Consider the following 112905-nt stretch of genomic DNA (forward strand, 5'->3'; position numbering starts at 1 on the left):
GATCCGGAACATCTCGCGCACCAGGTCGATGCCGGCGACCTCCTCGGTCACCGGGTGCTCGACCTGGAGGCGGGTGTTGACCTCCAGGAAGGAGACCGTGCCGTCCTGGCCGACCAGGAACTCGCAGGTCCCCGCACCGACGTAACCGGCCTCCCGCAGGATCGCCTTCGAGGCGCGGTACAGCTCGGCCGTCTGTTCCGCCGTCAGGAACGGCGCCGGCGCCTCCTCCACCAGTTTCTGGTGGCGGCGCTGCAGCGAACAGTCACGCGTGGACACGACGACCACGTTGCCGTGCTTGTCGGCCAGGCACTGCGTCTCCACGTGCCGCGGCCGGTCCAGGTAGCGCTCCACGAAACATTCGCCGCGCCCGAAGGCGGCCACCGCCTCCCGCACCGCCGACTCATAGAGCTCCGGCACCTCCTCCAGCGTCCGGGCGACCTTCAGCCCGCGTCCGCCGCCGCCGAACGCGGCCTTGATGGCGATCGGCAGGCCGTGCTCCTCCGCGAACGCGACGACCTCGTCGGCACCCGAGACCGGGTCCGGGGTGCCGGCGACCAGCGGGGCGCCGGCGCGCTGGGCGATGTGCCGGGCGGCGACCTTGTCGCCGAGGTCGCGGATGGCCTGCGGCGGCGGACCGATCCAGGTCAGACCCGCGTCCAGGACCGCCTGGGCGAACTCCGCGTTCTCGGAGAGGAACCCGTAGCCCGGATGGACGGCGTCCGCGCCGGTCTCCCGGGCCGCCCGCAGCACCTTGCCGATGTCCAGGTAACTGGTGGCCGGGGTGTCACCACCCAGGGCGTAGGCCGCGTCGGCGACCCGGACGTGCAGGGCGTCCCGGTCGGGGTCCGCGTACACGGCGACGCTCGCGATCCCCGCGTCCCGGCAGGCCCGGGCGACACGCACGGCTATCTCGCCACGGTTGGCGATGAGCACCCGGCGCATGTCAGGACGCCTGTTCGGTGTGGTGGAAGCGGTCCGTGCCGGACTGCAGCGGGCCGAGCGAGCCGTCGAAGAAGACCAGCGGTTCCTGGCCGTGCTCGGGCACGCCGAGGTCCACCACCTCGCCGATGACGATGTCGTGGTCGCCGGCCGTGTGGATGTCGACCGTGGTGCAGGTCAGGTAGGCGAGGGCCTCGCTGAGCACGGGCAGCCCGTCCTCGGTGAAGTGGTGCGGGACGCCCTCGAAGGCGGTGGACCGGCGGCCGGCGAAGTGCCGGGCCAGCGGCTGCTGGCGCCCGGAGAGGAAGTTGACGGTGAACCCGCCGCTCTGCTCCAGGAGCGTGTGCAGCCGGGACTGCTGGTGCAGACAGAACAGCACCAGCGGGGGCTCCAGCGAGACCGAGGTGAACGAGTTGACGGTGGTGCCGTCCGCGTCGCCGTCGGGTCCGGTGGTGATGACCGTGACGCCGGTCGTGAACAGGCCGCACACGCGGCGCAGACTCATCGGCTCGACGAGCCGGGTCTGCTCGGCGGTCCGGGTCTCCTGGGCGCGGGTCAGCGACCGCGCTGCTGCGGACATGCGCATCCCTTTCTGGGGTGTGGGTCGAGGGGGTGCCGCGCGGGTCAGAGAAGCTTGCGGACCTTCGCCCCGGCCTTGAGGATGCCGAGCAGGAACTCGCGGCCGACGCTGTTCATCTCGGGCGGGGCCTGGACCGAGGCCCAGTACAGGAAGCGGGCCATCGTCGTCACGGACGGGTAGATGAAGCGCCGCTCCTCGTCCTTCCAGCCGAAGACCGGGTTGACGATCGGGGACTCCTTGAGCAGCCCGAAGACGATGTCGGCGGCCTCGTCGCCGCTGAGCGCGCCCGCCTCGTACTTCTCGCAGGTCTCGGCGGTGGCCTCCAGGATCTTCTTGAAGGAGTCGCTCTGCGGCCACCACAGGCCCGGGTACGGCACCTGCTCCAGCTCGTCGAAGTGCCGGACGTCGCGGTCCTTGAAGTGCTTGAGGCGGGCCCGGGTGAGCCGCATGGTGCCGGGGGTGATGAAGGAGCCCCAGACCCGGAAGACCGCGTTCCACAGCCGGAAGTGGGAGAAGGCGATGAAGGAGCTGTTGACCAGGTCGTCGTTGTACTGGAGCAGCCCCTGCTCGACCTGCTCGACGTAGGCGAAGCGCTCGGCGGAGAAGTCGCCGTCCTTCAGGGCGGGGATCAGCCGGGAGGTCAGGGCGTCGACGACCTCCATGGTGTTGGACAGGCCGCGGGAGAAGAGCGGGTCCAGGAAGCCGGCCGCGTGCGACATCAGGCACCAGCGGTCGCCGATGGTCTGCTTCGAGGAGTACTGGAGGCGGTCGGTGGAGATCCACTCGCGGACCCGGGTGGCGCCGTCGAACTGGCGCTTGACCGCGGGGTACTTGTCGAGGAAGAGCTGGAACTCCTGCTCCGGGGTGAGGTCCTTGGGCTTGGGGTAGGTGCGCTCGTCCATGGTCAGGCCGATGCTGCACAGCGGGTTGCGGGAGTCGGGGTGGTTGTCGAACGGGATGATCCAGAACCAGCCGCGCTCGATCAGGTGGTGCATGGTGCCGGTGTGCCAGTCGGCCGGCGGGCGCAGGTCCTGCGGGTGGCCGCTGACGTCGTCGAACCGCTTGATGCCGACGTAGTGCGTGAACATCGAGCGGGAGTGGTGCTTGAAGCGGGCGGTGGGCTTGTCGCGCAGGTCGAACTTGTCGGCGAGCGGCGAGCGGAAGCCGGAGGCGTCCACCAGGTACCTGGCCCGGTACCGCTCGCTCCCGGCGCCCGGGGCCGCGCTCTTTCCGGTGACGGTGACACCGTCGTCGTCGAAGTCGACTTCGTTGGCGCGCCAGTTCTGCCGCGGGGTGCAGCCGTATTTGATGGCCACGTGGAACATGAAGGCGTCGCTGTCCTGCCGGAACATGTGGCTGTTCTGGTGGAATATCTTCGGCAGGGCGAGCTGGGTGGCCTCACGGGGGTCGGGTTCTTTTCCGACCTCGTGCTTCATGAATCCGAAGTGCGCCTTGGTGCCGAAGGTCGGGCCGATGTCACGGGTGGAGGCCTGCACACTGGACAGGCTCTTCAGCTCGGGGATGTCGTGGCGCTCGGAGAGGATGTGGATCCACTCCACGAGCTGCGGGGTCATGGACTCGCCGATGGCGAAGCGCGGGTGGGCGGCCGCGTCGACCAGCAGCACCTTGGCGCCGTGCTTGGCCAGGATGGTGCCGGTGACGGAGCCGGCGAGGCCCGAGCCGAGGATGATGACGTCGTAGGTCATGTCCTCGGGTATGCGCGCCGGTTCGGGCGAGCCGTCGGTCTTCTGCGCGACCATGACTGTCTCCTTCGTCGAGGGGCGGTGCGCAACGGGAAATCCGCGAGGGCGGTAGATCCGCATGAAAAAAGGCCCCTCGAGGCCCTTCCGGAAAGCTTCGGAAGGGCGCCGCGAAGAGCCTGGAACGTTACGAGGAGCCGGGAGAGAAGAGCCTGGAAAGGGCCTTTGAAAGGGCTGGAAAAAGGCACGGGGAAGCCGCTGGATAAAGCGTGACAGCCTTTGGCCAGAGGGTCAACCCCTGGCGGAAACAGATGACTTGGGATTCCCGGAGAAAGCGGCTCCGGAATGGGTCGGGGCGAGGAGTTTCAGCAGCAGCTCGCGCAGCTCCTCCTCGCCGCCGGGGCCGAGCATGGCGGAGACGTCCCCGGCGAGTTCCGCGACGGCGCCGGTCACCACGGCGAGCTGCTCGCGGCCCAGTCCGGTCACTTCGAGGGCGTAGCGGCGGCGGTCGTGCGGGTCGCGGCCGCGGCGTACCAGACCCAGCTTGACGAGTTCGTCGACCAGTTGGGAGGCGGCGGGCCCGGTGATGGCGAGCAGCTCGGCGAGCCGCTGCTGGGAGATCGGCCCGAGGACGTCGAGGGCGGACAGCGGCCCGTAGTGGCGCACCCTGAGCCCGGTGCCGGCCAGTTTGTCGTCGCCGTGCTTGCGCAGCCGGTGATGAGCCTGCGCGACCAGGTATTCGGTGCCCTGCACGAGCGGCTGCGCGGACTGCGGCAGCAGCCGGGCGAGCAGGTCGTCGAGCCGTGCGGTCTCCTCGGACGTCAGTACGGCGGTGAGCCGGGCGTCCCGCTCGGCGACCGCCCGCCGCCTGGCCTCCACGGCCTCCCGGCCCCGGTCGGTCAGGGAGAGCACGTACTGGCGCCGGTTGTCGGGGTTGCGGGTGCGGCGCACCTCGTCGCGCTCCTCCAGGCGGTCGATGACGCCGACCATGATGGTGCGGTTGATGCCGAGCCGCTCCGCGAGGTCCAGCTGGGACTCCCAGTCGTGGCCGGTGAGCGCGTCCAGGACCAGGAAGTCGCGGGAGTCGCTGTCACCGCCGTCGCCGCTGGCGGCGAACTGCGCGTAGACCCGGCGCAGGAGATAGCCGATGAAGCCGGTCAGCGCGTCCGAGAGGACTCCGGGAACCTCCGCGGTCTCCTCGGTCCGGGTCACCGGACCACGCTCCGCATCGCCTGAACTCCGCAAGACAGCACCTCCTTCCCGAGTATATGCACCGGCTCGCACACCGTTCGGCCCGCTGCACCGCCCCGGCGAGGCCCGGGGCGGTGGGGTGGCCACGGACGGGTCAGAGTGCTCGATCGTCGCGCACCAGTTCGATCAAGGAGCGGACGGCGGAGGCCTGGCCGCTCGCCCGGTGCACCCCGGCCACCGCCAGACCGGCCTGCGCGGCGAGCCGCTCCAGTTCGTCCAGGGAGCGTTCGACGCCGGCGAAGTAGGCCATCATCCGCAGGTCCATGCCGGTCCCGGTGCCGTCGCCGGTCTCCTCCACGACGAGCACGCGTCCGTCGTCGGCGACGGCGTCGGCGCAGCGCCGCAGGATCTGCAGGGCCTCCTTGTCGGTCCAGTCGTGCAGGACGGAGGAGAGCACGTACGCGCCGCCGCCCGCGGGCAGCTCCTCGAAGAAGCTGCCGGGGACGGCGTCGGCGCGGCCGGCCAGACCGGCGGCCCGGAAGCGCTCCGCGGCCCGGGCCGCCGTGCCGGGCAGGTCGACGACCGTGCCGCGCAGCGTCGGGTGGGCGGCGAGCAGACCGGCGAGCAGCACTCCGCTGCCGCCGCCGACGTCGTAGACGTGGCCGCGCGCGGACCAGTCGTAGGCGGCGGCGATCGAGGGGACGTCACGGGCCAGGTTGTCGGCCATCACCGCGTCGAAGGACTCGGCGAGCGCGTGGTCGGTGTCCAGGTCGTCCCAGAAGGCGATCTGGTAGCGGGCCGGGTAGGCGGGCTCGCCGGTGCGCACGGTGTACGGCAGGTCCACCAGGCTGAGGTCACCGCGGCCGATCGCGCCCTCGGTGTCGATCAGCCGGACCTGGGCACCGGGGTGGCCGGAGCGCAACTGCTCGCCCAGACCGGTCAGTCCGTAGGCCTCGCCGTCCCGGGCGCGGGTGAGGACGCCGACGGTGACGAGGTGGCGCAGCACCCGGTCGAGGGACTCGGCGTGCAGCCGCTCGGCCTGGGCGATGCCGACGGCGGTGGCCGTGCCGGCCGCGATGTGGTCGGCGACGCGGTAGGTGGCGGCCACCCGCACGGCCATGGGGGTGACCAGGTCGGCCAGCTCCCACAGGGCGAGCGGACGCGGCTCTCCCCGGACTTCGCTCCGGTCGGTCATGTCAGCCTCCTGGTGGTCGTCGGGGGGAGAAGTCGCACAGGGGTGCCGGCGGCCCCGCCCGGGTGGACAGGGCGGGGCCGCCGGGGCGGGTCACAGGGCGGCGGGAGCGGGCTCGCCGTCCTGGTGGTGCTGGGGGGCCGTGGCCGGCAGCGTGATCAGGGCCACGATCAGGGCCAGCAGGTACAGGCCGCCGCCGAACAGGAACCCGTACGAGTAGCCGGTGGTCAGGGCGTGCGGGACGCTGCCCGGCAGCTCGTGGTTGGTGATGGCGGTGGCCGCCGCCGCCAGCGCGGCCAGGCCGATGGCGCCGCCGATCTGCTGGGCGGTGTTGACCAGGCCGGAGGCCGCGCCGGTGGCCTGCGGGGCGACCCCGCGGACGCTGACGATGGTGACGGCCACGAAGACCATGCCGAGGCCGAGACCGGCGACCAGCTGGGCCGGCAGCAGGGCCGCCCACGGGTTCTGGCCGGGCGCGATGAAGCTGAACCAGACCATGCCCGCGACGCCGATCAGCAGACCGAGGGCGACGACGCTGCGCTCGGGCATCTTGGCGAGGAGCTGCGGGCCGAGACCGCCGGCCGCGATGCCCATGCCGAGGGCGAAGGGCAGGTAGGCGACGCCGGTGACCATCGGGGCGTAGCCCTTGACGATCTGCATGTAGAGGGTCAGGAAGTAGAAGGTGGCGAGCATGCCCGCGCCGACCAGGAACATGATCAGGTTGGCGCCGACCCGGCCCTTGTCGGCCAGCACGCCGCTCGGGATCATCGGCGCGCGGCTGGAGCGCTGGATGGCGACGAAGGCGACGATCAGGACGAGTGCGGCACCGAGGCCGATCAGGGTGACGCCGTCACCGAATCCCTTGTCGCCGGCGCGGTTGATGGCGTAGACGAGCGAGCCGAAGCCGAGGGTCGCGGTGAGCGCGCCGGGCACGTCGACCTTGCCGCGCTCGCGCTCGCCCTCGACGAGGACGCCGGTGCCGAGCAGGACGGCCAGGGCGATCGGGATGTTCACGAACATCACCCAGCGCCAGCTGAGGTACTCGGTGAGCGCGCCGCCGAGCAGCAGACCCACGACCGAGCCGAGGCCGCCCATCGCGCCGTAGACGCCGAGCGCCTTGTTGCGGGCGGGGCCCGCGGGGAAGGTGGTGGCGAGCAGGGACAGGGCGGTGGGGGCGGCGATCGCGGCGCCCGCGCCCTGGATCACCCGGGCCGCGATCAGCAGCTCGCCGCTCTGGGCCAGGCCGCCGAGCAGCGAGGCGGCGGTGAACAGGATCAGGCCGGTGCGGAAGACCCGGCGCCGGCCGAAGAGGTCGCCGGCGCGGCCGCCGGCCAGCAGCAGGCCGCCGAAGGCGAGCGCGTAGGCGGTGACGATCCAGCCGAGGCTGGACTCGCTCAGCCCCAGGGCGCCCTGCATGCTCGGCAGCGCGACGGCGACGATCGTGTTGTCGAGGACGAGCATGAGCTGGGCCGCGGCGATCACGAGTAACGCGAGGCCGAGTTTGCCGCCCTGCTGCGGCGGAGCCGCGGCCTTGGGGACGGCCTGAGTGCGGTCTTGCAGCGACATGGGATGTCTCCGTGTCTGTCTCAGGGTTGGGGGGGTGTCGAGCGGAACCCTCGGGATCCGTTCAGCGGGTGGCGGAGGGGGTCTTGGGGGTCCAGATGTCGAGGTCCTCGTACGCCTTGCGCCAGTCGTTCTCGTAGGCGTTGCGGAGCGGTTCGGGCATCTTGCCGATGATGTTCGCGACCTTGACGGCATCGATGTCGTCGAGCAGCCAGGGCAGGTAACGGGAGGAGTCGTCGCCGATCCGGGTGCGCTGCTCGGCGCTGAAGGCCTGCCACTGCTCCTGGGAGAGCGTGATGTCCATCAGCGCCAGGGCGTCCCGCTCCTCGTGGTCGAGGTGACCGCCGAGCTTGGTGTACAGGGCGTCGGTCAGGCCGGTCAGGCGCTCCAGACCCGAGTCGCGGTCGGCGAGGGCCGCGTCGATGTCGGCGAGCAGCGGGTCTATGACCCCGTGCTCGGCCTCCATGTCGGCGAGCAGGGCCAGTTCGGCGTCCTTGCCGGCCAGCACCGCCTCCATGACCGGCCAGACCATGTCGTCCTCTGAGGTGTGGTGGACGGTCAGGAACTTCTTGAACAGCTCCCAGCCGACCGCGGTGCCCAGCACGTGCCGGGGGTCCTCGTCGACCCGCGCGGTGATCCGGGCGATCCGCTCCAGTTCGCGTCGCAGTGCGTCGTGGATCGCGAACATCATCGTCATGTCGAGGTTCTTGAATTCCTGGCCCATCACTTACTCCCTCACTGCTGTGGCGTCGTACGGCGAGAGTATCGTCAACCCGCTTATCTATCAAGCTTCCAACTAGCAATGCTCCAACCATCAGGGCTTGAACTATGCGAGGGAATGAGGCCGACGCCGCGACCCCGCCCGAAAGCGCAGGTCAGCCGGTGCTCGCGGGATGCAGGGCGGGTTCTTCCTGGCCGATTCCGGTCGGTTCCTGGCCCAGCTCCTCCTCGGCCCCCTTGCGGATGCGGGTCAGCGCGGGGGTGGTCATGGCGGTGGTGACCAGGGCCATCAGCACCAGGACGGTGAACAGCTCGGGGCCGATGACGCCGAGGCCCAGCCCGATGTTGAGCACGATCAGCTCGGTCAGGCCGCGGCAGTTCATCAGCGCGCCCAGCGACATGGAGTCCCGCCAGTCCCGGCCGGAGAGCCGGGCCGCGAGCGTGCCGCCGCCCCACTTGCCGACCACGGCGACGGCGAGCACCGCGCCCGCCCACAGCCACTGGGTGACGCTGCCGCCGAGCAGTCCCACATCGGTCTTGAGCCCGGTGCTGACGAAGAACAGCGGCAGCAGCACCGGTACGGCGAAGGACCGCATCCGGGCCGCGGCGACCTCGATCCGCCGGCTGCCGCGCGGGGCGATCACGCCGAACAGGAAGGCGCCGAACAGCGCGTGCACACCGATCCGGTCGGTGGCGTACGCGGACAGGCTCAGCCCACCGAACAGCACGACCAGCACGACCCCGTCGGCGTGGCGCCGCTCGGCCCGTGCGGCCCACCGGGCGAGCAGCGGCCGTACGACCACGAGCATCACCGCGGCGAAGCCGACCGCGTAACCCGCGGTGACCAGCGCGTCGGTGGGCGAGCCGCTCTTCGTCACGGCGACGACCGCGGCCAGCAGGCACCAGGCGGTGACGTCGTCGACCGCCGCGCTGGCCATCGCGAGCACGCCGACCCGGGTCCGGTACAGGCCCCGGTCGGTCAGGATGCGCGCCAGCACCGGGAACGCGGTGATGCTCATCGACACGGCGATGAACAGCACGAAGGGCAGCTTTCCGACGCCGTCGGGGGCGAACCCGCCGTACATGCCGAGTGCCAGCAGCACGCCGAGCCCCAGGGGCAGCGCGATCCCGGCCTGCGAGACGGCGACGGCGGTCCTGCTGTTGCCGCGCAGGGACTTGAGGTCGAGTTCCAGCCCGACGAGGAACATGAACACCAGCAGCCCGATGTTCCCGAGCACGCCGATGTAGGGCAGTGCCGACGCGGGGAACAGCCAGCCCTGCGCGTCGGGCCAGAGCCAGCCGAGCAGCGAGGGGCCGAGCAGGATGCCTACGAGGATCTCGCCGACGACCGGCGGCTGACCGAGCCGCTTGAGCAGTTGGGCCCCGGCCCGGCAGGCGAGGATCACGACGGGCACGGCGACGAGTAGAGGGGTGAGCGGATCGGGAGCGGCAGTGGCTGCCATCGCGTTCTCCTGTCGGAAGGGGGTCGGCTGAAGGGCCCCTTCGGGGGCGCGGGGAACTGCGCGACAGGCCACGGCGGCGCCTCGGACGGCCGCGGACCGTGCGCGGCGCTGCGCTGCGCGGCAGGTGCCGGGACCTGTGGCCGACCGTCCGCGGACCGGCTGTGGCTGGTCGCGCACTTCCCCGCGCCCCTTACGGGACGTTGTACGGGCGGAGCGACTTGGCCTCGCGCAACGCGGTCGCCCACCACAGCAGTTGGTCGATCATCAGCTTGGCCGCGGCCTCGGCCCCCTCCGGCTCCGCCGGGAAGTTGCCGTCCGCGTCGTAGTGCTCCAGCACCCGCGGGAACGTCACCACGTCCTTCATCCCCACGCAGTGGAACTCCGCGAAGATCTGCCGCAGATGCTCGATCGCCCGCACCCCGCCGGCCATGCCGAGCCCGTAGCCGACGAAGCCGACCGGCTTGGCCTCCCACTCCGTCTGGAAGCTGTCGATGAGTGTCTTCAGCGGTCCGGGGATGCTGCGGTTGTACTCCGGTACGACGACCACGTACGCCTCCGCCCCGGCCAGCCGGGGCCGCAGCGCCGCCGCCCGGGGGTCGTCCGCGTCGAGGCTCGCCGGCAGCAGGTGACCGGCGACGTCGACGACGTCCAGGACGAGGTCGTCCCGGCGCGCGGTCACCCGCGCGAACCAGCCGGCGACGTCGGGCGCGAGCCGCCCGTCACGGGCCGAGCCGACCAGCAGCGCCACCCGCAGCGGGCGGGAGACCCGGCCGACGGCGGTCATGTCCGGCCCGCCGGCGTCTGCGCGGGTGCCGGGACCGGGGTCAGCGCGATGAACTCGGTGGCCTCGACCCGGGAGAGGATCCGCCGGGTCAGGGCGGGCATCTTCGTCGTACCGTCGTCGCTGAAGACCACCGGGTTGCCCACCTGGATGCGGCGCCCCCGCGTGGTGATCTCGCAGCCGCCCGCCGCCAGCACGTTCTTGACCCAGTCGGAGCCGGGTCCGTACGGCAGCGTGATGACGATGTCCGCGCCGCGCCGGAAGAGTTTCACCGGGGTGGCGAACTCCCGGCCGGACTTTCGGCCGCGGTGGTGGACCTTCCCGAACCCTGGCAGGCGGCTGAACAGCGGCCCGACGAGATGGTTGGCGAACCGCCGGTTGAAGCGGGCGACTTTCCTGTCTATCGGCATGTCTCGAGTCCTCTGCTCCGTCGGGCACTTCGGTTCCGTGGCGGTGCGGTCCGGCCCCCACCGCCGTCAGCGGGGGCCGGGCCGCACGGCCGGGCGCGGCTCAGGCCGCGGGCTTGCCCGCCGGGGTCAGCGGGCCGACCGGCTTGCCGCCGGACTGGAGGAACTTCTGCAGGGAGAAGTTGTCGACGATGCCCCAGCGCTCGGCGATCTTGTCGCCCTCGAAGCGGAACCAGATGATCGCCTGGTGCTGCACCTGGAGGCCGGTCGGCTTGATGCCGATGAAGGGGCCGGTGTGCCTGCCGTGCATGACCCAGCGGATGGCGGCCTTGTCGCCCATCGAGATGAAGTCGAGGATCTCGTACTTGATCCCGCTGAACGCGGACTGCTGGATCCTGATGGTGTGCTTGAACGCCTCCGGGCCGCGCATGGAGTCGTCGTGGCTGCCGTTGTTGCGGAAGTCGGCGGTGAGGTAGCGGTCGGCGGCCGACAGGTCGCCCAGGTCCAGGCCCTCGTGGAAGACCTTCTCGATCAGTTCCTTCTGCTGGTCCGCGGTGAGCGTGGTGGGCATGGGCGGGTTCTCCTCTGCTGAAGTGGCTGACGTTGCTGACGTGGCGGGATCGGCCGTGTTGCCCCGGGTGTCGAGGGTCTTCCGGTCGACCTGGGTCACTCCCCTGGGCACGGCGCCGGTGGTCCACACGATCCGCAGCCGAAGCCGGTCGAAACGCCAGCCGTCGGGGGTGCGCCGGGCGGTGCCGGTGAAACGGCCGCCGAGCTGGAAGTACCGGGTGGGGTCCGGGGGAAGCGGTGAGCCGTGGTGCACATGGGAGGCGATCAGGCTCCAGCTGAGCCGGGCGGTGTCGCCGTCCACCTCCACCTGGCTCTCCGAGCCGTGGTGGTGGGTCCGGCCCCAGCGCGCCATGATCTCGGTGGTGAAGCCGGCCACCCCGGCCAGGCCCTGGTGGCTGCCCACCGGGAACGTCATCTCGATGTCCTCGGTGAACAGGGACCGCGCCCAGGTCTCGTCGAAGCCGCCCTCGTCGAGACCGGCCAGATACCGCCCGGCCAGGTCCCGCAGGCTCAGCACGTCGGTGAGCCGGGCGGTCTCGGCCGTCATGACACCCGGCGCGCTTCGGTCCGGGCGTCCGTCGCGTAGATCACGACGTCGTCGGGGCCGTGCACGACGGCCTTGCCCTCGCCGGTGAGCGCACCGTCCTCGTGCCGCGCGGTGATGTCGATCTGTATGTACGCGGCCCGATGGCCGTTGGGGCTGATCTGGGTGACGTCGAGGTTGAAGTCCTCGCGCAGGGAGAACTCCACGGAGTCGTCGCCGGTGACGGTCCAGGCGCCGGTGCCGGTGCTCTTCTGCGTGGTGACCGAGAGCGAGCCGTCCGGGGCGAAATCGACGGTGTACTGGTCCACCTCACCGTCGTGGGTGACCGTACCCGTCCATTGACCTACGGGTGTCCAGGTGGAAACAGGCATCGACCACACATCCTCAAGTCGGGGTGGGAGAGAAACAAAAAATCCGCGCCCCGAACGGGACACGGATGTGGAGAAGAAAGCCACGGACCCGCCAGAAGGAGTCCGGGTGAAGCGCCACCGCCGTCAGGACATAGGGGCGCCGCAAAGAGTGTGACACCTCTGTTCGGATGCGTCAACTTCCGTTATTGCTAAGCGAGTTGATGGTCAGACAGCCTAAGCAGCCCCCGCGGCAGGGGGATGGCCGCGGGGGCTGCTTCGCGCCGGATCCCCGCACGGATCCGGCTTCTTGCGGGTGATGGTCGGTGAATTCCGCGCGACAGCGGAGACTTACTCGAATTCACTGCCGCTACAGGGGCTCGCGCCAATTATTCGGCCTCGCCCCTGCGGGCCAGTGCGAAGAGTTCGTCGAGGTCGTACTCCGCACGGCGCGGGCCGCCGTGCCGGGTGATCTTCCCGCGGCTGGCCCATTTGCGGATGGTCGCCTGGGTGACTCCCATCGCGAGGGCCGCCAGTTCCGTCGGCACCCGGCGCGGTCTCGCCGCCCCGCCCCCCGGCCGTGCCGGCTCGCTCATGCCGCCTCCCGCATCCGGTCCGCGACCAGCAGCCACTGGCGCGGCGGCAGCGCGTGGCCGTCGTCGCAGGCGACATGGTTCGGCACCCGGTCGCCTCCGTCCGCCGGCAGTACGCCGTAGAGCGTTCCGCCGCACTCCGGCCGGGTGCACGGGCCGAGTGCGAGCCGGCGAGCCGGGCCGGGGCCGAGCAGTGCGCGGAGTTCGCCGAGCAGTTCGGCGAGCTCCTCGTCGAAGTCCGGGCCCGCCGGGTGCCCGGCGAGCCAGGACAGCTGCCGGCGCAGGAACCGCACCAGCGCGCCCACCCCGCGGTCGGCGGGCCGGATGCCGGTGCGCTCGTCCACGACGAGCCGCGCCCACAGCGCCATCACCTCGGCGGTCCGGGTACGCAGCGCCAGGGCCCGTTCGTCGAGCACGATGCCGACGGTGGCGCGACTGCCGCTCACCCGCTCGCGCAGTACCGGCCCGCCGGGGGCCAGCGCCTGGTCGCTCTCCCGGTACAGGTCGAGGAGGGTACCCAGGGCGCCGTCGATCCGGTCCAGGCAGCGGCCGCAGATCCGGCCGCAGCGCCGTCTGCAGTCGCGGCTCGGATGCTCGTCCGTGAGTCGCTCGAACTCTTCCATTCGGATCCCCCGAATCCTTGGTCCTTGCGGAACTGCCACCAGTCTCACGGGGCCCGCGGAGCCCTTCAACGCACGGCGGTTCAGGGTTCCCACAATCCTCCGCAGCTCTGTCAGCGGAGTGTCAAACCCGTGTCAAGTGGCCGGATATGATCACTGTTACAAACAGACCTGTCTGATTGAGGATCACCTCGGAGCTTCGCCCGACGCGCATGTTTCCGGACAACCACCCTGGCTGCCAGGGACGTTCGGATTCTGTGGAGATCATGCAGAGGTAGGGCCCGACCGGTGTCCTGTCAGGAAACAGGCATGGTTGTATGATTCTCACCATCATTGACATCGGTGTCCGTGGCAGGGTGCGCGCACCGGGCACGCCGTGGGCAGGGAAGGCGGGTGCGACCTGATGCAGGCGCGATCCGAACAGACGCGTCAGGCTCTCCTCCACGCCACCGCCGAGCTCATCGCGGACGGCCGGCTGTCCGACGCGGGGCTGGTCAACATCTGCCGCCGGGCCGGGGTCAGCCGGGGGGCGCTCTACCACCACTTCTCCTCCACCACGGCGCTGACCGCCGCCGTGTACGAGGAGGCCCGGCAGCGGGTCGAGGCGCTGACCGACGAGGCGTTCTCGGGTTCGGCGGCGGAGGCGCCGAAGCGCTTTCTGTTCGCGCTCGGCGAGGCCATGCGTACCGAGAAGATCGTCCGGGCCGGCATGCAGCTGGCCGCGGACGGCTCGGCCGGGCCGCCGAGTCTCCGCGACGACCTGCTGGCCACGGTCCGCGAGCGGGTCACCGAGGCGCACAAGGAGGCCGAGGGACCGGCCGAGGACCTCGCGGACCTGGCCGTGGTGATGGCCGCGGGCATCGAGACCCTGGGGCACACCGACCCGAGCTGGTGGGACGGCGACATCACCCAGCGGCTGTGGCGGCTGCTGCGCCCGCTGTTCGACCGCGACCGCCCCAACCGGGGCGGGGAACGCCGGATCTGACGGCCGCCGGCCCGGCCCGCGCGGCCGCCACCGGGCCGCCGCGCGCAAGCGCGGGCGGACCGGGAACCGGCCGGCAGGGCCGGTCAGTCCGTCGGTGGCGTGGTGCGCAGCCGCCCGACCAGACCGGGGGTGGCAAGCCCCGGCAGCAGGAACTTCCAGAAGACGCTGGTGCGTTCGGGCAGGTCGGCGCGGCCGGAGTAGGCCTGGGACATGATCTGCAGGCCGGTGAAGGAGCCGACGATGAGCGAGGTGGCCTCGCGCACATCCACCCCGGGCAGGATCTCGTCCCCCTTCTCGGCCTCCTGGAGCAGCGTCAGGACGGTGTCCATGGACTGTTCGTAGGTGGTCTGCGGCGGGCAGTCGAACGACGTCTGCTCTATGGTCAGCCGCACGCTCGCGCGCAGCACCGCGTCGTGCTGGAGGCGCCGGGCGAACTCCAGGGTCAGGTCGATCACCGACTGCAGCCTGACCGGCCGGTCGGGCACCTCCAGGGCCTCGGCGTGCGCCTGCACCAGCGCCATCGCGATGGCTTCCTTGGAGGGGAAGTGATGGTAGAGGGAACCGCGGGTGAGTCCGGTGCGCGCCAGGATCTCGTTGGTACTGGCGGCGTCGTAGCCCCGCTCGTCGAAGACCTGGGCCGCCGCTTCCAGGATCGACCGCCGTGATCGCTTGCCGCGTTCTTGCTGAGCCATGCCAGATCCCTACGCTCTCCCGCTGAATTCAACAGACTTGTCTGTATCGTAAGCCGCATCCGCGGCCCACGGTCAGTACCGCGGCGGGAGTTGTCAGAAAGCGGTTCCGGGGTGGTCACCGGAACGGGGCATGACCTCGGGGAACGTGTCCGGGCGCGTCCGGGCGCCAGGGCGAGCCGATCCGGAAACCGACCCCGCGGACGGTGACGATCCAGGCACTGGAACCCAGTTTGGCGCGCAGCGTGCCGACATGGGTGTCGACCGTGCGGCCACGCGGGGACCACGCGTCGTCCCACACCTGGGCCATGATCTGGCGGCGCGGGATCACCGTGCCGGGCTGCGTGGCCAGCAGGTGGAGGAGGTCGAACTCCTTGCGGGTCAGGTCCAGCGGCCGTCCGTCGAGGGTGGCCGCGCGGGCGCCCGGGTCGATGCGCAGCGGCCCGTGGGTGAGGACCCGGCCGGCGGGCGCGGGCGCGGCCGGTCCCACCTGCGCCCGCCGCAGCACCGCCTCCATCCGGGCCAGCAGCTCCCGGAACCCGTACGGCTTGGCGAGGTAGTCGTCCGAGCCGGCCTGCAGGCAGAGCACGCAGTCGAGCTCCGAACCGCGCGCGGTGACGGAGATGATCGGCAGGTCACTGACCGCCCGGATGCCCCGGCACACCTCAAGACCGTCCAGGTCGGGCAGATCCAGATCGAGCAGCACCAGGTCGGCCTCGCGGTGCCCGCGCAGCGCCTGCGCGCCGGTGGTCGCGCCGTGGGTGGCGTACCCGTGCCGGACCAGGCCCTGCCGGAGGGTGTCGGCGGCCCGTGGATCGTTCTCCACGACCAGGATGTTCAGACCCTGCGCCCGGGGCGCGCCCTGCGCGGGGACCGGGCGGGCCGGGTGATCCCCCGGGGCGAGCGGGACGAGCGGGCCGTGCGAGCGGTGACGCCGTGCCGACGGCGCCACGAGATCCGCGTACTGGCGGTTCATCTGTTCCCCCTGAGGCACATCCACGTCTTCTCGGACTGCGGGTTCACGACCAGACCGTACCAAACAGACTTGTCTGATTGTCAACTGCCAAGGTGGCGCGGCGCGGCGCCATCGCCCCGCATCACTCACGCCGCGATGAGCTGCGATTTCGCCGGATTACCGGACAAGTGGGAGGCGAGACTCCACTCAGGAGATCCGAAGAGGGACGTGACCAAGGACCACGCCTCACTGATGAATCATACAAGGTTGTACGTTTCACGGATGCAATTCGGATATAACGGTCAGATGTTGCGGAGGAGGCGGCCCACCGGATTTCCCGACTCCCCCAAGAAATTGGCTTGCCTCTTGCAGAACCGGACCGACCTGTCTGTATCTTGTGGCTAGAACGTCGGCCACGGGGGGTGACAGCCGGCGTACGGCTTGTTGCCCCCTCCCCGTCACACCGACACAGGAGCGCTGCACATGCCGCACCTCACCGACCGGACCCTGGCCCACAAGCCCCTGCTCCCCGCACTGACCACCACCGTGCCACGTGAGTACGTCCACCGCGCGGCCGTCTCCGAGGTCCTCCTCACCGGCTGGGATCCCGACGAGTCCACCGCCGCCGACGGCCGCGGGGACGACGCCCGTTTCGTCGTCCGGGCCCAATGGCCGCGCTGCCACGCCCTGTTCGCCCCCGACCGGGGCTACCAGGACCCCATGCTGCTGATCGAGTCCGTCCGCCAGATCGGCTCCCTGCTCGCCCACGCCGAGTTCGACGTGCCGTTCGGCCACCAGTTCCTCATGTCTGACATGTCCGTGACCACACAATCGGAGCTGCTCGTCGCGGACGCGGTCCCCACCGATGTCCAGATGCACACGGTCTGCCGCGACGTCGTCCGCCGCGCGGGCCGGCTGCGGGAGATGCGGTACGACGTCACGGTGGTACGCGAGAACGGCGCCCGGGCCACCGCCTCGGCCGCGTTCCGCTGCATGAGCCCGGACGTGTACCGGCGGATGCGCGGGGAGCGCCCCACCACCGGCCGCACCCCGCCACCGGCCCTCGACCCGGCCGCCGTGGGCCACGCCGGCCCCCGGCACGTCGTCCTCGGCGAGCCCGCGCCGGGCACCCGTGACCGATGGGAACTGCGGGTCGACACCGCGCACCCGACCTACTTCGACCACCCCGTGGACCACATACCCGGCATGTTCCTCCTGGAGGCCGCCCGGCAGGCCGCGCACGCCCGCACCAGAGCCCCCGGTGCCCTCCTGCTCGGCATGCGCAGCGAGTTCCTGCGGTACGCCGAACTCGACGCGCCCTGCTGGATCACGGCCGACCCCGAGCCGTACGGCAGCACGGGCGACCTGCTGGTACGGGTGCGCGGCAGCCAGCGGCAGGAGACGGTCTTCACGGCCGAACTCGTCCTGCGGCCACGTGTCCGCTGACCCCGACCGCCTTCCGGGAGAGTCCCCGTGCCCACCATCCTCATCACCGGCGCGTCCGGATTCGTCGGCGCGCATGTGACGCACGAGGCGCGGCTGCGACGCGCCGAGCTCAGGCTCATGACCCACCGCAGGTCCGCGCCCGGGGCCTGCTCCGGGACGCGGACCGTCTCCGCGGACCTGACCGACCCCGGCTCGCTGCGCGGGGTCTGCGACGGCGTGGACGTCCTGCTGCACTGCGCCTCGCAGATCGGCGGCAGCGCGGCCGCCAACGAGGCCGTCAACGCTCGCGGAACGGCGGCGCTGGTCACCGAGGCCCGGCGCGCGGGGGTACGCCGGATCGTCCAGCTCAGCACCGCCTCCGTCTACGGCCGCGGCACCTTCCGCGGTTCCCGTCCCGAGGAACTCACGCGCAACCCGGGCTCCGTCACCTCCCGCACCCGCGCGGAGGCCGAGGACGCGGTCCTCGCCGCCGGCGGTGTGGTGATCCGCCCCCATCTGATCTTCGGCGAAGGGGACCTGTGGGTCGGGCCCAGCCTGGCCCGGCTGCTGCGCGCCCTGCCGGGTGTGGTGGCCGGCTGGCCGGCTCGGGCGTCGGTGATCACCGCGCCGGACCTGGCCCGGCTGCTGGTGGCCACGGCGCTCGCCCCCGACACGGCACTGACCTCGCGGGTCTATCACGCGGCGCATCCCGTGCCGGTCACCGTGGACAGCGCGCTGCGGGCCGTCGCCGAGTGCGCCGGGATCGCCTGGCCGCACGACAACCTCACCGTCGAGGGGGCCAAGGCGATCCTCACGGCCAAGGGTGTCCCGCCGGGCACCCTCGACATCCTGACCACGGACCACTTCTTCGAGGCGGACGCGCTCTGGTCGGACCTCGGCGAGGCGCCGGCCGCGGGTTTCGCGAGCTGCTTCCGCCGTGCGGAACGCTGGTACCGGTCGACACTGGCGGGGGTCTGACGCCGGCCCCCCGGTGCGCGCCGGCGACCGTGTCGTCTACGCCAACCGCACGACGTGGCGCGACCGGACGGTGCGGAACATCCGGCCCTTCCTGGCGGGCCCGCGGGTACGACGACCGCGCCGACCCGGGCGTTTGGAGTGACCGTTGGGTGATCGGCGTGACCAGCCGCAGGTCGTGGCGTTGAACGGGGAGTGCGGCGGCTTGTCCTGCCGCCGCACTCCCCGAGCAACAAGAAGGAGAACGTGATGTCTCGCATCGCGAAGGCCGCCGTCGTCGCCCTGGGCACCGGTGCTGTGGTGATCGGCGGGGCCGGCCTGGCCCTGGCCGACGCGGGTGCCAACGGCGAGGCCGTCGGCTCGCCCGGCGTGCTGTCCGGCAACGTCATCCAGGTCCCGGTCAACATCCCGGTGAACGTGTGCGGCAACACCATCGACGTCATCGGTCTGCTGAACCCGGCGTTCGGCAACGCGTGCGCCAACGAGGGCCACCTCTAGGCCGCCGACAACGAGGGCGGCGGCTACGGCAACTGAGCCGCCGGACACGGCAGGAGCCCCGGCACCCTGGGTGCCGGGGCTCCTGCCGTGTCCGGCGGCTCAGGCGTACAGGTGGATCCGGCTCAGGTCCTCCAGCGACGCGGGAGTGACGTTCCACGGCGGCGGCTTCTCGCCGCGGGCGGCGACCCGCCGGTACTGCGGGTCGCCGCGGCGGGGCGCCCCGGCCGGCAGGTAGCGCTGTCCCCGGTGCCGGGCCTGGCGGCGCTCCCACTGCAGGTCGACGAAGGCGTGGTGGAGCCAGCAGGCGGGGTCGTTGACGAAGGCGCCGCCGAGCATCGCCCCGCCCACCCAGCGGTGCACACGGTTGTGGTTGCGCCAGGGCGTGCTGCCGCTGCCGGCCCCCAGCCCTCCAGCTTGTTGCGGAATCCCCGGCTGACGGTCGAGTCCCACGGGGCGACGTCGTACACCGGGTCGTCCAGTGCCTGGGCGAGCTGGGCCTTGGTGGGCAGCACGATCGGGGCGCGGGGCCGGCCCAGGTCCCGGGTCAGGAACTCGCCGTCGGTGACGCCCTCCTTGATGGTCCAGTGCCCGGCCGTTCCCGCCGAGCAGGTCCCTCGTCCAGGGGACGGAGGAGGCCGTACGGTCCTTGGTCCAGTCCCAGTACGGCACGGTCACCGAGCCGTCCACGCGGCGCAGGGCGCGCTCCCGTTCCAGCAGGAACCGGCGGTGCCAGGGCAGGAAGGACGGCGCCATGTGGGCGGTGCTCGGCCCTCGCTCGCCGCCGGCGGTGTAGTGGTCGATGCGCGTGCGCACGAACTCGTCGTACTCACCCCGCCGTTTGACTTCGGGGAAGGCGTCGACGAGCCGTTTGCGCTCGCCGGCGGTCAGCCTGCCGACGTCCTTACGCACGTACGCCATGGCCGCCCCCCATGTGCTGAGGCCCCCCGCCCATCGGTCCAGGGGCCAGGTCGCGCAGCCGCTGCCCGGGCCCGATCTCGTCCACGGCCGCCCTGGCCGCCGCCAGCGGGGTCGGGTACGAGCTGTGGTGGTCGACCATGCTCAGCCAGGTGCCGTCGGCCCGCCGCATCAGATGCAGCGGCCGGCCGGCCACGGTGACCTGCCACTCGCTCTCGTCGTCGGCCCGGCCCACCACCGGCACCAGGACACCGTGGATACGGCGGCCCCGGTAGGTCTCGTCGAAGGACCTGCCCACCGGCGCGTCCTCCTGAGGCACCGGGCTGGACGCGGCGACGACCGGGGCGAGCGCCAGGGCCGCCCCGGCGGCGAACAGTCCCCGGGCCACCTCGCGCCGTGTCGGTCCGCCCGCCCCGGCCCTGTCCGGCTCCGCGCCCACCGCGACCCCGCCTACTCCGACGACCATGCTCACTCCTCGTACGGTTCACCGATCGCTGTCGGTACCGGTAACCGTCCGAGGGGCCACCCGGTCACCGCCCCCCGCCGTCCGACGCACGACCGGCACGGCCGACGACCGGTGCCGCCCCGCCTCACCGGGCAGCCGCGAGCCGTCGATGCGGCTGCCTCGCCGGCGGATCAGCGCCCGGGGCCCGCGCCCAGGTCGCCGCCGACGACCGTCTGCAGGGCCGGGGCGAGCACGCCGGCGTCGGGCAGTTGCGGGGACGGCATGCCGAGGTGCCCGGGGTCCGGCCCTCGGTGAAGCGCGGTCCCCCGGGACGCCGGGGATCAGCAGCGGCACCTCCATGCCGATCCTGGGCACCTCCGTGCGGAGGGACTTCTCGACGCCGTCCAGCGGCACGGGGGCGGGTACCGTCGGGTTCTCGCGGCGGCGCCCACGGCGACCGCGGCGCCCGTGACGACGGCGCCAAGGGTTCCTCGGGTGGTCGCCTTCATGTCGGGTACGGGCCCTTCCAGGAGCGGGATTCCAGCGAGGTCCGTAACGAGCTGGAAAGCGGCATCAGTTCACTGTCCGCCCGGGTGCCGCATTAGTCGGCTGTTCACTCATCAGCTCGTCCAGAAGTCCCACCACCGGGTCAGGATCAGCATGCCGACGACCCCGATGTGCAGCAGCGGAAGCACCCAGGTGAATTCACCGAGGAATTCCCGCAGCCATCCGGGCGCGGGCAGGAACCGATGACGTACGGCGAAGGAGGTGACGTACCAGAACAGGAGGATGGTGGCGACCCAGGCCAGACAGCACCACAGGCACAGCGCGTTGATCCGGTACAGCGACTCGAACTGCAGCCAGGACACGAAGCCGACGCCGAAGAGGCACCCGGCGTCGAAGGTCAGCCAGTACCAGGCGGGGAAGCGGGCGCCGGCCAGCAGGCTCATGCCGACGCAGATCACGACGGCGTAGGCGGCCAGGCCGAGCATCGGGTTGGGGAACCCGAACGCCGCGGCCTGGTCGCTCTTCATCACACTGCCGCAGGACACCACCGGGTTCAGGCTGCACCCGGGGACGAAGCGCGGGTTCTCCAGCAGTTTGAACTTGTCGAGGGTGATGACCCAGGAGGCCAGCAGCCCCGCCGCCCCCGCGACCGCCGTGAGCAGCGCGAACCCCCGGCCGGCGGCTGCGGTTCGCGGCATCAGCCGCGCAGGCTGCGGGCGGGCAGCACGATGTGCGCGGCGGCCGTCAGGGTCTCCTCGGCCCCGGCGAAGTCCCTGAGCGCCGCCGCGTCGACGGGCTTGCCGGGCTCGCCCTGGGGCCAGGGCCGGGTGGTGAACACCAGGTAGGCGTAACCGCGTTCCGCGACGGCCGCCAGCCATTCCTCGGGCGCCGCGCACTGGGCGTTGAGCGGGGCCAGGTTGAGGACGGCCGTGCCGGACTGGACCAGCAGGGTGACGGGCAGGCTGGGCCGGGCGGTGCCGTCGACGAGGTCGCCGCCGACCGGCAGTCCGTTGTTCTCCAGCAGCGCCTCGACGGCGGCCGAGGTGGCCGCCGTGCCGCCCGCCGCGTCGCCGAGGGAGTAGGCCAGCAGATAGGGCATGTCACTGCCGTCGGGGGCCTCGCCGCTCCAGGCGAGCACGGCGACCGTGCCGAGGTCGGCGGGTCGGAAGGGGCGGGTTTCGCTTGGGGTTGAGGTCACCGCGCGACCCTATCGGCGGGTCGCGCGGCGGGCGGGCGTGCGCTCACCCGACCGGCGGACAGCCGGCGGCGCGGCCACACGAACGAGGGACGCCGCTACGGCGTCCCCCGGATCGGTCCCCGCCCGGCACCGCCCGGCCCGGCCTCAGCTCTGCAGCGGCAGACCACCGAGCAGCGGGTTGTGCTGGTTGACGGCGGCGGTCGTCTTCTTGACCTTGTTGAGCACGGAGCGCTTGTTCTCGGTGTCGAGGGCGTCCGACTGGTGCTTCAGCGGCACCGCCTGGTCCAGGGTCAGCGGGCTCCTGGTGATCGTGTCCACGGCGCTGTTGAGGCTGGCGGGCGTCAGGTCGGCGTTGTCGGAGGCGAACGCGGGCGCGGCGAAGCCGGCGAGGGCCACGGAACCGGCGACGACAGCGGCAGCCTTCAGAGACTTCATCGTGTTCCTTTCTTCGGCGACCTACGGCGGCGCGAGCCACGCAACGGAAGCCACCAGGGGACATTCTGACGCCGTGCCTAACGACGCCCCGACGGGCCGGAAACCCCGTGCTCGGAAGACATATGAGATCCCGAGGGGCCGGGTGGCCGAGGACTGCCCGGCCGGGCGGGCCCCACCGCGCGCGGTCAGCCGGTGGGTACCGGGAGCGACGGGGTCGACGGCGGGCTGGGCGCGGTGGGCAGGCTCGGCAGGTCGGGCAGGCCGCCGCCGAGCAGGATCGCGACGAGCAGGTTGACCAGACCGGTGGCGACGGCGGTGGCGGTCGGCACCACCTGGCCGGCGTCACCGGAGGTGGCGGCCTTGAGAAGGTTGTCGACCGCGGTCTGCAGGGCGGTCAGCGCGTCGCCTGCCAGGTCCTTGGCCCCGGGGGTGTCCCCGAGTCCCTTGGCCTGGGCTGCGGCCGGCGCGGGGAACGCGGCCGGCACGGCGGGGGTGCTCTGCGCGGCCGACGGCAGGGCGGGCACCGAGGGCGGGGCGGGGGTGCCGGGGACCGCCGGCGCGGGGGCCGGGGCCGCCGCCGTGACCTGGGCGATGGCCGCCTTCACGGCGTCGCCGAGCTGGGTGGCCTGGTCGGGGGTGAGCTGGCCGTCGTCCGCCGCGAGCACGGTGTCGAGCAGGTCGGTGACCGGCTTGAGCACGGTCCCGAGGTTGCCCAGCGACTCGACCTGGGCGAGCAGTGCGTCGGCCCCGGGGACGGGGGCCTGGGACTTCGCGTGGGTGCGCTCGTGGGCCGAGCCTGCGGCGACGGCCGCCGGGCCGGTGGTCCCGGCCAGAAGAAGAGCGCAGAGTGCGGTGGACGCGAGACGCCGTGCGGGCAGAGCACGCATGGGTGTTCCTTTCGATGTGCGTCGGACTTGCTGCTCACCGTGGAATCACCCGTGCCGGCCTGCAACCGCTCGACCGCCCACCGTCACCGAGCGCCTTCCGCCCGGCCGCCGTCGTGGCTGATGAGGTGCCCCGTCGAGGCCTCCTCGCCACACCCGCCCCGGCTCCGGCCGTTCGAGGGACTCCCGGGCGGGGTGCGCGGGTCAGCCGGCCCCGGGCACCCCCCGGACACACGGACCGGCCGTCCGCCCGCGGGGTGCGCGGGCGGACGGCCGGTCAGAGGGGAAGGCCGCCGCGTCAGTCGTTGGCGCAGGTGTTACCGAACGCGGGGTTGAGCAGACCGATCACGTCGACGGTGTTGCCGCAGACGTTGACCGGAACGTGGACCGGAACCTGGATCACGTTGCCGGACAGCACGCCCGGGGATTGGGCTGCGGTGCCGTTCGCGCCGCTGTCGGCGACGGCCGCACCGGCGCCGCCGGCGACGGCCGCGACGGCGGCGGTGGACAGGACCAGGCCCTTCGCGATACGCGACATGAAGGTGCTCCTTGGGGTCGAGACAAACATCCGGGCGGATGCCCAGCGCCGTGTCAACGCGTGACACCGCCCCGGGTTGTGCCGCTGAACGAGTGATCTCCCCGAAGCCTCCTTCACCGTTCCGAGATACTTGCCCGGTTTCGACTGATTAGTTCAGATAGTGGCTGGAGTTGCGGATCTCGCGACTTGCCCGTACCGGCATCACATCGCGCTCTTCCCGCCTCCCCACTCCTTTCCCGAAAGGGCGAAGCCGGTCATGCGCATTCCCCTGGGCCCGCCGCTGCGCCGTGCGTCAGTGAGCGTGCTCGCCCTGGCCGCGGTCTGCGCACCGGGCGCCGCCCGGGCGACCGCTCCGGCCGCCGCGCCCGCCCCCGAGGCCCCTCGCATCCCCTTCGCCGAGCGTTACCACGTGGTACAGCGAGGCGGCATCGTCCGCGCGGCCAACGCGTCCGCCAGCTGCCGTACGACGGCCGACGCCCCGTCCGAGCCGTCCTGCCCGGCAGCCCGCGCGGGCCGGATCCCGGCGGTGAACGGGGACTTCGACATGTCCTACGTCGACGTCGACGACGACCCCCACACCTACAACTCCTCGCGCGCCGAACTGCGGCTGCCGGAGGGCTCCCAGGTGACGTACGCGCGGCTGTACTGGGGCGGCAACCTGCTGGCCGGTGAGCGGAAGCCGGCCGCGGACAACGGGCGGGTGCTGATCGCCGAACCCGGCGGCCAGTACAAGGAACTGCTCGCCGACACGGTCGTGGGCCATCGGACGCAGGGCGGCGCGGACGCCTTCCAGGCCTCGGCGGAGATCACCGGCCTGGTCCGGTCGAACGGCTCCGGGCTGTGGACGGTCGGCCAGGTGAATGTGGCGGCGGGCAGGTCCGGGCCCGGTGCCTGGGGCGGCTGGACACTGGTGACGGCGTACCGGAACCCGGCGGAACCGCTGCGCACGCTCGCCCTCTGGGACGGCTTCGACTCACTCGACGGGGCGACCGGGGTACGGCTGAACGGGCTACGCATCCCGCGTGGCGCCGAGGGCCGGGCGGGCCTGGTGGCCTACAACGGCGACCGGGGCGGCACCGGTGACTCGCTCACGTACTCCGTCGCCGGCCGTACCCCCACCCCGCTCGCCGGCTCCGCCGACCCGGCCGACGACGTACTCAACTCCACGATCAACGAACCAGGCCCGGTAGGCGCCCGGCGTGAGCCCGCGTACGACAACACGCTCGGCTACGACTCGGATGTGTTCGATCTCGGTACCGCTCTCGCGCAGGGCGGTGACCAGCTGGCCTTCCAGCTCGTTTCCCAGCGCGACGCGGCGTGGGCGGGCGCGCTCTTCGCCGCCGTGGACGTGCAGTAGTGCGGCGCGTTTCCGCCCGCAGTCCCGAGCGCCCCCCCGTGAGCGAGGAATACCGCGTATGCACCGATCAGCAACCGACCCTGGGCGACGGGTCCTGCACCTGGCGCAACCCGTCGGGGGCGGGGTGGCCCGGGTGGTCCTGGACCTGACGAAGGCCCAGCTCACGGCCGGTCTGCGGGTCACGGTGGCCTGCCCGCCCGATGGTGAACTGGCGGGGGCCGCGCGGGAACTGGGCGCCGACGTGCGCGGATGGCGCGCGGACCGGTCCCCCGGCGCCGGCCTCGGGGACGAGGTACGGCGGCTCGGGCGGCTGCTGGACGCGGTGCGGCCGGAGCTGGTGCACGCACACAGCGCCAAGGCCGGCCTGGCGGGCCGCCTGGCCGTGCGCGGCCGCGTTCCGACCCTGTTCCAGCCGCATGCCTGGTCCTTCGAGGCGGTCGGCGGGGTCACCGCCGCACTGGCGCTGCGGTGGGAGCGGTGGGGAGCCCGCTGGGCGCACCGGGTGGTGTGCGTCAGCGAGGCGGAACGCGCGACCGGCGTGCGCGCCGGGATTCACGCCCGCTACGCCGTCGTTCCCAACGGCATAGACACCGGTCACTTCGCCCCGGGCGCCCCCGGCGCCCCGGGCCGGTCCGGGCCCGGGGCGCCCCTGGTCGTCTGCGTCGGCCGGCTGTGCCGGCAGAAGGGCCAGGACGTGCTGCTGCGGGCTTGGCCCGAGGTACTGCGCCGGGTGCCGGGCGCCCGGCTGGCGCTGGTCGGCGACGGACCGGACGGCGCGGCGCTGCGCCGGCTCGCCCCCGCCTCGGTCGAGTTCGCCGGCGCCGTCGCCGATGTCCGCCCCTGGTACCGGGCCGCCGACCTGGTGGTGCTGCCCTCGCGCTGGGAGGGCATGGCACTGGCCCCGCTGGAGGCGATGGCCTGCGGCCGGCCGGTGCTCGTCACCGATGTCGACGGCGCCCGCGAGAGCCTGCCGCCCGGCCACGGCGAGCACTGCCTGGTGCCGCCGGGCCGGCCGGGCGTACTGGCCGGTGCCGTCGCCGCGCTGCTGCTCGACCCGGAGCTGCGCGCGTCGCTCGGCGACCGGGGGCGCCGGCACGTCCAGTCCACGCACGATGCGCGGCGCTCGGCGCAGGCGGTCGCGGAGCTCTACCGCGAACTCCTCGGCGAGCGCCCGCTCATGTCCTTTGAGCACAGGGAGTCCATCCACTCGTGACCGCGGAAAGCACCGTCCCCTCCCCCGGCCCGCAGCCACGGGATCACGGACTCTCGCCCGTCTCGGTCCTGCCGGCCCGCACCGCCGGAGACTTCCGGTTCCCGCCGCGCCGGCCCCGCGCGCGGCCCGCTTCCCCGGTGCCGCTGCTGGCCGCCGACCTGTGCGCGGCACTGCTCGGCGCCGTCGCCCTCGACGAGGCCGTACGCCGGCCGGCCCTGACCTGTTTCCTGTTGTGCGGGGCGATACTGCTGCGCCCGCTGCCGAGCGGCCGGGTGGCCGGGATCCTGGACGAACTCCCCGCGGTCTGCGGCCGGATCGCCGTGATCTGGCTGGGCCTCGCCGCGGCGCTCGCCGCCAGGGACCCGGGCCGCGCGCTGCCCGCCCGCACCCTGCTGCTGGGCTGCGCCCTGCACGCGGCGGCGGCCTGCGCCGGCCGCGGTCTGGTGCACTGGCGCCGCCGCCTGGCCTCGCTGCGCCGCCCGCGCGCCGCCCTGGTCATCGGCCCCGCCGCCACCGCCCAGCGGGTGGCCGCCGCCGTGCTGCGCCACCCGGGCTCCGGGGTGCGGCCGGTCGGTGTCGTCGCCGAGCACCCCGAAGGCCCCGACGGGCTGCCCGTGCTGACCACCGGCGAGGAGGTCCAGCGGGCCCTCATCCAGAACGGGGTCCGGGCCGTCCTCACCGTCCACCCCGCCGTCCGCACCGAACAGGGCCCGCTGCTGCGGGCGCTGGCCGAGTCGGGCTGCGTGGTCTGGGAGGTGGACGCGGACTCACCGGCGTACGAGATGCGCGACCAGCTCGCCGGGTTCTCCTGCCGCCCTCTCGACATGGGCTCACGACGGCGCGGCAGCGTCGGCAAGCGCATCCTCGACATCGCGGTCTCCGGGTCGGCGCTGATCCTGGTCAGCCCGCTGCTCCTGGTGTGCGCGGCGGTACTGCGCCTCACCGACGGACCCGGTGTGGTCTTCCGGCAGGAGCGCATCGGCCGCGACGGCCGCCCGTTCACCCTGCTCAAGCTCCGCACCCACCGCCCGGTCGACGCGCACGAGGCCGCGACCCGCTGGAGCGTGGCCGGGGAACGGGAGATGAGCCCGTTCTGCCGCTTCCTGCGCCAGACCTCCCTGGACGAGCTTCTCCAGCTGTGGAACGTGCTGTGGGGCGACATGAGCCTGGTCGGCCCGCGCCCCGAACGGCCGTACTTCGTAGGCGAGTTCAGCCAGAACTACCCGGGCTACGCGGCCCGCCACCGGATGCGGACCGGCATCACCGGACTCGCCCAGATCCACGGACTGCGCGGCGACACCTCGATCGAGGACCGGGCCCGCTTCGACAACGCCTACATCGACAACTGGTCGCTGTGGCAGGACATCTGCATCCTGCTGCGCACCGCGGCGGCGCTCGTGCGCTCCACGGGGAGCTGACGATGAGCTTCGCACTCTCCCCGGCCGGGCCCCTGCGGCTGCCACCGGTCCTCGCCGCGGCCGCCGTGCTCGCGGTCCTCGCGCTGCCGCTCACCCCGGCCGGCGACGGGAGCGGGGCGGGACCGGCGGACGCGGTGTCCGCGCTGGTGGTGCTGTACGCCGCGGTCCGGACCGTACGGGAGCGGCGGCGGCCGCTGTCGGCGACGGCCGCGGTGGTGCTGGGCATGCCGGTGGTGGGGCTGGCCGTCGCGGCGGCCGGCGCGGCCTCGCCGGGCGCCGCGCTGACCGGCCTCGGCCGCTATCTCCAGGTGTTCGTCCTGGTCCCGGCCGCCGTGCTGCTGCTGATCCGGGACCGTGCCGACTTCCGGCTGCTGGCCTGGTCGTTCGTGGGGCTCGCGGGATGGCAGGGCGCGGTCGGGGTGCACCAGTACCTCACCGGGACCGGGGCCTCGTACCAGGGCGAGGAGATCCGCGCGGTCGGCACGTTCGGGCCGCAGGACGTGATGGGCATGGCGACCGTGGTGTCGTTCGGCCTGGTCTGCGCGCTGGGGCTGGCGGTGGGCCGTTCGCCGGTACGGCAGCGGGTGGCGGCGGGCGCGTGCGCGCTCGGCCTGCTGCTGCCGCTGGCCGTGTCCTTCAGCCGCGGGGCCTGGATCGCGACGGTCCTCACCTGCGGTGTGCAGCTGGTGCTGGCCGGGCTGCGCCGGGCACTGAAGGCGGTCGCGGTCGCGGTCGCGGCGGGTGTGGTGCTGGTGGGGGGCTTCGGCATCGGTACGGCCATGCTCCAGGAGCGGCTCAGCAGCATCGGGCACGTGACCGACGCGCCGGACCAGTCGGTGGTCGACCGGTACACGCTGTGGGCGGCGGCGACGGGCATGTGGCGGGAACATCCCGTGACCGGCGTCGGGTTGAAGAACTTCCCGGCCCACCGGGACGGGCATGCCTCGCTGGCGCTGTCCTCCGGGAGCGACACGGAGGGTGCGGGGGCCGCGTTCGTGAAGCAGCCGCTGCTGTCGCCGCACAACATGTACCTGCTGGTGCTGAGCGAGCAGGGACTGCTCGGCGCGCTGGCGCTGGCGGGCAGCTGGCTGGCGCTGCTGGTGTGCGGGCTGCGCGGGTGGTGGCGGGTCCGCGGCGGTGACGGCCTCGACTGTGCGCTGGTGGGATGCGGGCTGCTCGTCTGGCAGCTCGTGGACTTCGCGTACGCGGACATCGGAGGGCCCTCGACCGTGCTGACGGCCGTGGTGTTCGGGGCGGTGGCCTGGTGGTCGCTGGCGGGGGCGGAGCGTTCGGCATGACGGTCACCCCTTCCAGGACCTCGGACGTGCCCGGGTCGCGTGTCGGCAGCGAACCCGCGGGAGCCGGGAGCGCCCCCACGGCCGAGCCGCGGACGACACCGCCCCCGGCCCCCGACGCAGGGCCTTCCTCCCGCGGAGTTCTCGCCAAGGCCGCCTTCGTCACCGCCTCCCTCTCCGTCGTCGGCTCGCTCCTCGGGCTCATCCGGGACCAGTCGCTGGCCCGGCTCTTCGGGGCCGGCCGGGACACCGACGCCTTCCTCGTCGCCTGGACCGTCCCCGAGTTCGCCGCCACGCTGCTCATCGAGGACGGGCTCGCCTTCGCGCTGATCCCCGCCTTCAGCGTGGCCCTGGCCCGCCGGGCGCAGGGGGCTCCCGGCGACCCGGTCCGGGCACTGGTCGCCGGGACCCTGCCGAAGCTGGCACTCGCCTTCGTGGGCGTCGCCACTCTGCTGATCGGGGGCGCCCCCCAGCTCGTCGAGGTGCTCGCGCCCGGTCTGCGCGACCCCGGGCTCGCCGTCGGCTGCACCCGGCTGACCGCGACCTGCGTGCTGACCTTCGGGCTGGCCGGGTACTGCAGCGCCGCCCTCCGCGCGCACCGGCGGTTCCTCGCACCGGCCGCGATCTACGTCGCCTACAACGCCGGCATCATCACGGCGATGTTCGCGTTCGGCGGCAGCTGGGGCGTGCGGTCGGCCGCGTTCGGGGTGGCGGCGGGGGGCCTGCTGATGGTCGCCGTCCAGCTTCCCCCGCTGCTCGGGCAGTTGCGGCGGCGGGTCAAGGCCGCCGTCGGCGAACCGGTCGCCGAGGCACAGCCGCTGAACGTCGTCCTGATGGCCACCGTGCTGCTGTTCGCGCTGTGCCGCCAGTCGCAGGTGCTGATCGAGCGGTTCCTCGCCTCCCATCTGCACTCCGGGGCGATCTCGCACCTCAACTACGCGCAGAAGGTCGCGCAGATCCCGATGACGATGTCCATGATGCTGTGCACGGTCACCTTCCCGGTGGTGGCCCGGGCGCTGGCCGAGGGCGACACCGAGCGGGCCCGGCGCCGGGTGGAGCGGGATCTGTCGGTGGCCGCGAGCGTCGTCCTGCTCGGCACCGCCGTGGTCGTGGCGTGTGCGCCGCAGCTCATCCACGTCCTGTTCCAGCGCGGGGCGTTCACCGCGGCGGACACCGCCGCCACCGCCGGGGTGATGCGGGTCTACGCGCTCGGGCTGCTCGGACAGACCATGGTCGGGGTGCTGGTCCGCTCCTACTTCTCCGCGGGCCGCGCCACCTGGTACCCGGTCGGTGCCATGGCCGCAGGGATCGCCGTGACCTCCTGGATCGGCGCCATGACGGTGGGCCGGTACGGCGTCACCGGCATCGCCGCCGCCAACGCCGCCGGCATCACCGTCACCGCGGTGCTCCTGCTCTGCGGCATGGGCCCGCGCAGCGTCCCGATCCGCACGCGGCGGGTGCTGGCCGAGCTGAGCCGGCCGGTGCGGGCCGCCGTGGTCGCCGCGGTCGTCGGCACCTTCCTCGCCGCACGGCCCGCGGACCCGTTCACCGGTCTGATCGCCGGCACCACGGCCGTGACCACGGTCTTCGTCCTGCTCGGCTGGGCGCTGGACGCCCAGGGCTTCGCATCCGCACTCCGTTCCGCAGGCACCGTCACCCGAAGGCTCGCCCATGCCGTCTTCCACTGAGTCCGCCGAGAAGGTCGGACACCTGTCGGGCCCGGTCCCCTGGGTCGCCATGTACCACTCCGTGGGCGACTGCTCGGACGATCCGTACCGGGTCACCATCACCCCCGACCGCCTCGCCGCCCAGCTGGGCTGGCTGCGCCGGCGGGGGCTGCGCGGGGTCTCGGTCGCCGAACTGCTGGCCGCCCGGGCCCGGGGCGAGGGACGGCGCCTGGTCGGGCTCACCTTCGACGACGGCTACGCCGACTTCCTCGACCACGCCCTGCCGCTGCTGGACCGCTGGGGCTGCGGTGCCAGCCTGTTCGTGCTGCCCGGACGGCTCGGCAGCGACAACCGCTGGGACTCGCTCGGCCCGCGCAAGCCGCTGCTCACCGCCGAGGGGATCCGGCGGGCGGCGAGGGCCGGCGTGGAGGTCGGCTCGCACGGGCTCACCCACGTCGATCTGACGAAGGCCGACGCCGACACCCTCAGGGCCGAGACCGCCGGCAGCCGGGCCGTCCTGGAGGAGCTGATCCAGGCCCCCGTGGACGGCTTCTGCTACCCCTACGGCGCCGTCGACCAGCGGGTCGTCGACGCCGTCCGGGACGCCGGGTACGGCTACGGCTGCGCCATCGACCCCGGCGACCTGAACGGCGTCCACACCCTGCCCCGGGTGCACGTCGGCCAGAACGACCGCGCCCTGCGCCTCTTCCTGAAGTACCGGCTGCACCGGCTGCGCCGCCGTCCCGTCAAGGGGCTGTGAATGAGGGCTCTGCACGTCATCACGGGGCTGGGGGTCGGCGGGGCGGAGCAGCAGCTCCGGCTGCTGCTGAGGCATCTGCCGGTCTCCTGCGACGTCGTCACGCTCACCAACCCCGGGCCGGTCGCGCGTGCCCTGGCCGCGGACGGGGTGCGGGTGGTCCATCTCGGGATGGCCGGGAACCGGGACCTGGCGGCGCTCCCCCGGCTGGTCCGGGTCATCCGCCGGGGCCGCTACGACCTCGTCCACACCCACCTGTACCGGGCCTGTCTCTACGGCCGTATCGCCGCGCGTCTCGCGGGCGTGCGGGCCGTCGTCGCCACCGAGCACTCGCTGGGCGACACCCAGCTGGAGGGGCGCCGGCTGACCGCCGGGGTCCGGGCGCTGTACCTCGTGGGCGAGCGGCTCGGCCGGTCCACGGTCGCCGTCTCCCCCACCGTCGCCGAGCGGCTGCGCCACTGGGGGGTGCCCGGGCCGCGGATCGAGGTCGTACCGAACGGCATCGACCTGGGGCGGTTCCGCTTCGACCTGGAGCGGCGGGGGCGCACCCGGGCCGGGCTCGGGATCCCGCAGGACGCCTTCGTGGTGGGCGCCGTCGGGCGGCTGGCGCCCGGCAAGCGGTTCGACGTCCTGATCGGTGCGCTCACCCGGCTCCCCGCGGACTGCGTGCTGCTGCTGGTCGGCGGGGGCCCCGAGGAGGGAGCCCTGCGCCGTGCCGCCGCGGCGGCCGGTCTCGCCGGCCGGGTGCTGTTCGCCGGTGAACGCCCGTACGTCTCCGACAGCCCGGCCGACCCCGACCTGCCCGCCCTCACCTCCGCCATGGACGTACTGGCCTCGCCCTGCACCGACGAGGCCTTCGGGCTCGCGGTGATCGAGGCGCTGGCCGCCGGACTGCCCGTGTTCTACAGCTCCTGCCCTGCCGTCGAGGACCTGCCTGCCGCCGCCGCCCCCGCCGCCCGCCGTGTCGAGAGCGGCGCCGACGCCTACGCCGAGGCCCTGGCCGACGCCCGCGCCGCCGGGTCAGGTCCGCGCACCGCGCCGGAGGCCGCCCGCCACTACTGCATCACCCGCAGCGCCGCCCAGCTCATGGACGTCTACGCGGCCGCACTCGCCACCGTCCCTCAGGGAGTCAGTACGCCATGACCGAGAACACCACCAGGGCAGCCCGCCCGTTCACCCGTGCCCGCACGGTCCCGCCCTGGTCGCTGCTGGCGGCCGGGGTCGTCGCCGGCGGTCTGCTGGGCGGCGCCTACGGCGTGCTGACGCCGGCCGACTACACGGCGACCAGCTATGTCATCGCCGTCCCCACCGACCGGTCCGACACCGCCACCGCGCAGGGCTTCGCGCAGGCGTACGGCCGGGTCGCGACCCAGCTCGCGGTGCTCGGGGACGCCCAGGTGTGGGCCGGGGTGCCGGTGAACACACTGCGCAACAGCGTGCAGGCGGAGACCTCGCCGGACGCGCCGATGGTCGCCGTCTCGGCCACCTCGCCGCACCCCCTGCAGGCCGCCGACATGGCGAACGCGGTGGCCCGTTCGCTCACCAAGCACGCCAACGACACCAAGGGCGACACACACGTCGAACTCCTCCAGTTCTCCCGGGCGCCGAAGCCGACCGCGCCCGCCTCGGCGTCGACGAAGGTGACCGGCCTGGTGGGCGCGAGCGCGGGCGGGCTGCTGGCCGGGCTGGCGCTGCTGGTGCGGCCCCGGCGCCGCGAGGAGGAGAACCTCCCGCACGCCTCCGTGCCGGGACCGACGGCCGCCGCCGACGTACACGGGCAGCTGTGACGGCGACGGCCCACCCGACGCTCGCCGCGCACACCACCGAACTCGTCACCGACGAACGCGTCTTCGCCGAGCTGGGCCCCGCCTGGGGGCGGCTGTACCGGCGGTGCGGCACGGCCACCCCGTTCCAGAGCCACGCCTGGCTGCACTCCTGGTGGCGTTCCTACGGTGTCCCGGGCAGGCTCCGTCTGGTCCTGGTGCGGTACGGCGGTGAACTGGTCGGCGCGGCCCCGCTGATGCTGGTGCACCGGCCGCTGCCCGCGCTGGTGCCGCTCGGCGGGGCGATCTCGGACTACACGGACGTGCTGCTCGCCGACGGCGACGACGGCCGGGCCGCGGGCGCCCTCACCCAGGAGCTCGCCCGGGCGGCGCGGACGGCGCTGATCGACTTCCGCGAGGTGCGTCCGGGCGGTGCGGTGGAGCGCGTGTACGACCGCTGGCACGGGCCGTGCCGGAAGGTGCCCGCCTCGCTGTGCCTGGAACTGCCCGCCGTGGCCATGGACGAGCTCGTGGCCCGACTGCCCTCGAAACAGGCCCAGCGGGTGCGCGCCAAGCTGCGCAAGCTGGGCTCGCTCGGGGTGCGCCGGGACGTCGTGGCAGCGGAGGGCGTGGACACCGCGCTCGGCCGGCTGCTCGATCTGCACCGGCTGCAGTGGCAGGACCGGAAGGTGACGACGGAGCACCTCCAGTCCCGGTTCCGGGAGCACCTGGTGCGCTCGGTGGGGCCGATGGTGCGCTCCGGGGACGCGGTGGTCACCGAGTTCCGGCTGGACGACGAGGTGGTCGCCGTCGATCTGACCCTGCTGTCACCGAGCCTGGCCGGCGGCTATCTGTACGGGGCGCATCCGCGGCTGCGGGAGCGCAGGGCGGACGTGGCGGTGATGCTGCTCGACGCCTGTACCCAGCACACCGGCGCGGGCGAGCGGGGCGCGCTGAGCCTGCTGCGCGGCAACGAGCCGTACAAGCACCACTGGCGGCCCCAGCCGGTCGCCAACCAGCGGCTGCTGCTGGCCCGGCGCCGCACAGCGCCGCTGCTGGCGGCGGCGCTGTGCGACATCGCCGCCCGGCGGCGCGCCAAGGAGGTGTGGCACCGGTGGCAGGAACGACGCCAGGACTAGGGCGTGACCACCGGTCGAGGGTGCCGGGGACGGGCCGGGCGTAGGGGAGCCGGCGTCGGGGTCGCGGTGTCGGTCCGGCCGGAGAGGGCCGTGCGGTAGACGCGGGCCGAGCGCGGGTTGTCCGGACACTGCCAGACACCGTGCGGGCAGTAGTCGGTCAGCGTGTTGTACACCGGTCTGTGCTCGCCCATCCAGGCGAGCATCCGGCGCATGTACTCGGCGTTGTCACCGTTGCGGAAGAGACCCCATTCCGGATAGGAAATGGGCTTTCCGTGGGCCTTGGCGAAATCGACGTGCTCCTGAAGTCCGTATGGCTCCCGCACCTGTTCGCCGAAGGAGAGACCGGTCGGCTGGTCGTAGGAATCCATGCCGACGATGTCGACCGTGTCGTCCCCGGGGTAGCACTGCGTCCACGGGACCGCGTCGCGGCCCCGGCTCGGCGTGAAGTCGAACCGGAATTTCTGACCCGGCACCGCCCGCATGGTGGTGACGATCCTGTCCCAGTATCTCTTCCAGGCCTCCGGGTCCGGCCCGCAACGATGGGTGTACGTAGTGCCGTTCATCTCCCAGCCGAGCACGATGACCGTGTCCGGGACCTCCAGCTCGACCAGCCGCTCGGCCAGGGCCCGGAAGTGCTGATCGAACCGCCCGGCGGCGCCCCGTGCCAGCAGCGACCGGACCTCGGCGTCCCCGACGTGGTCCTCGTTGCGCTCCTGCATGGGCACGTTGAGGACGAGCATCCGGTCGTCCCTCTCCCGCCGCCAGTGCGCCCAGACGTCCAGGAAGCCGGGCACTCCCTCGATGTCGGCCCAGCGGTTGCCGGGCAGATACGTGTGCGCGACCTTCAGTTCGGTGCCGCCGAGCCAGCCGCTCAGCTGGGCCATGCGGGCGACGCCCAGCGGCCCGGAGTCCAGGAAGGCCCCGAAGGCCGGCGGCGCCGACCTGCCGTGCGCGGGCGTGACCGGCGCCGGACTCACCGGTCCCGGTGCCGCACTCGCCATGGCCGGCAGCGGAGCCGCCGAGGCCGGGACGGAGGTCGTGGGTGTCGGAGCCGGTGTCGGATCGGTGGCCGGCGCCACCCCTGCACCCGCGGCGAATCCCGGGCCGGTGGCCAGGGTCGCCGAGGCGACGACGACCGCCGCCAGCGCCGTGACCACAGCCCGCCGGTGCGACCGGGACCTCGGCCGCTTTCGCTGCTGTGGAGCCATGCCTGCTCCTCTCTCCACCAGTTCTCGTCCGCTACCGCTCGCCCGGTTCTTTCGGTCCGGTCCTTCCCGTCCGTTCGCACGTTCGCCGGGGAAGCACCGGTCACTGACACTCGGTCATATCAATACGAATTCCGCCAGTGCGGCTGCGGCTTCCGGGTGCGCCACACGCCCGCACGGGTGAACCGGCGCAAAGGAAAAGGTCCGTGTCACTGCTAGACATCCGGGTTCCCGCGGTTCTGCTGCGGATCGACCGGAATCCCTTTCACCACGGCACCCTCGGGGCTGTGCGCTCACTCGGCAGAGCCGGCGTGGACGTGCATCTGGTCGCCGACTCCACCGGCAGTCCGGTCGGCAGGTCCGGTTCGTACGGCAACTGCATCCGCCACCGGCGCCGGGCGCGTCCGCTGCCGCGATCGCGGCCGTGCTGCGCCGGGTGGCGGCGCGGATCGCCCGTCCGGCGGTGCTGATCCCGATGGACGACGCGAGCGCGATCGCGGCAGGCCGGCTCCGCGAGGACCTGGCTCCCGCCAGTCTGCTGCCGCGGCAGCCCGCCCTGCTTTCCGAGCGGGTCGCCGACAAGGCCGAGTTGGCCCAGGTGTGCGCGGCGGCCGGGATCCCGCACCCGCAGACCCCCGTCCCGGACAGCGCCGAGCAGGCCGCCGCCGTCTGGCGGCCCGGGCTGCCGGTGGTCGCCAAGTGGAGCCGGCCCTGGCTGGTGCCGGCCTGGTCCGGGCTGCGCAGCACCGTCGTGGTGCGCTCGGCGCGGGAGGCGCGGGAGGCGCGGGAGCTGTTCCTGCGGGCCGGGGAGGCGGGCAGCAGGCTGCAGCTGCAGGAGTTCCTGCCGCCGGGACCGGACCGCGACCGGTTCTTCCACGGCTACGCCGACCGGACCGGGGCAGTACGCGCGGACGGCTCCGGCCGCAAGCAGCGGTCCTGGCCGCGCGGGGCGGGCCTGACGGCGGTCGGCCTGTGGACGCCCAACCCGCAGGTCCAGGCACTGGCCGAGCGGCTCACCGGCGAGCTGGGCTTCAATCCCCGTCCGGGCGCGCAGTTCCGGTCTTCACCGACAGCGCGGGCCTGGACGTCGTACGCGCCCTGCACCTGGATCTGACCCACCGTCCGCTGACCGCCGGGGCACCACTGGCCGGTCGGGCGTTCGTGGTGGAGAACTACGCGCCGCTGAGCGCGCTGCGGCCGGCCCCGCGCGGGCGCGAGCCGGCCTGGAGCGCGCCGGACGACCGGGGTCCCGGCCTGGCGATGTGGGCGCTGTGGGGCCGGCACGTGACGGGCCGGCTCCTGGCCCGGCTGCGCCCCGGCACGGCCCCGGTCCCCCGGCCGGCCTCCGCCGTGGTCCGCCAGGCCGGGGAACACCGCCGGCCGCCGTGGAAGAGGAACTCTCCGAAGTGTCCGGCGTCTCCAGCCTCTCCGGTCTGCCCGACCGGTCCGACGAGCGGACGCGACCGGGGCCGCCGGCGGTTCACCGAGTGTGGTGTCCGGCGACAACGTCCAGGCCCCGGTGGACGTGCCGATCGGTGCGAGCGGAAACTCGGTCGACCTGGCAGCCGTGCTGAACCCGGCCTTCGGCAACTCCTGTGCCGGCGACACCGATTCCGAGGAGCGGGGCGACGACCCCGCGTCGGGGACGTCCTACGGCGACTCGGGGGACGACGACACGGGTTACGGCAGTACGGTGGGACGCGATGGACAGGCCGTACGGGCCCGCGCCCACCACCAGCGGGTCGTACATCAGCAACTGCTCGTTTTCTCGTCGTCGGCGAGCGCGGGACTGGCGTACAGGGACAGCATGCCGGTCGCGGCGGCGGCCACAACCCCGCTGAGGGTCCGTCGCCATCTCGTCGTCCTCCTGCTCGAAAACGGAAAAGCCGGCCTCGGAGCGCGGATGCGGAATCTCGACGGTCCGAGGCCGGCCGTGACACAGCCGGACGGCTGGTGTGCCGCGCCGACGTCGTCAGTCGTTGGCGCAGGCGTTGCCGAACGAGGGGTTCAGCAGCGCGATGACGTCCACGGTGTTGCCGCAGACGTTGACCGGAACGTGAACCGGAACCTGGATCACGTTGCCGGACAGCACGCCCGGGGAGTTGGCGGCAGCGCCCTCGGCACCCGAGTCCGCGAAGGCCGGGGCGGCACCGGCCAGGGCCAGAATCGCACCGGCGGCGAAAGCAGCGGTCTTCTTCATAAACTTTCCCTTCTCTGCGGTCATGCCCGTATGACGGCCGAAACCGAGCGAGCACAGCATGAAGGCTCGCATCATGACCAGCGGACTGTAGAACGAGAAATAGGCGGCCGAAGAAACTGCGGAACGCGCTCCGACGGGTAATTCACTCGAACGCCTTCACAACGGGAATGGGTGAACACAGCGAAATCCGCCCTGGCGGCGTGCGTGCGCACGCCGCCAGGGCGGATTTTCACGAGGCCGGGGTCACTGGTTGGCGACGCCGTTGGCCGACAGGGCCGAGATGTCGTGCAGGACGTGCGACAGCGGCTCGTCGCCCTTGGCCTGGGTGGAGTTCTCGGCGCACTGCTGGTTCTGCGGTGCGGACAGGACCGGCACGTCCTGGGCCACGCCGACGGCGGCGATGAGACCGAGGATCCCCTGGGCGTTCGCCTTCGCGGGCAGACCGACGCAGAGCTTGTTGAGCGAGCCCTGCACCAGGGTGGCCTGCGGGCTCATCCTGCCCTTGGTCACCGAGTTGCCGAACTCCTCGTGGGCGCCGCTGCCGCTGGCGGAGGTGGTGCCGTGGTCGTTGCCGGTGGCAAGCGCCTGGGGGGCTGCCGCCGCCGACACACCTACGACGGACGCGGCGACCGCCGCCGCGGCCATTGCCTTCTTCAGCATTTCGCTTTCCTTTCCTGGCTCCGTGCGTCAAGACACACGTCCCTGCCCCGCATCAACCGCCCGCACCGGGAACGGTTGCGGCGAAGGCGCGGCACGTCACCCGATCGGACCCGTCACCGGCCCGGAATTCCCTTGCGGCCGGGGGCCCGTGGAGCCGCCGGGGATTTCCGGAATGTGGGCCATCGGAGTGAACCCGAGCAACCAAACACCTCACTGGGAGTTGACCAGTGGGCTCCGGTGGACGGGGTTTTTGCAGAAGGGAATCGCAAGTGATCAAGAAGGTTCTGGCCGTCGCCGCTGTCGCCGCCTCCGTGGCCGGTGCCACCGCCGTCGCCGCCTCGCCGGCCCTGGCCACGGGCAACGACCAAGGCACCACCTCCGCCAGCGGCACCGGTGCCTCGCAGGCGTTCGGCAACTCCGCCACGTACGGCAGCATGAGCCCGCAGCTGGCGCTGGTCCAGGGCTCCTTCAACAAGCCGTGCATCGGTCTGCCGGCGAAGCTCAACGCCCAGGGGCTGGTCGGCCTCGGCGCCGTCGGCGTCCTCCAGGACGTGCCGGTCCTCTCCGCGCCGCAGAACCAGCAGTGCGTCGAGAACTCCACCCAGGCCAAGGGCGACGAGCCGCTGTCGCACATCCTGGACGACATCTCGGCCCTGTCGGCCAACGGCACCGGCAACCAGTAGTCCGGGCCTCTTCCGGCCCCCTGTCGGGGTGCTCCAGGCCGGCGGGCCGCCGACTTTCCGGCGGCCCGCCGGCCTGTGTCGTCTCCGGCGCGACCGCCCCCGGCGGGGCGCTCGTCGCCTCATCGGACTGCGCTACGCCAAAGGGAGCAAAGCACGCAACCCGGGCGGGTGCGCGCCCGTTGGTGATCACGCAGCTCCTCCCCGGAGTCCGCCTTTCGAAAGGGATCGAACATGAAGAAGCTGTGGGCAACCGCGGCCGTCGCCGCCACCGTCGCCGGTTTCGCCGCCACGGCCGCCCCGCAGGCCATGGCTACCGGCAACGACAACGGCACCTCCTCGGTCAGCGGCAACATGGCCACGTCGGAGTTCGGCAACTCGGCCACGTACGGGGACCAGAGCCCGCAGCTCTCGCTGGTTCAGGGTTCGCTGAACAAGCCGTGCGTCGGTCTCCCGGCCAAGGCGAACCTCCAGGGCCTGGTCGGCCTCGCCGCCGTCGGCGTCCTCCAGGACGTGCCGGTCCTCTCCGCGCCGCAGAACCAGCAGTGCGTCGAGAACTCCACCCAGGCCAAGGGCGACGAGCCGCTGTCGCACGTCCTGGACGACATCTCGGCCCTGTCGGCCAACGGCACCGGCAACCAGTAGTCCAGAGGTTCCGCGGGCGGCGGGCCACCGGTTCTCCCGGTGGCCCGCCGCCTTTTGCCGCCTTGCGGCTCACCTCCGGTACAGCGCCTCGATCTCGTCGGCGTAGCGCGCGCCTACGGCGTGCCGCTTCACCTTGAGCGACGGGGTGAGCAGGCCGTTCTCCTCGGTGAACTCGCCCTCGACCAGGGCGAAGGCGCGGATCGACTCGGCGCGGGAGACGGCCGCGTTGGCGTGGTCGACCGCCTTCTGCACCTCGGCCCGCAGCCGCTCGTCGCGCACCAGCCCGGCGAGCGGGATGTCCGGCGGCAGCTTCCGTACGGACAGCCAGTGGGCGAGGGCCTCGGGGTCCAGGGTGATCAGCGCGGCGACGAAGGGCCGGTTGTCGCCGACCACCAGGCACTGACCGACGGGCGCGCGGCTGCGCAGCCGGTCCTCCAGGACGGCCGGGGAGACGTTCTTGCCGCCGGAGGTGACCAGCAGGTCCTTCTTGCGGCCGGTGATGGTGAGATAACCGTCCCCGTCGAGCGCGCCGAGGTCGCCGGTCGCGAACCAGCCGTCGTCGGGGAGCACTTCGGCGGTGGCGGCCGGGTTGTTCCAGTACGACCCGAAGACCACCGGCCCCTTGATCAGCACCTCGCCGTCGTCGGCGATCCGGACGGCCGTCCCGGGGATCGGCTGTCCGACCGTGCCGGGGCGGGGTGCCAGCGGCGGCACGATCGTGGCGGCCGCGCTGGTCTCGGTCAGGCCGTAGCCCTCGTAGACGACGATCCCGGCCGCGTGGAAGAACAGGTTGAGGTTCCGGTCGAGCGGGGAGCCGCCGCTGATGGCGTACCGCATCCGGCCGCCGAGCTCCTTGCGGATACGGCGGTAGACCAGCAGGTCGTACAGCGCCCAGGCGGCGTACAGACCGGGGCCGGGGCCCTTCCCCGTGCCGAGGAACTTGTCCAGGTGGGCCTCGGCGAAGCGCACGCCGATCCGTTCGGCCCGGTCGAAGGAGGCGGCCCGGCCGATCTTCTCGGCCGTCGCCCGCCCGGTGTCGTGGATCTTCTCGAAGAGGTACGGCACGCCGACCAGGAACGTCGGCCGGAACTCCCTGAGGGCGGGCCGGAGTTCGTCCGGCTTCACGCTCGGGAAGTGGCCCATCTCGATCTTGCCCATCAGGCAGGCGATCTGCAGCGTACGGCCCAGGATGTGGGCGAGCGGGAGGAACAGCAGGGTGGCGGCGGTCCGACCGGTGACCGCCTGGAAGACGGGGTACAGCAGCTCGACCGTGTTGGCGGCCTCGGCGTGCAGGTTGGCGTGGGTGAGGAGACAGCCCTTGGGGCGGCCGGTGGTGCCCGAGGTGTAGCAGACCGTGGCGGTCGAGTCGGGGGTGAGGCCGGCGCGCCGCTCGGCGACGTCCTCGTCCGGGACGTCGGCGCCGAGGGCGGTGAGTTCGGCGAGCGCGTTCGCCTCCAGCTCCCAGATGCACGGGAGTCGGAGGTGTGCGGCGGTGCCGGTGGTGACGGTGGAGGTGTTCTCCGGGGTCTCGGTGACCACATGGCGGGCGCCGGAGTCCCGGACGATCCACTCCACCTGCTCGGCGGAGGAGGTGGGGTAGACGGGGACGCTCACTCCGCCGGCCGACCAGATGGCGAAGTCGAGGACCGTCCACTCGTAGCGGGTGCGGGACATCAGGGCCACCCGGCCGCCGGGTTCGAGGCCGGCGGCGATCAACCCCTTCGCCAAGGCGGTGACCTGGGCGGCGAAGTCGGCGGCCGTGACGGATCCCTCGCCGCGGCGGATCGCCGTGGCGAGGGGGTCCTCCGCCGCGTTGGCGAACGGGAGGTCGGCGAGGGAGCCGCTGGTGAGCGGGGCGGCGAGATGCTCACGGCGCACCTCCCGTACGACGCCGTTCCCGTCCCTGACGACGTCGATCCGGCCGCGGGCGGCCAGGTCGGTGCGTCGACGTGCTCGCTTGAGGTCGCTGCGTACGCCCATGGGGCGTCAACTTACTCACAAGTAAGGGCAGGTCAATGGGTTTCACCGCGGGGGGTGCGGCGGTGCGCGCCAAGTGCCGGTCCGTCGTGGCTGGTCGCGCGGGTCCTCCCCCAGCCTTCGGCCGGGGGTACCCCCAGCGTCCCTAAAGGGGCGTTGCCTCACTGATCGCCGTGGAGAGTTCGGCCACGTCCTTGTCCTCGGTCACCCTTGCCAGAGTCGTCGCCCGCGATCGCAGCTTCGTGAGGCTCGGCGCTCCCGGCATGTCGTACTCCCCGTTCGCCAGCGCGTCCGCGAAGTACGCGGCCACCGCGGCCACTTGGAAGCGCGGGGACGCCGTCCAGACCGAGTCGCGCAGCGCGCTGGTCTCCACCGAGCCCGTGTTCTCGTGCGGGTCCCTGGTCCGGGGGTCGAGCCAGCGGACCGTGGCCGTCGCCAGGTGGCCGTCCGTGCCCGGCTTGGTGCGGACGGCGTAGAGGGCCGTCACCGTGTGGCCGGGGCCCACCTCGCCGCCGTCCACCCGGTCGTCACGGAAGTCCTCGTCGGCGACCTCGCGGTCGTGGTAGCCGATCAGGCGGAAGTCGGCGACGGTGTGCGGGTCGAAGGCCACCTGGGCCTTGGCGTCGCGGGCCACCAGGTCGATGTTCTGCGGTAGTTGCTCGCAGAACACCCTGGTCGCGGTGGCGGTGTCGGAGACGTACACGGTGTGGCCGTCGCCCTTGTCGGCGAGGCGTTCCATGAGCGCGTCGCCGTAGTCGCTGCCCACGCCCACGCCGAACAGCGTGATGCCGTACTCGCGGCGGTCGCTGTCGATGCGGTTCAGGATGGCGTCCGGTTCGGTCTCGCCGTCGTTGGCGAGGGCGTCGGAGATCAGGACGACGCGGTTGGTGGCGTCCTTGCGCAGGCCGTCGACGGCGGTGGCGTAGCCGGCCTCCACACCTTCGCCGAGGTTGGTGGAGTAGAGGGCGGTGAGGCCGTCGACGGCGCGGTGGATCCGGCCGCGGTGGCCGGCGAGGCGGGTCATCGGCAGGACCGTCTCGGCGTGTTCGCTGAAGGTGACGATCGCGACCGAGTCGTCGTCGCGCAGCCGGTCGGTCATCGTGTCCAGGGACTTCTTCGCGAGGTCCAGCCGGCCCGGCTCGTCCATGGAGCCGGAGACGTCGATGACGAAGGTGAGGGCGGCGGGCGGGCGTTCGCCGGTGGCCTCCTCGGGGCGGGTGGCGAGGCCTATCCGCACCAGGGACCAGTCCGGGTCGGTGGTGCGGGCGCCGTCCACCGTGACCGTGAACCCGTTGTGGTCGGGGGTCGGGTAGTCCTGGCGGAAGCTGTTGACGAACTCCTCGGCACGGACGGTCGAGGGTGCGGGGCGCCGGCCGTCGGCGAGGGTGCGGCGGGCGTAGCCGTAGGACGCGGTGTCCACGTCCAGGGCGAAGGTGGAGAGGTGGTCGGAGGACGGGGCGGTCGCGGAGTCCTCGGGGTGCGGCCGGCTGGGCGCCGGAAGGCCGTCGCTGTATCTGGAGTCACTGGACGAGTGGTCGTGGTCGCCCGCGCTGCAGGCCGTCAGCAGCAGGGCGCCCGCGGTGGTGAGGGCGAGCAGTGCCCCGGTGATCTGCCGTCGGTTCCGGTGTCGGTCCGTCATGGTGCCCCCTGTGCAGGTCGGAGTCGACTTCCTGGCTCTTTGGCCCGGTGTCGACGACTCTGACGGCGCAAGGGGGTGGAACGTGCGACCCGTAGCGTTGCGGATGGATCTCGAACTGGGCACGGACCAGGGGTTTCGAGTCCGGAGGGAGATCGTCCGGTGACCTAGGAGACCACGTCCTTGCGGGCGAAACCCCGGAAGGCCAGGGCGAACAGCACCAGGGCGTACGTTATGGACACCGCGGTGCCCTGGATCATGCCGGACCACTCGGGATGCGGCTGTACGGCGTCCGCCCAGGCGAACTGCCAGTGCGCGGGCAGGAAGTCACGCCAGTGGCCGAGCGCGGTGACCGCGTCCAGGACGTTGCCGACGATGGTCAGGCCGACCGCGCCGCCGACCGCGCCGAGCGGCGCGTCCGTCTTCGTGGAGAGCCAGAACGCCAGTCCCGCGGTGACCAGTTGGGACAGGAAGAGGTACGCCACCACGACCGCGAGGCGCTGGGCCGCGGTGCCGGTGTCGAGTTCGCCGCCGGTCGGGATCTGCAGCGGTCCCCAGCCGTAGGCGGCGGTGCCCACGGCCAGCGCGACCAGGGGCAGCACGATCATCGCGGCCAGGCTGAGGCCGAGGGCGACGACCAGCTTGGACCAGAGCAGCCGGGCCCGGGGCACGGGCGCGGCGAGCAGGTAGCGCAGGGAGGACCAGCCGGCCTCCGAGGCCACCGTGTCCCCGCAGAACAGGGCGACCGGGATGACCAGCAGGAAGCCGGCCGACACGAACAGGTTGACGGCGGCGAAGTTGGCGCCGGACGAGGTGGCCGTGTCCAGCAGGGTCACCTGGCCGTTGCGGGCACCCGGCCGGCCGCCGATCGCGAACGCGATCAGCAGCACGAACGGCAGTGCGGCCAGGATCGCGCCCATCACCAGGGTGCGGCGGCGCTTGAGCTGGCGGACCAGCTCGACCCGCAGCGGCAGGGTGCGGCCCGCCTGATAGCCGGAGGCGACCTCGGTGAGCGTGCTCATGCGGAACCTCCGATCAGGGTGAGGAAGGCGTCTTCGAGACGGCGGTGGGGCCCCACCGACGCCACCGGCACGTCGAGCCGGACGAGTTCGGCGACCAGTCGCGGTGCGCTGCCGCCGGGCTCCATACGGACCAGCAGTCCGTCGTCCGTGCGGGTCACCGAGGCGACGCCGGGCAGCGCGGCGACCTTCTCCACCACCGGCTCCTCCAGGGGCACGCCGGTGCCGACGAGCAGGGTGTCGCCGGAGCCGACGATCTCCGCGACCGGGCCGGCCTGGATCAGCCGGCCGCGGTCCATCACCACGAGGTGGGTGCAGGACTGCTCGACCTCGGCGAGGAGATGGCTGGAGACGATCACCGTACGGCCGGCGGCCGCGTAGCGGATCATCACCTCGCGCATCTCGCGGATCTGCGGCGGGTCGAGGCCGTTGGTCGGTTCGTCGAGGATGAGCAGGTCCGGCAGGCCGAGCATGGCCTGGGCGATGGCGAGGCGCTGGCGCATGCCCTGCGAGTAGGTGCGGACCGCGCGGGCCAGGGCGTCACCGAGGCCCGCGATCTCCAGGGCCTCCTCCAGGTGGGAGTCCGCCGCCGGGCGGCCGGTGGCCTGCCAGTACAGCTCCAGGTTCTCCCGGCCCGAGAGGTGCGGCAGGAAGCCGGCGCCCTCCACGAAGGCGCCGACCCGGGAGAGGACGGGCGCGCCCGGGCGGACGGCGTGGCCGAAGACCCGGATCTCGCCGCCGTCCGGCCTGATCAGGCCCATCAGCATGCGCAGGGTGGTGGTCTTGCCCGCGCCGTTCGGCCCGAGCAGGCCGAGGACCTGGCCCTTCTCGACGCGGAAGGACAGCTCCTGGACCGCGTACCGGTCCGTGGAGCCCGCGTAGCGCTTGCTCAGGTCTGTGATCGTCAGCGGGACTTCGGCGAGTTCGGGGTCCGGCGCCGGGATGGTGGTACGGCGGCGGCCGGTGACCAGCAGGGCCAGGGCGACGAGCGCTCCGGTCAGGGGCAGCCACCACACCCAGGAGGGCAGTGCGGCGGCGGCCGTGTCCACCTGGGGGGCCGTCGGCACGCTGAGGGCGCTCCTGAGGGAGACGGTGTAGACCGCCGGGGCGGTCGGGGAAGCGTAGCCGAGGTCGGTGGAGGCGAGGACCAGGCGCAGGCGGTGGCCCTTCTGCACCTCGTGGTCGATCGCCGGGAGGGTGATCGTGACGTCCTTGCCGGACTTCGTCCCCGCGACGCGGACCGGGGCGACCAGCTGGGCGGGCAGCACCTTCTGGGTGCCGTCCGGGCCGACGTCGTACACCTTGCCGAAGAGGACGGCGTCGTCGCTCGTCGAGGTGAGGTGGACGGTGGCCGTGGGCGAGCCGGTGATCCGCACGTTGTCGGGGACCGGCGCCGAGTCGAAGCGGGCGTACTGGCCCGGGAAGTCCAGGGAGACGCCGACGCCGAGGGAGGAGAGCTGGGCGAGGCCGCCGCCGGCGCCCAGGCCGGGCAGTGCGGAGACGGCGGGCGGGGTGGCGCCCGCCGGGTTCTCGACGCGCTGCGTGCCGCCTGTCAGGGCGATGGACTTCCGGTCGCTCTCCAGGCCGGGGTAGCTGTCCGAGGTCGCGCCGCGCAGCTGGGTGGCGCCGTCGGTGGAGTCGACGCCTCCGGCGCGGGTGATCCGGAAGGCCGGTCCGGTGTCGGTGGCCTTGTCGCCCTTCAGGTAGCGGTCGAACCAGTTGGCGATCCGGCCCTCGACCCGGCTGGTCTCCAGGTCGCCGCCGTCGTGGCCGCCGGCGATCCAGTCGACGTCGACGGGGGCGCCGCCCGCCCGGATCGCCTTCGCGGCGGCGTCGGACTGGGCGAGTGTGAAGAGGGAGTCCGTCTGGCCCTGGAAGAGCAGGGTGGGCACCTTGATGCGGTTGCCGACGGCCGACGGCGAGCGCTCTTCGAGGAGCTTGACCGCGGCCGCGTCCGGCCTGCCCGACTCGGCGACCCGGTCGTACATCGCGCACAGCGCCGGCTCGAACCTGGCGCAGCCGCCGCCGGTGTTGAAGAAGATCCCGGCCCACAGCTTCTTGAACACGCCGTTCGGGAAAAGGGCGTCGGCGAGGTTCCAGTACGTGATCGACGGGGCGATCGCGTCCACGCGCTGGTCGTAGCCCGCGGCCAGCAGGGAGATCGCGCCGCCGTAGGAGCCGCCGGCCATGCCGACGCGGGGGTCGCCGGGCTTGTCGAGCCGGACCTGGGGCTGCCGCGCCAGCCAGTCGATGAGCCGGGAGACGTCGGCGACCTCGCCCTTCGGGTCGTTCAGGCCGATCCGGCCGGTCGATCTGCCGAAGCCGCGGGCGGACCAGGTGAGGACCGCGTACCCCTGGCGGGCGAGGTCCTCGGCCTCCTGACGGGTGTCGGCCTTGGAGCCGCCGAAACCGTGGGCGAGAAGGACGGCGGGGCGTCGGCCGGTGCCGGGGGTGGTGAAGAACGAGGTGTCCAGCCGTACCCCGTCGACGGCCATGACCTTGTCGGACCGGTGCACCGGGGCCGGGTCGTCGGAGGCTAGGGCGGTCCACGTACCGGCGCCTGCGAGCACGACGACGGCGGCCGCGGCGGACAGAAGCCGCCGCGGCCGCCGGAGCGGCGCTCGTAGACCGGGGGGTCGAAGATCCATGCGTTCAACGGTACGGGCCCGGGTCGGCATGCGATGCCGACGGTGGGCTGAACAGCGGGCCATCCCCGAGGAGTAGGAGTACGTCGCCGTGTACTTCGGGTGCGGTACGGCGGGGTGCCCGCAGACGCCGCCGGTGGCCGCCGCGGGCCGGTGGGGGCTGAGCGCGCAGTTCCCCGCGCCCCTCAGGCCGACTGCCCCGCCCCGCACTCACAACAGCCCGCCGCCGCGACCGTGGCCCCCCACAGCCCGGTGAGGGCTGAGCTCGCAGTTCCCCGCGCCCCTCAGACCGGCCGCCCCACCCCGCACTCACAACAGCCCGCCGCCGCGACCGTGGCCCCCCGCAGCCCGGTGAGGGCTGAGCGCGCAGTTCCCAACGCCCCTCAGGCCGGCCGCCCCACCCCGCGACGATTGTCCCCGCAGGCCGGTGAGGGCTGAGCGCGCGGTTTCCCGCGCGCCTTTCGGGGCGCTGCGATCGGCCCCGGTTCAGGACCGGACGTCCTCCGGGAGCGAGACCACCCAGTGGGTTTCCTTGCGGGGGCGGAGGTAGAGGGCCCAGTAGAGGGTGGCCGCCGCCGTGATGCCGCCGGTCCAGAGGAGGTAGGTGGTTTCCTGCTGGGTGAGGATGTAGGCGAGGACGGCGATCAGGAGGATCGGCATCGCCGGCCACAGGGGCATCCGCCAGGCCGGGGTGTGCTTGTGGGCGCCCCGGCGGGCCAGCAGGGCGGCGACGGCGACCAGGAGGTACATGCCGGTCACCGACACGCCCGTCACGCCGTACAGGGTGTCCAGGTTGACGAAGCAGAGCAGCGCGCCGGGGACGCCGACGGCGAGGGTGGCGACCCAGGGGGAGCCGAAGCGGCCCAGGCGGGACAGCGCGCTGTTGACCGGCGCCGGCCAGGCCTTGTCGCGGGCCGAGGCGAACAGGACGCGGGAGTTCTGGATGACCATGACGATGCCCGCGTTGATGATCGCGAGGGCCACGCAGAGGCTGACGAAGGTGCCGACCGCGGAGTTGGACCAGGCGGTGACCATGGAGCTGATGTCGCCGCCGGTGAGGGCCTTGATGTCGGACGCGCCCACGGTGATCGCGGCGACCGGGACCAGGATGATCACCGTGGAGATGGCGAGGGTGGCGAGGACCGTACGGGCGACGTTGCGCCGCGGGTGCTCCAGTTCCTCGGAGAGGTAGACCGCGGTGGAGAAGCCCTGGGTGACGAAGAGGGCGATGGCCAGGCCGGAGACGACCAGCATCGCGGTGACCGTGGTGGTGTGACCCCCGGAGTCCGCGACCTGCATGGAGGTGAGGCTCCCGGCGCCGCGCTGGCTGTGCGAGAAGCCCAGCACCGCCACCACACCGGCAGCGATGACCTCCAGGACCAGGAAGACGCCGGTGATCCAGGCATTCGCCCGCAGGTCCAGCAGACCGGCCAGGGTAGCCAGGAGCATCACGCCGGCGCCCGTCATCGCGGGGTCCAGGTGGACGATCGGGGCCAGGTAGTCCGCCGTGCCCATCGCTATCACCGGGGGCACGATCATCACGACGAGGAGGGAGAGGACGAAGACCAGCCAGCCGGCCAGCCGCCCCGCCATCGTGGAGACCATCGCGTACTCGCCGCCCGCGCTCGGGATGAGGGTGCCCAGCTCCGAGTAGCAGAACGCCACGGCGATACAGAGGAGGGAGCCGATGGCGATCGTCAGGGCGGTGGCGGTGCCGAGGGACCCGAACAGGTCGGGGACGACCACGAACAGGGTCGAGGCGGGGGTCACGCAGGAGAGGGTCAGGAGGGTGCCGCCGACCACGCCGATGGAGCGCTTGAGCGTCTTGGGGCTGTCGGACACCTCGGGGAGGGCGGTCTCGACAGGGCGGAGCGTGTCGGTCATGCGGCGTTCCGATCGACTGAAGCGGCGAGGGGTTTCGGCCGGGAGCGTTATCGCCTCCGGCGGCTCGTCTCGTACGTCTCTTCGTCCGCTCCCGGTTGCGATGCATGGAACCCCGACGAAAACCATTGCGTCAATGGTTGTTGACCTACGGAATTCGTTGATCCACTCGCTGATTTCCGCGTATGCGTCGGTACGAGGCAGGCGGTTCCGCGCCGTGGTCCCGTACGAGAATCGCAGCGCGGGCGTCAAAAAAACGTGAAGACGTCCGGTATCCGGACCTGTCAGTGTGTCCCCCTAGAGTCGTCGACAACAGGGCTCACAACCGAATCACAGCAATGGGTGGGGACTCATGAAGCTGAAGTACACCGCTGCCTGGGTGGGGTTCACGGCGGCGGCGATGGTCGCGGTGTCCGCGTGCGGCTCCGGCGGCGTGAAGACGGCCACCGCGGCCGTGGACGGCGCGGACAAGATCATGTCGGTGCTGTCGCACGCGACCGACCAGACCGACCGGCTCGGCTCGGCGAAGGTCAGGATGAGCACCGCGATCGGCACGGGCACCCCGATCACGATGAACGGCACCTTCTCCTGGGGAGACGGCCTGGCGATGGACGTCCTGATGGACACCAAGGCCGCGAAGATGGAGGCGCTCCAGCACAGCCCGACCATCCGGACCCTGTTCGTGGACGGCGCGTACTACTACGACGTCGACCCGCAGGCCTCCGGCCCGCTCGAGGGCAAGCAGTGGATGAAGATCGACTCGTCCGCCCTCCTCGGCGACAAGGGCGCCGAGGCCTTCAGCGGGAACAGCGCGGGCAACCCGGTGGCCACGCTGAAGTACCTCAAGTACGCGGACCACGTGAAGAACTTCGGCACGGAGACCGTCGACGGGCAGCGCGCGACCCACTACCGGGCCGTCGTCGACCAGGCGCAGATGGGGAAGTTCAAGGACGTCTACGGCAGTGACGGCCTGAGCGCGGTGACCGGCGGCGGCTCGATGACGATGAACCTGTGGCTGAACGCCAAGGACCTGCCGGTCCGCCTGAAGGAGCGGATCGGCAAGGTCACCGTGACCATGGACTTCGAGAAGTTCGGCGCCACCGCCCCGGTGAAGGCCCCGCCGGCCGCCCAGACCGCCGACCTCACCAAGACGATCGAGAACGCCCGGAAGCAGCAGGGCTGACCCCGGACGCGCCGGTGCCCCGCCGCTCCGAGGAGCGGCGGGGCACCGGCGTTCTCAGTGGTTGCGCGGGAAGCCCAGGTCGACGCCGGACGGGGCCTCGGACGGGTCCGGCCAGCGGGTCGTGACGACCTTGCCGCGGGTGTAGAAGTGCGTGCCGTCGTTGCCGTAGATGTGGTGGTCGCCGAAGAGCGAGTCCTTCCAGCCGCCGAAGCTGTGGTAGCCCACGGGGACCGGGATCGGGACGTTCACACCGACCATGCCGGCCTCGATCTCCAGCTGGAAGCGGCGGGCCGCGCCGCCGTCCCGGGTGAAGATCGCGGTGCCGTTGCCGAACGGTGAGGCGTTGATGAGGGCCACACCGTCCTCGTAGGTGTCCACGCGCAGGACGCACAGGACGGGTCCGAAGATCTCGTCCTGGTAGGCCTTCGCGGTGGTGGGCACCTTGTCGAGGAGCGAGATGCCGATCCAGTGGCCGTCCTCGAAGCCCTCCACCGTGTAGCCGGTGCCGTCGAGGACCACCTCGGCACCCTCGGCGGCGGCACCGGAGACGTACGACGCCACCTTGTCGCGGTGGACGGCGGTGATCAGCGGGCCCATCTCGGAGGCCGGGTCGTTGCCGGGGCCGATCTTGATCTTCTCGGCGCGCTCGCGGATCCTCGCCACCAGCTCGTCGCCGATCGAGCCGACCGCGACGACGGCCGAGATGGCCATGCAGCGCTCGCCCGCCGAGCCGTAGGCGGCGGAGACGGCCGCGTCGGCCGCCGCGTCCAGGTCGGCGTCGGGGAGGACCAGCATGTGGTTCTTGGCGCCGCCGAGGGCCTGCACCCGCTTGTGGTTGGCCGAGGCGGTGGTGTGGATGTAGCGGGCGATCGGGGTCGAGCCGACGAAGGAGACGGCCTTGACGTCCGGGTGCTCCAGGAGCCGGTCCACGGCCACCTTGTCGCCGTGCACGACGTTGAAGACGCCGTCGGGCAGGCCGGCCTCGGCCAGCAGCTCGGCGATCCTGATCGAGGCGGAGGGGTCCTTCTCGGACGGCTTGAGGACGAAGGTGTTCCCGGTCGCGATGGCGATCGGGAACATCCACATCGGGACCATCGCCGGGAAGTTGAACGGCGTGATGCCCGCGACCACGCCCAGCGGCTGGCGGATCGAGGAGACGTCCACGCGGCTGGCGACCTGGGTCGACAGCTCGCCCTTCAGCTGGACGTTGATACCGCAGGCGAGGTCCACGATCTCCAGGCCGCGGGCGACCTCGCCGAGCGCGTCCGAGTGCACCTTGCCGTGCTCGGCGGTGATCAGCTCGGCGATCGCGTCCCGGTTGGCGTCCAGCAGGGCGCGGAAGCGGAACAGGATCTCCGTACGCTTGGCCAGCGAGGACTGGCCCCAGGTCGCGTAGGCCTCCTTGGCGGCCTGGACAGCCGCGTCGACCTCGTCGACCGAGGCGAACGCGACCTTGGTGGTGACGGCGCCGGTCGCCGGGTCGGTGACCGGCCCGTACGTGCCCGACGCGCCTTCGACGGTCTTGCCGCCGATCCAGTGGTTGACGATCTTCGTCATGACCGGTTACTCCTTCACAGATGGCGGCGTCGGGTCGAGACGTGCCGTTCGTACAGCTCACGTGCCTTGACCGCGGAGGATCGGGTCGCGGTCGCGGCCACAGGTACATCCCACCAGGCCTGCGCGGGAGGCGGGCCCGACACAGTGTCGGCCGTTTCGGTCTCCACGTAGACACATGTGGGAGTGTCGGCGGCCCGCGCCTCGGCGAGCGCCGAGCGCAGGTCATCGACGGTCTTGGCGCGCAGGACGCGCATGCCGAGGCTGGCCGCGTTGGCGGCCAGGTCGACGGGGAGCGGGGCGCCGGTCAGGGTGCCGTCCGCCGCGGGGACGCGGTAGGCGGTGCCGAACCGCTCGCCGCCCACCGACTCGGAGAGTCCGCCGATGGAGGCGTAGCCGTGGTTCTGCACCAGCAGCACCTTGATGGCGATCCCCTCCTGTACGGCCGTGACGATCTCGGTCGGCATCATCAGATACGTGCCGTCGCCGACCAGCGCCCAGACGTTCCGCTCGGGCGCGGCGAGTTTCACCCCGATGGCGGCCGGGATCTCGTAGCCCATGCACGAGTAGCCGTACTCCAGGTGGTACTGGTCCCGTGACCGCGTCCGCCACATCCGGTGCAGGTCCCCGGGGAGCGAACCGGCCGCGTTGACCAGGATGTCGCTCTCGTCGACGAGCGCGTCCAGGGCGCCGAGGACCTGCGGCTGGGTCGGCCGGACGTCCGGCTCCTCGCCCTCGTAACAGGCGTCGACGCGCTGTTCCCAGCGTTCCTTGTCCTCGGTGTACTCGGTGACGTACGAGTCGGCCACCCGGTGGTCGTGCCGGGCCAGTGCCCCGGTCAGCTCCGCGAGGCCGCCGCGGGCGTCGGCGATCAGCGGCAGGCCGGCGAGCTTGTGACCGTCCAGGGGCGCGATGTTGAGGTTGAGGAAGCGGACGTCCGGGTTCTCGAAGAGGGTGCCGGAGGCCGTGGTGAAGTCGGTGTAGCGGGTGCCGACGCCGATCACCAGGTCGGCGGTCCGGGAGAGTTCGTCGGCGGTGGCGGTGCCGGTGTGACCGACGCCGCCGACGTCCTGCGGATGGTCCCAGCGCAGCGAGCCCTTGCCGGCCTGGGTGGACGCGACCGGAATGCGGGTGGCCTCGGCGAACTCGGCGAGAACGGCTTCGGCGCGGCTGTGGTGGACCCCGCCGCCCGCGATGACCAGGGGACGGGCGGCGGCCCTGATCGCCCTGACGGCGGCGGCCAGTTCGACGGGGTCCGCGCCCGGCCGCCGTACCGTCCACACCCGCTCGGCGAAGAACTCCGCGGGCCAGTCGTACGCCTCGGCCTGGACGTCCTGCGGGAGCGCGAGCGTCACGGCGCCGGTGTCGACGGGGTCGGTCAGCACCCGCATGGCGTGCAGGGCGGCCGGGATCAGCTGCTCGGGGCGGGTGATCCGGTCGAAGAACCTCGACACGGGGCGCAGCGTGTCGTTGACCGACACGTCGGCGGCGTGCGGGACTTCGAGCTGCTGGAGGACCGGGTCGGCGGGGCGGCCGGCGAAGACGTCGCCGGGCAGCAGCAGGACCGGGAGGTGGTTGATGGTGGCGAGGGCGGCGCCGGTGACCAGGTTGGTGGCGCCGGGGCCGATGGAGGTGGTGACGGCGTGCGTGGCGAGACGGTTCGACTGACGCGCGTAGCCGACGGCCGCGTGCACCATCGCCTGTTCGTTACGGCCCTGGTGGTACGGCATCTCGTCCGCGTACTCGACGAGCGCCTGGCCGAGTCCCGCCACGTTGCCGTGGCCGAAGATGCCCCAGGTGGCGCCGATCAGGCGGCGGCGCTCGCCGTCCCGTTCGGTGTACTGGGCGGCGAGGAAGCGGACAAGCGCCTGCGCGACGGTGAGCCGTATCGTCATCGATACCCCTCGGTGTGATCCGGGTGGAAGCAGATCCGCCACTCCCGCGTCTCACCCGGCCCCGCCATGACGTTCAGGTAGTACATGTCGTGCCCGGGCTGCGCGATCGACGGGCCGTGCCATCCGTCGGGAACGAGCACGGCGTCGCCGGAGCGGACCTCGGCGAGGACGTCCGTTCCGCCCTCACGGGAGGGGAATACGCGCTGATAGCCGAAACCGTTCGGTCCGTCGATCTCGAAGTAGTAGATCTCCTCCAGCTCCGACTCCTCACCGGGCCGGTACTCGTCGTGCTTGTGCGACGGGTACGAGGACCAGTTGCCGCCCGGGGTGACGACCTCCACGGCGATGAGCTTGTCGCAGTCGAACGCGTCCGCGGAGGCGAAGTTGCGCACCTGCCGGGCGGCGGTGCCACTGCCGCGGTCTTCGACGGGGACCTCCGGCGCGGGGCCGTAGCGGGCGGGGAGTCGTCGCTCGCACTTCGCTCCTGCCAGGGCGAAGCGGCCTCCCGCGCCGGAGGCGATCTGGACCTGGGTGTCCCGGGGCACGTAGACGAAGTCGGAGACTCCGGCGAACACGCTCTCCCGGCCCAGGATCTGGAACTCGGTTCCCTCTGTTCGCACCGTACAACCGCCTTGCAGCGGAAGCACGATCCACTCACTGTCCCCGGTGGTGAACAAGTGGCTTCCACCAGGCGGCAGTTCGACGATCCGGAGACTGCTGTGCGCCCAGCCGGCCCGCTTCGGGTCGACGTCGAGCACGTACTGTGCGTTCGCGGTCGAACCCTTGGTCAGGTGCAGCTCGTTCGTCGTCATCGGGGCCTCACAGCAGTCCTACGGCGGTGTCCACGGCGGCGGCCACGTCGCCGTCCGCCGGGTAGAGCAGCGAGCGGCCGACCACCAGACCGCGCACGGTGGGGAGTCGGAGGGCGCTGCGCCACTTCTCGTACGCCCCGGCTTGTTCCTCGACGGTGCCCCCGACCTCGCCTCCCAGCAGCACGGCGGGCAGCGTGGACGTCTCCATGACCTGGGCCATGTCGTCGGGGTTCTCGGTGACCGGGAGCTTCAGCCAGGTGTAGGCGGAACTCCCGCCCAGTCCCGAGGCGATGGCGATGGACCGGGTGACCGCCTCCGCGGACAGGTCGTTCCTGACCTTGCCCTCGGGGGTGCGGCTGCTGATGAACGGCTCGACGAAGACCGGGAGCCGGCGGGCGGCCATGTCGTCGATGGCACGGGCGGTGGACTCCAGGGTGGTCAGCGAGCCCGGGTCGTCGTAGTCGATCCGCAGCAGCAGCTTGCCGGCGTCGAACCCGAGGCGCTGTATGTCCTCGGCGCGGTGGCCGGTGAACCGGTCGTCGAGTTCGAAGCGGGCGCCCTGCAGTCCGCCGCGGTTCATCGAGCCCATGACGACCTTGCCGTCCAGGACGCCGAGCAGCAGCAGGTCGTCGAGGATGTCGGCGGTGGCGAGGACACCGTCGACGCCGGGCCGGGACAGCGCCAGGCAGAGCCGCTCCAGCAGTTCCGCCCGGTTGGCCATGGCGAGCCGGTCGCCACCCACGCCGAGGGCGCCGCGGGCCGGGTGGTCGGCGGCGACGATCATCAGCCTGCCGTCCGCGTCGAGGAGCGGCCGGCGGGTTCTTCGCGCGGCCGCCTCGGCGATGGCCTCGGGGTGGTGGGTGCGGGTGTGGACGAGGGCCGCGATGTCGACGTCCGGCCGCCTGGCGGGGGCCGCGCCGTCGTGGTGCGCGCCCGCGACCCGGCCGGCCCTCACAGCACCGCTCCGGCGGCGAGCGCGGCGGCGATCTCCTCGCCGGTCGGCATCGCGGACGAGCACTCCAGGCGGGAGGCGACGATGGCGCCGGCCGCGTTGGCGTGCCGCATGGTCTTCTCCAGGTCCCAGCCTTCGAGGAGCCCGTGACAGAGGGAGCCGCCGAAGGCGTCACCGGCCCCGAGTCCGTTGAGGACGGTCACGGGCAGCGGCGGCACCTCGGCGCAGTCGCCGTCGCGGTGGACGGCGAGGACGCCCTTGGGCCCCTGCTTGACGACGGCGATCTCGACCCCGGCGTCGAGCAGGGCCTGCGCGGCGGCCTGCGGCTCGCGCACGCCGGTCGCCACCTCGACCTCGTCGAGGTTGCCGACGGCGACCGTGGTGTGCTTGAGGGCCTCGGCGTAGAAGGGGCGGGCCGACTCCGGGTCGCTCCAGAACATCGGGCGCCAGTCGAGGTCGAAGACGGTGGTGCCGGTCCTGGCCCGGTGGGCGAGGGCGGCGAGGGTCGCCGTACGGCTGGGTTCCTCGCTCAGACCGGTGCCGGTGACCCAGAAGATCCGGGTCTCGCGGACCGCGTCGAGGTCCAGGTCGTGGGCGTCGATCTCCAGGTCCGGGGCCTTGGGCTGCCGGTAGAAGTAGAGCGGGAAGTCGTCCGGCGGGAAGACCTCGCAGAAGGTGACCGGGGTGTTCAGTCCGGGGACCGCGGTGACCCAGCGGTCGTCCACCCCGAAGCCGCGCAGCGCCTCGTGCAGGTAGGCGCCGAAGGCGTCCTGGCCGGTGCGGCTGATGACGGCGGTGTTCCGGCCGAGGCGGGCGGCCGCCACCGCCACGTTCGTCGCCGACCCGCCGAGGAACTTGCCGAAGGACGACACCTGGGCGAGCGGGACACCGGTCTGGAGCGGATAGAGATCCACCCCGATCCGCCCCATGGTGATCAGGTCGTACGCCATCGGTTTCCCTTCGTCACGGCTCTCCCCCGGTTTGTAGTCCTGGACAGGAGGTCGTGTCAATGGTTTGTCCGGACATTCTGACGACACCACATCGCGTACCGGCCCGGCGCGATGGTCCGGACCCCGTCACACCGCCTCCCCCATGTCAACGCGCCCCGCCGATGACCCGGCGTGCGGCTGTGCCCCAGCCGTGTCACAAATAACCTCCTCGTGTCACACATGTCGCGCCTACGCGGGTTCTCGGTCACACCAGATCCACAGCCGCTTGCCCACAGTCACTCTCCGTCGTTCACCGGGCACAGGCTTTGTGATCGCCAGCGCAGCGCCCGGCTCCCCCGACGACCGCCCCCGGTCGCCCCCGCGGTGCGCGCAGGGAGGTGCATCCCATGACCGACCGACGGCTCTGGTCCTACAAGGAGATCGCGGCGCACATCCGGGTGCAGCCCGACACCGTCCGCTCGTACCGCAAACACGGGCTGCTTCCGCCACCCGACCACGTCGAGGGCGGCAAGCCCTACTGGTACGCCGACACCGTCCGTGCCTGGGTCGCCTCCAGGCCGGGCAACAGAAACCGCAGAGAGGCCTGAGCCGTGCCCGGCGGGGCGCTCAGGCCCAGGGCTCGATGACCGTCACCCCCGACCCGGGCGCCTCGCCCATCGCCGCCAGGGCCCGCGGAGCCGCGTCCAGGGTGATCGTCGAGGTCACCAGGAGGTCGGGGCGGAGGGTGCCCGCGCGGACCAGTTCGAGCATGGCGGGGTAGGTGTGCGCCGCCATGCCGTGGCTGCCGAGGAGTTCCAGCTCCAGGGCGAGGGCACGGGCCAGGGGTACGGGGGTGGTGGCGTCCGGGGACGGCACCAGACCCACCTGGACGTGACGGCCGCGGCGGCGCAGGGAGTTGACCGAGGCGGCGGCGGTGGGCGGTGAACCGAGGGCGTCCAGGGAGAGATGACTGCCGCCGGCGGTCAGCTCGCGGACCGCCGCCGCGGGGTCGGCGCCGTCCCCCGCGGCGACGCAGTGCGCCGCGCCGAACTCCCGGGCCAGCTCCAGGGCTCTGGGCGACACGTCGACCGCGACGACGCGCGCCCCGGCCGCCACCGCGATCATCACCGCCGACAGGCCCACGCCTCCGCAGCCGTACACCGACACCCACTCCCCCGCCGCGACCCGGCCCCGCTGCACCACCGCGCGGAACGCGGTCGCGAAGCGGCAGCCCAGGGCGGCGGCCGTGGTGTACGCCATGTCGTCCGGGATCGTCACCAGGTTCACGTCGGCGTGGTCCAGGGCCACGTAGTGGGCGAAGGAGCCCCAGTGGGTGAAGCCGGGCTGTGTCTGGCGTTCGCAGACCTGCTGGTCGCCGGCCGCGCAGGACGGGCAGCCGCCGCAGGCGCAGACGAACGGCACGGTGACCCGGTCGCCGGGGCGCGCGCCGGTCACCGCGACGCCGGCCTCCTCGACCACACCGGCGAGTTCATGGCCGGGCACGTGCGGGAGCGTGATGTCCGGGTCGTGACCCGCCCAGCCGTGCCAGTCGCTGCGGCACAGACCAGTGGCCTCGACCCGGACCACCACGCCGTGCGGGGCCGGCCGGGGGTCGGGGACGTCCCGCACCTCGGCGGGGCCGCCGTACCGGTCGAAGACGACTGCTCGCATGGGCGGGTGCTCCTTTCGGGGACTGCGCGAAGGCTAAGCGGCACACGGCCCTCGGCACAGGACCGCGTGCCGACGCCCCCACGGCGAAGCCCCGCACCGACCCGTCCGCACACACGGCGGGACGGCCCACCACCCGGACTCCCGCACCGGACCGGCTCCCGGACCGGCCCCGCGGGGGTGGTGCGGCGCCCGGTTTTCGTCGGGTCCGCGGTGCGGGGTGACTCCCCGCACCCTCTCCGGACTGCGACATCCGGCGCATATGCCTAGAGTGCGGGTAATCGCGTCACTCCAGTTCCACCAGCCCCGATCCGCCATGCGCCGCGCGCGCCCGCAGGAGCACCCAGGGGGACCCCCGCCGTGACCCACTCTCCGTCGCCCCGTCGGCCACAGGCCCGCATCCCCCGTCCGCAGCAGCCGCCACCGCCGTACCCGCGCATCCGGACCGGTCTGTGGAAGCGCTGCCTCGGCGGCGGGCTCACCCTGTGGACCCTGACCGCGGCGGTGACGTACGCGACGAAGGACACCTCGCTGCTGCCGACCCTCATCCTGCTCGGCGGCTTTCTGGTCCCGGTCGTCTTCGTGCTGTGGGCCTACGAGCGGCACGGCCGCGACCTAGGGGTCAGCGCGATCCTCGGCTGCTTCCTGACCGGCGGCTTGCTCGGGGTGCTGGGCGCCTCCGTGATGGAGTCCTACCTCGTCCGCCCCTCCTGGGGGATGTTCGTCTGCGTCGGCCTGATCGAGGAGGCGGCGAAGCTCGGCGCGCTGGTGTTCGTGCTGCGCCGGCAGCCCGGGATCCGCGGCCTGCGGGCCGGGCTGGTCCTCGGCGCCTCCGTCGGCTTCGGCTTCGCGGCCCTGGAGAGCGCCGGCTACGCCTTCGACGCGGCGGTCTCCACCACGGGCATCGACCTGCGGGCACTGATCGAGACGGAGATCCTGCGCGGGGTACCGGCCCCCTTCGGGCACGGCCTGTGGACGGCCGTCGCGGGCGGGGTCCTGCTGTCGTACCGCCGCCCGAACGGGCGCTTCCGCCTCCCCCTCCCGGTCGCGGGCACCTACCTGGGCGTGGCCCTGCTGCACGCCCTGTGGGACTCCACGCACGGCATCGCGATCCGGCTGGCGGCACAGCTGGCGGGCACCGGACCGGCCCGGCAGCTGTTCGCCGCCGGGTACATCCCGCGCCCCACCGCCGCACAGCAGCACCTCTTCACCCTGTTCTCGGTCGGCCTGCTGGTGCTCGTCTCGCTGCTCGGCGTCGCCTGGGTGACCTCGCTGGCGCGCCGGGACCCCTCTTGGAGAAATACCCCCTAGGGGTATAGTGTGAAAACAGTGGGGTTCCCTCGCGGGCCCCACCGGCCCCACCGGCCCCACGCGCCTCGACGAGGAGAACGACATGACCGCCCAGACCGACACCCCGGGTTCCGTGACCGCCGTCTACCAGGTGACCGGCATGAGCTGCGGACACTGCGAGGGCTCCGTCTCCGCCGAGCTCTCCGGACTGCCCGGCGTCACTTCGGTGAAGGCGGTCGCGTCCAGCGGCGAGGTCACGGTCGTCTCCGCCGCCCCGCTCGACGAGGAGGCGGTCCGCGCCGCCGTCGACGAGGCGGGCTTCGAACTCGTCGGCCGCATCTGACATCGAGGCCACGGCGGGCGGTACCCGCAGGACGAGCAACACGCGCAGTACGTACGAGGAAGACGTATCCCCCGCCGGGCCGTGCCGACCAGCTGATACTGGATCCGTACGGTCCGGTCCGTCGTCTGGAGTCCGGACATGACCAGCACCACCACCGCACAGACCCGGATAGCCGAGCCGCTCCCCGGCCCCAAGGCCGAGGTCGAGCTTCTCATCGGCGGGATGACCTGCGCCTCCTGCGCGGCCCGGGTCGAGAAGAAGCTCAACCGGATGGACGGCGTCACGGCCACCGTGAACTACGCGACCGAGAAGGCGAAGGTGACATACCCCGGGGGGGTCCAGGTCGCCGATCTGATCGCCGTGGTCGAGAGGACCGGGTACACCGCCGAGGAGCCCGCGCCGCCGGAGCCGGAGCCGGAACAGGAACCGCGGGAGGGCCCCGAGCGGGATCCCGAACTCGCCGCCCTCCGCCGGCGCCTGCTCGTCTGCGCCCTGCTGGCGGCGCCGGTGGTGCTGCTCGCCATGGTCCCGGCGTGGCAGTTCGACAACTGGCAGTGGCTGTCCCTGACCCTCGCCGCTCCGGTGGTCGTCTGGGGAGGCCTGCCGTTCCACCGGGCCGCCTGGACCAACGCCCGGCACGGCGCGGCCACCATGGACACCCTGGTCTCGGTCGGCACGCTGGCCGCGTTCGGCTGGTCGCTGTGGGCGCTGTTCCTCGGTGAGGCGGGCATGGCCGGCATGCACGACGAGTTCCGGTTCACCGTCTCCCGTTCGGACGGCGGCATGGGGGGCGCCTCCTCGATCTACCTGGAGGTCGCCTCCGGCGTCGTCGCGCTGATCCTGCTCGGCCGCTATCTGGAGGCCCGCTCCAAGCGGCGCGCGGGGGCGGCCCTGCGGGCGCTGATGGAGCTGGGCGCCAAGGACGTGGCGGTGCTGCGGGCCGGGCGCGAGGTGCGGGTCCCGGTGGCGTCGCTGACGGTCGGCGACCGGTTCGTCGTACGGCCCGGGGAGAAGATCGCGACCGACGGGACCGTGGTCGAGGGTGCCTCGGCGGTGGACGCGTCGATGCTGACCGGCGAGTCGGTGCCGGTGGACGTCACCGTGGGCGACACCGTCACCGGCGCGACCGTCAACGCGGGCGGGCGGCTGGTCGTGGAGGCCGGCCGGGTCGGGGCCGACACCCAGCTCGCCCGGATGGCGCGGCTGGTGGAGGACGCACAGAACGGCAAGGCAGAGGTGCAGCGGCTCGCCGACCGGATCTCCGCCGTCTTCGTGCCCGTCGTCATCGTGATCGCGCTCGGCACCTTCGCGGTCTGGCTCGGTGTCACCGGTGACACGGCAGCCGCCTTCACGGCCGCGGTCGCCGTGCTGATCATCGCCTGTCCGTGCGCCCTGGGCCTGGCCACGCCGACGGCCCTGATGGTCGGCACCGGGCGGGGCGCGCAGCTCGGCATCCTCATCAAGGGCCCGGAGGTGCTGGAGTCCACGCACCGGGTCGACACCGTCGTGCTGGACAAGACCGGGACGGTGACCACCGGGCGGATGAGCCTGCAGGAGGTGTACGTCGCCGACGGCGCCGACAAGGACGAGGTGCTGCGGCTCGCGGGCGCCCTCGAACACGCCTCGGAGCATCCGGTGGCACGGGCGATCGCCGCGGGGGCCGAGGAGCGGGTCGGGGCCCTGCCGGCGGCCGCACACTTCGAGAACGTCCCCGGGCGGGGCGTACGCGGACGCGTGGACGGCCGCGAGGTGGCCGTGGGGCGCCTCTTCGACGCCGTACCGCAGGAGTTGGCCGCCGCCCTCTCCCGGGCCGAGGAGGAGGGCCGTACGGCCGTCCTGGCCGGCTGGGACGGCCGGGCCCGCGCCGTCCTCGCCGTCGCGGACACGGTCAAGGAGTCCAGCGCCGAGGCGGTGCGCGAACTGCGCGCCCTCGGGCTGACGCCGGTGCTGCTGACCGGGGACAGCCGGACGGTGGCCGAGTCGGTCGCCCGGGCGGTCGGCATCGACTCCCGGGACGTGATCGCCGAGGTGCTGCCCGAGGAGAAGGTCGACGTCGTACGACGGCTGCGGCGTGAGGGGCGCACGGTCGCCATGGTCGGTGACGGCGTCAACGACGCGGCCGCGCTGGCCGCCGCCGACCTGGGGCTCGCGATGGGCACGGGGACGGACGCGGCGATCGAGGCCGGCGACCTGACCCTGGTCCGCGGCGACCTGCGGGTGGCGGCGGACGCCATCCGGCTCTCCCGGCGGACCCTCGCCACCATCAAGGGCAACCTCGTGTGGGCCTTCGGCTACAACGTGGCCGCGCTCCCGCTGGCCGCCGCCGGACTGCTCAATCCGATGATCGCGGGGGCCGCGATGGCCTTCTCGTCCGTGTTCGTGGTGACCAACAGCCTGCGGCTGCGCACCTTCCGCTGAAAGTTACCGCCGGTTCGCGGCAGCGGATGCGGAAGTCCCCCTGGAGTCCGACGCGCACCTCACATAAGCTCTTCACAAGGCTCGCGCATCATCCTTACGCTTGAGCTCCGATCGCCGTATCGGGGCTCTTGCGCATCTAACGGACATATGCAAGAGACGCAGATCACAGTGATGCGAACGTAACCATCGAAGGGGTTCGAAGGTCTAAGTTGGCGATGTCAGACCAGCGTCTTGGGGGGCGCTGACCTGGCATCTGGGGATGTCTTGGGGGACTTCCTCAGAGATGCGTTGCCGGGACACGTACGACGGGAAGCTTTGAGCGGCCCTCCCGTGCGGTACGCGTCCCGGCAGATCGCACCGCATCACTGGAGCACGAGCACAACAGCAGTACGCAGCAGTACGGCGAGTTCTGCTCGTTGTGCTCAAAGCAGCGAATTCAGGCGCTGCCGCACCGAGCGCCCGGCCGGATCCCGTGGGGGGAATCCGCACCGGGACACGGGAAGGCGCCCTGGTCGCCGGCCCGTGGGGGGACCGGCGCTCCAGGGCGCCTTCTGCTGTGCGCGTTCTTCAGGTTCCTTCGCCGGGTTCCGTCGCCTCCGGGGCGCCGCAGCCGGTGTCCAGAACACGACCGTGCCGGACCCTCGGGCCTCCGCTCGGTCGCGCTCTCGACACCGACGCGCCCCTTCGGCTCAGTCGCCCCGGGCCCGCCTCGGTGGCCGTGACCACCCGGCGGCGTCGAAGCCGACGGCGTCCGAAGAGGTCAGCGCTCCTCGACCGGCACGAAGTCGCGCTCGACGACGCCCGTGTAGATCTGGCGGGGGCGGCCGATGCGGGAACCCGGCTCCTTGATCATTTCCTGCCACTGGGCGATCCAGCCCGGCAGCCGGCCGAGGGCGAACAGGACCGTGAACATCTCGGTCGGGAAGCCCATGGCGCGGTAGATCAGGCCGGTGTAGAAGTCGACGTTCGGGTAGAGGCTGCGCGAGACGAAGTAGTCGTCGGAGAGCGCGTGCTCCTCCAGCTTCAGGGCGATGTCCAGCAGCTCGTCGGACTTGCCGAGGGCGGAGAGGACATCGTGGGCGGCGGCCTTGATGATCTTGGCGCGCGGGTCGAAGTTCTTGTAGACCCGGTGGCCGAAGCCCATCAGACGGACGCCGTCCTCCTTGTTCTTCACCTTGCGGATGAAGGAGTCGACGTCACCGCCGGAGACCTGGATGCCCTCCAGCATCTCCAGCACGGACTGGTTGGCGCCACCGTGCAGGGGACCCCACAGGGCGGAGATGCCGGCCGAGATCGACGCGAACATGTTCGCCTGCGACGAGCCGACCAGGCGGACCGTCGACGTCGAACAGTTCTGCTCGTGGTCGGCGTGCAGGATCAGCAGCTTGTCCAGCGCCGAGACGACGACCGGGTCGAGCTCGTAGTCCTGCGCCGGCACCGAGAACGTCATGCGCAGGAAGTTCTCCACGTAGGAGAGGTCGTTGCGCGGGTAGACGAACGGGTGGCCGACCGACTTCTTGTACGCGTACGCGGCGATCGTCGGAAGCTTCGCGAGCAGCCGGATCGTGGAGAGATCGCGCTGCTTGGCGTCGAACGGGTTGTGGCTGTCTTGGTAGAACGTGGACAGCGCGGAGACCACCGAGGAGAGCATGGCCATCGGGTGGGCGTCCCGGGGGAAGCCCCGGTAGAAGTTCTTGACGTCCTCGTGCAGCAGGGTGTGCCGCGTGATCTCGTTCTTGAACGTGGTGAGCTCGTCCACCGTCGGCAGCTCACCGTTGATCAGCAGGTAGGCCACCTCCAGGAAGGTGGAGCGCTCGGCCAGCTGCTCGATGGGGTAGCCGCGGTACCGGAGGATGCCCGCCTCGCCGTCGAGGTAGGTGACGGCGGATTTGTATGCGGCGGTGTTGCCGTATCCGCTGTCCAGGGTCACCAGACCGGTCTGGGCGCGGAGCTTCCCGATGTCGAAGCCCTTGTCGCCGACGGTGCTGTCAACCACCGGGTAGGTGTACTCGCCGTCGCCGTACCGCAGTACTACAGAGTTGTCGCTCACGTCTTCCCTCACCGACGTAGTGCCTCATCTTCGAGGTGCCCTGACTGTCTCTACCATCCCCCATTTGGCTCAGGAGAGTGCACTCGGGGTCGACCATTAGGCCCATCGACGGCACTCAGTGCCGCCAACCTGCTCATCCTGCCCCCTTGACTCCCCATCTGGAAGTGGTCTGTGACCTTCACGACTCGTTTGATCGATCATTTTTCGGGATGGCCCGCGATGTGTCGCCTATGAGCCTCCGCGAGGCTCCTGCGAACCGCCGCGGAGCCGGAAGTCCAGCGCTGTACAACGCCGGCCCGCCGACACCGTGCGCACCGCCTGACCGATGGCCTTGCGTGAACCGACGAGGACGACCAGCTGCCTGGCCCGGGTGACCGCCGTGTACAGGAGGTTCCGTTGGAGCATCATCCAGGCGCCGGTGGTGACCGGGATCACCACCGCGGGATATTCACTTCCCTGTGAGCGGTGGATGGTCACCGCGTACGCGTGGGCCAGTTCGTCCAGTTCGTCGAACTCGTACGGAACCTCCTCGTCCTCGTCGGTCAGCACCGTCAGGCGCTGGTCGACCGGGTCGAGCGAGGTGACCACGCCCACGGTGCCGTTGAAGACACCGTTCTTGCCCTTCTCGTAATTGTTGCGGATCTGGGTGACCTTGTCGCCGACCCGGAAGACCCGCCCGCCGAACCGCTTCTCGGCGAGGTCGGGCCGCCCGGGCGTGACGGCCTGCTGCAACAGAGCGTTGAGCGCGCCGGCACCCGCCGGCCCCCGGTGCATGGGCGCGAGCACCTGCACGTCCCGCCGCGGATCGAGCCCGAACTTCGCCGGGATGCGGCGGGCGGCCACGTCGACGGTGAGTCTGCCCGCCTCCTCCGTCTCGTCCTCCACGAACAGGAAGAAGTCCTTCATGCCGTCGGTGACGGGTTGCTGCCCCGCGTTGATCCGGTGCGCGTTGGTCACCACCCCGGACTGCTGGGCCTGCCGGAAGACGCGGGTGAGCCGGACGGCGGGCAGCGGGCTGTCCTCGGCGAGCAGGTCCCGGAGCACCTCTCCCGCCCCGACGCTGGGCAGTTGGTCGACGTCCCCGACGAACAGCAGGTGCGCACCGGGCGGTACGGCCTTCACCAGTTTGTTGGCCAGGAGCAGATCCAACATCGACGCCTCGTCCACCACCACCAGGTCGGCGTCCAGCGGGCGGTCCCGGTCGTAGGCCGCGTCGCCGCCGGGCTTCAGCTCCAGCAGGCGGTGCACGGTCGAGGCGTCCGCGCCGGTCAGCTCGGCGAGCCGTTTGGCGGCACGGCCGGTGGGGGCGGCGAGCACCACCTTGGCCCGCCTGGCCCGCGCCAGCTCCACGATCGACCTGACGGTGAACGACTTGCCGCAGCCGGGCCCGCCGGTGAGCACCGCGACCTTCTCGGTCAGCGCCAGCCTGACGGCGGCCTCCTGCTCGGGGGCGAGGTCGACGCCGGTGCGGTCCTTCAGCCAGGCGAGCGCCTTGTCCCAGGCGACGTTCCGGAACGACGGCATCCGGTCCTCGCCGGTGCGCAGCAGCCGCAACAGCTGGGAGGCGAGGGCCACTTCGGCCCGGTGGAAGGGCACGAGATAGACGGCGGTGACGGGTTCGGCGCCGGGCCCTGGCCCGGGCAGCCTCTCCCGTACGACGCCCGGGTCCTCCCCGTCCTCGGGCGACGCGGCCAGCTCGGCGAGGCAGTCGATGACGAGCCCGGTGTCGACCTGGAGCAGCTTGACCCCGTCGGCGATCAGCCGCTCCTCGGGCAGGTAGCAATGCCCCTGGTCGGCGGACTGGGACAGGGCGTACTGCAGTCCCGCCTTCACCCGCTCCGGGCTGTCGTGGGGGATCCCGACGGACTGGGCGATCTTGTCGGCGGTCAGGAATCCGATGCCCCAGACGTCGGCGGCGAGCCGGTAGGGCTGGTTCCGCACCACGGAGATCGAGGCGTCGCCGTACTTCTTGTAGATCCGCACGGCGATGGACGTGGACACCTCGACGGTCTGCAGGAAGAGCATGACCTCCTTGATCGCCTTCTGCTCCTCCCAGGCGTCGGCGATCTTCCTGGTCCGCTTCGGCCCGAGCCCCGGCACCTCGACGAGCCGCTTCGGCTCCTCCTCGATGATCCTGAGGGTGTCCACCCCGAAGTGCTGGGTGATCCGGTCGGCGAACACCGGCCCGATCCCCTTGACCAGTCCGGACCCCAGATAGCGCCGGATGCCCTGGACGGTGGCCGGCAGCACGGTCGTGTAGTTCTCGACGGTGAACTGCTTGCCGTACTGGGGATGCGACCCCCAGCGGCCCTCCATCCGCAGCGACTCCCCCACCTGCGCGCCGAGCAGCGCGCCGACGACGGTCAGGAGATCACCGGCGCCTCTGCCGGTGTCGACACGGGCGACCGTGTACCCGTTCTCCTCGTTGGCGTAGGTGATCCGTTCGAGCACGCCTTCGACGGTGGCGAGTCGTCGTTCGCCGGTGGGGGTCCCCGTCTGCTGAGCCATGACCCGACGGTACCGGTGAGGACCGACAGCGATCACGGCCTCGTCCACGGCGCCGCCGCCGGCGGCCCCGCCGGGCCGAAAACGGGGTGCCCGCGGGCGCGGCCGTGGTTAGGGTCGCGGACATGCAGTTCCTTCAGATCTACGGCTGACGCCGACCACCTGCGCGTGCTCGCCGACGTCCACGGACGCCCGGCGGGCGCCGGTTCGGTGTGCCCTCTCATCCCCGTAGACCTGAATCGAGGAACTTCCATGCCTTCCGTGTCCCCTCGCCGTGCCCATGTCGCGATGGCCGGCATCCCCGCCGTCAGCCACGTCCTGCCGAGCCTTGAGATCATCCGCGAGCTGGTGGCCCGCGGACACCGCGTGACCTACGCCAACGACCCGGCGGTGGCCCACCTGATCGCGCCCACCGGCGCCGAACTGGTGCCCTGTGCCTCGGTGCTGCCGGTCGCCGACAACAACTGGCCGGACGACCCGATCGCCGCGATGGGCCTCTTCCTCGACGACGCCGTCCAGGCACTCCCCCGCCTGCGCGCCGTCTACGACGACGACCCGGCGGACCTGTACCTGTACGACATCGGCGCGTACGCCGCCCGCGCCCTCGCCGAATCGCAGGGCCGGCCGCTGATGCAGCTGTCGCCGACGTTCGTGGGCTGGGACGGCTACGAGCAGGACGTGGCCGCGCATCTGCGGCGGCTGCCGGGCGCCGACGCCTACCGGGCGAGGTTCGCCCGGTGGCTCGCGACGTGCGGGGCGGTCACGACCGACGTGGACGCCTTCTCCGGCCCGCCCTCCCGCGCCCTGGCCCTCATCACCCGGGCGATGCAGCCGCATGCCGACCGGGTCGACACGGACACGGTGACCTTCGTCGGCCCCTGTTTCGACGTCTCCGCGGACGCGGACGCCTGGACGCCCCCGGCCGGGGCGGAGAAGGTGCTGCTGATCTCCCTGGGCTCGGCCTACACCCGCCGGCCCGAGTTCTACCGCCAGTGCGTCGCCGCCTTCGGCGACCTGCCCGGCTGGCACGTGGTCCTCGCCGTCGGCAAGTACACCGACCCGGGTGAACTCGGCGAGATCCCCGCCAACGTCGAGGTGCACGGCTGGGTTCCGCAGCGGGCGGTCCTGGCGCGGGCCGACGCCTTCGTCACCCACGCGGGGATGGGCGGCTGCGGCGAGGGCCTGCTCGCGGGCGTCCCGATGATCGCCGTACCGCAGGCCGCGGACCAGTTCATGAACGCCGACCGGCTGGTGGAGCTGGGTGTGGCCCGCCGCATCGACACGGCGGACGCCACGGCGGAGGCGCTGCGCCCGGCGCTGACCGAGCTGACGACGGACCCGCAGGTCGCCGCCCGCTCGGCACGGTTGCGGGCGGCGGCCAGGGCGGAGGGGGGTACGCGGCGGGCCGCGGACCTCATCGAGGAGATGCTGGCCGGGAGGCCCTGAGAGCGTCGAGGAAGGTGCTGAAGGCCCCGGCCGGGAAGGTGAGGACGGCCCTGGCCGGGGCCTTTGAGTCGCGGACGGCTGTGTGGGTGGGGGTGGTGGCTATCTCGACGCAGTCGTTGCCGTCACCTTCTCCTGAGTACGACGACTTCCGCCAGATGTCCATGGGGCCTCACAGCTCCTTCGCCAGCTTGTGGATGAAGTCACGCGACCGCTCGGGCACGAGTGACACATCCTCAACCCTACGGAAGCGCGTTCGATAGACGCTGAGCTGAGCCTCGGAATCGATGAGGAGGGAGCCATGGGGTGCGTCGCGCACCACTGTGTCGAGTTTGGGCAGCGGGCCACCGACGCAGGTCATGGTGCTTGAGGCCGCGGCGAACCCATCGAGGTCGAAGGGGATGACACGCAAGGTGATGTGATCGGCCTGCGAGATCTCCACGAGCCGCGCGAGTTGGGCTCGGGAAGCAGCGCGGTCACCAACCCTCATGCGCAAGGCCGACTCGTGGATCACCAACTTGTACGGCATGGTGATCTGCTGCCGCCGCATGCGGTGGCGGACTCGCAAATCAAGTTCGTCAGGGGTGAGTTCAGGCAACCTGGCCGAGAAGACGGCCCTCGCGTAGCCCTCCGTCTGCAACAGACCCGGCACGTACAGGATGGCCACCTCATGCCGGAACGAGCAGTGGTGATCCAGTTCGGCGAGGTCCAGGAACGACGTCGGCAGCAAACCCCGGAACTCCTCCCACCAGCCGCGCGTCCGGTCGGTGGCCATGGCGACCAGGGCGTCGATGAACGGCTCGTCGGTGCAGGCGTAGTGGGACGCGAGGCGCCGCAGCCGCTCCTCACTCACGCCCGCGAGGCCGGATTCGAGATGACTCATCTGCGCGCGATTCGCACCGAGCAGCGCTGCCGCCTCGATGGCCGTGAGGCCCGCGTGTTCACGGAGCCGGCGCAGTTCGACTCCCAAACGCATCTGGCGTGCGGTTGCTTCGCGCCTCAGGGGCATCAGTTGCTCCTCGTTCGGGGGCGGATCACGCGATCGGCTTGCTTGGGTACACATGTTAGCCCTACCTTCGGTGACGCACCGCTCACGCAGCGGAAGTGCACCGCGTCGCCCTGCCATGGCGGCCGCGGCAACGCCACCGCTCGGCAAAGCCCCCCACCGCCAACGGAGTTGATGACGCATGCCCGATGCCTGGGAGTACACGCTCACCATCCCCAACGATCTCCGTGCCGTCACCGTCAGCCGGCACACACTCAGACTGATCCTCACCGCACACGGGCTGACACGGCTCCTCGACGTCGCCGAACTCCTCGCCACCGAGCTGGTCTGCAACGCCGTACGGCACACGAAGGGGCCCGCGGCCCTACGGGTGCGGTGGTCGCCTCCCGGAACACTCCGCCTCGGCGCATGGGACGCGGACCCCGAACCGCCCGAGCCGCCCGTGCCGTTGGAGGGCCTCGGGGAGGCCGAGGAGGGGCGGGGGCTGGCCCTGGTACGAGCCTGTTCGGACCTGTGGGGCTGGCAGCCGCTGTCGAGGTACGGCAACCGGGGGAAGTACGTGTGGTGCGAGCTGGCCGCCGCGTAGGCGTCAGGGCGACTCGGAGGACGAGGTCACACAGGGTCCGGGCCGGGAGCCCCGGTACGGCCGCCGCATGCGGTCGGGTGTGCCGACCGTAAAGCCCGGACCGTTCCGGTGGCGGGAACCCCCGTGGGCGGTGAAGGTGGGCGGCGGGGAAATTTTTCGCGCGCAGGGAGAACCTGAGATGCCCGAGATCACCACTCCGTACGCGACCGGCACCCCGTGCTGGGTCGATCTGATGGCGCAGGACCAGCAGGCCGCGCTGGACTTCTACCGGGACCTGTTCGGCTGGCAGGGCGAGATCGGCCCGGGCGAGTTCGGCGGGTACGCGGTCTGCACGCTGCGCGGCAAGCCGGTGGCCGGCATCGGTCCCGCCATGGCGCCCGAGGGGCAGCCGGACCCGCCGACCGTCTGGACCACCTACCTGGCCAGCACCGACGCGCAGGCCACGCAGGACGCGATCGTCTCGGCGGGCGGCACCCTGCTGGCCCCGGTGATGGACGTCGGCGGGCTCGGCCGGATGCTGATCTCCGCCGACCCGCAGGGCGCGGTGTTCGGGGTGTGGCAGCCGGGCGAGTTCCACGGCGCCGGCCTGGTCAACGAGCCGGGCGCGCTGATCTGGAACGAGCTGAACACCAGCGACGTACTCGGCGCCACAGGCTTCTACGGCGAGTCCTTCGGCATCGAGATCCAGCCGATGGAGGGCGCCGAGGGGACCTACTGGTCGCTGAATATCGGCGGCAAGGGCGTCGGCGGCGCCACCCAGCTGGGGGACGACCGGCCCGGTGTCCCGCCGCACTGGCTGACGTACTTCGCCGTGGACGACGTCGACTCGACCGTGGACGCACTGGTCAAGCGGAACGGAACGGTGCTGGCACCGCCGTTCGAGATGATGGCGGGCCGGATGTCGGTGGTCGCCGATCCGCAGGGCGCGACCTTCGCGGTCTTCAAGCCGAAGCCGATGTGACACACCGTCGGTGACGCGACGGGAACGCGCGGAATAGGCCTGCGACAGCTTCGTGTTGCGCGGTCATGACGACGAATGCGCCACGCCCCGAGGTCCTGCGGTACACCGCCTTCTCCTCCCGCCCCGAGGGGGGCAACCCCGCGGGTGTCGTGCTGGACGCCAGTGGCCTGGACGACGAGGGCATGCTGGCGATCGCCGCGGACCTCGGGTACTCGGAGTCCGCGTTCCTGACCCCGTCCGCGCGGGAACGGTCGTACGCCATCCGGTACTTCAGCCCCAAGGCCGAGGTGCCGTTCTGCGGGCACGCCACCGTGGCGAGCGCCATCGCGCTCGCCGAGCGGATCGGCCCCGGCGAGCTGGTGTTCGCAACCCCCGCCGGCACCGTGCCGGTGACGGTGACCGAGGCGGGCGGGGCACTGACGGCCACCCTCACCAGCGTCGAGCCGCACGTCGAGGAGATCGCCGGCGCCGACCTCGCCGAGGCGCTCGACGCGCTCGGCTGGCCGGTCGCCGATCTCGACCCGGCGTTCCCGCCCCGGATCGCGTTCGCCGGTGCCCGCCATCTCGTGCTCGCGGCGGCGACCCGGGCGCGCCTCGCGGATCTCGCGTACGACTTCGCGCGCCTCGAAGCCCTGATGCACCGCCTGGACCTGACCACGGTGCAGTTGGTGTGGCGGGAGTCGGCCGCCGTCTTCCACGTCCGTGACCCGTTCCCCGTCGGCGGCGTGGTCGAGGACCCGGCGACCGGTGCCGCGGCCGCCGCGTTCGGCGCCTACGCCCGTGAGCTGGGACTGGTCCCCGAGGACGGCGTCCTCACCCTGCACCAGGGGCAGGATCTGGGCCGCCCCGGCGAACTCACGGTGACGCTGTTCGCGGGCGACCCGCGCGTCCGCGTCAGCGGCACGGGGACCCGCATCGGCTGACGGGCCCCACCGGATCGCCGCGGCACCGCATCGCCGCGGCCGGCCGCGGGCCGGTGGGGGCTGGTGGGGGCTGGTCGCGCAGTCCCCCGCGCCCCTTTCGCGCGCTTCGCCGCAGCGTCCCGAAGGGGCGCCGGGAACTGCGCGAGCAGCCCCGACGCACCCGCGGCCGGCCACGCGCCAGGGTCACGATTCGGTTTCGGCCGTCCCGCACCTCTTGCCCAGCCATCGTGTAATCGATTCCAATCCTCTCTACGCAGTTGCGTGTAATCGATTCCATGAGTTCCACGAGGAGGTGGAGCGGCGATGGCGAGTATCAAGGACGTGGCCGCCGCGGCGGGCGTTTCCGTCGCCACGGTGTCCCGTGTCCTGAACGACCATCCGTCGGTCAGCGCCGACGCCCGAACCCGTGTGCTGGCCGCCGTCGAGACGCTGGGCTACCGCCCGAACGCCGTCGCCCGTTCCCTGCGCACCGACCAGACCCGCACCCTCGGCCTGGTCATCAGTGACGTACTCAACCCGTACTTCACGGAGCTGGCCCGCTCGGTCGAGGAAGAGGCCCGCGCGCACGGCTACAGCGTGATCATCGGCAACGCCGACGAGCGCCCCGAGCTGCAGGACCATCACGTACGGACGCTGCTCGACCGCCGTATCGACGGGCTGCTCGTCTCCCCCACCGACGGCGGCTCGCCGCTGATGCTGGAGGCGGCGCGCGGCGGGACGCCGATGGTGTTCGTCGACCGGTGGATCCCGGGCGTCGACGTGCCCGTGGTCCGGGCGGACGGACAGACCGCCGTACGGGACCTCGTCGCGCACCTCTACGGGCTGGGGCACCGGCGGCTCGCGATCATCTCGGGCCCCGCGGCCACCACCACCGGCAGCGAGCGGGTGCGGGCCTTCGGGGAGGCGCTCGCCGAGTACGGCGTCCCCCTCCCCGACGCCTACATAGGCCAGGGCGACTTCCAGGCCGAGAGCGGGCGGCGGGTCACCGAGGGGTTCCTCGACCTGCCCGAGCCGCCCGAGGTCGTCTTCGCCGCCGACAACCTGATGGCGCTCGGCGCGCTCGACGCCGTACGCGCGCGTGGCCTGCGGGTGCCGGACGACATCGCGCTCGCCGCGTTCGACGACATCCGGTGGTTCGTGCACACCGATCCGCCGGTCACGGCGATCGCCCAGCCGACCGGTGAGCTGGGGCGGGCCGCCGTACGCGCGCTGATCGACCGTATCGAGGGGCGGCCTCCGCAGTCCGTCACCCTCCCCGCCCGGCTCGTCGTGCGCCGCTCCTGCGGCGCGCGTCCCGGAATGAACCAGACCCCTGTGCAAAGGAGCACGTCGTGAGCAACCCGGACGAGTTGCTGCGCATCGAGGGCATACGGAAATCCTTCCCCGGCGTGGTCGCGCTCGACGGCGTCGACTTCGATCTGCGCCGGGGCGAGGTGCACGTACTCCTCGGTGAGAACGGAGCGGGAAAGAGCACCCTCATCAAGATGCTCTCCGGCGCCTACACCCCGGACGAGGGGCGGATCCTGGCCGGCGGCGAGGAGGTGCGCATCCATGGTGCGCAGGACTCCGAGCGCCTCGGGATCGCCACCATCTACCAGGAGTTCAACCTGGTACCCGATCTCACGGTCGCCGAGAACATCTTCCTGGGCCGGCAGCCGCGCCGCCTCGGGATGATCGACCGGAAGCGGATGGAGGCCGACGCCGAGGCCCTGCTCAGGCGGGTCGGCGTGAACGTCTCACCGCGTGCGCGGGTACGGGAGCTCGGTATCGCCCGCCTCCAGATGGTCGAGATCGCCAAGGCACTCAGCCTGGACGCGCGCGTGCTCATCATGGACGAGCCGACCGCCGTGCTCACCTCGGAGGAGGTGGAGAAGCTCTTCGCGATCGTGCGGCAGCTGCGCGAGGACGGGGTGGGGATCGTCTTCATCACCCACCACCTGGAGGAGATCGCCGCGGTCGGGGACCGGGTGACCGTCATCCGGGACGGCAAGAGCGTGGGCCAGGTGCCCGCCACCACCGCCGAGGACGAACTGGTCCGGCTCATGGTCGGGCGGTCCATCGAGCAGCAGTACCCGCGCGAGCGGGCCGAGACCGGTGCCGTGCTGCTGTCCGTGGACGGGCTGACCCGGGACGGCGTCTTCCACGACATCAGCTTCCAGGTGCGCGCCGGTGAGGTCGTCGGCATCGCGGGGCTGGTCGGTGCCGGCCGTACCGAGGTCGTGCGGGCCGTGTTCGGTGCCGATCCGTACGACAGGGGGGCCGTGCAGGTCTCCGGTACGGTGCTGAAGCGGCACGACGTCAACGCGGCCATGGCCGCCGGGATCGGGCTCGTCCCCGAGGACCGCAAGGGGCAGGGACTGGTCCTGGACGCCTCCGTCGAGGAGAACCTCGGGCTGGTGACCCTGCGCCGGGCGACCCGGGCCGGGATCGTCGACCTGAGGGGGCAGCATGTCGCCGCCGAGCGGATCGCCGGGCAGCTGGGCGTGCGGATGGCCGGGCTCGGCCAGCACGTGCGCACCCTCTCCGGCGGCAACCAGCAGAAGGTCGTCATCGGCAAGTGGCTGCTGGCCGACACGAAGGTGCTGATCCTCGACGAGCCGACGCGCGGTATCGACGTCGGCGCCAAGGTCGAGATCTACCAGCTGATCAACGAACTGACGGCCGCCGGGGCCGCCGTCCTGATGATCTCCAGCGATCTGCCCGAGGTCCTCGGGATGAGCGACCGGGTCCTGGTGATGGCGCAGGGCCGGATCGCGGGCGAGCTCTCCGCCGACCGGGCCACCCAGGACTCCGTGATGGCTCTCGCCGTCTCCACCCCCACCACCACAACCGACAAGGAGGCCGGACGTGGCCACTGACACCCTCAAGAGCAAGAACGCGGGCGCCGGTGGCGTCTCCGGCGTGCGCCGGCTGCTCCTCGACAACGGCGCGCTCACCGCGCTGATCGTCCTCGTCATCGCCATGTCGGCGCTGTCGGGTGACTTCCTGACCACCGACAACCTGCTGAACGTCGGCGTCCAGGCGGCCGTGGTCGCCATCCTCGCCTTCGGCTCGACCTTCGTGATCGTCGCGGCGGGCATCGACCTGTCGGTCGGTTCGGTCGCCGCCCTGTCGGCCACCGTGCTGGCGTGGAGCGCCACCTCGCACGGGGTGCCGGTGTTCCTGGCCGTGGTGCTGGCCGTCGCCACCGGCATAGCGGCCGGTCTGGTCAACGGCTTCCTCATCGCGTACGGCAAGCTGCCGCCGTTCATCGCGACGCTCGCGCTGCTCTCGGTGGGCCGCGGCCTGGCGCTGGTCATCTCCGACGGCTCCCCGATCGCCTTCCCCTCCTCGGTCTCCCACCTCGGTGACACGCTCGGCGGCTGGCTGCCGGTGCCGGTCCTGGTGATGGTCGTCATGGGGCTCATCGCCGCCTTCGTGCTCGGCCGGACCTACATCGGACGTTCGATGTACGCGATCGGCGGCAACGAGGAGGCCGCCCGGCTGTCCGGGCTGCGGGTCAACAAGCAGAAGCTCGCCATCTACGCGCTGTCCGGACTGTTCGCGGCCGTCGCCGGCATCGTGCTGGCCTCCCGGCTCTCCTCGGCGCAGCCGCAGGCCGCCAACGGCTACGAACTGGACGCCATCGCGGCGGTGGTGATCGGCGGCGCGTCGCTGGCCGGCGGTACCGGCAAGGCCTCCGGCACGCTGATCGGCGCGCTGATCCTGGCGGTGCTGCGCAACGGCCTCAACCTGCTGAACGTCTCCGCGTTCTGGCAGCAGGTCGTCATCGGTGTCGTCATCGCGCTCGCCGTGCTCCTGGACACCGTGCGCCGCAAGGCCGGCGCCACCCCGGTGGCCGCGGGTACCGGGGGCAACAAGGGCAAGCAGGCGGGGACGTACGCGCTCGCGGCCGCCGTCACCGTCGGACTCGTCGCCGCGACCTCCCTGCTGCACACCGGTTCCTCCTCCGACAACCCGAAGGTCGGCCTGTCCCTGTCCACCCTGAACAACCCGTTCTTCGTGCAGATCCGCTCCGGCGCGCAGGCCGAGGCGAAGAAACTGGGCGTGGACCTGACCGTCACGGACGCCCAGAACGACGCTTCGCAGCAGGCCAACCAGCTCCAGAACTTCACCAGTTCGGGACTGGGCGCGGTCATCGTCAACCCGGTGGACTCGGACGCGGCGAGCAACTCCGTGAAGGCCGCCAACAAGGCGGACATCCCGGTCATCGCCGTCGACCGTGGCGTCAACAACGCCAGGACCGACGCGCTGGTCGCCTCCGACAACGTCACCGGCGGTGAGCTGGCCGCCAAGACGATCGGCGACAAGCTCGGCGGCCACGGCAAGATCGTGATCCTGCAGGGCCAGGCCGGTACCTCCGCCGCCCGCGAACGCGCGCAGGGCTTCGCCAGCGGCCTGAAGGCCTTCCCCGGCATCCAGGTGGTGGCCCAGCAGCCGGCCGACTTCGACCGGACCAAGGGCCTCGACGTGATGTCGAACCTGCTCCAGGCCCACCCGGACGTCCAGGGCGTCATCGCCGCCAACGACGAGATGGCCCTCGGCGCGATCAAGGCGCTCGGTTCCAAGGCCGGCAAGTCGGTCTCGGTGGTCGGCTTCGACGGCACCCCCGACGGCCTGACCGCGGTCAAGAACGGCACGCTGTACGCGTCGGTCGCCCAGCAGCCCTCGCAGCTCGGGAAGATCGCCGTGGACAACGCGCTCAAGGCCATCCAGGACAAGAAGGTCGCCTCGACGATCAAGGTGCCGGTGAAGGTGGTCACCAAGGAGAACGTGGCCGGGTTCACGGGCTGAGGTACCAAGGAGGCGGCCGGTCGGCACCCGCCGGGCCCGGCCGCCTCAACTCGTTCTCTTAGGGAGTCACTTCATGTACGACTACGACCTCCTGGTCGTGGGATCGGCCAACGCCGACCTGGTGATCGGGGTCGAGCGGCGGCCGGCCGCCGGTGAGACCGTGCTCGGCGGCGACCTCGCCACGCACCCCGGTGGCAAGGGCGCGAACCAGGCGGTCGCGGCCGCCCGGCTCGGTGCCCGCACCGCCCTGCTGGCCCGGGTGGGCGACGACGCGCACGGCGGACTGCTGCTCGACTCGCAGCGGGCCGCCGGGGTGGACACGGCGGGCGTACTGGTGGGCGGGGCGCCCACGGGCGTCGCCCTGATCACCGTGGATCCCTCCGGAGACAACAGCATCGTGGTCTCGCCGGGCGCGAACGGCCGGCTCGTACCGGCGGACGTACGGGCCGCGGGCGGCCTCCTCCAAGCCTCCCGGGTGGTCTCCGCGCAGCTGGAGATCCCGCTGGAGACGGTGGTGGAGGTGGTACGGAACCTGGCCCCCGGCAGCCGGTTCGTGCTCAACCCGTCCCCGCCGCGTCCCCTTCCGGACGAGGTCCTGGGGGCCTGTGACCCGCTGATCGTCAACGAGCACGAGGCGAAGGCGCTCCTCGGTGCGGCCGCCGCGGGCGAGGAGCCGGCCGACTGGGCGCGGCTCCTGCTCGCCAGGGGCCCGAAGTCGGTGGTGGTGACGCTGGGCGCGGCGGGCGCGCTGGTCGCCGACGGGCACGGGAGCGAGTTGGTCCCGTCGGTGAAGGTGGACGCGGTGGACACCACGGGCGCCGGGGACGCCTTCACGGCGGCCCTCGCGGTACGGCTCGGGGCGGGTGCGTCGCTCGCCGAGGCGGCTGCGTACGCGGCCCGGGTCGGGGCGGCCGCGGTGACGAGGCGGGGCGCGCAGGACTCGTACCCGACGGCGGCGGAGGTCGAGGCGCTGTGAAGAAGACGGGGATCCTCAACCGCCACCTGTCGGGCGCGCTCGCGGAGTTGGGGCACGGGCACGGAGTGCTGGTCTGCGATGCCGGGATGCCGATCCCGCACGGGCCGCGCGTCGTGGACCTGGCCTTCCGGGCCGGGGTGCCGTCCTTCGCGGAGGTGCTGGAGGGGCTGCTGTCCGAGCTGGTCGTGGAGGGCGCCACGGCCGCGACCGAGATACGCGAGGCCAATCCGGCCGCGGCCGGGCTGCTGGACGGGCACTTTCCCGACCTGGCCCTGGTCCCGCACGAACGGCTGAAGGAGCTGTCGGGCGGCGCCCGCCTGGTGGTGCGCACCGGTGAGGCCCGGCCGTACGCGAACGTGCTGCTGCGGTGCGGGGTGTTCTTCTAGGCGTGTTACGAAGCCCGGTGTCACGGCTGGGGGAACACCAGCGGCACGCCGTAGCGCCGCTGGGCGGCGCGCAGGGCCGGGACGAGGGTGGTGCGCACCGCGCGGACCGCGTCCGCGTGTCCGGGTGCGGCCAGGAAACGGGTGCGCAGCTCGGCGCGGGCGGGCTCCCGTACCGCTTCCACCGGGCGCATGCAGGTGGCGTACGCCCGCCCCAGCGTGTTCTCCCCCGAGGCGGGTCCGTCCGGGGCGGCGGTCTGCATCCTGGCGTCGGCGAGGGCGAAGAAGGCGTTCTCGTCGCGGGCCCGGACGCCGTACCGGGCCAGGCAGTCCGGCAGCGTGCCGAGGGCGTCGAGGGTGGCCGGGTCGCGGCGCAGGGTGGTGAGCGTGCCGAACCACTGGCCCTGGACGCCGGCATAGCGCTCGCGCAGGGCCCGGGCGGCGGCCGTGCCCTCGGCGAGACAGGCGCGCACGTCGGCGGCGGATCCGGTGCGGGCCGGGGCGGGGCTCGCCGACGGGGCGGGCACGGTGGCGCTCTCGCTGGTGCCGTGCCGCGCGATGAAGTCCAGGTCGGGGAGTTCGTAGTAGCGGATGAAGGCGAGCGGGACCTGGTCGGGCAGGGTGAAGCCACGGTCACGGGCGCAGGAGGCCGCCGCGACGCGCTGCACCTGCCGTACGAACACGTCCAGCCCCTGCGTCCAGCGGGACTCGGCGCCGGTCGCGGGCAGCACCATCCGCACCGGGTCGGCCGGCAGGGTGTCGCTGAGCCGGGCCGGGGTCACGGTGGCCGCGCGGGGGCCGGCGACGGGCTGCTGAGCCGGGCCGGCCGTGCAGGCGGTGGCCGTGACGGCGGCGAGCAGGGCGAGAGCGGCGGCGGAGCGGGCCGCACGGAGCATCCGGATCATGGGGTCCTGCCTGCGGGGGTGGGAGCGGGTGCCGCGGGCCGCTCGGGCCCACGGCACCCCTGGAGCTGCGGCACCGGGTCAGTGCGTGATGCGGACGGTGTCGCCGCCGTCGTAGTAGCTCGCCACGGTGAACTTCGTGCCGCCGGACACGTCGGTGCACAGCCAGTAGGTGGAGTCGTTGACGCTGTGGCTGCCGTCGGAGGCCCAGACGTAACCCTTGTTGCAGGTCACCCAGGAGCTGCTGGAGGAGTGGTACAGACGCCCGGCGTACTCGTCGCCGTACGTGGAGGTGGAGTCGTCCGAGTAGGTCAGGTTGAGGTCGCCGCAGCTGCTGGACGACGACTTGGTCGCGGTGCCGCCGACGCCCTGGTAGGCCCCGGTCTTCAGCGTCACGGTCACACAGGCGGCCGGGGCGGCGGACGCGGCGGGCGCGAGCACCAGACAGCCTGCGGCGGAGACGAGCGCGAGCGCGCCCGCGGCGATGGCCTTCCTCATGGTTCCCCCTTGCGGTGATCGGTTGTGGCCGGATCGAGCAACCGAAACGCTCGCAGAGCACCCGCCCCGTGGACCACGCCCTTCGACGGGGCTCTAAAGTCCCGCGCCAGGCAGTGGAGTCCGCTGCTCCGGCGGTGCCTCCGTGACTCCTGTGGGCGGCGGGGCGGAAGCCGGCCTGAGCATGGCGGCGCCGAGCGGGGTGAGGGAGTGCAGCACCGTGTTGTGGTGGCGGTGGCTGAAGACCAGGCCGGCGTCGCGCAGCACGGTGGTGTGGTGGGAGGCCGTGGGCACCGACACGCCGAGCAGTCGGGCCAGTTCGGAGGTGGTCGCGCCGAACGCGAGACAGCGCAGCGCCGCCGCACGGGTCCGGCCGAGCAGCGCGGCGAGCGTGGCGTCCGGCGGGGCGTCGGGGGCGGCCGCGCGGACGCCGTGCACCGGATAGACCAGCACCGGCTGGAGGGTGTCGTCCGCCATCGAGATCGGTGACTGCCAGCAGAAGTACGAGGGGATCAGGTGCAGTCCGCGGCCGGCCAGGTACAGGTCCCGGTCCTCGACGTAGTCGACGTGCAGGACCGGCGGCCGCCAGCGGACGGCCGGTGACAGGCCGCGGAGCAGTCCGTCGAGGCCGGTGTCGAGGGTCTGGCGCGCGAGCAGGGCGCGCTCGCCGGCGACGGCGGCGCCGACCCGGCTCTCGTGGGGCGCGATCACCGCTTCGTGATAGGTGCGCAGGAGCTTGGCGAGCTCCTCCCGGGTCTCGCGTTCCAGCAGCCGGGGCGCCCAGTCGGGGGCGCCGGTGATCCGGTCCAGGGTCCGTATCTCGCGCACGACCCGGTCGGGCGGGGTGTCGACGATCGCCGCGAGGCCGCGGTCCAGGCCGTCGGCGGACTCGCGCGGGGTGAGGAAGTCGGGCAGGTAGCGGGCCCTGGGCAGCACCGGGACCAGGAGCCGTCGTACGGCAGCGCCGAGGTGGGTGCCGGCCAGGGTGGCGCGGGTCTCGCGGTACCAGTCGGCGTACGCCCAGCGGCCCCGCGAGGTCTGTAACCGGTGCAGGCTGCAGGTGATCTCCCAGAGCGGGTCGGGGGCGCTCGCCACCCGGACGCGAGCCAGGTCCTGAGGCGTGAAGTGAATCCGCAGCACGAGAACCGCCCCCCGAGTCGAACATTCGTCTCGTCCAGGCAGCAGCCTGGGGCACCGGGCTCCCACGAACAACACCGGAACCGGCCGCACGCCCCGCAAGTGCCCGGACACGCTTCGAGGGGGCCCGATCCGTCGATCGAACCCCCTCGGTCTACCCCCTCCGGCCAGAACCCCGCGATCCCCCCCGGATCCCCCCCGAGGGTTCTGACACCGGGTACGACCGGCCGCGCGGGGGGATGGTTGTACGGGGGCGGGAGATCTTTCGGAAGCCGGCTACCGGATCACGTGTTCCACGAACCGGTTCGCCGTCTCCGTGAGCACCTCGCGGCCGTCCCGGGCCCACAGGCCGTCGTTGAACAGCTCGACCTCGATGGCGCCGGTGTAGCCGGCCGCCTCCACGTGCCCCCTCCACTCCCGCATGTCGATCGCGCCGTCACCGAGCTGGCCGCGGCCGTTGAGGACGCCTTCGGGCAACGGGGTGGTCCAGTCGGCGAGTTGGAAGGTGTGGATGCGGCCGCCCGCGCCGGCCCGGGCGATCTGCGCGGGTGCCCGGTCGTCCCACCAGACGTGGTACGTGTCCACGGTGACGCCGACCTGGTGGGCGGGGAAGCGCTCGGCGAGGTCCAGGGCCTGGGCGAGGGTGGAGACCACGCAGCGGTCGGCGGCGTACATGGGATGGAGGGGCTCGACGGCCAGCCGGACCCCGTGCCGCTGTGCGTAGGGGCCCAGCTCTCCCAGCGCGTCCGCGATCCGCTCCCGTGCCCCGTGCAGGTCCCGGGAGCCCGCGGGCAGGCCGCCGGATACCAGTACGAGGGTGTCGGTGCCGAGGGCCGCCGCCTCCTCGACCGCCCGCCGGTTGTCGGCGAGGGCCGCCGCCCGCGCTCCCGGGTCGATCGCGGTGAGGAAGCCGCCCCGGCACAGGGTGGTGACGGTCAGGCCCGCCTCGCGGACCAGCTTGGCGGCCGCCTCCACTCCGTACGACCGGACCGGCTCCCGCCACAGGCCGACGGCGGGCACGCCCAGTTCCAGGCAGGCGTCGGCCAGTTCGGGCAGCGACAGCTGCTTCACCGTCATCTGGTTGATCGAGAAGCGGGACAGGTCGCCGGTCACCGGGTCACCCCGTACAGGGCGAGAAGGGTCCTCATCCGGTCCTCGGCCAGCTTCGGGTCGGGGAACAGCCCCAGGCCGTCGGCGAGTTCGTAGGCGCGGGCGAGGTGCGGCAGGGAGCGGGCCGACTGCAGGCCGCCGACCATCGTGAAGTGTGCCTGGTGGCCGGCGAGCCAGGCCAGGAACACCACGCCCGTCTTGTAGAAGCGGGTGGGGGCCTGGAAGAGGTGGCGGGAGAGTTCCACGGTCGGGTCGAGCAGCGCGCGGAAGCCCGCCGTGTCGCCCGTGTCCAGGACCCGTACCGCCTGCGCCGCCAGCGGTCCCAGCGGATCGAAGACGCCGAGCAGGGCGTGGCTGAATCCCTGCTCGTCGCCGGCGATCAGCTCGGGGTAGTTGAAGTCGTCGCCGGTGTAGCAGCGGACGCCCTGCGGCAGCCGTCGCCGGATGTCGATCTCCCGCTGAGCCTCCAGGAGCGACACCTTGACGCCGTCGACCTTGTCGGGGTGGGCGGCGACGACCTCCAGGAACACCTCCGTCGCCGCGTCCAGGTCGGCCGGTCCCCAGTAGCCCGCCAGCGCCGGGTCGAACATCGGGCCCAGCCAGTGCAGCACCACCGGCTCGGCGGCCTGGCGCAGCAGGTGCCCGTAGACGTCCAGGTAGTCCTCGGGGCCGGAGGCGGTGGCGGCGAGCGCCCGGGAGGCCATCAGGACGGCCTGGGCGCCGGACTCCTCGACGAGCGCGAGCTGCTCCTCGTAGGCGGCCCGGATCCCGGCGAGCGTGCCGCCGGTGATCTGGTCGGTGCCGACGCCGCAGGCGATCCGGCCGCCGACCGCCCTCGCCTCGGCGGCGCTGCGGCGGATCAGTTCGGCGGCGCCCGCCCAGTCCAGGCCCATGCCGCGCTGGGCGGTGTCCATCGCCTCGGCGACGCCCAGGCCGTGCGACCACAGGTGGCGGCGGAAGGCGAGGGTGGCGTCCCAGTCGACGGCGGCTGCCGAGTCGGGGGAGGCGTCGGCGAACGGGTCGGCGACGACATGGGCCGCCGAGAAGACCGTACGGGAGGTGAAGGGGGTGCCGTCGGTGACGGCGAGCGGCTCGGTGCGCGGCTCGTAGGTCCGCAGCGCCCCGCCGGCGCCCGGGAGCTGGATGGTCACAGCGCGATCTCCGGTACGTCGATGCGGCGGCCCTGCGCCGAGGACCGCAGGCCGAGCTCGGCGAGCTGTACGCCGCGGGCGCCGGCCAGCAGGTCCCAGTGGTAGGGGGCGTCGGCGTAGACGTGCTTGAGGAAGAGTTCCCACTGGGCCTTGAAACCGTTGTCGAACGCGCCGTTGTCCGGGACCTCCTGCCACTGGTCGCGGAAGACCTCGGTGGCGGGGATGTCCGGGTTCCACACCGGCTTGGGGGTCGCGGAGCGGTGCTGGGCCCGGCAGTCGCGCAGCCCGGCGACCGCCGAGCCCTCGGTGCCGTCGACCTGGAACTCGACGAGTTCGTCGCGGTTGACGCGGACCGCCCAGGAGGAGTTGATCTGGGCGACGGCGCCGCCGTCGAGTTCGAAGATGGCGTAGGCGGCGTCGTCGGCGGTGGCGTCGTAGGGCTTGCCGGTCTCGTCCCAGCGCTGCGGGATGTGGGTGGCGGTCAGGGCCTGGACGGACTTCACCCGGCCGAACAGCTCGTGCAGGACGTACTCCCAGTGCGGGAACATGTCGACGACGATGCCGCCGCCGTCCTGCGCGCGGTAGTTCCAGGACGGGCGCTGCGCCTCCTGCCAGTCGCCCTCGAAGACCCAGTAGCCGAACTCGCCGCGGACCGACAGGATCCGGCCGAAGAAGCCGCCGTCGATGAGCCGCTTCAGCTTCAGCAGGCCGGGCAGGAAGATCTTGTCCTGGACGACGCCGTGCCTGATGCCCCTCGCGTCCGCCAGCCGGGCCAGCTCCAGGGCGCCCTCCAGGCCGGTCGCGGTCGGCTTCTCGGTGTAGATGTGCTTTCCGGCGGCGATGGCCTGCCGGAGTGCCTCCTCGCGGGCCGAGGTGACCTGGGAGTCGAAGTAGATGTCCACGGTCGGGTCGGCGAGCACGGACTCCAGGTCGGTGGAGACGTGTTCCCCGGACAGACCGTGCCGGTCGGCGATGTCGCGCAGCGCGTGCTCCCGGCGCCCGACGAGGACCGGTTCCGGCCACAGCACGGTGCCGTCGCCGAGGTCGAGACCGCCCTGTTCGCGCAACGCGAGGATCGAGCGGACGAGGTGCTGGCGGTAGCCCATGCGCCCGGTCACGCCGTTCATGGCGATACGCACCGTCTTGCGTGTCACGTGATTCCCTTCGTCCGCGTGCGTCCCAGTAACGCAGCAAGCGCTTTCTACATGGTCTGAAGCTAGCCTTTCACCACTGGTCTGTACAAGACCGTGATGGGGTCGAGTTGTTCGAGCGGGCGAACAGCAGGAGTGAATGGCCTTATGGTCTGCACGGCAAGGGGGCTTCCTTTGATCAGGCTGAGTACGACGGCGTACGAAGAGACACGCGACCGGAGGATGACGAGATGACGGTGACCCTGGCGGACGTGGCGGCCCGCGCCCAGGTCTCGCCCGCGACGGTGTCGCGCGTGCTGAACGGCAACTACCCCGTGGCGGCGTCCACCCGGGAGCGGGTGCTGCGGGCGGTGGACGACCTGGACTACGTCCTCAACGGCCCGGCGAGCGCGCTCGCGGCGGCCACCTCCGACCTGGTGGGCATCCTCGTCAACGACATCGCCGACCCGTTCTTCGGGATCATGGCGAGCGCGATCCAGGCGGAGATCGGGGGCCCCGGCGGGCGCGCCGGCGGCGAGCGGCTCGCGGTGGTCTGCAACACCGGCGGGTCGCCGGAGCGGGAACTGACCTATCTGACCCTGCTGCAGCGGCAGCGGGCGGCCGCGGTGATCCTGACCGGCGGGGCCGTGGAGGACGCGCCGCACGCGGCGGCCGTGGCGGCGAAGCTGCGCAAGCTGGCGGACGCGGGGACCCGGGTGGTGCTGTGCGGACGGCCGCCGGCGCCGGACACCGGCGCGGTGGCGCTGACCTTCGACAACCGCGGCGGCGGCAAGCAGCTGACCGAGCACCTCATCGGGCTGGGCCACCGGCACCTCGGCTACATCGCGGGCCCCGAGGAGCGGACGACCACCCGGCACCGCCTGGAGGGCCACCGGGCCGCGCTGGCCGCGGCCGGGATCCAGGAGGACCCGCGCTGGACCGTGCACGGGCGCTACGACCGGCGGGCGGGATACGAGGCGACGCTCGAACTGCTGCGCCGCGACCCGTCGCTGACCGCGGTGGTGGCGGCCAACGACTCGGTGGCGCTGGGCGCGTGCGCGGCACTGCGGGAGTCGGGGCTGCGGATCCCGGCGGACGTGTCGGTGGCCGGCTTCGACGACCTGCCGTTCAGCATCGACGCGGTGCCGTCGCTGACGACGGTACGGCTGCCGCTGGCGGAGGCGGGCGCCCGGGCCGGTCGCATCGCCATGGGCCGCGAGGAGCCCCCGCCGGGCGGCATCGCCACGGTCCGGGGGGAGTTGATGGTACGGGGCTCTTCGGGCGTTCCGCGGGGCTGACCGCGGTGCGGCCCGCGGGCTGCCGCACGGCGGGCCCGTGCCGGGCGGCCGGCCCGGAGCCGGGCGGGCGCCGACCCAGGGGGCGCCGGCCGGACCGTGGGCCCGGGGGGCTCGCGACACCGGTACAAAAGCGTGGTACGAGCAGGCTGATCACCTGGCACCGACCCAGCAGGAACGATTCCTCATGTGGTCGCCGGGGAGGTTTCCCAGACGGCTTCCGGGTCGGTGCGGACCCACCGTCCGGCGGGCGCCGCGGCCACGGATCACCCCCGCCCGGTGCCGGCCCTCCGCACCCCGGGCGGGTACACGCGTGGGTCCGGGTGCCCAAACACCGGACACCCGGACCCATTCCTTCACTGTCAGGGAGTGTCAGTCACCGGCCGCCACCGCCGCCGCCGTGGCCTCCGCCACCGCCGCCGCCGTTGCCTCCGCCGCCGTGGCCTCCGCCACCGTAGCCACCGCCACCGTGACCGCCGCCACCGTAGCCACCGCCACCGTGGCCGCCGTAGCCGCCACCCCAGCCGCCGTAGCCGTTGTCGCCCCAGCCGCCGTGGCCGCCACGGCCGTAGCCGTTGTCGCCCCAGCCGCCGTAGCCGCCGCCACCGTGACCGCCGTAGCCGCCGCCACCGTGACCGCCGTAACCGCCGCCACCATGACCGCCGCCACCGCCGCCGTGGCCTCCGCCACCGCCGCCATGACCTCCGCCGCCACCGCCGTTGTCCTGGAAGGAAACAACGTGGTCAGGCGCCGATGCGTGGGTAGCCGCGCTGGCGATGCCGGCACCTGCGCCGAGCGCAAGGATCGGTGCCGAGATCGCAGCGATGGCGACCCTCTTGATACGTGTGCTGTGCGCGCGCATGATCGCCCCTCTCCGAGGGTGTGGTTGTGTTACGACGGCCCGCTTGAGGGCCGACTTGCGTGCACTCCAGAGCCTGCGCGCAGCTCTAAGCGCGTCCGCCGCCCTTGATGCCGGTTCTCCGCACCGCCCGGGCTCTTCGGCGGACCACGTCATATCCGATTGAAACGGACATTAGTGACGTTCGTGTATAAACCTACGACGCGGGGGTGACGAAGTCAAAAGCAGGAACGAGCCCAGACAAGGAAGAACAAGTGAAGCCCGCGGGACCGCCGTTCGGTCCGATGCCTTCCGGCCGGCGGGGCGGCGGGCTAGCCTCGGAAACGCGGCATCTCTGACTCAGTCAACCATCGGGGTCCAGCCATGACCGTCCAGGACATCCGCGCCTTCAACCGCTTCTACACCAACCTCATCGGCGCCCTCGACTACGGCCGCCACCTCTACGCCCCGTACACCCTCACCGAGGCCCGCGTGCTGTACGAGCTCGCGCACTCCGCCGACACCGACGCGGCCGACCTGCGGGCCGATCTCGCACTGGACGCCGGGTACTTGAGCCGGATCCTCAACAGGTTCGAGGAGGCCGGCCTGATCGAGCGCGCACCCTCCGAGAAGGACCCGAGGCGGCGGCGGGTGTCGCTCACCGCGGGCGGCCGGTCCGCCGCGGAGCTGCTCGACGAGCGTGCCCGTGACTCGGTCGGCTCACTGCTGGGCGCCGTCGACCCCGGTGCGCGGCCACGGCTCGCCGAGGCCATGCGCACCATCCGTACGATCCTCGGCGACGCGCACACCCCCGAGGCCGTCGGCGAGGTCGTGCTGCGCGAGCCGCACCCCGGCGACCTGGGCTGGATCGTGCAGCGCAACGCCGCCCTCTACGCGGCCGAGTACGGCTGGAACGCCGACTACGAGGGCCTGGTGGCCCGGATCGTCGCCGACTACGCCGAGGACCACGACCCGCACCTGGAGCGGGTCTGGATCGCCGAACGGGCCGGGCGGCCCATGGGGTGCGTGATGTGCGTACGGGACGACGCCCCGGGCACCGCACGGCTGCGGCTGCTGCTCGTCGAACCGGAGGCGCGGGGGCTCGGCATCGGGGACCGGCTGGTCACCGCCGTGATCGAGTTCGCGCGCGGGGTCGGCTACCGCGACCTGGTGCTGTGGACCAACGACGTCCTCTCCGCCGCCCGCCGCCTCTACCGGCGGCACGGCTTCGTCCTCAGCGCCGAGAAACCGCACCGCTCCTTCGGCAAGGACCTGGTCGGACAGGACTGGCGACTGGACCTGCACAGAACCGGCAGGTGAGAAGTAGGTTGGTAGGCATGAGGTTCGCCTTCTCCACCCTCGGAGTCCCCGGGCTGCCGGTGCCGGACGTGCTGGCGCTCGCCACCGCCCACGGCTATCACGGCGTCGAGCTGCGCGCCCATCCGGAGGAGCCGGTGCATCCCGGCCTCGGCCCGGCCGCCCGGGCCGACGTGGCCGCCGAGTTCAAGGCGGCCGGCGTGGAGGTCCTGGGCGTCGCCGGGTACGTGCGTGTCGCGGCCCCCGGCGAGGACGCCCCGGTCCTCGACGAGACGCGCCAACTCCTCCAGCTCGCCCATGACTTGGGCGCTCCCTTCGTGCGCGTCTTCCCCGGTGCCGACCCGGCGCTGCCCGCCGCCGAGTCCGACGCGATCGCCGCCCGGCGGCTCGGCACGGTCGCCGAGGACGCCGCCGCGCTCGGGGTCCGGGTCCTGCTGGAGACGCACGACTCGCACCCCACCGGCGCCGCCGCGATCCGTGTCCTCGGCCCGGTCGGCCACCGCATGGTCGGATCCCTCTGGGACGTCATGCACACCTGGCTGGGCGGCGAGCAGCCCGCCGAGACCTACGCGGCCCTGGCCCCGCACCTCGGCTATGTCCAGGTCAAGGACATCGCCTCGGCCGAGGACACCGCCCCGCTGCCGCTCGGGGCAGGGGTCCTGCCGCTCTCCGACTGCGTGGAGGTGCTCTCCCGGCACAACTGGGACGGCTGGCTGTGCTGGGAGTACGAGAAGCGCTGGCACGAGACGGCGCCCCCGCTGCCCGACCTGCTCACGGCGGGCCGCGACCACCTGGCACGCCTGCTCAACGACTCGGCGTGAGGGCCCCTCTCCCGGGGAGACCGGGGCCCGGGACGGCGTGATCGGAACGACGGTCTCCGGTAGCCGCCGGGCGGCACGACGAAGGTGTCCCCCTCCCGCGCCACCCCCGCCTCGAACGACCGCGTCATCGCGATCGTGATCTCCATGCAGGGCGCCGAGACCGGGTCGGTCACCCGGATCCGCGAGCCCCTGCGGGTGAGCGGCCCGTCGCGCAGGGCGCGGGTGAACGGGGCGAGGGGGGCGAGGGGGCCGCGGCGCAGCTGCTCGGAGGCGTCGAAGCGGTGGCTGCCGTTGACGCCCGCGGCCGGCGCGGGCAGGAAGCGGGCGGTGGTGGTCCCGTCCCGGCAGTGGACCTCGGCCTCGAGCGGCGCCGGGCCCTGCGGGCGGCCGTCCACCTGCCAGGTGTCCGTGGTGCGGCCGACACGGTGGCCGAGCCCGGTGAGGCCCTCGGCGAAACCCTCGGTGCCGTCGCAGCGGAGGGGACGCACGAGGGTGGTGACTCCGTCGGCGGCGGCGAGGAAGAGGGCACGGGCGGTCACGGACTTGGAACCGGGGATGCCGACGAGGGGCATGCCCTCGTGATCGCGCGGCCCGGGTTCCGGCCGGAGCGGCTTGCACAGGGTGGCGCCCCCGGAAGCTCTTGCGCCCCTCGGTCCCCGGCTTCCTGGACGCGGGAACCCCGCTCCCTCCCCGTCCGTCCTCCGCGCAGGCTGTCGGAGGAGTCTCCGTGACGCGGTGGCGGCACTCGCTGCTGGCCGCGATCGCCGACCTACCCCCTCCGCCGCACCACGGCCGCCGGCCCGCCGCCATCGACGCGCCCCTCCCCTGCGCCGATGGCGGCCCCTTCGCGGCCGAGGCCTGCCCGGCGCGTCAACCCGAGGACGCGCGGGGGTGGCACGCACCCCTGCCGCCGAACGGGTGCCGTTCCTGCCCTTCACGCTGACGCGCCGGGCGGGCCCTGTGCATTCCCTTGACGGAAAGAAACTTCCCGAATATTGGTGTGCCTACGGAAGTTTCCTTCAGCCGGTTCCCCCACCGGAAGGAGCGCACGTGCCCTCCAGACGCAGCGTCCTCGCCGCGACCGCGGGCGTCACCGCGGGCCTGACCGTCGGCAACAGCGCGTACGGCTTCGGCTCCGGCGGCAAGAACGCCGACCGACCGAGCGCCGACGACAAGAAGCTCCGCTCCCTCATCTCCCGTATGACGCTTGAGGAGAAGGTCGGCCAGCTGTTCGTGATGCGGGTCTACGGCCACTCCGCCACCGCTCCCGACCAGACCGACATCGATGCCAACCTCCAGGAGATCGGCGTCCGCACGGCCGCCGAGCTGGTCGCCCGGTACCGGGTCGGCGGGATCATCTACTTCACCTGGGCGCACAACACCCGGGACCCGCGGCAGATCGCCGAGCTGTCGAACGGCATCCAGAAGGCCTCCCTGGACCAGCCGCGCGGCCTCCCCGTGCTCATCGCCACCGACCAGGAGCACGGCGCCGTCTGCCGGATCGGCACGCCCGCGGCTCTCTTCCCGGGCGCGATGGCCGTCGGAGCCGGCGGCTCGCGCGCCGACGCCCGTACCCTCGGCCGGATCTCCGGTGCGGAGCTGCGGGCGATGGGCGTCCGCCAGGACTACTCCCCCGACGCCGACGTCAACGTGAACCCGGCCAACCCCATCATCGGCGTACGGTCGTTCGGGGCCGATCCGGACGCGGTCGGCGCGCTGGTCGCCGCCGAGGCGCAGGGGTACCAGGACGCCGGGGTCGCGGCCACCGCCAAGCACTTCCCGGGCCACGGCGACACCGCCGTGGACAGCCACACCGGGTTCCCGGTCATCACGCACAGCCGGGAACTGTGGGAGAAGCTGGACGCGGTCCCCTTCCGGGCGGCGGTGCGGGCGGGCATCGACTCGATCATGACCGCACACATCCAGTTCCCCGCACTGGACGACTCCGGAGACCCGGCGACCCTCTCGCACCCGATCCTCACCGGCATCCTCCGCGGCGAACTCGGCTACGACGGCGTCGTGGTGACCGACTCGCTGGGCATGGAGGGGGTGCGCACCAAGTACGGCGACGACCGGGTGCCGGTGCTCGCCCTGCGGGCGGGTGTCGACCAGCTCCTCAACCCGCCCACCCTGGAGGTGGCCTGGAACGCGGTCCTGAAGGCCGTACAGGACGGGGAGCTGACCGAGGCGCGGCTCGACGAGTCGATCCTGCGGATCCTGCGGCTCAAGTCCCGGCTGGGGCTGCTCGACCGGCCGTACGTCAACACCAAGGACGTCGACCGGGTGGTGGGCGCGGCCCGGCACCTGGCCGCCGCCGACCGGATCGCCGAGCGGACCACCACCCTGCTGGTCAACGAGGGCGGGCTGCTCCCGCTGTCGCGCCGCACGCACGGCAGGGTGCTGGTGGTGGGCGCCGACCCGGCCTCCCCGTCCGGCACCACGGGTCCGCCCACCGGCGTGCTCGCCGCCGCCCTCACCGAACTCGGCTTCGGCGCGACCGTGTTGGCCACCGGCACGGCACCCTCCGCGGCGACGATCGACGAGGCGGTCGCGGCGGCCCAGGCCGTGGACGCGGTGGTCGTGGGGACGTACAACGTGACGGCGGGCAGCCAACAGCAGCGACTGGTGCAGCAGTTGGTCGCGACCGGCCGGCCGGTTGTGGCGGTGGCCGTGCGCAATCCGTACGACGTCGCCCAACTGACCGGCGTGCGGGCGTGTCTGGCGTCCTACTCCTGGACGGACGTCGAACTGCGGGCCGCGGCCCGGGTGATCGCCGGACGGGTGGCACCCCGCGGCAAGCTGCCGGTGCCGGTACAGCGGGCCGACGATCCGACGCAGATGCTGTATCCGATCGGGCACGGGCTGACGTATTAGACGTACGTATCGGATCGGGCGTAATGCCCCCAACGGGTGGAAAGCATCCCGTACGGCCGGCGTGGGCTTTGATCACGGGCCACGCCGGCAGGGGGGTCGGAATGAGGAACGGACGTTTCGCGGGGGTGCTGGTGACGGTCGCCGTCGTCCTGTCGTCGGCCGGGTGCCTGCCGTCCTCGTCCGGGGGACCGGCGGGCGGCGCGCGGCCGGCGGCGAGTACGACGCCGCCGGGGTACGGCGCGCGGTTCCTCGCGGCCGGGGAGTGCAGTTCGTTCGGGACCGCCGGCTCCACCGAGGTGCCCTGCACCGGCGAACGGGCGGTGGCCCGGGTGCTCACCCGGTACGACGGACCGATCGCCGCCGGGCCTGCCTGCCCGGCCACCACCGACTTCGTGCTGCACATCGGCGCCCAGCGCACGGGCGGCGACGGTGCCGGTGCGATCCCGCGGGGCTACGCCTGCATGCGCAACCTGGAGCCGCCGCACCCCGGCGACCCCGGCCGGGGCGGCGGACCGCGCACGGTCGTCGGCGACTGCGTCTACGGCTCGGGCCACGGCCAGGTCCGGGAGACGGCCTGCGACGGCTCGGGGAGGCGGAAGCCGCGGTACGAGGTCGTGCGGGCGGTGACCGTGCGGGCCGCGTGCCCGGCCTCGACGGCCCTGTACGTCCAGCTCGGCGGCGAACGCCCGGTGGGCTGCGCCCGCCGCCTGTGAACGGTCCGGCGCGGAGTCAGGGCCGCAGGGCGGGTTCGCGCTCCACGTCACGGACGTCCAGCTTCGCGTCGTACGTCGCGAGCGGCTTCGCCGCCGTGACGGTGGCGGGCGGCAGCCCCGCCCAGTCCAGGATGCGGGCGGTGGCCAGGGACTTCTGGTCGGCGACCAGGCCGGCGACGTTGGCGCCGTGGTTGAGACCGGGCGCGGTGAAGACGTACGAGTCCTTCGCACCCCTGCCGACACGGAAGCGCTCCGCTCCCCACGGGTCGTTCTGGCCGTACACGAAGAGCATGTGGCGGGCGTGGTGCCGCACCCAGGTGTCGACGTCGCGCATGGCGTGCGGCTGGAAGCGCATCGGGATCGAGCGCGGCACGAAGTTGCGGGGCGGCTGGTAGCCGTACCGGATGTACTTCTTCCCGATGTACGGGAACTCGATGGTGGGCGCGCCGAGTTGGGTGCCCGCCTGGTAGTAGTACGGGGTGTACGGCTGCAGGCCCTGGTCGGTGTAGGCGGAGAAGCCGGAGATCGTGTCGACGGAGTTCCAGATCTCGTCGTCGGTCGCCCTCGCCGCGTCCGCCGGGACCGTGCCGCAGTCGGAGAGCAGGCTGTACTGCCAGAAGCCCCAGACGTAGTCGAGGACGACGGCCTCGTAGGCGCGGTCCAGGCCGCCGATGGTGCCGAAGGTGTAGCCGTTCTCGGCGGCGAAGGCCGCGTACTTCCTCTCCAGCGGCTCGCGGCGCACCAGCGCCTCGCGCTGCACCGCGTCCAGCCGGTCGCGGCACTCCTTGGTGCCGACGTTCGCGAAGAAGCGGTCGTAGGCCGAGTCCTCGCCGTTGACGACGTCGTTCGGGGCGACGTAGGCGACCACGCCGTCCATGTCCCGCGGGTAGAAGCGCTCGTAGTACGTGGCGGTCATGCCGCCCTTCGAACCGCCCGTGGAGATCCAGTTCCTGGGGTAGACCTTCTTCAGCGCCTCGAAGATGCGGTGCTGGTCACTGGCCGCCTGCCAGATGTCCAGCTTGGTCCAGTCGGCCGGGTCGGGACGGGACGGGGTGAAGAAGCGGTACTCCATGGAGACCTGGTTGCCGTCGACGATCTGGGTCGGCTCGCGGCGGCTCGGGGTCGTGGAGACGTTGTAGCCGCCGGTGTAGAAGACCGTCGGCCGGCTGACGTCCTTGTGCAGGACGGTGATCCGCTGCTGGAAGGTGCCGCGGTCCGGGTGGCGGTGGTCGACCGGCTGCGTGTAGTTCAGGACGAAGTAGCGGTAGCCGGTGTACGGCTTCTCCTCGATGAGGCTCATGCCCGGTATCGCCAGCAGCCGGTCCTTGATGTCGGTGGCCTCCGGCTGGGCGGCGGCGGCCACCCCGGCCGTACTCAGCGTGCCTATGAGCACCGTGAGCGCCAGCAGCCATCTGAGCGCCTTGCGCATGCGCACTCCCCTGGGAATCCGTGTGACAGATGTGCGCCGGAAGCTATCGGAGCAACTGCCTTCACACCAGGGGGTGTTGAGTGGGCGCGGGGGTGTTCAGCACAGAATCCAGCCGGAACTCACCGAGCTCCGGCCGACCGCGCCCCTGACCCAGACGCACCGGTGCCCGGCGTGCACGGTCACCGGGCCCGCGTGGTACCTGTACTTGCCCTTGTCGACGACCGGGCGATTGCCGCGGGCCTGGACGCTGACGGACATCACGCGCTTGCCGCCGGAGGTCCTGGGGAGCGTGATCGCGCAGACGTAGCCGCCCTGCCGGTAGACGTGCACGGTGCCGGTGGCGAAGGACAGCGTCCGCACCTGGCGTCCGGCGCAGTCGGCCGCCGCCACGGCCTGGGCCTGGGCCGGTGCCACCAGGGCGAGCACCCCGGAGGCGGCCAGCACGGCCGCACCGAGCGCCAGCCGCCGCCGTATCGCACCACTGTTCACAGTCGTCCCCTCCCGTACCGCAGCTGTGCACCCACCATGTCCGTACTGATGTACGGACGCACGACATATGTCGGATGGTTGCACGGCCGTCAGGGACCCCACGAGACGCCCTGGATCACCTCAGGTCAGGGCGCCGGCGGCTCAGCTGGTCACGGCGACGGGTTCCTCCGGTTCCTCGGACCGGCCGATGAAGGTGCGCCACAGTTCGGCGTAGCGGCCGCCGCGGGCGAGGAGTTCGTCGTGGGTGCCGTCCTCGGCGACCCGGCCGTGGTCCATGACCACCACCCGGTCGGCGCGGGCGGCCGTGGTCAGCCGGTGGGCCACCACGAGGGTGGTACGACGGCCCGCCAGCCGGTCCGTCGCCAGGTTGACCTGGGCCTCCGTCGCCAGGTCCAGGGCCGCGGTGGCCTCGTCGAGGAGCAGCACGTCGGGGTCGACGAGTTCCGCGCGGGCCAGCGCGATCAGCTGGCGCTGCCCCGCCGAGAGGTTGCGGCCGCGCTCGGCCACCTCGTGCAGGTAGCCGCCTTCGAGGGTGGCGATCATCTCGTGGGCGCCGACCGCGCGGGCCGCCGCCTCCACTTCGGCGTCCGTGGCGGCCGGGCGGCCGTAGGCGATGGCGTCCCGGACGGTTCCCTGGAAGAGGTACGCCTCCTGCGGGACGACCCCCAGGCGGTGACGGTAGGAGGTGAGGTCCAGGGTGCGCAGATCCGTGCCGTCGACCGTCACCCGGCCGCCCGTCGGGTCGTAGAACCGCGCGACCAGTTTGACGAGGGTCGACTTGCCGGCGCCGGTCTCGCCGACGAAGGCGACCGTCTGCCCGGCGGGGATGGTCAGGTCGACGCCGCCGAGGGCCGCGTCGCCGTCGTCGGCGGTCCCGTACGCGAAGTGCACGTCCTCGAAGGCGATCTCGCCCCGGAGTCCGGGCACCTCGCGCGGCTGGTCCGCCGCCCGGGTCGAGGTCTGCTCGCGGAGCAGTTCCTGGATGCGGCCCAGCGAGACGGTGGCCTGCTGGTAGCCGTCGAAGACCTGGGAGAGCTGCTGGACGGGCGCGAAGAACAGGTCGATGTAGAGGAGGTAGGCGACCAGCGCGCCGGTGGTGAGCGTGGCCGCCTCCACCCGGTGGGCGCCCGCCATCAGCACGCTCGCCGCGGCCACCGACGACAGCAGCTGCACGAACGGGAAGTAGACCGATATCAGCCACTGACCGCGGATGCGGGCCTGGCGGTAGCTCTCGCTGCGCTCGGTGAAGCGGCGGCCGCTGTCCCCCTCGCGCCGGAAGGCCTGCACGATCCTGAGACCCGACACCGACTCCTGGAGGTCGGCGTTGACCACCGACACCCGCTCACGGGCGAGTTCGTAGGCCTTCACGCTGGCCCGGCGGAAGAAGAAGGTGGCGACGATCAGCGGCGGCAGGGTGGCGAAGACGACCAGCGCGAGCTGTACGTCGATCACCAGCAGGACGACCATGATGCCGAAGAAGGTGACGACCGAGACGAAGGCGGTGACCAGACCCGTCTGCAGGAAGGTGGACAGCGCGTCCACGTCCGTCGTCATCCGCGTCATGATCCGGCCGGTCAGCTCCCGCTCGTAGTAGTCGAGTCCGAGCCGCTGGAGCTGGGCGAAGATCTTCAGCCGGAGCGAGTAGAGGACGCGTTCACCGGTCCGGCCGGTCATCCGGGTCTCGCCGATCTGGGCGGCCCACTGGGCCAGCACCGCGAACAGTCCCAGCAGCGAGGCAGCCCAGACCGCGCCGAGCGCCATCTTGGTGACGCCCTGGTCGATGCCGTGCCGGATCAGCACCGGCAGCAGCAGGCCCATGCCCGCGTCCACGGCCACCAGGGCGAGGCTGACCAGCAGGGGGCGGCCGAAGCCGCGCAGCAGCCGGCGCAGGCCGTAGGAGTCCTCGGGGCGCACCGCCCGCGCCTCGTCGATGTCGGGGGTGTCGGTGGCCGGGGGCAGCGCGTCGACCTCGGCGAGGAGTTCGGGGGTGGCGGGGGTGCCGGCGAGGGCGAGGTCCCTGGGCGTACGGTCACCGGTCCACAGGCGCGGGGTCACGCCTCGCTCGGCGTCGAACTCCGCGTCCAGTTCGTCCCGCACGGTCGTGTCCTCGGCCGGGACGGCGGGCAGGGCGTGGCCCGGGGAGACACCGCCCAGTTCGTCGGGGTCGGTGAGCAGCCGGCGGTAGAGCGCGGACCGTTCCTGCAGCTCCTCGTGGGTGCCGATGTCGGCGAGCCGGCCGCCGTCGAGGACGGCGATGCGGTCGGCGAGGTTGAGGGTGGAGCGGCGGTGCGCGATGAGGAGGGTCGTCCGGCCGCGCATCACGTCTCTGAGCGCCTCGTGGATCTCGTGCTCCACGCGGGCGTCGACGGCCGAGGTGGCGTCGTCCAGGACGAGCAGCCGGGGGTCGGTGAGCAGGGCGCGGGCGAGCGCGACGCGCTGGCGCTGGCCGCCGGACAGGGTCAGGCCCTGCTCGCCGACCTTGGTGTCGTAGCCCTCGGGCAGCTCGGCGATGAATCGGTCCGCCTGGGCGGCCCGGGCGGCTTCCAGGATCTCCTCGTCACTCGCGTCGGGGTGGCCGTAGGCGATGTTCGCGCGGACCGTGTCGGAGAACAGGAAGGAGTCCTCCGGGACCAGGCCGATGGCCGCCCGCAGCGAGTCGAAGGTCAGCTCGCGGACGTCGTGGCCGCCGACCAGGACGGCGCCGTGGGTGACGTCGTAGAAGCGCGGCAGGAGCAGGGAGACCGTGGACTTGCCGGAACCGGAGGAGCCGACGACCGCGAGGGTCTCGCCCGGCCGGATCTCGAAGCTCAGCCCCTTCAGGACCGGGCTGGTCCCACCGTGGGCCCGCTCGTATCCGAAGAACACGTCGTCGAACTCGACGGTCGCGGGCGCGTCGGCCGGCAGGGTCTTCGTGCCCTCTTCCATCGTCGGCTCGGTGTCGATCAGCTCCAGCACGCGTTCGGTGCCCGCGCGGGCCTGCTGACCGACGGTGAGGACCACGGCGAGCATCCGGACCGGGCCGACCAGCTGGGCCAGGTACGAGGAGAAGGCGACGAAGGTGCCGAGGGTGATGTGGCCGCGGACGGCAAGCCAGCCGCCGAGCGCCAGCATGGCGACCTGGCCGAGGGCCGGGACGGACTGCAGGGCCGGGGTGAACCTGCTGTTCAGCCGTATGGTGCGCAGCCGTCCGGCGAACAGCCTCCGCCCCACCTCGCGGAGCTTTCCGGTCTCCTGCTCCTCCTGCCCGAAGCCCTTGACCACCCGGACGCCGCTCACGGCACCGTCGACCACGCCGGCGACGGCGGCGGCCTGGGCCTGGGCGTACCAGGTGGCGGGGTGGAGCTTGCTGCGGCTGCGCTTGGCGATCCAGTACAGGGCCGGGGCGACGGCGAGGGCGACCAGGGTCAGCGGCGGCGACAGCCAGGCCATGATCCCGAGGGAGATCAGGAAGAGGAGAACGTTGCCGATGGTCATCGGCAGCATGAAGAGCAGGCCCTGGATCAGCTGGAGGTCGCTGGTGGCCCGCCCGACCACCTGGCCGGTGGACAGCTCGTCCTGCCGCCGTCCGTCGAGCCGGGTGATGGTGCCGTACATCTCGGTCCGCAGGTCGTGCTGGACGTCCAGGGCGAGCCGGCCGCCGTAGTAGCGGCGGACGTAGGTGGACACGTAGACGAGCACCGCCGCGCCGACCAGCGCGCCGGCCCAGGGGCCCATGGCCCGGCTGTGATCGCCGATCACGTCGTCGATGATCACCTTGGTGATCAGCGGTACGACGGCCAGCACGGCCATACCGGCCAGTGAGGACCCGAGCGCGAGCACGACGTCCTGGGGATGCCGCCAGGCATACCCCGCCAGCCTGCGCGCCCAGCCCTGCCGCTCCCCCTGTTGCGCTGCCACGCGGTTCCTCCCGTTCGCCCTGTTCTTCCGCAGCCCACAACGCGGACGGAAGCGGATTTCATCCCTCCGCAACAATCCTCGGGCGATGGTCGCAGTGCCGCTCGGTCCGTGGACCTGGGCCGCCCCGCCCGGGCGAGCCGGGCTTGACCTCAAGCAAGGTCGAGTTTCTACGGTCGGTGGTGCCGAAGCAGGCAGCGGGACGCAGCAGGCGGCAGAGGAAAGGACCAGCCATGGAGTACTCGCACAGCGATGCCGAACTGATTCGCCAGCCCATCGGCTACTGGAGCTGGGCCGCGTCCAAGGCGGTGGTCACCCGTGCCCGGGCCGCCCTCGCGGAGATCGGCACCACCCAGCCGCAGTGGTGGATCCTGGCCCAGGTCGCCGGGGCCGGCGGTGCCAGGCCGCGTGCCGAGGTGTCCCTCGTCCTCCGGGGCTACCTGGACACCGGCCCGGAAGCCCTGGAGGCGGAGATCGACAGCACCGTCGCCCACGGCTGGATCACCGAGGACGCCGACGGCCTGCTGAGCCTCACGGAGGAGGGCCGGGCCCGCCACCGCGAGGCCGCCGCCGTCCAGGCCGGGCTGGAGGCGGAGCGCCGGGCGGGCATCTCCGACGAGGAGTACCTGATCACTCTCAAGGTGCTGCAGCGCTTCATCCACAACACGGGCGGGAGCGCCTGGCACCACTAGGGCGTGTTGCGGATCGGTTCACGGGAGGAGACCGGACCGGGGGGACGGGCAAACCCGGCTGCGGTTCGGCAGCGCCCGAAAGGGGCGCGGGGAACTGCGCGACCGGCCACGGCGGCCCCGCAGCAGAACGAGGGCACGTCACGGCGCGCACCGCGAAGCGCCTCGGGCCTGTCCGGCGGATCAATCCGCCGACGCGGGGTCCGCCACGCCCTCCTCCGCGCTGCGGTCAAACGCACCGGGTTCGCCCGTCCCCCGTCCCGTCCCTGCGCTCGCGGAATCCCGGCGCAGACAGCAGGATGTCGTCATGGGGACACTGCTGTCCGTCAACGTGGGCCTGCCGAGAGAGGTGCCCTGGCAGGGCCGGACCGTCCACACCGGAGCGTGGAAGGAACCCGTGTCCGGCAGCCGTATGGTGCGGCGGCTGAACGTCGACGGTGACGGCCAGGGCGACCTGGCAGGGCACGGCGGCGAGATCCGGGCGGTCCTCGTCTACCAGGCCGAGTCCTACCGGTACTGGCGCGAGCAGCTCGGGCGCGAGGACCTGGGCTTCGGGAGCTTCGGGGAGAACTTCACCGTCGACGGCCTGCCCGACGACGAGGTGTGCATCGGCGACCGGTACCGGATCGGCGAGGCGGAGTTCGAGGTCACCCAGCCGCGCGTCACCTGCTACCGGGTCGGCATGCGCCTGGGCGAGCCCACCATGGCCGCCCTCCTGGTCGCCCACCACCGCCCGGGCTTCTACCTGCGGGTGCTCACCGAGGGACACGTCCGGGCCGGCGACGAGATCACCCTCACCCGCAGAGGGCCGGGAGAGCTCAGCGTCGCCGACACCGACGCGCTGCTCTACCTCCCGGGCCGAGACCCCGCGAAGCTGCGCACCGCGCTGGACATCCCCGCCCTCAGCCCCGGCTGGCAGCAGTCCTTCCGGGAGCTCGCCGCCGCCGGGCAGCCAGAAGAGCAGCCGGGGTGGCCGGGCTTCCGGTCCCTGCGGGTCGCCGGGATCGTCCGCGAGAGCGCCGACATCTCCTCCGTCCGCCTCGACACCCCCGACGGCACGCCACTGCCGCAGGCCCGCCCGGGCCAGTTCCTCTCCGTCCGCCTCACCGCCGGCGAGGCCGCCCACGAGGTGCGCAGCTACTCCCTGTCGTCGGCGCACCCGGCGTCCGCGACCGGCGGCTACCGGATCAGCGTCAAGCACGAGCCGCACGGACGGGTCAGCGGCTACATCCACACCGGGCTGCGCGCCGGGGACCTCGTGGACGTCGCCGCCCCGCGCGGCACGTTCGTCCTCGAAGAGGGCACCGGCCCGGTGGTCCTCGCCTCCGCCGGCATCGGGGCCACTCCGGTGCTCGCCATGCTCCACCGGCTCGCCGCCACCCGGGACCCACGCCCCCTGTGGTGGCTCCACACCGCCCACGACCGTGCCCACCACGCCTTCGCGGCCGAGACCCGGACCCTTCTCGATCGGCTCCCCGACGCCCACGAGCACATCTACTACACGGCCGAGAGCCCCCGTCCCGGTGAACACCACGTCTCCCGGGGGCGCCCGACCGCCGCCTCGCTCGCCGCCCTGGGCGTCCCGTCCGACGCCGACGCCTATCTCTGCGGGCCCACCGCCTTCATGGACGACCTCGGGAACATGCTGCGCGATCACGGCCTGCGTCCCGAGCGGATCCACACGGAACGGTTCAGCGCGCTCGCCGCCCTCAACCCCGGTGTCACCGCCACCGCCGCGGTCCGGCCGCACCAGCCGCCCGGCCCCCCGGGCACCGGTCCCCTCGTCACCTTCGCCCGCAGCGGCATCACCACCCCGTGGTCCCCCGCCCACGGCTCGCTCCTCGACCTCGCCGAGGCGTGCGACGTCCCGACCCGCTGGTCGTGCCGCACCGGTGTCTGCCACACCTGCGTCACCCCGCTGGTGACGGGCGACGTCCTCTACACCACCCCGCCGCTCGAACTCCCCGCCCCCGGCACCGTCCTGGTCTGCTGCAGCACACCGGCCGCCGAGACCGTCCTCGACCTCTGACCCGGGCGCCGGCACCCGTCGCCGACGCCTACCGGTAACGACTGGTCAAACCCTTCGCCACTCGTACAACCATTCGCGCGGACTCGCGAGTCAATCCGGTCATGACTCACCGGATATCCAGACGCGCCAGGGTGTTGGTGGCGATCGCAGGCGGGGCCGCGTTCACCGCGGGGGTGGCCGCACCCGCCTCGGCAGCCGCTCCCACCGTCAGCTGCGCATCCGCGAAGGCGGGCCTGGCCGCGAAGCTGAAGAAGGACATCACCGCGGCGATGGCGAACCGCAAGGGGACCATCGCCGTCGGCCTCTACGACCGCTCCACCAAGACCACGTGCACGCTCCGTTCCACCACGCACTACGACTCGGCGAGCACCGTGAAGGTGACGGTGCTGGCCACGCTGCTGTGGGACGCCAAGAAGCACAACCGCTATCTGACGGCCACCGAGCAGAAGCTGACCACGGCCATGATCACCAAGTCGGACAACGACGCGACCACCAAACTGTGGAAGCAGCTCGGCCTGACGAAGATCAAGGGGTTCCTGACGGCCGCCGGGATGACCCAGACCACCCCGGGCGCCAACGGCTACTGGGGTCTCACCCAGATCGACGTCCACGACGAGCAGCGGCTGCTCGCCCTGATCACCGCCAAGAACACGGTCCTGAGCGACAACTCACGGGCGTACATCCAGAAGCTGATGGGACAGGTCATCTCGTCCCAGCGCTGGGGCACCCCGTACGGCGTCCCCTCCGGGGTCTCCGTGCACGTCAAGAACGGCTGGCTGTCGCGCTCCACGCACGGCTGGCGGGTGCACAGCCTCGGCACCTTCAAGGGCCACGGCCACGACTACATGATCACCGTGCTGTCCCACGACAACAGCACCATGAACTACGGGATCAGCACGATCCAGGGCATCGCGAAGGTCATCCACAAGGACCTGGCGGCGAGTTGAGCCCGCCCCGGGGCAGGGCCGGAGCGTGCCGCGGTCCTGCCCCGGCCTTTCACGCGCGGGTCTCCCGGCCTTCACCCATCTCCCCTACGGTGACGGCCATGCGTCTGCGAACCGTACTCGCCACCGTCACCGCCGGCCTGGCGGCGGCAACCTGTCTGTCCGCCGCCGGCCCGGCCACCGCGTCGGCCAAGTCAGCCCCGGTCAACGCCTGTTCGCCGGCGGTCTCCATCGACGGCTTCTCCGACGCCCTCGACAAGACGACCTTCGACGGCACCTTCGTCGGCAACTTCTCGGCCCTCGCCCTGGACCGGCACGGCTCCCTCGCCGCCCTCTCCGACCGGTCCTCGCTCTTCTCCCTGGACGCGAGGACGCTCGCGCCGGAGAAGGCCGTCCAGCTCGCCGACGAGAACGGCGCGGCGCTCGACTCCGAGGGCCTGGCCGTGGACCGCGACGGCACCCGGCTGGTCACCTCCGAGACCGAGCCCTCGATCCGCCGCTACTCGGTGGACGGCAGGATCCTGGACCGCCTCCCGGTGCCGGCGTCGCTGCTGGTCTCCCCGGCCGGGCGGGCCACCGCCAACCAGACCTTCGAGGGCCTGACCCTCCTGGACGGCGGCCGCACCCTGCTGGCCTCCATGGAGTACGCCCTCTCCGGCGACACCGCCGGGATCGTCCGGTTCCAGACCTGGCAGCGCACCAGGGGCGGCCACTTCAGGCCTGCGGCCCAGTACGCCTACCGCACCGACGACCCGGTCCTCGGCGTCCCCGAGGTGCAGGCGCTGCCCGACGGCCGCCTGCTCGTCCTGGAGCGCGGCTTCACCGCCGGCGTCGGCAACACCGTCCGCCTCTTCCTGGCCGACACCCGGCACGCCACCGACACCAGAGGCATCACGGACCTCACCGGACAGCCCGGCGTACGGCTGGTCAGGAAGACCCTGCTCACGGACATCGCGACCTGCCCGGCCCTGGGCGCCACGGCCCGGCAGCCGCAGCCCAACCCGCTCCTGGACAACATCGAGGGCATGGTGGTCACGGGCCGCTCCCAGGGCGCGTACAAAGTCCTCCTGGTCAGCGACGACAACCAGAACGCCGCCCAGACGACCCGGTTCTACCGCCTGTCGGTCCGCACGCACTGACACACCGGCCCACGGAGGGCGGCCGCACCGGCCGCCCTCTTACCCGCATCTCATCCACGCACAGCCTGCGCCCAGGACCGTCACAGCCCTCACCCATCGGCCGTCCAGGGCGGGGCGGTGACATCTGCCACCGATCCCGGTCCCCCACGACCGTGTCCCCCGAGGGGGCGCCGCCCACGGTGACCCCCGCGGCTCCCCTGCCGGACGAGGCACCGCGCTGGTCGCTGCCCGCGCTCGTCGCGATCCTGGTCCTGGCGGCGGTGCTCTACTTCTGGAACCTCTCCGGTTCCGACATGAACACCTTCTGCAGCGGCGCCGTCCGGGCCGGCACGAAGAGCCGGAAGGCCTGGTTCTTCGGTTCGCTGGACCCGGGCAACACCGCGGCGCCCCCACTCCCTTCTCCGGAGAGTCCGTGAAACTTCGTACCTGGTCCCCGCCGCTCTCGCGCTGACCGCCCTCGTCGTGCCCGCGCAGAGCGCCTCCGCGCAGGCGGCCGCCGCCGCCTCCCGTCCCGACGGTTCGGTGTGCTTCTGGAGCGGGGAGGCCTTCGACGGCTCCTACTGGGAGTGGACGGCCCGCAGCGGTTACCACGACATGCCGTCCGGCCTCCACCCGCGCCTGCCTCGTCAACTGGTCCCCGACCCAGAAGCGCGACGCCTTCAACGGCGACTGGCGCTCCCAGTACCTCGGCGACTTCGGCGGCCGCGTCGACGGGGTGGGCGCCGGCCCCTGCTGACCACCCCGCCCTCCGTGCCCCGGGGACCTCGGCCCCGGGGCACCTCGCATGCTCAGTCCAGGTGCGTCGGTGCGAACATCCGCAGCAGGGCCGGGAGTACGACCACCGAGGGGCCGGGTTCGGCGAGGGCCTTCGCCAGGTCCGTCTCCAGGGTCTGCGGGGTGGTGCGGACTCCCGGTACCCCGAAGGACTCGGCGAGGGCCACGTAGTCGGGACGGGACAGTTCCGTGGCCGTGGGCTCACCGAAGGCGTCGGTCATGTACTCGCGCAGGATGCCGTAGCCGCCGTCGTCGACGATGAGCCAGGTCACCGGGAGGCCGTGCTGGCGCGCCGTCGCCAGTTCCGCGATGGAGTAGAGGGCGCCGCCGTCGCCGGACACCGCGAGGACCGGCCGGGCCGGATCGGCCGCGGCCGCGCCGAGCGCCGCCGGGAAGCCGTAGCCGAGACCGCCGGCGCCCTGGGCGGAGTGCATGAGGTTCGGGGCCTGGGCATCGAACGCCGACCAGGCCCAGTAGGCCAGGATCGTCATGTCCCAGAAGGACGGGGAACCGGCGGGGAGGGCCCGGCGGACCGACGCCAGCACGTCCTGCTCCAGGGTGAGTTCCTGGGCGGCGATGCGCTCCGAGACACGGGCCAGCAGCTCCCGTACCCGGCCTGCCGCCGTGTCGTCCTCGCGCGGCGACACCGTCTCCAGCAGGGCCTGGAGGGCGAGCCGGGCGTCCGCGTGGATGCCGAGCGCCGGGTGGTTGGCCTCCAGCTTGCCGAGGTCCGCCTCGATCTGGACGACCCGGCCGCGCGGCTTGAACGTGTAGTAGTTCGAGGAGAGTTCACCCAGGCCCGAACCGACGACCAGGAGGACGTCCGCGTCCTCCAGGAAGTCCGTGGTGTGGCGGTCCTCCAGCCAGGACTGGAGGGAGAGCGGGTGCTGCCAGGGGAAGGCGCCCTTGCCGCCGAAGGTGGTGACGACCGGGGCGTTCAGCTTCTCGGCCAGCTGCCGCAGCTTGCCCGCGGCGTCCGCCCGTACCACTCCGCCGCCCGCGATGATCGCCGGGCGGGCCGCGTGGGACAGCAGGTCGGCGGCCACCGCGGTCAGTTCGGGGCGCGGCGGCAGCTCCTCGGGGGTGGCGTCCATCGCCGTCACCACCGGGAGCGGCGTCGGGGCCAGCAGCACGTCCTGGGGGATCTCCACCCACACCGGGCCGTGCGGGGCGGAGAGGGCCGACTCCCAGGCCGCCGCGAGCGCCGAGGGGATCTGCGACTGGGTGCGGACGGTGTGGACCGACTTCACCACGCCCCGGAAGGAGGCGGACTGGTCGGGGAGTTCGTGCAGGTAGCCATGGCGGCCGCCGCCGAGGCCGGCCGTCGGGATCTGGCTGCTGATCGCCAGCACCGGCGCGGAGGCCGAGGCCGCCTCCTGGAGCGCGGCCAGCGAGGTCAGCGCGCCCGGGCCGGTCGACAGCAGCAGCGGGGCCGCCTCGCCGGTGATCCTTCCGTAGGCGTCCGCCGCGAAACCGGCGTTGTTCTCCACGCGCAGGCCGACGTAGCGCAGCGACGAGCGGCGCAGGGCGTCGAACATGCCGAGGGCGTGCTGGCCGGGCAGGCCGAAGACCGTCGTCGCGCCGAGCCCGGACAGCGTCTCCACGACCAGGTCCCCGCCGTTGCGGCCGGCCGGAGGGTTCAGTGCGGCCGCGGTCTGCGCCTGTGTCGGGCGGAGTACCAGGTCGTGGTCGTGGGTCACTTCGAACGAGCCTCGGCAATCTGGCGGGTCATGATCGTGGTCAGTTCGTAGGCGGTGTGCGAGGCCGCCACCGACGTGATCTCCGCGTGGTCGTACGCGGGGGCCACCTCGACGACGTCCGCCGACACCAGGTTGCAGGAGGAGAGTCCGCGCAGGATCTCCAGCAGTTCCCTGGACGTCATACCACCGGCTTCGGGCGTACCGGTGCCCGGGGCGTGAGCGGGGTCCAGGCAGTCGATGTCGATCGAGATGTACAGCGGACGGTCGCCGATGCGCTGCCGCAGCTGGTCGGCGACCTCGTCGGCGCCCCGGCGGTAGATGTCCGCCGAGGTCACGATGCCGAAGCCCATCTTCTCGTCGTCGGACAGGTCCTGCTTGCCGTACAGCGGGCCGCGGGTGCCGACGTGCGAGAGGGCGGAGGTGTCGAGGACGCCCTCCTCGACGGCCCGGCGGAACGGAGTGCCGTGGGTGTACTCGGCGCCGAAGTAGGTGTCCCAGGTGTCCAGGTGGGCGTCGAAGTGGAGCAGGGCCACCGGGCCGTGCTTCTTCGCCACCGAGCGCAGCAGCGGCAGGGCGATGGTGTGGTCGCCGCCCAGCGTCATCAGCCGGGCGCCGGTGCCCAGCAGCTGGTCGGCGGCCGCCTCGATCGTCTCGACCGCCTCGTTGATGTTGAACGGGTTCACCGCGATGTCGCCGCCGTCCGCGACCTGCGCCAGGGCGAAGGGCGACGCGTCCTGCGCCGGGTTGTAGGGGCGCAGCAGCCGGGACGCCTCCCGGATGGCGTTGCCGCCGAAGCGGGCGCCCGGCCGGTACGAGACACCGGAGTCGAACGGCACGCCCACCACCGCGACGTCGGCGGTGCCGACCTCGTCGAGGCGGGGCAGCCGGGCGAAGGTCGCGGGACCGGCGTACCGCGGGATCCGGGAGGAGTCGACGGGTCCGCGGGGCGTCTCGTTGCTGCTCATGAGGTCATGCCTTCTTTCCTACGCTTCGTCGCGTATGCACTGCTTCTCGCTACGACCTTACTGGGCCGCGGTGACCGGTTCGGACACGAGTTCGGGGGTGCCGCGGCCCGCGAGCCGGTCCCGCCAGTTGGCCAGCACGGCCGCGTCGGTCGGCCTGGTCGCCAGCGAGACGGCGAGGTAGGCGGCGAGGGAGGCGAGGAGGCCGTAGTAGACCGGCTCGTTGGCGAGGATGCCGTACCCCGCCATCAGGCCGATCACCGCGAGCCCGCCGACGGTCACGGCGGCGAGAGCGCCCTGGACGGTGCCGCGCCTCCACAGCAGCCCGCCGAGGATCGGCACCAGGAGCCCGCCGACCAGCAGGTTGTACGCCACGGTCAGCGCCTCGACGACGTCGTTGAGGGCGATGGCCGTGCCGATCACCCCGACACCCATGATCAGGATGAAGACGCGGTTGCCCTGCACCTCGTCGTGGTCGCCGGACCGGGCCCGGCCCCGGATCCGCGACCAGATGTCGTTGTTGGCGACGGTCGCGCAGGCGATCAGCGCGCCGGAGGAGGTCGACATCACCGCGGCGAGCGCGGCCGCGAGCACCAGCCCCCGCACCCCGACGGGGAGTTCGTCCTTGACGATGGTCGCGAACGCGTCGTCCGGGCTGCCCAGCTTCGGGTACAGCACCCTGGCGGCCGTGCCGATCACGGCGCCCGCGAGGGCGTACACCAGGCAGTAGGTGCCGGCGACGGTGCCGCCCCACTTCGCCGTCCGGTCGCCCCGGGCCGTGAACACGCGCTGCCAGATGTCCTGGCCGATCAGCATCCCGAACGTGTAGATCAGCACGTAGGTGAAGATCGTCTCGCCGCCGATCCCCAGCGGGTCGAAGTACGACGTGGGCAGCTTCGCCTTCATCGCGGAGAACCCGCCCGCCTTCACCACCGCGATGGGCAGCAGCAGGAGCAGGACGCCGATGGTCTTCACCACGAACTGCACCATGTCGGTGAGCGTGATCGACCACATGCCGCCGAGCGTCGAGTAGGCGACGACGATCGAGCCGCCGAGGACGATCGCGAGCGTCCGGTTCATGTCGAAGAGGACGTCGAAGATCGTGGCGTACGCGATGGTCGAGGTGACGGCGAGCATCAGGGTGTACGCCCACATCACGACGCCCGAGATCACGCCAGCCCGGCCGCCGTACCGCAGGTCCAGCATCTCGGAGACCGTGTACACCTTCAGGCGGGCGATCCGGGCCGAGAAGAAGACCGACAGGGCCAGCAGCCCGAGGCCGATGGTGAAGACCATCCAGGCGCCGGAGAGCCCGTACTGGTAGCCGAGGCCGACGCCGCCGATGGTGGACGCGCCGCCGAGGACGATCGCGGCCATGGTGCCGGAGTACATGGCCGGGCCCAGGCGGCGGCCCGCCACCAGGAAGTCGCTCTTGGACCTGGCACGGCGCATGCCCCACCAGCCCATGGCCAGCATGCCGGCCAGATAGATCACGATCACTGCGTAGTCGACGGCCACAGGGGCCCTCCTTCGCCGGGGGTCTCGCCGGTGGGTGACGGTCATCGACACTAGGTGGCCGGAGAGCGACTGCGAAGTGTACGTTTCATCCATTCGAGCCTCACCGGATGGAGAGAACGCACACCATGCCGGACCCCGCCGTTCCCCCCACGCCCGCCGTGCCGCTCGCGGCTCTCCTGGCTCGCGAGGATCTCGCCCTGCGCCGGATCGGCGGCCCGTCCGACCCGGCCCTGGTGATCCACGCGGCCCACACCTCGGAGATGTCCGACCCCTACCCCTACCTGCTGGGCGGCGAGCTGCTGCTGACGGCCGGGGTCCACGTCCCGGACGCGGAGAGCGGCGGGACGTACTTCGACGACTACGTGTCACGGATCGTGGCGGCGGGCGGCGCCGCCCTCGGCTTCGGCCTCGCCCCCGTCCACGACGCGGTCCCGCGCGCCCTGGTCGCCGCCTGCGACCGCCACGGCCTCCCGCTGCTGGAGGTGCCGCCGCAGACCCCGTTCACCGCCGTCGCGCGCGCGGTCTGGCAACTGCAGGCCCAGGCACGCCTCGCCGAGCTGCGCCGGGTCACCGAGGCCCAGCAGAGCCTGGCGGCCGCGGCCGCCCGTCCCGACCCGGTGCCGTCCGTGCTCCGGCAGCTGGCCCAGCGGCTCGGCGGCTGGACCGCGCTGTACGGGCCGGAGGGCACGGAGACCGCGTCGGCGGGCCGGCAGCTGGAGGATCCGGTGCGCGGGTCCCTGGCCGAGCTCTCCGCGGTCGTGCGCCCGTCCGGCCCCGGCACCCCCACCTCGGCGACCCACGCCACGGCGGGCACCCACCTCGCGGCCTACGCCCTCGGCACCGGCTTCGTCCTCGGGGTGGCCACCCCGGCCCGCGAACCGGGCGACCACACCATCGCCTCGGTGGCCGCGGTCCTCCTCACCCTCCTCACCGGCGACCAGCACAGCGGCCCGGGCGCGGCCCGCACCGCGGCCCTGGTACGGCTGCTGCTGGGCGGCACGGCGGAGGAGGCGGCGCCGCTGCTGGGGGCGGGCGACATCTGGTTCGTCGTGCATGCCCGCAGGAACGACCGGCGGGACCGCGCCGGCCTCTCGGGGGCGCGGGACTTCGCCGATGTGCAGCTCCGCCGCGGAGCGGGGCAAGCCCCCGCGCACCCGCACCCGCACGACCTCCTGGCCGCCACCGCACTGGGCGCCGCACTCGGCTCGCCCCTCATCGACCCGGAAGGGGAAGTCGTCCGCGTCCTGGCTCCCGGAGACCGCGCACCCGAACCGCAGCCCGGCTGGACCCTCGGCGTCAGCGCCCCCGCCCCCGCACGAGAACTCCCGGCCGCCGACGCCCGAGCGGCCCGCGCCCTCGCCCGCGCCCGGGCGACCCGCTCCCCGCTGATCCGCCACGGCGCCCACACCGGACTCGACGCCCTGGTCCCCCGCGAGGACGCCCAGGCCCACGCCCGTAGCCTCCTCGCCCCCCTCGCGGAGCACCCCGCCCTGGTCGACACCCTCCGCACCTGGATCTCCCTGCACGGCAGTTGGGACCGCACAGCGGTGGCACTGGCCGTCCACCGCAACACCGTGCGCCAGCGCATCGCCCGCTGCGCGACCCTCCTCGGCAGCGAACTCGACGATCCGGACGTACGGATGGAGCTGTGGTTCGCGCTGCGGCAGGAGTGAGTGACGCGCGTCCCAGCGTGCGATACGCAGGGGAATCGCACGGCGCCCTGCCTCACAATGGGAGCCATGCCGATACCCGGGACACCCAGCCGCGCCGAGCTCGTCGAGCACCTTGTGAAGACCCGTATCGCGGGCGATGTCGCCACACCCCGCGAGAACAACCTGCTCCACTACCGCAAGCTGGCCAACGGCGAGCGCAACTGGTGGCTCGGACTGGAACTCGGCGACCGGTGGACCGACGAGCAGGACGTGCTGGCCGTGATGGCCGAACGGGTCGGGGTGAACGACGACCCCGAGTACCGCTACGGCCAGGACACCATCGACCCGGAGCTGACCGTGGACGGCCTGAACCGGCTGGCCGCGCGGCTGCGCAAGGCGGCCGAGGGGCAGCAGCGGGTGCTGTTCGCGACCGGGCACCCGGGCGGCCTGCTGGACGTGCACCGGGCGACGGCGGCCGCGCTGCGCGCCGCCGGCTGCGAGGTCGTGGTCATCCCGGACGGACTGCAGACGGACGAGGGCTACGTCCTGCAGTTCGCCGACGTGGCCGTCCTGGAGCACGGGGCGACGCTGTGGCACACCCACTCCGGTGAGCCCATGAAGGCCATCCTGGGCGGACTGGAGCGCGAGGGCCGCCCGCTGCCCGACCTGGTCGTCGCGGACCACGGCTGGGCGGGGTACGCGGCGCAGGCGGGCCTGGACTCCGTCGGGTACGCGGACTGCAACGACCCGGCGCTCTTCCTCGCCGAGTCGGAGGGCACCCTCCAGGTCGCCGTACCGCTCGACGACCATGTGCTCAGCCCGCGCCACTACGACCCGATGACCGCGTACCTCCTGTCGGAGGCGGGGCTCGCGTAACCGGGCACGACCGGGCGAGGTGCGGCCCCCGGGAGCCGGGAACCGCACCTCATGGCCTGGCCTAGACCCCGAATTGACTGATGTCCGTTCGCGTCCGGTGGGATCAGAAGCCGAGCCCGCCGTAGCCGAAGCCGCCGTAGCCGAGCCCGCCGAAGCCGCTGATGCCGTAGCCGACGGTGGGTACGACCACGACCGGGACGACCGGGACGACCCCGACCCCGCCGTAGCCGAAGCCGCCGTAACCACGGCAGTTGTTGAAGCCGCCGAAGCGGGAGTTGCAGCCGAAGCCGCCGGTGATCACGTTCTGGTGGGAGGAGGCGGGGGCCGCCGAGGCGGTACCCGCGGCGCCGATCGCCGCTCCACCGGCCAGCAGCAAACCGGCGGCGGATATCGCGGCGACGCGCCTCGCGCGCTGTACTCGCATGGGAAATACCTTTCTGCCGGACATACGTCCGCTACGCGGCACGTCCGCTATGCGGCACATGCACTGTGCGGCATTTCACTCATAGAGCTTAATCCGGCACAAAGCACCCGGCACGTCGGACGATCACCGATCGTGATCCTCCGAGGTCGCGGGCCCCGGAGTGGGGTCCAGGTAGACCCGGCCGATCATGGGGAACGCGGCCCGCAGCCGCTGTTCGGCCCGTTCGCAGGCCCACTCGATCTGGGCCGCCGTCGACACGTCCCGGAAGTCCACCTTGGCCGCGACCAGGGCCTCGTTCGGGCCCTGGACCAGGGTGGTCAGCTCCAGCACGGCCACGATGTGCCCGGACTCCAGCAGCTCCGCGCGGATCCGCTCCCGCACCGCCTTCGGCAACGGCCGGCCGATGAGGAACTCGGCGTTCGAGCGGCCCAGCACCCAGGCGACGTACAGCAGGAGCACGCCGATGAGGAGGGAGGCCAGGCCGTCCCAGACGCCGGAGCCGGTGAGCTGCCCGCCCAGCAGGCCGCCGGCCGCGAGCACCAGGCCGACGAGCGCCGCCGAATCCTCCATCACCACGGCCTTCACGGCGGTGTCGGGGGTGCGGCGGAGATACAGCCTGAACGACACCCGGAAGCGGGCCGCCTCGCCGTACGCCTGCTTGAGCCCCGTACGCAGCGAGAACCCCTCCAGCACGAAGGCGACCGCCAGCACGAGGTACGACACCAGCGGGCTGCCCGGCTCCTCGCCCGCGACCAGGGTGTGGATGCCGTCGTAGAGGGAGAAGACCGCGCCGCCGACGAAGGTGGCGACGGCGGCCAGCATGGCCCAGATGTACCGCTCGGGGCCGTAGCCGAGCGGATGGTCCTCGTCGGCGGGTTTCTCGCTGCGTCTGAGCGCGGTGAGCAGCAGCAGCTCGGTGACCGTGTCGGCGAACGAGTGCGCCGCCTCGGACAGCATCGCGCTGGACCCGCTGATCACCCCGGCGACCGCCTTGGCGAGGGCGATCCCGAGGTTGGCGACGGCGGCGACGATCACCGTGACGGTGCTCTCGCCGCCGCCCTGTTCGGCTCCGCCGCTCCGGCCGGCTCCGGCACTGTGTTCGGTTTCGGACATGCCCCCAGTTCTACCTGGGGACGCGGACGACACCCTCCTGGATCACGGAAATGGCCAGTGAACCGTCCTGGGTGTAGATCCGGGCCTGTCCGAGCCCGCGGCCGCCGGACGCGGAGGGGGACTCCTGGTCGTACAGCAGCCACTCGTCGGCGCGGAACGGCCGGTGGAACCACATGGCGTGGTCCAGCGAGGCCCCCACCACGTCGCCCACGGCCCAGCCGCCGCGGCCGTGCGCGAGCAGCACCGAGTCGAGCAGGGTCATGTCGGAGACGTACGTCGCGAGCACGACGTGCAGCAGGGGGTCGTCGTCGAGCTTGCCGTTGGTGCGGAACCAGACCTGGCTGTGCGGATCGCGCGGCTCGCCGAACTTCCCGAACGGCGGCTCCTCGACGTACCGCAGGTCGATCGCCTCGCGGGCCTCCAGGAACTTCTCCACCACCGTGGCCGGCAGGTGGTCGTAGCCGCGCAGCCGCTCGGCCGAGGTGGGCAGGGTCTCCGGGTCCGGCGCGGGCGGCATCGGCGTCTGGTGGTCCAGGCCGTCCTCGTACAGCTGGAAGGACGCCGAGAGCGTGAAGATCGGCCTGCCGTGCTGGACGGCGACCGCGCGCCGGGTGGTGAAGGAGCGGCCGTCACGGATCCGCTCGACGTTGTAGACGATGGGAGCGCCCGGGTCGCCGGGGCGCAGGAAGTACGCGTGCAGCGAGTGGGCGTGCCGGTCCGCCGGGACGGTACGCCCGGCGGCGACCAGCGCCTGGGCCGCGACCTGCCCGCCGAACACGCGTGGGACCACGGCGGACCGGGACTGGCCTCGGAAGATGTTCTCCTCGATCTGCTCCAGGTCGAGCAGATCGAGAAGATCATTCAGTGCCTCGTTCATGGCACCTTTTCTACTGGTGGGTAATTGCGCGGACCTTACAGGCCCATGTCCTTCGCGATGATCGTCTTCATGATCTCGCTGGTGCCACCGTAGATGCGGTTGACGCGGTTGTCCGCGTACAGGCGGGCGATCGGGTACTCGTTCATGAAGCCGTAGCCGCCGTGCAGCTGGAGGCAGCGGTCGATGACGCGGTGGGCGACCTCGGTGGTGAACAGCTTGGCGCTGGCGGCCTCGGCCGGGGTCAGCTCACCGGCGTCGAGGGCCTCCGTGGCGCGGTCGACGACGGCCTCGGCCGCGTCCACCTCGGCCTGGCAGGCGGCCAGCTCGAACTTGGTGTTCTGGAAGGCGGCGACGGGCTGGCCGAAGACCACCCGCTCCTGCACGTACTGCTTGGCGAACCGGACGGCGGCCTTGGCCTGCGCGTAGGCGCCGAAGGCGATGCCCCAGCGCTCGGAGGCGAGGTTGTGGCCGAGGTAGTAGAAGCCCTTGTTCTCCTCGCCGAGGAGGTCCTCGGCGGGGACCTTGACGTCGACGAACGCCAGCTCGGCGGTGTCGGAGGTCTTCAGGCCCAGCTTGTCGAGCTTGCGGCCGACCGAGTAGCCCTCGGCCTTGGTGTCCACCACGAACAGGGAGATGCCGTGGCGGCGGTCCTCCTGGGTGGGCGCGGAGGTACGGGCGCAGACGATCATGCGGTCGGCGTGCACACCGCCGGTGATGAAGGTCTTGGCGCCGTTGAGGACGTAGTGGGTGCCGTCCTCGGAGAGCTTGGCGGTGGTCTTCATGCCCGCGAGGTCGGACCCGGTGCCCGGCTCCGTCATCGCGATCGCCCACATCTCCTCGCCGGAGACGAACTTCGGCAGGTAACGCTTCTTCTGCTCGTCGGTGGCGAGCAGCTTTATGTACGGCAGGCCGAGCAGCACGTGCACGCCGGAGCCGCCGAAGGAGACACCGGCGCGGGCGGTCTCCTCGTACAGGACCGCCTCGAACTTGTAGGAGTCGATGCCGGCGCCGCCGTACTCCTCGTCGACGCGGATACCGAAGACACCCAGCTCGGCGAGCTTGTAGTAGAAGTCGCGGGGCGCCTGACCGGCCGCGAACCACTCGTCGTACGCGGGTACGACCTCGG

General features: G+C 72.2%; 99 protein-coding genes and 3 pseudogenes (1 of these 102 only partly in view). 43 read left to right on the forward strand and 59 right to left on the reverse strand.

From position 1 onward, the window contains the following. From ACZ4O3_RS35965 to ACZ4O3_RS36030, 14 genes are all read right to left on the reverse strand, one after another. A partial coding sequence (locus tag ACZ4O3_RS35965) for an acetyl-CoA carboxylase biotin carboxylase subunit (RefSeq protein WP_467726364.1) occupies nucleotides 1-942 on the reverse strand: 942 nt, incomplete at its 3' end. 1 nt (nucleotide 943) lies between these two features. After that, on the reverse strand, nucleotides 944-1519 hold the full coding sequence (locus ACZ4O3_RS35970; RefSeq protein WP_362728133.1) for a flavin reductase family protein: 576 nt from the start codon (nucleotides 1517-1519) through the stop codon (nucleotides 944-946). A 44-nt stretch (nucleotides 1520-1563) separates the two neighbouring features. Beyond that, nucleotides 1564-3279: an NAD(P)/FAD-dependent oxidoreductase gene (locus tag ACZ4O3_RS35975; RefSeq protein WP_362728131.1), complete on the reverse strand. Its 1716-nt coding sequence runs from the start codon at nucleotides 3277-3279 to the stop codon at nucleotides 1564-1566. Nucleotides 3280-3510: 231 nt separating this feature from the next. Further along, entirely contained in the window at nucleotides 3511-4431 is a 921-nt protein-coding gene (locus ACZ4O3_RS35980) for a MarR family transcriptional regulator (RefSeq protein ID WP_362728129.1), read from the reverse strand. A gap of 133 nt (nucleotides 4432-4564) precedes the next feature. Further along, entirely contained in the window at nucleotides 4565-5605 is a 1041-nt protein-coding gene (locus ACZ4O3_RS35985) for a methyltransferase (RefSeq protein ID WP_467726367.1), read from the reverse strand. 90 nt (nucleotides 5606-5695) lie between these two features. Next, complete coding sequence (locus ACZ4O3_RS35990; RefSeq protein WP_467726369.1) at nucleotides 5696-7168, reverse strand: MFS transporter; 1473 nt, start codon at nucleotides 7166-7168, stop codon at nucleotides 5696-5698. Nucleotides 7169-7229: 61 nt separating this feature from the next. Beyond that, entirely contained in the window at nucleotides 7230-7889 is a 660-nt protein-coding gene (locus tag ACZ4O3_RS35995) for a hemerythrin domain-containing protein (protein WP_362730638.1), read from the reverse strand. Nucleotides 7890-8040: 151 nt separating this feature from the next. Beyond that, the gene (locus ACZ4O3_RS36000; RefSeq protein WP_362730635.1) at nucleotides 8041-9348 is read right to left on the reverse strand and encodes a cation:proton antiporter; all 1308 of its coding nucleotides are present in this window, start codon (nucleotides 9346-9348) and stop codon (nucleotides 8041-8043) included. Between the two features lie 190 nt (nucleotides 9349-9538). Next, a complete protein-coding gene (locus tag ACZ4O3_RS36005) occupies nucleotides 9539-10132 on the reverse strand; it encodes an NADPH-dependent FMN reductase (protein ID WP_467726371.1) in 594 nt (197 codons plus the stop codon). Continuing rightward, on the reverse strand, nucleotides 10129-10539 hold the full coding sequence (locus tag ACZ4O3_RS36010) for a nitroreductase family deazaflavin-dependent oxidoreductase (RefSeq protein WP_467726372.1): 411 nt from the start codon (nucleotides 10537-10539) through the stop codon (nucleotides 10129-10131). Before ACZ4O3_RS36010 ends, ACZ4O3_RS36005 begins: the two co-directional genes overlap by 4 nt. A gap of 100 nt (nucleotides 10540-10639) precedes the next feature. Further along, nucleotides 10640-11653 (reverse strand): ester cyclase, encoded by a 1014-nt coding sequence (locus ACZ4O3_RS36015; RefSeq protein WP_467726373.1) that lies wholly within the window; start codon nucleotides 11651-11653, stop codon nucleotides 10640-10642. Beyond that, nucleotides 11650-12021 (reverse strand): dehydrogenase, encoded by a 372-nt coding sequence (locus ACZ4O3_RS36020; protein ID WP_362724313.1) that lies wholly within the window; start codon nucleotides 12019-12021, stop codon nucleotides 11650-11652. The genes ACZ4O3_RS36015 and ACZ4O3_RS36020 overlap by 4 nt, the downstream gene beginning before the upstream one ends. A gap of 365 nt (nucleotides 12022-12386) precedes the next feature. Next, a complete protein-coding gene (locus ACZ4O3_RS36025) occupies nucleotides 12387-12593 on the reverse strand; it encodes a hypothetical protein (RefSeq protein ID WP_362724315.1) in 207 nt (68 codons plus the stop codon). Continuing rightward, nucleotides 12590-13213, reverse strand: coding sequence for an OvmZ protein (locus ACZ4O3_RS36030; protein WP_362724318.1), 624 nt, complete (start codon nucleotides 13211-13213; stop codon nucleotides 12590-12592). The genes ACZ4O3_RS36025 and ACZ4O3_RS36030 overlap by 4 nt, the downstream gene beginning before the upstream one ends. Nucleotides 13214-13613: 400 nt before the next feature. On the opposite strand from ACZ4O3_RS36030, the gene ACZ4O3_RS36035 reads away from it, so the two are divergent. Further along, nucleotides 13614-14195: a TetR family transcriptional regulator gene (locus tag ACZ4O3_RS36035; RefSeq protein ID WP_467726375.1), complete on the forward strand. Its 582-nt coding sequence runs from the start codon at nucleotides 13614-13616 to the stop codon at nucleotides 14193-14195. An 83-nt stretch (nucleotides 14196-14278) separates the two neighbouring features. Here ACZ4O3_RS36035 and ACZ4O3_RS36040 read toward each other — a convergent pair whose 3' ends face one another. Together ACZ4O3_RS36040 and ACZ4O3_RS36045 are read right to left on the reverse strand one after the other, a co-directional pair. Continuing rightward, a complete protein-coding gene (locus tag ACZ4O3_RS36040) occupies nucleotides 14279-14887 on the reverse strand; it encodes a ScbR family autoregulator-binding transcription factor (RefSeq protein ID WP_467726376.1) in 609 nt (202 codons plus the stop codon). A gap of 115 nt (nucleotides 14888-15002) precedes the next feature. Then, nucleotides 15003-15860 carry a response regulator transcription factor gene (locus ACZ4O3_RS36045; protein ID WP_467726378.1) on the reverse strand — a complete coding sequence of 286 codons (858 nt, stop codon included), beginning with the start codon at nucleotides 15858-15860 and terminating at the stop codon, nucleotides 15003-15005. A gap of 462 nt (nucleotides 15861-16322) precedes the next feature. Between ACZ4O3_RS36045 and ACZ4O3_RS36050 the strand changes: the two genes are divergently transcribed. The 3 genes from ACZ4O3_RS36050 to ACZ4O3_RS36060 all read left to right on the forward strand — a co-directional run bounded on the left by ACZ4O3_RS36050 (nucleotide 16323) and on the right by ACZ4O3_RS36060 (nucleotide 18737). Next, the gene (locus ACZ4O3_RS36050; protein WP_467726380.1) at nucleotides 16323-17285 is read left to right on the forward strand and encodes a ScbA/BarX family gamma-butyrolactone biosynthesis protein; all 963 of its coding nucleotides are present in this window, start codon (nucleotides 16323-16325) and stop codon (nucleotides 17283-17285) included. Between the two features lie 27 nt (nucleotides 17286-17312). Further along, a complete protein-coding gene (locus ACZ4O3_RS36055) occupies nucleotides 17313-18242 on the forward strand; it encodes an NAD-dependent epimerase/dehydratase family protein (protein ID WP_467726382.1) in 930 nt (309 codons plus the stop codon). Between the two features lie 246 nt (nucleotides 18243-18488). Beyond that, on the forward strand, nucleotides 18489-18737 hold the full coding sequence (locus ACZ4O3_RS36060) for a chaplin (protein WP_385001953.1): 249 nt from the start codon (nucleotides 18489-18491) through the stop codon (nucleotides 18735-18737). A 99-nt stretch (nucleotides 18738-18836) separates the two neighbouring features. Here ACZ4O3_RS36060 and ACZ4O3_RS36065 read toward each other — a convergent pair whose 3' ends face one another. The 7 genes from ACZ4O3_RS36065 to ACZ4O3_RS36095 all read right to left on the reverse strand — a co-directional run bounded on the left by ACZ4O3_RS36065 (nucleotide 18837) and on the right by ACZ4O3_RS36095 (nucleotide 23659). Next, nucleotides 18837-19655 (reverse strand): tyrosinase family protein, encoded by an 819-nt coding sequence (locus ACZ4O3_RS36065; protein ID WP_467726383.1) that lies wholly within the window; start codon nucleotides 19653-19655, stop codon nucleotides 18837-18839. Beyond that, nucleotides 19639-20118 carry a tyrosinase family oxidase copper chaperone gene (locus ACZ4O3_RS36070; RefSeq protein WP_467726384.1) on the reverse strand — a complete coding sequence of 160 codons (480 nt, stop codon included), beginning with the start codon at nucleotides 20116-20118 and terminating at the stop codon, nucleotides 19639-19641. The genes ACZ4O3_RS36065 and ACZ4O3_RS36070 overlap by 17 nt, the downstream gene beginning before the upstream one ends. Nucleotides 20119-20717: 599 nt before the next feature. Then, nucleotides 20718-21302, reverse strand: a complete 585-nt coding sequence (locus tag ACZ4O3_RS36075; RefSeq protein WP_467726386.1) for a vitamin K epoxide reductase family protein — start codon at nucleotides 21300-21302, stop codon at nucleotides 20718-20720. Then, nucleotides 21302-21802: a DUF5949 family protein gene (locus ACZ4O3_RS36080; protein WP_467726387.1), complete on the reverse strand. Its 501-nt coding sequence runs from the start codon at nucleotides 21800-21802 to the stop codon at nucleotides 21302-21304. The genes ACZ4O3_RS36075 and ACZ4O3_RS36080 overlap by 1 nt, the downstream gene beginning before the upstream one ends. Nucleotides 21803-21946: 144 nt before the next feature. Then, the gene (locus ACZ4O3_RS36085; protein WP_467726389.1) at nucleotides 21947-22237 is read right to left on the reverse strand and encodes an RING finger protein; all 291 of its coding nucleotides are present in this window, start codon (nucleotides 22235-22237) and stop codon (nucleotides 21947-21949) included. A gap of 185 nt (nucleotides 22238-22422) precedes the next feature. Next, complete coding sequence (locus tag ACZ4O3_RS36090) at nucleotides 22423-23124, reverse strand: hypothetical protein (protein WP_467726391.1); 702 nt, start codon at nucleotides 23122-23124, stop codon at nucleotides 22423-22425. A gap of 295 nt (nucleotides 23125-23419) precedes the next feature. Further along, nucleotides 23420-23659, reverse strand: coding sequence for a chaplin (locus tag ACZ4O3_RS36095; protein WP_385003203.1), 240 nt, complete (start codon nucleotides 23657-23659; stop codon nucleotides 23420-23422). 256 nt (nucleotides 23660-23915) lie between these two features. On the opposite strand from ACZ4O3_RS36095, the gene ACZ4O3_RS36100 reads away from it, so the two are divergent. From ACZ4O3_RS36100 to ACZ4O3_RS36140, 9 genes are read left to right on the forward strand one after another with little or no spacing between them, the layout of a single operon-like run. Beyond that, on the forward strand, nucleotides 23916-25016 hold the full coding sequence (locus tag ACZ4O3_RS36100; RefSeq protein WP_467726393.1) for a DUF3344 domain-containing protein: 1101 nt from the start codon (nucleotides 23916-23918) through the stop codon (nucleotides 25014-25016). Between the two features lie 58 nt (nucleotides 25017-25074). After that, on the forward strand, nucleotides 25075-26229 hold the full coding sequence (locus ACZ4O3_RS36105; protein WP_467726394.1) for a glycosyltransferase: 1155 nt from the start codon (nucleotides 25075-25077) through the stop codon (nucleotides 26227-26229). After that, nucleotides 26226-27647 (forward strand): exopolysaccharide biosynthesis polyprenyl glycosylphosphotransferase, encoded by a 1422-nt coding sequence (locus ACZ4O3_RS36110; protein ID WP_467726396.1) that lies wholly within the window; start codon nucleotides 26226-26228, stop codon nucleotides 27645-27647. Before ACZ4O3_RS36105 ends, ACZ4O3_RS36110 begins: the two co-directional genes overlap by 4 nt. Nucleotides 27648-27649: 2 nt before the next feature. After that, complete coding sequence (locus ACZ4O3_RS36115; protein WP_467726398.1) at nucleotides 27650-28945, forward strand: O-antigen ligase family protein; 1296 nt, start codon at nucleotides 27650-27652, stop codon at nucleotides 28943-28945. Beyond that, the gene (gene murJ, locus ACZ4O3_RS36120; protein WP_467726400.1) at nucleotides 28942-30630 is read left to right on the forward strand and encodes a murein biosynthesis integral membrane protein MurJ; all 1689 of its coding nucleotides are present in this window, start codon (nucleotides 28942-28944) and stop codon (nucleotides 30628-30630) included. Before ACZ4O3_RS36115 ends, murJ begins: the two co-directional genes overlap by 4 nt. Continuing rightward, nucleotides 30614-31369, forward strand: coding sequence for a polysaccharide deacetylase family protein (locus ACZ4O3_RS36125; protein ID WP_385003186.1), 756 nt, complete (start codon nucleotides 30614-30616; stop codon nucleotides 31367-31369). The genes murJ and ACZ4O3_RS36125 overlap by 17 nt, the downstream gene beginning before the upstream one ends. Beyond that, nucleotides 31370-32509, forward strand: a complete 1140-nt coding sequence (locus tag ACZ4O3_RS36130) for a glycosyltransferase (protein ID WP_467726401.1) — start codon at nucleotides 31370-31372, stop codon at nucleotides 32507-32509. Further along, nucleotides 32506-33153: a YveK family protein gene (locus ACZ4O3_RS36135; RefSeq protein WP_362727597.1), complete on the forward strand. Its 648-nt coding sequence runs from the start codon at nucleotides 32506-32508 to the stop codon at nucleotides 33151-33153. Before ACZ4O3_RS36130 ends, ACZ4O3_RS36135 begins: the two co-directional genes overlap by 4 nt. Beyond that, nucleotides 33150-34268, forward strand: a complete 1119-nt coding sequence (locus ACZ4O3_RS36140) for a GNAT family N-acetyltransferase (protein ID WP_467726402.1) — start codon at nucleotides 33150-33152, stop codon at nucleotides 34266-34268. The genes ACZ4O3_RS36135 and ACZ4O3_RS36140 overlap by 4 nt, the downstream gene beginning before the upstream one ends. Here ACZ4O3_RS36140 and ACZ4O3_RS36145 read toward each other — a convergent pair. Then, on the reverse strand, nucleotides 34265-35476 hold the full coding sequence (locus ACZ4O3_RS36145) for a glycoside hydrolase family 26 protein (RefSeq protein WP_467726404.1): 1212 nt from the start codon (nucleotides 35474-35476) through the stop codon (nucleotides 34265-34267). The genes ACZ4O3_RS36140 and ACZ4O3_RS36145 overlap by 4 nt on opposite strands. Before the next feature lie 203 nt (nucleotides 35477-35679). Between ACZ4O3_RS36145 and ACZ4O3_RS36150 the strand changes: the two are divergent. Together ACZ4O3_RS36150 and ACZ4O3_RS36155 are read left to right on the forward strand one after the other, a co-directional pair. Then, a pseudogene (locus ACZ4O3_RS36150) lies at nucleotides 35680-36820 on the forward strand (ATP-grasp domain-containing protein); the annotation flags it as partial. 145 nt (nucleotides 36821-36965) lie between these two features. After that, nucleotides 36966-37013: pseudogene (locus tag ACZ4O3_RS36155) on the forward strand (hypothetical protein); the annotation flags it as partial. A 432-nt stretch (nucleotides 37014-37445) separates the two neighbouring features. Here ACZ4O3_RS36155 and ACZ4O3_RS36160 read toward each other — a convergent pair. Together ACZ4O3_RS36160 and ACZ4O3_RS36165 are read right to left on the reverse strand one after the other, a co-directional pair. After that, a complete protein-coding gene (locus ACZ4O3_RS36160) occupies nucleotides 37446-37673 on the reverse strand; it encodes a chaplin (protein ID WP_362719686.1) in 228 nt (75 codons plus the stop codon). A 243-nt stretch (nucleotides 37674-37916) separates the two neighbouring features. Further along, entirely contained in the window at nucleotides 37917-38333 is a 417-nt protein-coding gene (locus ACZ4O3_RS36165; RefSeq protein WP_385003171.1) for a rodlin, read from the reverse strand. Nucleotides 38334-38602: 269 nt separating this feature from the next. Here ACZ4O3_RS36165 and ACZ4O3_RS36170 point away from each other — a divergent pair, with 269 nt between their 5' ends. Both ACZ4O3_RS36170 and ACZ4O3_RS36175 read left to right on the forward strand, forming a co-directional pair. Beyond that, nucleotides 38603-39016 carry a rodlin gene (locus ACZ4O3_RS36170; protein WP_362719665.1) on the forward strand — a complete coding sequence of 138 codons (414 nt, stop codon included), beginning with the start codon at nucleotides 38603-38605 and terminating at the stop codon, nucleotides 39014-39016. A gap of 231 nt (nucleotides 39017-39247) precedes the next feature. Continuing rightward, nucleotides 39248-39658: a rodlin gene (locus ACZ4O3_RS36175; RefSeq protein ID WP_467726407.1), complete on the forward strand. Its 411-nt coding sequence runs from the start codon at nucleotides 39248-39250 to the stop codon at nucleotides 39656-39658. Nucleotides 39659-39727: 69 nt separating this feature from the next. On the opposite strand, the gene ACZ4O3_RS36180 is transcribed toward ACZ4O3_RS36175, so the two are convergent. The 5 genes from ACZ4O3_RS36180 to ACZ4O3_RS36200 all read right to left on the reverse strand — a co-directional run bounded on the left by ACZ4O3_RS36180 (nucleotide 39728) and on the right by ACZ4O3_RS36200 (nucleotide 48819). Continuing rightward, nucleotides 39728-41638, reverse strand: a complete 1911-nt coding sequence (locus tag ACZ4O3_RS36180) for an AMP-dependent synthetase/ligase (protein ID WP_467726408.1) — start codon at nucleotides 41636-41638, stop codon at nucleotides 39728-39730. Between the two features lie 142 nt (nucleotides 41639-41780). Beyond that, complete coding sequence (locus tag ACZ4O3_RS36185; protein WP_467726410.1) at nucleotides 41781-43274, reverse strand: vWA domain-containing protein; 1494 nt, start codon at nucleotides 43272-43274, stop codon at nucleotides 41781-41783. Between the two features lie 164 nt (nucleotides 43275-43438). After that, nucleotides 43439-44293 carry an ABC transporter permease gene (locus ACZ4O3_RS36190; RefSeq protein WP_362720123.1) on the reverse strand — a complete coding sequence of 285 codons (855 nt, stop codon included), beginning with the start codon at nucleotides 44291-44293 and terminating at the stop codon, nucleotides 43439-43441. After that, the gene (locus tag ACZ4O3_RS36195) at nucleotides 44290-46938 is read right to left on the reverse strand and encodes a CocE/NonD family hydrolase (protein WP_467726413.1); all 2649 of its coding nucleotides are present in this window, start codon (nucleotides 46936-46938) and stop codon (nucleotides 44290-44292) included. The genes ACZ4O3_RS36190 and ACZ4O3_RS36195 overlap by 4 nt, the downstream gene beginning before the upstream one ends. 483 nt (nucleotides 46939-47421) lie before the next feature. After that, a complete protein-coding gene (locus ACZ4O3_RS36200) occupies nucleotides 47422-48819 on the reverse strand; it encodes an APC family permease (protein WP_467726415.1) in 1398 nt (465 codons plus the stop codon). Nucleotides 48820-49168: 349 nt separating this feature from the next. Between ACZ4O3_RS36200 and ACZ4O3_RS36205 the strand changes: the two genes are divergently transcribed. Next, on the forward strand, nucleotides 49169-49999 hold the full coding sequence (locus tag ACZ4O3_RS36205; protein ID WP_467726417.1) for an SCO4651 family lipoprotein: 831 nt from the start codon (nucleotides 49169-49171) through the stop codon (nucleotides 49997-49999). A 54-nt stretch (nucleotides 50000-50053) separates the two neighbouring features. Here ACZ4O3_RS36205 and mmsA read toward each other — a convergent pair whose 3' ends face one another. From mmsA to iolC, 5 genes are all read right to left on the reverse strand, one after another. Next, nucleotides 50054-51556: a CoA-acylating methylmalonate-semialdehyde dehydrogenase gene (gene mmsA, locus ACZ4O3_RS36210; protein ID WP_362723721.1), complete on the reverse strand. Its 1503-nt coding sequence runs from the start codon at nucleotides 51554-51556 to the stop codon at nucleotides 50054-50056. A 14-nt stretch (nucleotides 51557-51570) separates the two neighbouring features. Next, entirely contained in the window at nucleotides 51571-53448 is a 1878-nt protein-coding gene (gene iolD / locus ACZ4O3_RS36215; protein ID WP_467726419.1) for a 3D-(3,5/4)-trihydroxycyclohexane-1,2-dione acylhydrolase (decyclizing), read from the reverse strand. Beyond that, entirely contained in the window at nucleotides 53445-54260 is an 816-nt protein-coding gene (gene iolB / locus ACZ4O3_RS36220) for a 5-deoxy-glucuronate isomerase (protein ID WP_362723715.1), read from the reverse strand. The genes iolD and iolB overlap by 4 nt, the downstream gene beginning before the upstream one ends. Before the next feature lie 7 nt (nucleotides 54261-54267). Beyond that, nucleotides 54268-55146 (reverse strand): Cgl0159 family (beta/alpha)8-fold protein, encoded by an 879-nt coding sequence (locus ACZ4O3_RS36225; RefSeq protein WP_362723724.1) that lies wholly within the window; start codon nucleotides 55144-55146, stop codon nucleotides 54268-54270. Between the two features lie 65 nt (nucleotides 55147-55211). Then, the gene (iolC, locus tag ACZ4O3_RS36230) at nucleotides 55212-56162 is read right to left on the reverse strand and encodes a 5-dehydro-2-deoxygluconokinase (protein WP_384998793.1); all 951 of its coding nucleotides are present in this window, start codon (nucleotides 56160-56162) and stop codon (nucleotides 55212-55214) included. A gap of 386 nt (nucleotides 56163-56548) precedes the next feature. On the opposite strand from iolC, the gene ACZ4O3_RS36235 reads away from it, so the two are divergent. Continuing rightward, a complete protein-coding gene (locus ACZ4O3_RS36235; protein WP_351690851.1) occupies nucleotides 56549-56749 on the forward strand; it encodes a helix-turn-helix transcriptional regulator in 201 nt (66 codons plus the stop codon). Between the two features lie 19 nt (nucleotides 56750-56768). On the opposite strand, the gene ACZ4O3_RS36240 is transcribed toward ACZ4O3_RS36235, so the two are convergent. Continuing rightward, nucleotides 56769-57812 carry a zinc-binding dehydrogenase gene (locus tag ACZ4O3_RS36240; RefSeq protein WP_384998790.1) on the reverse strand — a complete coding sequence of 348 codons (1044 nt, stop codon included), beginning with the start codon at nucleotides 57810-57812 and terminating at the stop codon, nucleotides 56769-56771. 357 nt (nucleotides 57813-58169) lie between these two features. Between ACZ4O3_RS36240 and ACZ4O3_RS36245 the strand changes: the two genes are divergently transcribed. The 3 genes from ACZ4O3_RS36245 to ACZ4O3_RS36255 all read left to right on the forward strand — a co-directional run bounded on the left by ACZ4O3_RS36245 (nucleotide 58170) and on the right by ACZ4O3_RS36255 (nucleotide 61860). Then, nucleotides 58170-59120, forward strand: coding sequence for a PrsW family intramembrane metalloprotease (locus ACZ4O3_RS36245; protein WP_467726422.1), 951 nt, complete (start codon nucleotides 58170-58172; stop codon nucleotides 59118-59120). Between the two features lie 82 nt (nucleotides 59121-59202). After that, complete coding sequence (locus ACZ4O3_RS36250; protein WP_362729297.1) at nucleotides 59203-59442, forward strand: heavy-metal-associated domain-containing protein; 240 nt, start codon at nucleotides 59203-59205, stop codon at nucleotides 59440-59442. A 138-nt stretch (nucleotides 59443-59580) separates the two neighbouring features. Then, a complete protein-coding gene (locus ACZ4O3_RS36255; RefSeq protein ID WP_467726423.1) occupies nucleotides 59581-61860 on the forward strand; it encodes a heavy metal translocating P-type ATPase in 2280 nt (759 codons plus the stop codon). 760 nt (nucleotides 61861-62620) lie between these two features. Here the strand turns inward: ACZ4O3_RS36255 and ACZ4O3_RS36260 are convergent. Both ACZ4O3_RS36260 and recD2 read right to left on the reverse strand, forming a co-directional pair. Further along, nucleotides 62621-63910, reverse strand: coding sequence for a citrate synthase (locus ACZ4O3_RS36260; RefSeq protein WP_362715642.1), 1290 nt, complete (start codon nucleotides 63908-63910; stop codon nucleotides 62621-62623). A gap of 228 nt (nucleotides 63911-64138) precedes the next feature. Further along, the gene (gene recD2, locus ACZ4O3_RS36265) at nucleotides 64139-66418 is read right to left on the reverse strand and encodes an SF1B family DNA helicase RecD2 (protein ID WP_362715639.1); all 2280 of its coding nucleotides are present in this window, start codon (nucleotides 66416-66418) and stop codon (nucleotides 64139-64141) included. A gap of 249 nt (nucleotides 66419-66667) precedes the next feature. Here recD2 and ACZ4O3_RS36270 point away from each other — a divergent pair, with 249 nt between their 5' ends. Continuing rightward, nucleotides 66668-67861 (forward strand): macrolide family glycosyltransferase, encoded by a 1194-nt coding sequence (locus ACZ4O3_RS36270; RefSeq protein ID WP_467726425.1) that lies wholly within the window; start codon nucleotides 66668-66670, stop codon nucleotides 67859-67861. Here ACZ4O3_RS36270 and ACZ4O3_RS36275 read toward each other — a convergent pair. Continuing rightward, complete coding sequence (locus ACZ4O3_RS36275) at nucleotides 67830-68024, reverse strand: DUF397 domain-containing protein (RefSeq protein WP_467726427.1); 195 nt, start codon at nucleotides 68022-68024, stop codon at nucleotides 67830-67832. The two genes, ACZ4O3_RS36270 and ACZ4O3_RS36275, sit on opposite strands and share 32 nt — an antisense overlap. A gap of 6 nt (nucleotides 68025-68030) precedes the next feature. Continuing rightward, nucleotides 68031-68867, reverse strand: a complete 837-nt coding sequence (locus tag ACZ4O3_RS36280) for a helix-turn-helix domain-containing protein (RefSeq protein ID WP_467726429.1) — start codon at nucleotides 68865-68867, stop codon at nucleotides 68031-68033. 178 nt (nucleotides 68868-69045) lie between these two features. On the opposite strand from ACZ4O3_RS36280, the gene ACZ4O3_RS36285 reads away from it, so the two are divergent. From ACZ4O3_RS36285 to rbsD, 8 genes are all read left to right on the forward strand, one after another. After that, nucleotides 69046-69450 (forward strand): ATP-binding protein, encoded by a 405-nt coding sequence (locus ACZ4O3_RS36285; protein WP_362715630.1) that lies wholly within the window; start codon nucleotides 69046-69048, stop codon nucleotides 69448-69450. Between the two features lie 178 nt (nucleotides 69451-69628). Further along, nucleotides 69629-70411, forward strand: a complete 783-nt coding sequence (locus ACZ4O3_RS36290) for a VOC family protein (protein ID WP_467726431.1) — start codon at nucleotides 69629-69631, stop codon at nucleotides 70409-70411. A 65-nt stretch (nucleotides 70412-70476) separates the two neighbouring features. Next, nucleotides 70477-71334 (forward strand): PhzF family phenazine biosynthesis protein, encoded by an 858-nt coding sequence (locus ACZ4O3_RS36295; RefSeq protein WP_362715624.1) that lies wholly within the window; start codon nucleotides 70477-70479, stop codon nucleotides 71332-71334. Nucleotides 71335-71637: 303 nt separating this feature from the next. Further along, nucleotides 71638-72669: a LacI family DNA-binding transcriptional regulator gene (locus ACZ4O3_RS36300; protein ID WP_362715622.1), complete on the forward strand. Its 1032-nt coding sequence runs from the start codon at nucleotides 71638-71640 to the stop codon at nucleotides 72667-72669. Then, complete coding sequence (locus ACZ4O3_RS36305) at nucleotides 72666-74192, forward strand: sugar ABC transporter ATP-binding protein (RefSeq protein ID WP_467726433.1); 1527 nt, start codon at nucleotides 72666-72668, stop codon at nucleotides 74190-74192. The genes ACZ4O3_RS36300 and ACZ4O3_RS36305 overlap by 4 nt, the downstream gene beginning before the upstream one ends. Then, on the forward strand, nucleotides 74182-76128 hold the full coding sequence (locus ACZ4O3_RS36310) for an ABC transporter permease/substrate-binding protein (RefSeq protein ID WP_467726435.1): 1947 nt from the start codon (nucleotides 74182-74184) through the stop codon (nucleotides 76126-76128). Before ACZ4O3_RS36305 ends, ACZ4O3_RS36310 begins: the two co-directional genes overlap by 11 nt. A 73-nt stretch (nucleotides 76129-76201) precedes the next feature. Then, entirely contained in the window at nucleotides 76202-77104 is a 903-nt protein-coding gene (locus tag ACZ4O3_RS36315; protein WP_467726436.1) for a ribokinase, read from the forward strand. Further along, the gene (gene rbsD / locus ACZ4O3_RS36320) at nucleotides 77101-77490 is read left to right on the forward strand and encodes a D-ribose pyranase (protein WP_384998751.1); all 390 of its coding nucleotides are present in this window, start codon (nucleotides 77101-77103) and stop codon (nucleotides 77488-77490) included. Before ACZ4O3_RS36315 ends, rbsD begins: the two co-directional genes overlap by 4 nt. Nucleotides 77491-77510: 20 nt before the next feature. On the opposite strand, the gene ACZ4O3_RS36325 is transcribed toward rbsD, so the two are convergent. The 6 genes from ACZ4O3_RS36325 to ACZ4O3_RS36350 form a co-directional block, all read right to left on the reverse strand. Continuing rightward, nucleotides 77511-78392: a hypothetical protein gene (locus ACZ4O3_RS36325; RefSeq protein ID WP_467726437.1), complete on the reverse strand. Its 882-nt coding sequence runs from the start codon at nucleotides 78390-78392 to the stop codon at nucleotides 77511-77513. A gap of 78 nt (nucleotides 78393-78470) precedes the next feature. Beyond that, on the reverse strand, nucleotides 78471-78887 hold the full coding sequence (locus tag ACZ4O3_RS36330) for a hypothetical protein (protein ID WP_467726438.1): 417 nt from the start codon (nucleotides 78885-78887) through the stop codon (nucleotides 78471-78473). A gap of 93 nt (nucleotides 78888-78980) precedes the next feature. Beyond that, a complete protein-coding gene (locus tag ACZ4O3_RS36335; RefSeq protein ID WP_362725829.1) occupies nucleotides 78981-80024 on the reverse strand; it encodes an ArsR/SmtB family transcription factor in 1044 nt (347 codons plus the stop codon). 273 nt (nucleotides 80025-80297) lie between these two features. Beyond that, complete coding sequence (locus tag ACZ4O3_RS36340; protein ID WP_362725835.1) at nucleotides 80298-81098, reverse strand: sugar phosphate isomerase/epimerase family protein; 801 nt, start codon at nucleotides 81096-81098, stop codon at nucleotides 80298-80300. A gap of 32 nt (nucleotides 81099-81130) precedes the next feature. Beyond that, nucleotides 81131-82282 (reverse strand): dihydrodipicolinate synthase family protein, encoded by a 1152-nt coding sequence (locus ACZ4O3_RS36345; RefSeq protein ID WP_467726440.1) that lies wholly within the window; start codon nucleotides 82280-82282, stop codon nucleotides 81131-81133. Continuing rightward, nucleotides 82279-83436, reverse strand: coding sequence for a Gfo/Idh/MocA family protein (locus ACZ4O3_RS36350; protein ID WP_467726442.1), 1158 nt, complete (start codon nucleotides 83434-83436; stop codon nucleotides 82279-82281). The genes ACZ4O3_RS36345 and ACZ4O3_RS36350 overlap by 4 nt, the downstream gene beginning before the upstream one ends. A gap of 227 nt (nucleotides 83437-83663) precedes the next feature. Between ACZ4O3_RS36350 and ACZ4O3_RS36355 the strand changes: the two genes are divergently transcribed. After that, nucleotides 83664-84710 carry a LacI family DNA-binding transcriptional regulator gene (locus ACZ4O3_RS36355; RefSeq protein ID WP_467726443.1) on the forward strand — a complete coding sequence of 349 codons (1047 nt, stop codon included), beginning with the start codon at nucleotides 83664-83666 and terminating at the stop codon, nucleotides 84708-84710. Between the two features lie 373 nt (nucleotides 84711-85083). Here ACZ4O3_RS36355 and ACZ4O3_RS36360 read toward each other — a convergent pair whose 3' ends face one another. After that, complete coding sequence (locus tag ACZ4O3_RS36360; RefSeq protein WP_467726445.1) at nucleotides 85084-85569, reverse strand: hypothetical protein; 486 nt, start codon at nucleotides 85567-85569, stop codon at nucleotides 85084-85086. Between the two features lie 360 nt (nucleotides 85570-85929). On the opposite strand from ACZ4O3_RS36360, the gene ACZ4O3_RS36365 reads away from it, so the two are divergent. Both ACZ4O3_RS36365 and ACZ4O3_RS36370 read left to right on the forward strand, forming a co-directional pair. Beyond that, nucleotides 85930-86865 carry a bifunctional helix-turn-helix transcriptional regulator/GNAT family N-acetyltransferase gene (locus tag ACZ4O3_RS36365; protein ID WP_362729557.1) on the forward strand — a complete coding sequence of 312 codons (936 nt, stop codon included), beginning with the start codon at nucleotides 85930-85932 and terminating at the stop codon, nucleotides 86863-86865. A 17-nt stretch (nucleotides 86866-86882) separates the two neighbouring features. Beyond that, nucleotides 86883-87683: a sugar phosphate isomerase/epimerase family protein gene (locus ACZ4O3_RS36370; RefSeq protein WP_362729555.1), complete on the forward strand. Its 801-nt coding sequence runs from the start codon at nucleotides 86883-86885 to the stop codon at nucleotides 87681-87683. Between the two features lie 44 nt (nucleotides 87684-87727). On the opposite strand, the pseudogene ACZ4O3_RS36375 reads toward ACZ4O3_RS36370, so the two are convergent. Next, nucleotides 87728-88255 (reverse strand): annotated as a pseudogene (locus ACZ4O3_RS36375) (3-phosphoshikimate 1-carboxyvinyltransferase); the annotation flags it as partial. Nucleotides 88256-88733: 478 nt separating this feature from the next. Here ACZ4O3_RS36375 and ACZ4O3_RS36380 point away from each other — a divergent pair. Further along, nucleotides 88734-90557, forward strand: a complete 1824-nt coding sequence (locus ACZ4O3_RS36380; protein WP_467726447.1) for a glycoside hydrolase family 3 protein — start codon at nucleotides 88734-88736, stop codon at nucleotides 90555-90557. Nucleotides 90558-90658: 101 nt separating this feature from the next. Beyond that, on the forward strand, nucleotides 90659-91270 hold the full coding sequence (locus ACZ4O3_RS36385) for a hypothetical protein (RefSeq protein WP_467726449.1): 612 nt from the start codon (nucleotides 90659-90661) through the stop codon (nucleotides 91268-91270). Between the two features lie 16 nt (nucleotides 91271-91286). On the opposite strand, the gene ACZ4O3_RS36390 is transcribed toward ACZ4O3_RS36385, so the two are convergent. The 3 genes from ACZ4O3_RS36390 to ACZ4O3_RS36400 form a co-directional block, all read right to left on the reverse strand. Then, nucleotides 91287-92699 (reverse strand): S28 family serine protease, encoded by a 1413-nt coding sequence (locus ACZ4O3_RS36390; protein ID WP_467726451.1) that lies wholly within the window; start codon nucleotides 92697-92699, stop codon nucleotides 91287-91289. Between the two features lie 96 nt (nucleotides 92700-92795). After that, complete coding sequence (locus tag ACZ4O3_RS36395; RefSeq protein ID WP_362724768.1) at nucleotides 92796-93188, reverse strand: hypothetical protein; 393 nt, start codon at nucleotides 93186-93188, stop codon at nucleotides 92796-92798. Nucleotides 93189-93329: 141 nt separating this feature from the next. Further along, nucleotides 93330-97085: an ABC transporter ATP-binding protein gene (locus ACZ4O3_RS36400; RefSeq protein WP_467726452.1), complete on the reverse strand. Its 3756-nt coding sequence runs from the start codon at nucleotides 97083-97085 to the stop codon at nucleotides 93330-93332. Between the two features lie 230 nt (nucleotides 97086-97315). Here ACZ4O3_RS36400 and ACZ4O3_RS36405 point away from each other — a divergent pair, with 230 nt between their 5' ends. The 5 genes from ACZ4O3_RS36405 (at nucleotide 97316) to ACZ4O3_RS36425 (ending at nucleotide 102299) form a co-directional block, all read left to right on the forward strand. After that, a complete protein-coding gene (locus ACZ4O3_RS36405; protein ID WP_362724774.1) occupies nucleotides 97316-97774 on the forward strand; it encodes a MarR family winged helix-turn-helix transcriptional regulator in 459 nt (152 codons plus the stop codon). 304 nt (nucleotides 97775-98078) lie between these two features. Then, entirely contained in the window at nucleotides 98079-99800 is a 1722-nt protein-coding gene (locus ACZ4O3_RS36410; protein WP_467726454.1) for an MOSC domain-containing protein, read from the forward strand. Between the two features lie 101 nt (nucleotides 99801-99901). After that, nucleotides 99902-100747, forward strand: coding sequence for a serine hydrolase (locus tag ACZ4O3_RS36415; protein WP_362724139.1), 846 nt, complete (start codon nucleotides 99902-99904; stop codon nucleotides 100745-100747). A gap of 98 nt (nucleotides 100748-100845) precedes the next feature. Then, nucleotides 100846-101883: an esterase-like activity of phytase family protein gene (locus tag ACZ4O3_RS36420; RefSeq protein WP_362724142.1), complete on the forward strand. Its 1038-nt coding sequence runs from the start codon at nucleotides 100846-100848 to the stop codon at nucleotides 101881-101883. Nucleotides 101884-102035: 152 nt separating this feature from the next. Next, nucleotides 102036-102299, forward strand: a complete 264-nt coding sequence (locus ACZ4O3_RS36425) for a hypothetical protein (RefSeq protein ID WP_467726455.1) — start codon at nucleotides 102036-102038, stop codon at nucleotides 102297-102299. A 372-nt stretch (nucleotides 102300-102671) separates the two neighbouring features. On the opposite strand, the gene ACZ4O3_RS36430 is transcribed toward ACZ4O3_RS36425, so the two are convergent. The 3 genes from ACZ4O3_RS36430 to ACZ4O3_RS36440 are packed head-to-tail and all read right to left on the reverse strand — an operon-like array spanning nucleotide 102672 to nucleotide 106837. Then, a complete protein-coding gene (locus ACZ4O3_RS36430) occupies nucleotides 102672-104357 on the reverse strand; it encodes a thiamine pyrophosphate-binding protein (protein ID WP_467726457.1) in 1686 nt (561 codons plus the stop codon). After that, on the reverse strand, nucleotides 104354-105322 hold the full coding sequence (gene speB / locus ACZ4O3_RS36435; RefSeq protein WP_467726459.1) for an agmatinase: 969 nt from the start codon (nucleotides 105320-105322) through the stop codon (nucleotides 104354-104356). The genes ACZ4O3_RS36430 and speB overlap by 4 nt, the downstream gene beginning before the upstream one ends. A 57-nt stretch (nucleotides 105323-105379) precedes the next feature. After that, a complete protein-coding gene (locus ACZ4O3_RS36440) occupies nucleotides 105380-106837 on the reverse strand; it encodes a sodium:solute symporter family protein (protein WP_467726461.1) in 1458 nt (485 codons plus the stop codon). A 107-nt stretch (nucleotides 106838-106944) separates the two neighbouring features. On the opposite strand from ACZ4O3_RS36440, the gene ACZ4O3_RS36445 reads away from it, so the two are divergent. Together ACZ4O3_RS36445 and ACZ4O3_RS36450 are read left to right on the forward strand one after the other, a co-directional pair. Continuing rightward, complete coding sequence (locus ACZ4O3_RS36445; protein ID WP_467726462.1) at nucleotides 106945-108510, forward strand: helix-turn-helix domain-containing protein; 1566 nt, start codon at nucleotides 106945-106947, stop codon at nucleotides 108508-108510. 66 nt (nucleotides 108511-108576) lie between these two features. Continuing rightward, entirely contained in the window at nucleotides 108577-109365 is a 789-nt protein-coding gene (locus ACZ4O3_RS36450) for a phosphatase (protein WP_362725515.1), read from the forward strand. 103 nt (nucleotides 109366-109468) lie between these two features. On the opposite strand, the gene ACZ4O3_RS36455 is transcribed toward ACZ4O3_RS36450, so the two are convergent. The 4 genes from ACZ4O3_RS36455 to ACZ4O3_RS36470 all read right to left on the reverse strand — a co-directional run. After that, nucleotides 109469-109789 carry a hypothetical protein gene (locus ACZ4O3_RS36455; RefSeq protein ID WP_362725512.1) on the reverse strand — a complete coding sequence of 107 codons (321 nt, stop codon included), beginning with the start codon at nucleotides 109787-109789 and terminating at the stop codon, nucleotides 109469-109471. A gap of 123 nt (nucleotides 109790-109912) precedes the next feature. Then, complete coding sequence (locus ACZ4O3_RS36460; protein WP_467726464.1) at nucleotides 109913-110902, reverse strand: cation diffusion facilitator family transporter; 990 nt, start codon at nucleotides 110900-110902, stop codon at nucleotides 109913-109915. A gap of 10 nt (nucleotides 110903-110912) precedes the next feature. Continuing rightward, complete coding sequence (locus ACZ4O3_RS36465; RefSeq protein ID WP_362725507.1) at nucleotides 110913-111779, reverse strand: acyl-CoA thioesterase; 867 nt, start codon at nucleotides 111777-111779, stop codon at nucleotides 110913-110915. A gap of 35 nt (nucleotides 111780-111814) precedes the next feature. Then, a protein-coding gene (locus tag ACZ4O3_RS36470) for an acyl-CoA dehydrogenase family protein (RefSeq protein ID WP_362725504.1) crosses the window boundary here: on the reverse strand, nucleotides 111815-112905 show its 3' portion. The gene runs 67 nt beyond the window's last position; only the last 1091 of its 1158 coding nucleotides appear in the window; its start codon lies beyond the right edge, outside the window; it ends in the stop codon at nucleotides 111815-111817.

The organism is Streptomyces sp. NPDC026515 (assembly GCF_055567595.1).

Bases quoted from the DNA above. Each gene is read 5' to 3' on its own strand.
- ACZ4O3_RS36295 (WP_362715624.1), top strand. From the start codon at position 70,477: ATGACGACGAATGCGCCACGCCCCGAGGTCCTGCGGTACACCGCCTTC.
- ACZ4O3_RS36160 (WP_362719686.1), bottom strand. From the start codon at position 37,673: ATGAAGAAGACCGCTGCTTTCGCCGCCGGTGCGATTCTGGCCCTGGCC.
- ACZ4O3_RS36000 (WP_362730635.1), bottom strand. From the start codon at position 9,348: ATGGCAGCCACTGCCGCTCCCGATCCGCTCACCCCTCTACTCGTCGCC.
- ACZ4O3_RS36135 (WP_362727597.1), top strand. From the start codon at position 32,506: ATGACCGAGAACACCACCAGGGCAGCCCGCCCGTTCACCCGTGCCCGC.
- ACZ4O3_RS36180 (WP_467726408.1), bottom strand. From the start codon at position 41,638: ATGGGCGTACGCAGCGACCTCAAGCGAGCACGTCGACGCACCGACCTG.
- ACZ4O3_RS36455 (WP_362725512.1), bottom strand. From the start codon at position 109,789: ATGCGAGTACAGCGCGCGAGGCGCGTCGCCGCGATATCCGCCGCCGGT.
- ACZ4O3_RS36330 (WP_467726438.1), bottom strand. From the start codon at position 78,887: ATGAGGAAGGCCATCGCCGCGGGCGCGCTCGCGCTCGTCTCCGCCGCA.
- ACZ4O3_RS35975 (WP_362728131.1), bottom strand. From the start codon at position 3,279: ATGGTCGCGCAGAAGACCGACGGCTCGCCCGAACCGGCGCGCATACCC.
- ACZ4O3_RS36355 (WP_467726443.1), top strand. From the start codon at position 83,664: ATGACGGTGACCCTGGCGGACGTGGCGGCCCGCGCCCAGGTCTCGCCC.
- ACZ4O3_RS36290 (WP_467726431.1), top strand. From the start codon at position 69,629: ATGCCCGAGATCACCACTCCGTACGCGACCGGCACCCCGTGCTGGGTC.
- ACZ4O3_RS35970 (WP_362728133.1), bottom strand. From the start codon at position 1,519: ATGTCCGCAGCAGCGCGGTCGCTGACCCGCGCCCAGGAGACCCGGACC.
- ACZ4O3_RS36415 (WP_362724139.1), top strand. From the start codon at position 99,902: ATGACTCACCGGATATCCAGACGCGCCAGGGTGTTGGTGGCGATCGCA.
- ACZ4O3_RS36165 (WP_385003171.1), bottom strand. From the start codon at position 38,333: ATGCTGAAGAAGGCAATGGCCGCGGCGGCGGTCGCCGCGTCCGTCGTA.
- ACZ4O3_RS36250 (WP_362729297.1), top strand. From the start codon at position 59,203: ATGACCGCCCAGACCGACACCCCGGGTTCCGTGACCGCCGTCTACCAG.
- ACZ4O3_RS36115 (WP_467726398.1), top strand. From the start codon at position 27,650: ATGAGCTTCGCACTCTCCCCGGCCGGGCCCCTGCGGCTGCCACCGGTC.
- ACZ4O3_RS36125 (WP_385003186.1), top strand. From the start codon at position 30,614: ATGCCGTCTTCCACTGAGTCCGCCGAGAAGGTCGGACACCTGTCGGGC.
- ACZ4O3_RS36340 (WP_362725835.1), bottom strand. From the start codon at position 81,098: ATGACGGTGAAGCAGCTGTCGCTGCCCGAACTGGCCGACGCCTGCCTG.
- ACZ4O3_RS36390 (WP_467726451.1), bottom strand. From the start codon at position 92,699: ATGCGCAAGGCGCTCAGATGGCTGCTGGCGCTCACGGTGCTCATAGGC.
- ACZ4O3_RS36050 (WP_467726380.1), top strand. From the start codon at position 16,323: ATGCCGCACCTCACCGACCGGACCCTGGCCCACAAGCCCCTGCTCCCC.
- ACZ4O3_RS36105 (WP_467726394.1), top strand. From the start codon at position 25,075: ATGCACCGATCAGCAACCGACCCTGGGCGACGGGTCCTGCACCTGGCG.
- ACZ4O3_RS36065 (WP_467726383.1), bottom strand. From the start codon at position 19,655: ATGGCGTACGTGCGTAAGGACGTCGGCAGGCTGACCGCCGGCGAGCGC.
- ACZ4O3_RS36465 (WP_362725507.1), bottom strand. From the start codon at position 111,779: ATGAACGAGGCACTGAATGATCTTCTCGATCTGCTCGACCTGGAGCAG.
- ACZ4O3_RS36445 (WP_467726462.1), top strand. From the start codon at position 106,945: ATGGAGAGAACGCACACCATGCCGGACCCCGCCGTTCCCCCCACGCCC.
- ACZ4O3_RS36235 (WP_351690851.1), top strand. From the start codon at position 56,549: ATGACCGACCGACGGCTCTGGTCCTACAAGGAGATCGCGGCGCACATC.
- iolB (WP_362723715.1), bottom strand. From the start codon at position 54,260: ATGACGACGAACGAGCTGCACCTGACCAAGGGTTCGACCGCGAACGCA.
- ACZ4O3_RS36385 (WP_467726449.1), top strand. From the start codon at position 90,659: ATGAGGAACGGACGTTTCGCGGGGGTGCTGGTGACGGTCGCCGTCGTC.
- ACZ4O3_RS36410 (WP_467726454.1), top strand. From the start codon at position 98,079: ATGGGGACACTGCTGTCCGTCAACGTGGGCCTGCCGAGAGAGGTGCCC.
- ACZ4O3_RS36085 (WP_467726389.1), bottom strand. From the start codon at position 22,237: ATGAAGTCTCTGAAGGCTGCCGCTGTCGTCGCCGGTTCCGTGGCCCTC.
- ACZ4O3_RS36130 (WP_467726401.1), top strand. From the start codon at position 31,370: ATGAGGGCTCTGCACGTCATCACGGGGCTGGGGGTCGGCGGGGCGGAG.
- ACZ4O3_RS36185 (WP_467726410.1), bottom strand. From the start codon at position 43,274: ATGACGGACCGACACCGGAACCGACGGCAGATCACCGGGGCACTGCTC.
- ACZ4O3_RS36010 (WP_467726372.1), bottom strand. From the start codon at position 10,539: ATGCCGATAGACAGGAAAGTCGCCCGCTTCAACCGGCGGTTCGCCAAC.
- ACZ4O3_RS36175 (WP_467726407.1), top strand. From the start codon at position 39,248: ATGAAGAAGCTGTGGGCAACCGCGGCCGTCGCCGCCACCGTCGCCGGT.
- ACZ4O3_RS36025 (WP_362724315.1), bottom strand. From the start codon at position 12,593: ATGAGCGAGCCGGCACGGCCGGGGGGCGGGGCGGCGAGACCGCGCCGG.
- iolC (WP_384998793.1), bottom strand. From the start codon at position 56,162: ATGGCGTACGACCTGATCACCATGGGGCGGATCGGGGTGGATCTCTAT.
- ACZ4O3_RS36035 (WP_467726375.1), top strand. From the start codon at position 13,614: ATGCAGGCGCGATCCGAACAGACGCGTCAGGCTCTCCTCCACGCCACC.
- ACZ4O3_RS36015 (WP_467726373.1), bottom strand. From the start codon at position 11,653: ATGACGGCCGAGACCGCCCGGCTCACCGACGTGCTGAGCCTGCGGGAC.
- ACZ4O3_RS36285 (WP_362715630.1), top strand. From the start codon at position 69,046: ATGCCCGATGCCTGGGAGTACACGCTCACCATCCCCAACGATCTCCGT.
- ACZ4O3_RS36190 (WP_362720123.1), bottom strand. From the start codon at position 44,293: ATGAGCACGCTCACCGAGGTCGCCTCCGGCTATCAGGCGGGCCGCACC.
- ACZ4O3_RS36370 (WP_362729555.1), top strand. From the start codon at position 86,883: ATGAGGTTCGCCTTCTCCACCCTCGGAGTCCCCGGGCTGCCGGTGCCG.
- ACZ4O3_RS36145 (WP_467726404.1), bottom strand. From the start codon at position 35,476: ATGGCTCCACAGCAGCGAAAGCGGCCGAGGTCCCGGTCGCACCGGCGG.
- ACZ4O3_RS36060 (WP_385001953.1), top strand. From the start codon at position 18,489: ATGTCTCGCATCGCGAAGGCCGCCGTCGTCGCCCTGGGCACCGGTGCT.
- recD2 (WP_362715639.1), bottom strand. From the start codon at position 66,418: ATGGCTCAGCAGACGGGGACCCCCACCGGCGAACGACGACTCGCCACC.
- ACZ4O3_RS36270 (WP_467726425.1), top strand. From the start codon at position 66,668: ATGCCTTCCGTGTCCCCTCGCCGTGCCCATGTCGCGATGGCCGGCATC.
- ACZ4O3_RS35985 (WP_467726367.1), bottom strand. From the start codon at position 5,605: ATGACCGACCGGAGCGAAGTCCGGGGAGAGCCGCGTCCGCTCGCCCTG.
- ACZ4O3_RS36315 (WP_467726436.1), top strand. From the start codon at position 76,202: ATGTACGACTACGACCTCCTGGTCGTGGGATCGGCCAACGCCGACCTG.
- ACZ4O3_RS36045 (WP_467726378.1), bottom strand. From the start codon at position 15,860: ATGAACCGCCAGTACGCGGATCTCGTGGCGCCGTCGGCACGGCGTCAC.
- ACZ4O3_RS36360 (WP_467726445.1), bottom strand. From the start codon at position 85,569: ATGCGCGCGCACAGCACACGTATCAAGAGGGTCGCCATCGCTGCGATC.
- ACZ4O3_RS36300 (WP_362715622.1), top strand. From the start codon at position 71,638: ATGGCGAGTATCAAGGACGTGGCCGCCGCGGCGGGCGTTTCCGTCGCC.
- ACZ4O3_RS36460 (WP_467726464.1), bottom strand. From the start codon at position 110,902: ATGTCCGAAACCGAACACAGTGCCGGAGCCGGCCGGAGCGGCGGAGCC.
- ACZ4O3_RS36275 (WP_467726427.1), bottom strand. From the start codon at position 68,024: ATGGACATCTGGCGGAAGTCGTCGTACTCAGGAGAAGGTGACGGCAAC.
- ACZ4O3_RS36195 (WP_467726413.1), bottom strand. From the start codon at position 46,938: ATGGATCTTCGACCCCCCGGTCTACGAGCGCCGCTCCGGCGGCCGCGG.
- ACZ4O3_RS36075 (WP_467726386.1), bottom strand. From the start codon at position 21,302: ATGCCGCGAACCGCAGCCGCCGGCCGGGGGTTCGCGCTGCTCACGGCG.
- ACZ4O3_RS36325 (WP_467726437.1), bottom strand. From the start codon at position 78,392: ATGATCCGGATGCTCCGTGCGGCCCGCTCCGCCGCCGCTCTCGCCCTG.
- ACZ4O3_RS35995 (WP_362730638.1), bottom strand. From the start codon at position 7,889: ATGGGCCAGGAATTCAAGAACCTCGACATGACGATGATGTTCGCGATC.
- mmsA (WP_362723721.1), bottom strand. From the start codon at position 51,556: ATGACGAAGATCGTCAACCACTGGATCGGCGGCAAGACCGTCGAAGGC.
- ACZ4O3_RS36365 (WP_362729557.1), top strand. From the start codon at position 85,930: ATGACCGTCCAGGACATCCGCGCCTTCAACCGCTTCTACACCAACCTC.
- murJ (WP_467726400.1), top strand. From the start codon at position 28,942: ATGACGGTCACCCCTTCCAGGACCTCGGACGTGCCCGGGTCGCGTGTC.
- ACZ4O3_RS36240 (WP_384998790.1), bottom strand. From the start codon at position 57,812: ATGCGAGCAGTCGTCTTCGACCGGTACGGCGGCCCCGCCGAGGTGCGG.
- ACZ4O3_RS36280 (WP_467726429.1), bottom strand. From the start codon at position 68,867: ATGCCCCTGAGGCGCGAAGCAACCGCACGCCAGATGCGTTTGGGAGTC.
- ACZ4O3_RS36100 (WP_467726393.1), top strand. From the start codon at position 23,916: ATGCGCATTCCCCTGGGCCCGCCGCTGCGCCGTGCGTCAGTGAGCGTG.
- ACZ4O3_RS36405 (WP_362724774.1), top strand. From the start codon at position 97,316: ATGGAGTACTCGCACAGCGATGCCGAACTGATTCGCCAGCCCATCGGC.
- ACZ4O3_RS36030 (WP_362724318.1), bottom strand. From the start codon at position 13,213: ATGGAAGAGTTCGAGCGACTCACGGACGAGCATCCGAGCCGCGACTGC.
- ACZ4O3_RS36005 (WP_467726371.1), bottom strand. From the start codon at position 10,132: ATGACCGCCGTCGGCCGGGTCTCCCGCCCGCTGCGGGTGGCGCTGCTG.
- iolD (WP_467726419.1), bottom strand. From the start codon at position 53,448: ATGACGATACGGCTCACCGTCGCGCAGGCGCTTGTCCGCTTCCTCGCC.
- ACZ4O3_RS36450 (WP_362725515.1), top strand. From the start codon at position 108,577: ATGCCGATACCCGGGACACCCAGCCGCGCCGAGCTCGTCGAGCACCTT.
- ACZ4O3_RS36020 (WP_362724313.1), bottom strand. From the start codon at position 12,021: ATGCCTGTTTCCACCTGGACACCCGTAGGTCAATGGACGGGTACGGTC.
- ACZ4O3_RS36095 (WP_385003203.1), bottom strand. From the start codon at position 23,659: ATGTCGCGTATCGCGAAGGGCCTGGTCCTGTCCACCGCCGCCGTCGCG.
- ACZ4O3_RS36255 (WP_467726423.1), top strand. From the start codon at position 59,581: ATGACCAGCACCACCACCGCACAGACCCGGATAGCCGAGCCGCTCCCC.
- ACZ4O3_RS36200 (WP_467726415.1), bottom strand. From the start codon at position 48,819: ATGACCGACACGCTCCGCCCTGTCGAGACCGCCCTCCCCGAGGTGTCC.
- ACZ4O3_RS36040 (WP_467726376.1), bottom strand. From the start codon at position 14,887: ATGGCTCAGCAAGAACGCGGCAAGCGATCACGGCGGTCGATCCTGGAA.
- ACZ4O3_RS36070 (WP_467726384.1), bottom strand. From the start codon at position 20,118: ATGGTCGTCGGAGTAGGCGGGGTCGCGGTGGGCGCGGAGCCGGACAGG.
- ACZ4O3_RS36090 (WP_467726391.1), bottom strand. From the start codon at position 23,124: ATGCGTGCTCTGCCCGCACGGCGTCTCGCGTCCACCGCACTCTGCGCT.
- ACZ4O3_RS35990 (WP_467726369.1), bottom strand. From the start codon at position 7,168: ATGTCGCTGCAAGACCGCACTCAGGCCGTCCCCAAGGCCGCGGCTCCG.
- speB (WP_467726459.1), bottom strand. From the start codon at position 105,322: ATGAGCAGCAACGAGACGCCCCGCGGACCCGTCGACTCCTCCCGGATC.
- ACZ4O3_RS36420 (WP_362724142.1), top strand. From the start codon at position 100,846: ATGCGTCTGCGAACCGTACTCGCCACCGTCACCGCCGGCCTGGCGGCG.
- ACZ4O3_RS36205 (WP_467726417.1), top strand. From the start codon at position 49,169: ATGAAGCTGAAGTACACCGCTGCCTGGGTGGGGTTCACGGCGGCGGCG.